We start from the raw sequence: 111525 nt of genomic DNA, 5'->3' as shown, positions 1-111525 counted from the left end.
GTTCGCGAGGGAAGCGAAAAGCCGCCCATCGTGATCATGGATTCGCAGCGCGACAGCGCCTCGCGCGGGTTGTTGGCGTGCAGCGTGCCCATCGAACCGTCATGGCCCGTGTTCATGGCCTGGAGCAGGTCGAACGCCTCGGGTCCGCGGACCTCGCCGACGATGATGCGTTCGGGGCGCATACGCAGGCAGTTGCGCACCAGTTCGCGCATGGTGACCTGGCCCTCGCCCTCGATGTTGGGCGGCCGGGTCTCCAGCCGAACCACGTGCGGCTGCTGGAGCTGGAGCTCGGCGGCGTCCTCGCACGTGATGACGCGCTCGTCGTGCTCGATATAGTTGGTGAGGCAGTTGAGCAGCGTGGTTTTGCCCGAGCCGGTACCGCCGGAGATCAGTACGTTGCAGCGGCAGCGTCCGATGATCTGGAGGATCTCGGCGCCCTCGGGCGTGATCGCGCCGAACTTGACCAGCTGATCCAGCGTCAGCTTGTCCTTCCTGAATTTGCGGATGGTGAGCGCGGGGCCGTCGATCGACAGCGGCGGCACGATGGCGTTGACGCGGGAGCCGTCGGCGAGGCGCGCGTCGCAGATCGGCGAGGATTCGTCGACGCGCCGGCCGACCTGGCTGACGATGCGCTGGCAGATGTTGAGGAGCTGTTGGTTGTCGCGGAAGCGGATGCCGGTGCGCTGGATCTTGCCGCCGACCTCGATGTAGACGGTGTTGGCGCCATTGACCATGATGTCGGCGATGTCGTCGCGTGACAGCAGGGGCTCGAGCGGGCCGTAGCCGAGCACGTCGTTGCAGATATCGTCGAGCAGCTCTTCCTGCTCGGCGATCGACATCACGATGTTCTTGATCGCGATGATCTCGTTGACGATGTCGCGGATTTCCTCGCGCGCCGATTCGGAATCCAGCTTGGCGAGCTGCGCGAGGTCGATGGCCTCGATCAGCGCGCCGAAGATGGTGGCCTTGACCTCGTAATAATTGTCCGAGCGGCGGGATTCCATCGCCGGCGCGGGCTTTGCCGGAGCAAGCGGCGGCGAGGCGACGGCCGGCGGGGGCGCCGCGCGCGACACGGCGGGCGCCGGAGCCTGGGCAGGCTCTGACACGGCGCCGGGCTTGGGGGCCCGAAGGTCGGTGTCTGTTCCGCTACGCTTACCGAACACTTAACAACTCCATGCGGCGGCTTATTTTCCCCGCAACTTCTCAATCAGCGGTGAAAGCAGGGACGACTTTTGTTTCTTGGTTTCGCTGCGGCCGGTCAGGCGCTGGGCGATCTGAAGGAACATCTCGATCGACTTGTGGTTGGCGGATATCTCCGCGATCATCTGGCCGTTGTTGGCCGCCGAGCCGAAGATCTGCGGCTCAAACGGGATCGAGACCACCGGCTGGCTCTCGATCGCCTTGGCGAACTCGGCTGCGGCGATTTCGGGCCGTTTGGGGACGCCCACCTGGTTCAGGCAGTACAGCGGCGGCCGGTCATTGGGGCGCGAGGCCTTCAACAGGTCGAACAGGTTCTTGGTGTTGCGCAAGTTGGCGAGGTCGGGCGCCGCGACGATCAGGATGTCGTCGGCCCCGATCAGGGCGCGCTTGGTCCAGCCGGACCATTGGTGCGGGATGTCGAGCACGATGCAAGGCATGGTGGAGCGTAGCGTGTCGAACACGGCATCGAAGGCGTCGGTGCCAAAATCATAGACCCGGTCGAGCGTTGCCGGCGCCGCCAGCAGGCTGAGATGGTCCGTGCATTTCGACAGCAGGCGGTCGATGAAGGCGGTGTCGACGCGGTCGGGCGAGAACACTGCGTCGGCAATGCCCTGTGGCGGGTCCTGGTTGTAATCGAGCCCGGCGGTGCCGAAGGCGAGGTCGAGATCGGCGACCACCGCGTCCATCGCAAGGTCGCGCGCGATCGCCCAGGCGACGTTGTGGGAGATGGTGGAGGCGCCCACGCCGCCCTTGGCGCCGACCACGGCGATGATGCGGCCGACCGCCTTGGCCTCCGGCGCCGAGAACAGATTGCAGATCGAGCGGACGACGTCGATGGGGCCGACCGGTGCGAGCACGTAATCGCTGACGCCGCGGCGGACCAGCTCGCGGTAGAGCATGACGTCGTTGATGCGGCCGATCACGACCACGCGAGTGCCGGCGTCGCAGACGGTGGCGAGCTGGTCGAGCCCGCCCAGGAGGTCGTTGCGGCCGTCGCTCTCGAGCACGATCACGTTCGGCGTTGGTGCGGAGCGGTAGGCCTCGATTGCGGCCGCCATGCCGCCCATCTGGATCTTCAGATGGGCCTTGCCGAGACGGCGATCCTCGCCGGCCGACTGCACCGCGGCGGCGGTTTCCACGGTCTCGCAGAAGGCCTGGACCGACACGCGTGGGGCGGGCGCAATATGCTCCTCCACCGGCGGGGTCGGGGCCTCCGGCTGCTCTTGTTGGGTCTGGCGAGCGTAGCTGATCATTTGCCGGTGTCGCTGAGTTTGGCCCTGTCGGCTTCAGGATAGGTGGTCGCCGTCGTCGTTCCCTTGCGATATTTCTCGAAGGCCGTGATGCGACGCGCCGTGTAGGACGGTGTTTCCGGCCGCGGCTGCTCGAGATCCGACGGATTGTCGACCATCGCCGCCAAATTGCGCTGATAGGCGCAGCCGTAGTTGTAATAGTCCTTGTTCTCGAACCAGCTCTTGTTCTTGATCGAGGGGCCGAGGTCCTCCGGCCACAGACCGCAGGGGCCCGCAACCGCGGCGATCCTGGAATAAGTGAGCCGGATCGGCGGCAGGAAGCGCTTGTCTTCCGGCTGGTAAGGATGAACGTTGATGCCGCGCGGGGGAATGCCGGCTCCTGCCAGCATGGCCTGGATCTCCCGCATCGTGTCCGCAACAGGACGCGCATTGGGCGTGCCGGACGGCACGTCGATGCGGATCGCACCGGTGCCTTGATGCAACCAAGCCGACGCGACACCCATCACGTCGGCACGCTGGGCGGCGGTCAAACCGCCGCGCGCGTGGCCGACGAAGACGACAATCGAGCGGTTCTGCTCCTCGATTGCGATCGGATGGCGCTGCTTGTAGTCGTCGGGAATGGAGGCGGTCGTCACCTCGTCGTGCTGGCAGCCGCCGAGCGCGAGCGCCATGCCGACGAGCGCGCCACCGAGGCCGATGGCGCGTTTGCGAAGCTGGGGTGGTCTAATCATCATCGTCAAGTCCCCGTTCCGCCTCAGTCGGTAATGAAGCCGTAAGTGCCCCGGTAGCTCTTGGCCGGTTCGGTCCGGCCCGGCACGCCGTAGATGCGGTTGATGTTGCCGATCAGCTCCGCCTGCGGATCGGCGGGCGCTGCGAAGCCGTCATCCGGCCGCGACAGGTCCTTTGGTGCCGTCGCGCGAACGATGTAGGGCGTCACGATCACCACCAGCTCGCTCGCGTTGTTGACGAAGTCGCGGCTGCGGAACAGCGTGCCGAGGATCGGCAGCTGCATCAGGCCCGGCAGTCCGCTGATCGCTTGCTTCGTCTGCTGCTGGATCAGGCCGGCCATTGCCATCGCACCGCCGGAGGGAATTTCCAGCGAGGTCTCGGCACGGCGGGTCCGGATCGAGGGCACAGTCAGCGAGTTCACGGAGGTCGAGGTCACGGCCTGGGACAGCGTGATCGCATTTTCGTTCGTAAGCTCGGAGACCTCGGTCATCACCCGCAGGCTGATCTTGCCCTCGCTCAGAACGACCGGGGTGAAGTTGAGCGAGATGCCGAACTTCTTGAAGCTGATCTGGGTGGTGCAGACATGCGTGGTGGGGTCGCACGCATAGCCTGCCGGCACCGGGAATTCGCCGCCGGCGATGAAGGTCGCGGACTCGCCGGAGATCGCGGTGAGGTTCGGCTCGGCCAGCGTGCGGATCACGCCTGCGGATTCCATCGCACGAAGGGTGGCCTGCACCGATGGGGCCCCGCCGAATTTCGCGGTAAGATTGTTGCCGTCGACGAGGTTGTGGCCGAGCGCCGTGAATGGGTTGGTGTTGGTGAAGCTCACCACAGAGGTGCCGTAGTTCAGGTTCGCGGACAGGTCGATGCCGAGCTGCTTGACGATGCTGCGCTGGACCTCGGCCACCGTCACCTTCAGCATGACCTGGTCGCGTCCGCGGATCACGATCGAGTTCACCACCTTGTCGGCGCCGCCGGCGAGGCGCGCAGCGAGATCGTTGGCCTGCTGCGCTTCCAGCGGATTCGCCGCCGAGCCGCTCAGCACGACGCCGTCGGCGAGCCCGTCGATCTGGATGTCGGAGTTCGGCAGGATCTGTTTCAGTGCGGCGCGCACGCCGTTGAGATCGCGCTTGACCGCGATGTCATAGGCCGCGATCTGCTGGCCGGCCGAATCGAAGAACACGATGTTGGTCTGGCCGACCGAGGCACCGATGATGTAGGCGCGCTGCGCCGAGCGGACCACCGCATTGGCGATCTTGGGGTCGGCGACCAGCACGTCCTTGATGTCGCGCGGCAGGTCGATCACGACGGACTTGCCGACACCGAGGGAGAGGAAGCGCGCGTTCATCTGGCCATCGGCCGCGACCGGCGCCACGGGGCGGTAGTCGGCAGCGAGCACCGGCGTGAGCACCGGGTTCAGCGTCAGCGCAAGAGCGGCCGAGAACGACAGGGCGCGGACCGGTGAGGTTCGCATCGTCGCCAAATCTGCCCTGCATTTCATGTCGACAGTCCTCATCGTGCCTTCGCGGTCGAACTCGGGATACCGTAGCGAATGATCGAAACGCCATCGCGCTTCTGCAAGGAATCGTCGAGCGTGATCTCGCTCATCTTGACGTCGGCGATGCTGCGCAGCGCCAGCGACAGCGTTCCGGCCTGACGGGCCGAGGAAAGCGCCTGGGTCTGTGCTGGATTGAGCTCGAGCGTGACGGTCTTGCCGACTACGGTGTTCTGGCCGTCCTTCTCCTTCGGAGCCTGGTCGATGGCCAGGACGCGGACGTTGGACAGGATGATCTCCGAGGTGACGATATCGGGCGCGCCGCTGTTCTGGTCGGGGTTCTTCAGGCGGCGGGTCAGAAGCACGTCAACGCGATCATTGGGCAGGATGAAGCCGCCCGCGCCGGTCTCCGGCGAGATCTCGGTCGAGATCGCCCGCATGCCGCTAGGCAGGATGGCTGCCATGAAGCCGGAGCCCTCGGCCTTGACCAGCTTTTGGTCGCGGATCGGCTCACCCTGGATGAAAGGAGCGCGTGCGATCGAGCCGGTCACCTGGGAAGCGCCGTCGGGGCGCTCGTTACGGCGGATGAAAGTGGAGCTGGCAGTCGCCGCCGGCCAAGTCTGCCATTGCACGTCGTCCGGCTTCACAGTCTGGCCAAGGCCGATGTCGTTCTTGGCCACCAGGACGTCGACGGTCGGAAGCTGCGGGGCTTGCGCCACTGGAAGCTGCGCAGAATTGTCCGAGCCGCTCGCCAGATACGCGGCGACGCCGCCGGCGCAGATGGCGACCGTCAGGACGACAATGCGTGCCCTATTCATACGCTTCACTTTCCAACAAAACGCCGCGACGCTGCCGCCGCCGTAATCGGCAGTTGACCAGCTATTCGTCAAAGCATGGTTAATGAGGCGTATCTAAATCGCCTTAACGCCTGGTTTACCCGGCGTGTTCAGCGCAGCGCGAAGCGAGCGAGGTCAATCGCCTTCACCCACTCGGTCTCCGGATAGACCATCAGCGCGCCAAGCGTGAGCGCGATGCCGTAAGGAATGCCGGTCTGCTTGTCGTGCAGCCGTGCAAGCCAGGCCTGGCCGGCAAGCCCGAAAGGCAGCGGCCATTGCCGGAACTGGAGCAGCAGCAGCGTCAGTGCCCCGCCGAACAGCGAGGCGTAGAGCAGGAAGTCCATCAGCGGTGCGAAGCCGAACCACAGCGCGACGGAAGCTGCGACCTTGGCGTCGCCGCCGCCCATCCAGCCCATCGCGAAGCAGGTGAAGGCCACGGCCAGCAGCAGCGCGCCGGCACCGACATGGCTGAGCATCTCGTAAGGTGCCATGCCACCGGCGAAAGCGAGCACGAAGAAGCCCGCCACCAGCGCCAGCGACACGCGATTCGAGATCGTCATCGTGAAGAGATCGCTCGCGGCGGCGAAGGCCATCAGGGCCGGAAAGAGCAGAAGGCGCGCAAGGTCGAGGATCATGGGCTGCGTCTTGAGGCCTGGTCTTGAGCTTGGGTTCGCCACGGCATCGGGCGTCGCGCGATGCTAGCCGGTAGTGCTAAACAAACCGACAACGGCGGCCGCGGCCTTGAGGGCAAAAGCCCGCCAAAAGCGCGTTCACCAGAAGCTGGCAATGCGCGCGGCGAGCGCGACCGTCGCAAGCAGCAGCGCAAGGCAGACCCAATAGGCCGGCGATCCGGTCTGTGCCGCCTCCGCCTCGTTCGCCGCGACCGCGGCATCGGTTCTGTACTTGCGCAACGCCACTGGAACTCGCCGTCTTGGAAAAAAACAAAGGCCCCAGAATCCGGGGCTTTTGCCGTCGTGTCTCGCTGGCTTACTTCAGCGACGAGCTGATCGAGCCGAACTTGGTGTTCATCGTGCTGCCGAGGTTGTTAACGACGGTGATGATGGCCAGCGCGATACCGGCGGCGATCAGGCCGTATTCGATGGCGGTGGCGCCGGATTCGTCTTTCGCGAAACGCGCAATCAGATTCTTCATGAACGTAACTCCATCTGGTGTGTGTTCGCCGCGTTCGGCGCTATCGTTGACGCGCCGAACATGAGAGCCGAGCTCTTTCGGTAGAGTTAATTCGATCGCGTAAACACACGTCCTGCGCCGCGCTTTTGGCCAGAGTGAATGTCGCCTTAAGGCGCAAGTTGCAATTCCTCGTGGTTCCGGACCTGCGCGCAAGCGCAGCATCGGCTTCACCGTCCCTTAAATTTCGCGGAGTAGGCCTAGGCAGGAACAGAGTTCGGAAGAGAGGCGACGATGTCGAGCCTGCCCATGCAAGTCGCCCTGATGCTTGGCGAGACTATCGAGAAGGTGATTCCGGTCACCTTCGCGCTCGCGGTGGTTTTCACGGTGCTCGAGCATTTCTGGGCCTGCAATCCCGGTCCGTCGTGGTGGCGCAAGCGGGAGATCGTCACCGACATCTGCTACTGGTTCTTCGTTCCGGTGTTCGCCCGCACCATGCGGATCGGGCTGCTGATCGTCACCGCCGGCATCTTCTTCAACATCCACGACGCCGATGAGCTGATCGCCTTCTACGACAATGGCCACGGCCCGCTCTCGCAACTGCCGCTCTGGGTCCAGGGCGTGCTGTTCGTGGTGCTCGCCGACTTCATGCTGTACTGGCTGCACCGGCTGTTTCATGGCGGTGAGTTCTGGAAATACCACGCCATCCATCACTCCTCCGAGGAGATCAGCTGGATTTCGGCGGCCCGCTTTCATCCGGTGAACCTGGTGCTCGGCACGATCGGGGTCGACGTCGTGCTACTGATGGCCGGCATCTCGCCGAACGTGATGATCTGGGTCGGTCCGTTCACCACCTTCCATTCGGCCTTCGTGCACGCCAACCTGAACTGGACCTTCGGCCCGTTCAGATACGTGCTGGCGACGCCGGTGTTCCACCGCTGGCACCACACGCCGCTCGAAGAGGGCGGCGACACCAATTTTGCCGGCACTTTCCCGCTCTGGGACGTGCTGTTCGGGACCTTCCGCATGCCGAAGGGGGAGCTGCCGAAGGAGTACGGCAAGGACGAAGCCACGATGCCGAAGGAGATCGCCGGCCAGCTCGCCTATCCGTTCCGGCGCTAAAGGCAGGGCAGCGGCTTCGAGCGCCGCAAAATCAGTCCGTTCAAACAATAGTCGGCGAATTTGCGGAACGTTCACGAATTAAAGGCAGGTTAGCGAGGTCGGGCACCGGCTCCGCTGTTATCTGATCGCTTCTGCCGGTTTGTGACGTCCCGGGGGTGAGAGTATGCGTAAAGAGTTGCTGCGCCGTCATGCGCGCGTCTGTCTTCTGGTTGCGGCCGCGGTGCTGGCATCGCCTTCTGCCGGCCTTGCCGAGTCGACCGCCGATACCATCGCGGTCAATGTCGATCAGGCCAAGCTGGTCCGGCTTCCGGGCAAGGTGGCAACCATCGTGGTCGGCAATCCGCTGATCGCGGACGTCACGCTCCAGCCCGGCGGCATGGTCATCGTGACCGGTAAGGGTTATGGTGCCACCAATTTCATCGCGCTCGACCGCGGCGGCGAGATCCTGGTCGACCGCCAGATCCAGGTCGAAGGCCCGAGCGACCGGCTCGTCACCGTCTATCGCGGGATCGAGCGCGAGTCCTACAGCTGCATGCCGCTTTGCCAGCGCCGCGTGACGCTGGGCGACAGCGACAGCTATTTCAACAACACCATGAGCCAGGCCGGTTCGCTGGCCAGCACTGCCAGCGGCGGTGGGGCTGCCAAGCAGAATTAACGCGACCGGAGGGGACGTACGGCAGGCGTTTTTCCGCGCTCGGCGTCGCTCGCGTCGGCGTAGCCAGGAAATCCTGCCCCGATTTCGGTTTCTCTTCGAACATTCAAGCTCGGTTAATGATGTCAGTTCAATCTTGCGATGGGATTCCTCGCAGATCGTGTTCACACATTCGAAGTAAGCATTGTTTAAGCGGCCATCCCCAGATTGACCCGTGCAGGAACGTCGCGGCAGAGCAAACCGCGATGCTTCTCCTATTGATGAGGACAAGCCTCGTGCTCGGTCGGAGCCAATCGGGATAAGGTCATGTTTCGCGATACAATGCGACGGTTCCTGGGAGATCGGCGAGCCAACGTCGCCATCATTTTCGCGCTCATGCTGGTTCCGACCATCTTCCTCCTGGGCATGGCGCTCGACTACACGCTCGCTTTGCGTAAGAAAGCGCAACTGGACGCGGCCGCGGACGCCGCGGCGGTCGCCGCTGTGAGGCCGGCCATGCTGACGCAGAGCGACGACACCGTCGTCCAGGCAACCGCAGCAGCCGTCTTCGCGGCGAAGGCAAATCTTCCTGGCCTGTCGTCAGTGCCGACCCCGACGATCAATATTGTCGATTCCGGGCTCCAGCGCACGATCACCGTTTCATATACGGCGCAATCCATCAATAATTTTCCGGGCATTCTTGGCCAGCAGACCTGGCAAATCCAGGGAACGTCGACGGCCAAGGCCTCGAGCGCGCCCAACATGAATTTCTATCTGCTGATGGATGACTCGCCGTCCATGGGTATTGGCGCAACCTATAATGACATCGCCAATCTCATTGCCTACACGGCGCCCGCGAGCCAGGTCGTGAAATCTTCGCAGAATTGCGGCTTCGCCTGCCATGAAACTTCTCCCAGCTCCAACTGCAGTGCCACAAGCCCCTGTCCGAGCGCCGTAGACAACCTGACCATCGCCCGCAACAAGAATGTCACCTTGCGGATTGATCTCGTGACAAGCGCTGTCAACCAGTTGCTCAACACATGGTCGAACTGCCCGCAGTCGGGCGTTTCAGGCGGCGTCATGCAGTGCATGGCGGCGCTGAACAACACGACCTACAAAGCGGCGCTTTATACGTTCGACCTGGGTTTGAACACACTGGCGACGCTGACCACGCCGACCTCCGCCGGAAAGCAGGTTTCCAACATCGCGCTGATGCCGGTCCATCACCAAAACTGCGTCGTCCCAACGACGAACTGCAAGACCGACAATGGGACAAATATCCTCGGCGCGCTGACAACGCTGAACGGCATCATGCCCACGCCCGGCCTTGGCAGCAACAGCTCAGGCGATACGCCGCAGGAAGTGGTGTTCCTGGTCACTGACGGTGTCGAGGACAAGATCTCCGCGACTTGCCCCAACGCGAGCTTTGCCTCCAACAGTCGATGCCAGCAGCCGATGGACACGTCGATCTGCACGACCATCAAGAAACGGGGCATCAAGATTGCGGTCCTCTACACGGAGTATCTGCAACTTATCAAAAATAGCACGACCGGAATTACGGTAACGGACGGCTGGTACATGAGCTGGATCGACAAGTACGACCAGCCCGATCCCTCGAGCGGCACGATCGCGCAAAATCTCCAATCGTGCGCCTCGCCTGGCTTCTATGCCCACGTTCAGACCGGCGGCGATATTTCGAGTGCGCTGACGAACCTCTTCATCAAGGTCGCGTCGAGCACAGCCAGCCTTTCGCAGTAGGACAGCCGCATGACCGGACTTGAGGCCCTAACAAAGAAGAGACGCAGAGGTCGCTGCGCCGCTTTCCTTGGCGACAGCAATGGCGCAACGGCCGTCGAATTCGCGCTCGTTGCCGCGCCGTTCCTCGCCCTCATCATCGCGCTGATTCAGACCTTCCTGGTTTTCTTTGCTCAGCAGCTGCTCGAATCCGTGGTGCGTCAATCCGCACGCCTCATCATGACAGGGCAAGTCCAGTCTGCGCAAATGACGCAGGCCGCATTCAAGCAGAAGGTGTGCGATCAGGTCGTGATCTTCTTCAGCTGCTCGGGCCTCATGGTCGACGTGCAGGTCGCTAACTCCTGGACGACGGCGGACACGAGCATGCCTCCGTTGACCTTCAACGCTCAGGGGCAGGTCACGAATAACTGGCAGTTCAATCCTGGAGACGCCGGGGACATCGTCGTTCTCCGTGTGACCTATGTGTGGCCCGTGGTCCTCGGACCGCTCGGTTTCAATCTCTCGAATTTGTCGAACGGCAACCGGCAGATCATGGCGTCCGCCGCTTTCCAGAACGAGCCTGCATCCTAGAGGGAGTTAAGCCATGATCGCCGGCCTGTCGTTTCGCCCGTGCCACCTGTGGACCGACGTTCGCGGCGTTGCAGCGACCGAGTTTGCCATCGTGGTCCCGTTCATGCTCGTGCTCTATATCGGCGGCGTCGAGCTCGGGAATGGGCTGGCCATGAACGTCAAGGTCAGTGCAACAGCACATAGTGTTGCCGACATGATTTCGCAGAACACGCAGATCAGTACGGCCCGGATGGACAGCATCCTTTCGGCTTCGAGCGCCATCATGGCTCCTTATCCCATCAAGGGTTCGGGTGGCGCTTCCCTGATGACGATCACGGTCTCCGGAGTCTCGACCGACAGTAACGGCAAGGCGACGGTTCAATGGAGCCGGTCAACCAGTGCGTCGGGAGCAAGACCGGTTGGTCAGACGATGACACTGTCGTCGTTTACCGCGCCTGACCCAAAGAATCCGACCAATGCCAATATCTCGCTCGTTCTCAGCGAGGTGTCCTACGACTATACGCCCAACCTCGGCTACACGATTAGCGGCACCGTGAAGCTGACCGACAGCTATTACCTGTTTCCGCGCTGCTCGACCAACAGCCCGAGCAATTCGACCTTTCCCTATTATGACGTGAAGTATCCAGCCACGACAACTTGCACCTGCATACAGCACTTGCAGCAGAAATCTTGTTAGCGGCTGATCTCGGCTGCGGCGTTCTGATTTCCAGTATCGAGGAGGCCGGTTCGACTCCGCAGCGGCGATTGCGTAAGTATCGTTGGTCCACGACATCAATAAAAAAGGCCGCGCATCTCGCGCGGCCTTTTGCCTTTAGTCCGTGACGCGATCCCGTCCTCGGCCCGGCGCGCTCAGCCGGCGGCGCGGAGGTTGTCGGCTGCCTGCTTGCCGGAACGACGGTCGGCCACGATCTCGTAGGAGACCTTCTGGCCTTCGCGCAGCGAGCCGAGGCCGGCGCGCTCGACGGCGCTGATATGAACGAACACGTCGTTGCCGCCGTCGTCGGGCGCAATGAAGCCATAGCCCTTGGTCGCGTTAAACCACTTCACGGTTCCCATGCTCATGGGGGTAGTCCCTTCTCAGATACACAATGTAAAAGCCCGCTCGCGCAGGCAGGTTAGATCGAATTTTTGGAAGGGTCGTCAGCGTGTCTGAACCGGCTGTACCGGTGGATGCTAATGTCGTCCGGCCGAAAATCGATTAATTCATTTTATCGGAAACAGGGCCTCAGAACAATCCTGACGTGCACGATTTTTTGATCCGCCGCGATGCCCGCGGCGGATCAGCATACAGGTCAGAATTTTAATTCCGCGCTCGCGCGCCGAAGGCGATCAGCGGCGGCGGAACTGACCGCCACGCTGCGGGCCACCCCGCGGCGGTCCGCCCGGCGTTGCAGGACGTTCGTCCTTGTGGCGGAAAATCAGCCGGCCTTTCTCGAGGTCGTAGGGCGACATCTCGACCGTCACGCGGTCGCCCGCCAGCGTCTTGATGCGGTTCTTCTTCATCTTGCCGGCGGTGTAGGCGACGATCTCGTGTCCGGCGTCGAGCTGCACGCGGTAGCGCGCGTCGGGGAGGATTTCGGTGACCAGTCCTTCGAACTGGATCAGCTCTTCCTTAGCCATGTGGTTGTCTCCAGTCGTGGACGGCTAATGCGAATGAGGATTGCGGTTCGGTCGACCGGCGGGACGACTCTCGCGGCGCAAAAAGGCAACGCCTTGTATTCCATCAGGCTTGCCTGCGCTATGCGCGGGACGCGGTTCCGGCCGATCGGTTGGTGAGGAATTCATCTTACCACCGGAACGGCGGCGGCGGCGAGACCCCTTCGAGGCGTTGTGGCCTTCGCCGGGCCTGCCATCAACAGGTCTGCCTTCGACATGACGTCCTTCGCCGTGTCGTCCGTCTGCATGCCGTCCGTCACCATGCCTTCCGCCATGCGGACGCTGGCCGGGACGGCCGGACCGGCCGGAGCGATGCTGCGCAGCAGCGGGGGCTTGAGCGGCCTCTCGGCCGGCATCGGTACGGTGATCCTCACGCGGCAGCGCCACGCGGATCAGCCGCTCGATGTCGCGGAGATAGCTGAGTTCCTCGCCGCCGGCGACCAGCGAGATCGCAGTGCCATCGGCGCCGGCGCGCGCGGTGCGGCCGATGCGGTGGACATAGGTCTCCGGCACGTTGGGCAGGTCGAAGTTGATGACGTGGCTGATGCCATCGACGTCGATGCCGCGCGCGGCGATGTCGGTGGCGACCAGGGTGCGGATCTCGCCCGAGCGGAACTGCGCCAGCGTGCGCTCGCGATGGTTCTGCGACTTGTTGCCGTGGATGGCGTTGGCGGCGATGCCGGCCTTGGCCAGCGTCTTCACCACCTTGTCCGCGCCGTGCTTGGTGCGGGTGAAGACCAGCGCGCGGTTGATCTCTTCGTCCTTCAGCAGCTTGGTCAGGAAGGCCGGCTTGGCCGAGAAATCGACCTGGAGGATGCGCTGGTTGATCCGCTCGGCGGTCGAGGAAACCGGGGTCACCGCGACGCGGGCGGGGTCTCGCAGCATGGAATCGGCAAGCTCGGCGATGTCCTTCGGCATGGTGGCCGAGAAGAACAGCGTCTGCCGCTTGATGGGCAGCTTGGCGACGATTTTGCGGATATCGTTGATGAAACCCATGTCGAGCATGCGGTCGGCCTCGTCGAGCACGAGGAATTCAACGCTCGAGAGCTTCAGTCCGTTGCTCTGCACGAGGTCGAGCAGGCGGCCCGGGGTCGCGACCAGCACGTCGACGCCCTGCATCAGGGCGCGGACCTGTCGGCCCATCGGCACGCCGCCGATGGCGAGTGTCGAGGACAGGCGGATGTGGCGGCCATAGGCGTTGAAGCTGTCGAGGATCTGCCCCGACAGTTCGCGGGTCGGCGACAGCACCAGGACGCGAGCCGTCTTCGGCTGCGGCTTGATGCGGTTCTCGAGCAGCCGATGCAGGATCGGCAGCGCGAAAGACGCGGTCTTGCCGGTCCCGGTCTGGGCGATGCCGACCACGTCGCGGCCGGTCAGTGCCAGCGGAATGGTTTGGGTCTGGATTGGGGTGGGAGTGACGTAATTCTCTTCGCGAAGAGCGCGGGCGATGGGTTCGGCGAGGCCGAAGTCCTGAAACGAAGTCAAAAGACGGGTTCTTTCCATGTCAAAAGCGGACGCCCAGCGCATCTGGCGCGGCGTGCGCAAAGGGTGTCGAGAAGACACCTGCGTGTTTGGGGTGTCGGATGGCTTGGGAGATATGGGGCAAGCCAGAGGCCCGCAGGGGGCTTAAGAACACGCGGCTTGCTACGACCCCTTGATTCGCAAGAGATCTCGCTCGTTCATATGGAACATCGAGGGGGCGCTTTCAAGGCAAGGCCGCCCGAAACAGCGATTGCGGTGCAGAAATAGTTGTGCCGGAAATTTAGCCAAAGGCTGAAATTTGCCCATAAAATAACCAGCCTGCCACTTTCGCATACATTTGGGTTGCCTGATATTTGGGCGATTTGATGACGGCGAAACTTTGATTTCTGCCAATTTAAACAACGAAATCAATCGGTTGGTTGGTGTCTCCCCCATGGCACGGTTCTTGCGATTCCGTTAATCGCAGGCGGCCGTGGGGCCGTTTCGCAGCGTATTCACGCCTGCGTCAGGGAGACGAGACACTCATGTTTAGCAAATCCACTCACGATATAGCGGCGTCATTCAGCCGCCGCGGCGTGCTCGCCGCGACCGCCAGCCTGATGCTCGGCCTGGCTTCCATTTCCGGTGCGAAGGCCGCGGACGACACCATCAAAGTCGGCGTGCTTCATTCCCTGTCCGGTACCATGGCCATCAGCGAAACCACGCTGAAGGATACCATCCTCTTCCTGATCGACGAGCAGAACAAGAAGGGCGGCGTGCTCGGCAAGAAGCTCGAGGCCGTCGTTGTCGATCCCGCCTCGAACTGGCCGCTGTTCGCCGAGAAGGCCCGCGAGCTGATTACCAAGGACAAGGTCTCGGTCGTGTTCGGCTGCTGGACCTCGGTGTCGCGCAAATCGGTGCTCCCGGTGTTCAAGGAGCTCAACAACATCCTGTTCTACCCGGTGCAGTACGAGGGCGAAGAGTCCGAGCGTAACGTGTTCTACACGGGCGCTGCGCCGAACCAGCAGGCGATCCCCGCCGTCGACTATCTGATGAAGGAAGAGAAAGTGAAGCGCTGGGTGCTCGCCGGCACCGACTATGTCTATCCGCGCACCACCAACAAGATCCTGGAAGCCTATCTGAAGTCGAAGGGTGTCGCCCAGGAAGACATCATGATCAACTACACGCCGTTCGGTCATTCCGACTGGCAGACCATCGTTGCCGATATCAAGAAGTTCGGCTCGGCCGGCAAGAAGACCGCGGTGGTTTCGACCATCAACGGCGACGCCAACGTTCCCTTCTACAAGGAGCTCGGCAACCAGGGCATCAAGGCCAAGGACATCCCGGTGGTCGCGTTCTCGGTGGGTGAGGAAGAGCTCGCCGGCATCGACACCAAGCCGCTGGTCGGCCATCTCGCCGCCTGGAACTACTTCGAGTCGATCAAGAGCCCGGCGAACGAGAAGTTCATCAAGGACTGGCAGACCTACACCAAGAACCCGAAGCGCGTGACCAACGACCCGATGGAAGCGCACGTGATCGGCTTCAACATGTGGGTGAAGGCCGTCGAGAAGGTGAAGTCGACCGATCCGGACAAGGTGATCGATGCGCTTCCAGGCATCGAGGCGCCGAACCTGACGGGCGGCGTGTCGAAGATGCTGCCGAACCACCACATCACCAAGCCGGTGTTCATCGGCGAGATCAAGGGCAACGGCCAGTTCGACGTGGTCTGGAAGACCCCGAGCCTCGTTGCCGGCGATGCCTGGTCGAAGGAGCTCGACGGTTCCAAGGACCTGATCGGCGACTGGGTCGGCAAGAAGTGCGGCAACTTCAACACCAAGACCAACAAGTGTCTCGGCTCCGGCTCCTGATCCGGATCTGACGTCTATCGCACGATGGGAGAAGACGGCTATTCCGCCGTCTTCTCCCCACTTCTGCCGGGGTGATCCACAGTGCCAACCGATTTATCTGTCCGTCTCTGCACGTTTGTTCTCTCGCTGATTCTGATTGCGTTTGCGCTGCCGGCTTTTGCCGGCCCATTCGAGGATGCGGTCGCCAAATTCGCCAACGACGAGTTTTCCGACACCGAAGAGGCGATCGGCTTGATCGCGAGCAGCGGCAACAAGCTGGCCTTTCCGATCATCAGCGCGCTCCAGGACGGCCGGCTGATGGCCGATGCCGATAGCAAGAAGGTTTACGTCACCGGCCCCGACGGCAAGTCGGTCGACGCCGCAACCGGCGAGCCCGTCGCCAGCGTTCCCGACAGCGCGAGCGCGGTGCGTCTCAACAACCGCCTGCGTCGCAGCGTCGATGCAGCACTCGGCAGCCTGACGCTGCAGTCGCCGGATCTGGCGACGCGCCTCCAGGCCGCGCAATCCGTCTTCAAGTCGCACGAGGAGACTGCGCTCGACGCGGTCGATGCCGCGCTCGCCAAGGAGACCAACAAATCGGTCAAGGCGGCGCTCGGCGAAGCCCGCGCGGCGATCCTGCTGTTCAAGTCTGACGCCAGCGAGGTCGAGAAGCTCGAAGCGGTCGGCACCCTCAAGGCGCGCGGCGACCAGGAGGCATTGGCTCTGCTCACGGGCATGGGCGACCAGCCGGCCTCGGTGACCAAGGCTGCCGCCAGCGCCATCAGCTCGATCCAGTCTTCGCTCGCGGTCTGGTCGACGGTGCAGAACGCCTGGTACGGCCTCTCGCTCGGCTCGGTGCTGCTGCTCGCCGCGATCGGCCTTGCCATCACCTTCGGCGTGATGGGCGTCATCAACATGGCGCATGGCGAGATGGTGATGATCGGGGCCTACACCACCTTCGTGGTGCAGGAGGTGATCCGCACCCGGTATCCCGCATTGTTCGACTTTTCGCTGCTGATCGCGGTGCCGCTCGCCTTCCTCGTCGCCGGTGCGATCGGCGTGTTGATCGAGCGCAGCATCATCCGGTTTCTCTACGGCCGCCCGCTGGAGACGCTGCTCGCGACCTGGGGGCTGTCGCTGGTGCTGCAGCAGGCCGTGCGCACCATGTTCGGCCCGACCAACCGCGAGGTCGGCAACCCCTCCTGGATGAGCGGCGCCTTCGAGCTCGGCCAGATCACCATCACCTATAACCGGCTCTGGATCCTCTGCTTCACGCTCGCCGTGTTCGCGATCCTGCTCGCGATGCTGCGCTACACCGCGCTCGGCCTCGAGATGCGCGCGGTGACGCAGAACCGCCGCATGGCGGCTTCGATGGGCATCGCCACCTCGCGCGTCGACGCGCTGACCTTCGGCCTCGGCTCGGGTATCGCGGGCATTGCCGGCGTGGCGCTGTCGCAGATCGACAATGTCAGCCCCAATCTCGGCCAGAGTTACATCATCGATAGTTTCATGGTCGTGGTGTTCGGCGGGGTCGGCAATCTCTGGGGCACGCTGGTCGGCGCCTTCACGCTCGGCATCGCCAACAAGTTCCTGGAGCCGGTCGCCGGCGCCGTGCTCGGCAAGATCGCGATTCTCGTTCTCATCATCCTGTTCATTCAAAAGCGCCCGCGCGGGCTGTTCGCGCTCAAGGGCCGTGCGGTGGAAGCATGACCCCTCACATGCTGACCCGATCGCTGGACCGCGGTGCGACGATCTTCCTCGTGATCGTCGCGGCCTGCGGCATCCTCATCCCGCTCTCCAATCTGCTGTTGCCTCCAGGCTCGTTCCTCCAGGTGCCGACTTACCTGGTCGCGCTCTGGGGCAAATATGTCTGCTACGCCATCCTGGCGCTCGCGATCGACCTGATCTGGGGCTATTGCGGCATCCTCTCACTCGGCCACGGCGCCTTCTTCGCGCTCGGCGGCTACGCGATGGGCATGTACCTGATGCGGCAGATCGGCACCCGTGGCGTCTACGGCAACCCCATCCTGCCCGATTTTATGGTATTCCTGAACTGGCAGAAGCTGCCCTGGTACTGGTACGGCTTCGACATGTTCTGGTTTGCGGCGCTGATGGTGCTGGTCGTGCCGGGCCTGCTCGCCTTCTGCTTCGGCTGGCTCGCCTTCCGCTCCCGCGTCACCGGCGTGTATTTATCGATCATCACGCAGGCGATGACCTACGCGCTGCTGCTCGCCTTCTTCCGCAACGACTTTGGTTTTGGCGGCAATAACGGCCTCACCGACTTCAAGGACATTCTAGGCTTCAACGTGCAGGCGGAGGGCACCCGCGCAGCGCTGTTCGCGCTGAGCTGCCTCGCACTGATCCTCGGTTTCCTGATCTGCCGCGCGATCGTCTCGTCCAAGCTCGGCAAGGTGCTGATCGCAGTGCGCGATGCGGAATCGCGCACGCGCTTCCTGGGCTACCGCGTCGAGTCCTACAAGCTGTTCGTGTTCACGGTGTCGGCCTGCATGGCCGGCGTTGCCGGCGCGCTCTACGTGCCGCAGGTCGGCATCATCAATCCGTCCGAATTCGCCCCCGGCAATTCGATCGAGGCGGTGATCTGGGTCGCAGTCGGCGGCCGCGGCACGCTGGTGGGCGCTGCGCTCGGCGCCATCGTCGTCAACTACGCCAAAACCTTCTTCACCTCGGGCGTGCTGGCGCCGTACTGGTTGTTCATGCTGGGCGCGCTGTTCATCCTGGTGACCTTGCTGCTGCCCAAGGGCATCGTCGGCACCTTCAATGCCTGGTGGGACCAGTCGAAGGACAAGCGCGCGGCGACCTCGGCGAGCGCCGCCGCCGAAGACGGCGTCAGCCAACCGAAGATGGCGGAGTAAGCGGTCATGAACGTCATGGACACCCGCGCGACCTCCGCGATGCTTTACCTGGACGGCGTGCACGTCTCGTTCGACGGTTTTCACGCCATCAACAACCTGTCGCTGACACTCGAACCCGGCGAGATGCGCGCCATCATCGGCCCGAACGGCGCCGGCAAGACCACGATGATGGACATCATCACCGGCAAGACCAAGCCCGACGAGGGCACGGTGTTGTTCGACGGCGTCACCGATTTGACGCGGCTCGACGAGACCCGCATCGCCGAGCTCGGCATCGGCCGCAAGTTCCAGAAGCCGACCGTGTTCGAGAGCCAGACCGTGCAGGACAACCTCCTGCTCGCGCTCAATGTTGACCATAGCGTCAAGGGCACGCTGTTCTGGCGCGGCAGCAAGGCCGAATCCGAGCGCATCGACAAGGTGCTGGAGACGATCCGCCTCACCGAGGCGCGCAACCGTCTCGCCGGCAGCCTCAGCCACGGCCAGAAGCAGTGGCTCGAGATCGGCATGCTGCTGGCGCAGGACCCGAAGCTGCTGCTCGTCGACGAGCCCGTCGCCGGCATGACCGACGTGGAGACGCATCTGACCGCCGAGCTCTTGAAAGAGATCAACAAGACCCACACCGTGATGGTGGTCGAGCATGACATGACGTTCGTGCGCGAGCTCGGCGTCAAGGTCACCTGCCTGCACGAAGGCACGGTGCTGGCCGAAGGCACCATCGACCAGGTCTCGTCCAACGAGCGGGTCATCGAAGTCTATCTGGGACGCTGAGCAATGCTTGAGGTCAAGGACATCAACCTGTTCTACGGCGCGGCGCAGGCGCTGCGCGGCGTCTCGATCGCGGCCGAGCCGGGCAAGGTGACGTGCGTGCTCGGGCGCAACGGCGTCGGCAAGACCTCGCTGCTGCGCGCCATGGTCGGGCAATATCCGATCTCCTCGGGCGCGATCGTGCTCGACGGCAGCGACATCACCGGCCTCAAGCCCTATGAGCGCGCCCGCAAGGGCATCGGCTTCGTGCCGCAGGGCCGAGAGATCTTTCCGCTTTTGACAGTCGAGGAGAACCTCAAGACCGGCTTCGGCCCGCTGAAGCGCGAGGACAAGCACATTCCGGACGACGTGTTCTCGCTGTTTCCGGTGCTGCAATCCATGCTCGGCCGGCGCGGCGGCGACCTCTCCGGCGGCCAGCAGCAGCAGCTCGCGATTGGCCGCGCGCTGGTGATGCGGCCAAAGCTGCTGCTGCTCGACGAGCCGACCGAGGGCATCCAGCCCTCGATCATCAAGGACATCGGCCGCGCCATCTCATACCTGCGCAATCTCGGCAACATCGCCATCGTGCTGGTCGAACAATATCTCGACTTTGCCTGCGAACTCGGCGACAGTTTTGCCGTGATGGATCGCGGCGCGGTGAAGTTCACCTGCAACCGCTCCAATCTCGACCCGAGCGAAATCAGCCGCCAGATGGCGCTGTAGCCCGGAAATTTGCCGCGACCGGCTGGGGAGGCGGATGCGCAGCGAGCTATCAGCCACGTCTATCTTATTCGAGGCGAACCGCGCCCGCGGCGCGGTGCGGTTCGGCGTGCATGCCCGTGACGGGGTGACGCGACGCGGGGCCCTGCATGAATCCGGCTCCTTGCGTGTGCGCTTTCCCTCGCCGGAAGGCGAAGGGCTCTCCGGCGTGTTCGTCAACACGGCAGGTGGCGTTGCCGGCGGTGATCGCTTCGACATCGAGATCGCGGTCGCCGATGCCGCGCGCCTGACATTGACCACAGCGGCCGCCGAAAAGGTCTATCGCGCGCCTGGCGCGGCGGCGCAGCTCAATATCGCCTTGAAGGTCGCCGCTGGCGCGCATCTCGCCTGGTTGCCCCAGGAGACGATCCTGTTCGATCGTGCCCGGGTCCATCGCCGCTTCGACATCGAGCTCGACGCGGCCGCCTCGCTCCTGCTTTGCGAGATCGTCGTATTCGGCCGCACCGCCATGGGCGAGCGGATGGAGCAGGGCGAGTTCGTCGACCGCTGGCGGCTCTCCCGCGGCGGCAAATTGGTGTTCGCGGAGACCGTCAGGCTCGATGGCAATATCGGCGCCAAACTTGGCCGGTCCGCCGCCGCAAAAGGCGGCGCCGCGATCGGCACGGCGCTGATCGTCCCCGGCGACGAGGCCCTGGTTGAAAAAATCCGCGAGGCCTCGGACTCATTCTCCGGCGAAGTCGGAATCTCGGCCTGGAATGGCTTTGCAATGGCGCGGTTCTGTGCCCAAGATGCAGCGCGCTTGCGGGCCGACATGATGGCCGTGCTGGCGCGCACAGGTGCGGCGCTGCCGCGGCTCTGGCTGAATTGACGTGTTGAATGGAAGAGATTTTTCATGAATCTGTCTCCCCGCGAAAAGGACAAGCTTCTGATCTCGATGGCCGCCATCGTGGCGCGCCGCCGGCTGGATCGCGGCGTCAAGCTCAACCATCCCGAGGCGGTCGCGATCATCTCCGATTTCATTCTCGAAGGCGCGCGCGACGGCCGCACCGTGGCCGATCTGATGCAGTCAGGCGCGCAGGTGCTGACCCGCGACCAGGTGATGCCGGGAATTCCCGAGATGATCCACGACATCCAGGTCGAGGCAACGTTCCCTGATGGCACCAAGCTCGTCACCGTGCACGAGCCGATCAGGTAGCTGCTAATTCGTCATTCCGGGGCGCGCCGCAGGGCGAACCCGGAATCCAGAGGTTTTGGTTTCGAGATTCCGGGTTCTCGCTGCGCGAGCCCCGGAATGACGAGGAGGATAGAATGATCCCCGGCGAACTCTTCATCCAGGACGGCGAGATCGAGCTCAATGCCGGCCGCAGAACCGTAACGCTCACGGTCGCCAATACCGGCGACCGCCCGATCCAGGTCGGCTCGCACTACCATTTCTTCGAGACCAACCCCGCGCTGAAGTTCGACCGCAAGAAAGCGCGCGGCATGCGCCTCGACATCGCCGCCGGCACCGCCGTCCGCTTCGAGCCCGGCCAGACCCGCGACGTCCAGCTCGTCGCGTTGGCCGGCAAGAAGACCATCTACGGCTTCCGCGGCGACGTGATGGGGAAGCTGTGAGTTCAGCAGGAACGAGCATGGCGCGGCACCGTTGAGGCGAAAACGGAGGAATTTGCCATGCTCTCCCCGATCCGCCTCGTCACCGAAGCCGCCGAGCTCGCCGCGCACCGCCACAACGGGATGGCGCGGAAGGGGCGCGGCAATCAGCCCTACATCAATCACCTCGCCGAGGTCGCGAACCTGCTTGCGACCGCCACCGACGGCGCCGATGCCGAGCTGGTCGCGGCCGGCTGGCTGCACGATACGATAGAGGACACTGATACTACACGCGAGGAGCTTGCGCAGACATTCTCCGCGCGTGTCGCCTCCCTTGTCGTCGAATGCACCGACGATATGAGCCTGCCGAAGGCCGAGCGGCGGCAGAAGCAGATCGAGGACGCTCCGCACAAGTCTCCCGGCGCCAAGCTGATCAAGATCGCCGACAAGATCAGCAATATCGGCGCGCGGATTCAGTCCGATCCAACCGCCGGAGAGCGTGACGAGCTCGCCGACTACACCGGCTGGGCCGAACAGGTGGTCGCGGGCTGCCGCGGCGGCAATGCGTGGCTCGACACGAAATTCGACGATGCCGTGAAAGCAGCGAGGGCTTTGCTGTGAGCAGACAACAGTTCAATCGGAAACGGGGCTTGTGATGTCCGTCAAGATAAAGCGTTCCGTCTATGCCGACATGTTCGGCCCGACCACCGGCGACAGGGTGCGGCTGGCCGATACCGACCTCATCATCGAGGTGGAGAAGGATTTCACCACTTATGGCGAGGAGGTGAAGTTCGGCGGCGGCAAGGTGATCCGCGACGGCATGGGGCAGTCGCAGGTGACCAACAAGCAGGGCGCGGCCGACACCGTCATCACCAATGCGCTGATCGTCGATCACTGGGGCATCGTGAAAGCCGACGTCGCGATCAAGGACGGCATGATCTCCGCGATCGGCAAGGCCGGCAATCCCGACATCCAGCCGGGCATCACCATCGTCATCGGTCCCGGCACCGACGTGATCGCAGGGGAAGGCAAGATCCTCACCGCCGGCGGCTTCGACAGCCACATCCATTTCATCTGCCCGCAGCAGATCGAGCACGCGCTCATGAGCGGCGTCACCTCGATGCTGGGCGGCGGCACAGGCCCGTCGCACGGTACCTTCGCCACCACCTGCACGCCCGGCCCCTGGCACATTGGGCGGATGATCCAGTCGTTCGATGCCTTCCCGGTCAATCTGGGCATCTCCGGCAAGGGCAACGCTTCGCGTCCCGCCGCGCTGGTAGAGATGATCAAGGCCGGCGCCTGTGCGCTGAAGCTGCATGAGGATTGGGGCACCACGCCGGCCGCGATCGACAACTGCCTGTCGGTGGCCGATGACTACGACGTCCAGGTCATGCTGCATTCCGACACGCTGAATGAGTCCGGCTTCGTCGAGGACACGATCAAGGCCTTCAAGGGCCGCACCATCCACGCCTTCCACACCGAGGGCGCTGGCGGCGGCCACGCGCCTGACATCATCAAGGTCGCCGGTCTGAAGAACGTGCTGCCATCCTCGACGAATCCGACGCGGCCCTTCACGCGCAACACCATCGACGAGCATCTGGACATGCTGATGGTGTGCCACCACCTCGATCCGTCGATCGCGGAAGATCTGGCATTCGCAGAAAGCCGCATCCGCAAGGAGACCATAGCGGCGGAGGACATCCTGCACGATCTCGGCGCGCTCTCGATGATGTCCTCGGATTCGCAGGCCATGGGCCGGCTCGGCGAGGTCATCATCCGGACCTGGCAGACCGCCGACAAGATGAAGAAGCAGCGTGGGCAACTCGCCCAGGACAAGGGCAAGGACAACGACAACTTTCGCGTCAAGCGCTACATCGCCAAGTATACGATCAACCCGGCGATTGCGCACGGCGTGTCAAAATTGATCGGCTCGGTGGAGAAGGGCAAGCTTGCCGATCTGGTGCTGTGGTCGCCCGCGTTCTTCGGCGTCAAGCCGGACTGCGTCGTCAAGGGTGGCACCATCGTCGCAGCGCCCATGGGCGATCCCAACGCCTCGATTCCGACGCCGCAGCCGGTGCATTACCAGCCGATGTTCGGCGCCTTCGGCAGGGCGCGCACCGCATCTTCGGTCGTCTTCACCTCGAAGGCTGCAGTCACCGGCGGTCTCGCGCGAAAGCTCGGCATCGAGAAGAAGCTCTACGCAGTCCAGAACACCCGCGGAAAGATCTCGAAGAAGAGCATGATCCACAACGACGCCACACCCGACATCGAGGTCGATCCGGAGACCTATGAGGTGCGCGCCGATGGCGAACTCCTCACCTGCGCCCCCGCCGAGGTGCTGCCGATGGCGCAGCGATATTTCATGTACTGAAATAGCGGGTCAACGCATGTCCCCGGAACATGTCCGGGGATGGCTTTTCGGGTTTTGCGTTCGATCCCGCCTGGTCTAATGTCCCGCCCGGTATCGTAACCTTGAGAAGAAAAGCCGGGAGGATTTCTCGTGATCTACGTCGTTGCCACCTTGACCATCAAGCCCGAGACGCGCGCCGAATTCATTGCAGCCGCCACCGCCTGCATCAAGGAGACGCGGAAGGAGCCCGGCAATATCGCCTATGATCTGCACGAGAGCGTCACCGATCCCACCAAGATGGTGTTCGTCGAGCAGTGGGAGAATGCCGAGGCGCTGGTGCCGCATCGTGCCATGGAGCACATGAAGACGTTCGGCCGCGTCGCGGTGAAGTGCTTTACCGCGCCACCCAAGATCGAGGTGATCACGCCCGAGAAGGTCGAAGTACGGTAACAGGGTAGAAGCGAATGATCCGGGCGACGCAGGTTAAGGGACAGCACCGCTTCACGGAAGCCCCAGCGGATACGGTCGTGCTTGACTTCGACGATCGGCACCGCCGCCGCATGGTGATGACGGGAACGCGCGGTCTCGAGTTCCTGCTCGACCTGGAGAACGCCGTCGCGCTGCGCGGCGGCGATGCGCTGGTGCTCGAGGACGGAAGGCTGATCGAGGTGGTTGCGGCGCCCGAGCCGCTGCTCGAGATCCGCGGCCGCGATCCGCACCATCTCATCCGCGTCGGCTGGCATCTCGGCAACCGCCATCTGCCGACGCAGATCATGGCGAAGGCCTTGCGCATCCGCCGCGACCACGTCATCGAGGCGATGGTGAAAGGGCTCGGTGCGCGTGTGGTCGAGATCGAGGCGCCGTTCGATCCCGAAGGCGGCGCTTATGCCGATGCCGGTCGTGCGCACGGGCACGATAATCATGCCCATCATGATCACGCGCACGACGATCACGGTCATCATCACCATGATCATGGTCACGACCACCAACACGACGAGCATTGCGACCACCCAGACCATCACCACGGCCACAAGCATGCTCATGACCACAAATGAGCCGGCCAGTGCCGGCGACCTCGGCGAGGGCGAGGCGGCGGCGCTGTACCGGCTGATGACTTGGCTGTCGCCGGCGTTTCCCGTAGGTGGCTTCTCCTATTCCAGCGGCATCGAGTGGGCGGTCGAGGCGGGTGATATCACTGACACCGTGACGCTCGCCGACTGGCTCGAGGCGCTGCTCGCCAATGGCTCCGGCTATTGTGATGCGACGCTTCTGGTCCATGCCTATCGGGCTGCGGAGGCGGGTGACGAGGTCGCCCTGAGCGACATTGCCGAGCTTGCCGCGGCCTTCGTGCCGTCGCGCGAGCGGCAGCTCGAGACGACCTCGCAGGGACGCGCCTTCGTCGACATCGCACGCGCCGCGTGGGATGCCGATGGCCTGGATGCCATGGTGGCGGCATGCCGCACGCCACTGGTCTATCCCGTCGCCGTCGGGGTCGTCGCCGCGATGCACGGCGTCGCGCTGGCGCCGACGCTGCACGCCTTCCTGCATGCGCTGGTCTCGAACTGGATCTCGGCGGCAAGCCGCCTCATTCCGCTTGGCCAGACCGACAGCCAGCGCGTGCTGGTGAAGCTGGAAACCGCTGTGGCCGCCACCGCCAATCGTGCGCTGCATGCGACGCTGGACGATCTCGGCAGCTCGACGTTTCGCGCCGATCTCGCCAGCTTGCGGCACGAGACGCAATATACGCGGCTGTTTCGCTCTTGAGCGTTGCGGCCTTCAATCCATCAGGAGAGAGCTAGTCACATGTCGAAATCCCACGGCCCCTTGCGTGTCGGCGTCGGCGGCCCGGTCGGGTCGGGCAAGACCGCGCTGATGGACCTGCTGTGCAAGAGCATGCGCGAGCGCTATGACATCGCCGCGATCACCAACGACATCTACACCAAATGGGATGCGGAATTCCTGGTGCGGTCGGGCTCGCTGACGCCGGACCGCATCGCCGGCGTCGAGACCGGCGGTTGTCCGCACACCGCGATCCGTGAGGACGCCTCGATGAATCTCGCGGCGGTCGCGGACATGCGCGCGAAATTCCCGGGGCTCGATCTCGTGCTGATCGAATCCGGCGGCGACAATCTCGCTGCCACTTTTTCCCCTGAGCTGGCCGACCTCACCATCTACGTCATCGACGTGGCAGCCGGTGACAAGATCCCGTCCAAGGGCGGTCCCGGCATCACCCGATCCGACCTGCTGGTCATCAACAAGATCGACCTCGCGCCCCATGTCGGCGCCTCCCTGGAGAAGATGAATACGGACGCGCGACGCATGCGCGGCGAACGCCCCTTCGTCATGACAAACCTGAAGAAGAGCGAGGGGCTCGACCGCATCGTCGGCTTCATCGAGGCCAAAGGCGGCCTGAAACGGGCGTAGCGCAGGCGCTTTTCGCCGTTAACACCTGGGGCAAAGCGCGCCCCGCGGAACAAATTTCAGACACGGCGATTAACTACCTCCGGTGCCCGGGGGCAGGTTAATCGCGGCCAGACCATCGGCCGGACGAATTAAGCTTTTCGGGCGACCCAAGTTGCGTACTGATGCCTCCTCCTTCATTATCTCCGCCACTGGGGTTCACCCTGTTTCGGCACATGGCCGTTCGATCGGCGTTCATATGCTCCGTGCTTATTGTCGACCTGCTGCTTTCGCCTGAGTAGTCGCGTGGTCCGGCTGGGTTTCATCATCGGTTTCATCGCTCTGCTCGGAGCTTTGCTCTCCGGGCTGGCGGCCTATCGCGTTCACGACCAGGAGCTGGCGCTGGACCGGATCGCGCTCGCGCGCGCCATCGACGTTCACGCTAGCCTCGTACAGGACCGGCTGACCGAGCGCGAGCTGCTCGCGCGCGTCGCATCAGGCTTGTTCCGCGCGCCATCGGTGCTCAAGCCGAACATGCTGGAGCCGCTGCGCTCGGCCATCTACGCCTTCAAGACCGATTTCGTGGTGGCCGGCTGGGTTGCCCGCCTTCAACCGAACGAGCTCGCAGCGGCGCAGGCCGCGATCGCGGCCGCCGGCTTCCCGAAGCCTGAGATCCGCGACTACAACGATAAGCCGATCACTGGCCTCACCCAGCCGATCGACGTGTTGATGGATCTCGAGCCGCGCAGCGACGAGACCAAGATGCTGCCCGGCCGCAGCTATGATCAGGATCCGGTGCGCAGCGCGATGCTCACCCGCGCCCGGGTCGAGAAGCGGTCGGTCGCCTCCGACCCCGTGCCGCTCCTGCATGCGAACGGGCCGATCGGCGTGATCGTCGCAGCACCCGTCATTCCCGAAGGGGCGACCGTGCCGGTCGGCTTCGTCACATTTTCCTACGAGCTCGCCTCGCTGATGCTGACCAACGACGATATGTCGTTGTTCTCGGTCGCGCTCAAGGACCCGCGCCGGGAAGGCGGCGAGCTGATCGCCAACGACCAGGGCGTGGTCTCGACGCGCGGGGCGGCGGCGGACGGGCCGGCGCCGTCCGCGACGCGCACGGTGAGCTTCGGCGGTCGCGACTGGCAGCTTAGCTATTACGCCAAGACCAACTCGGCGCGGCGGGCCGAGCAGACCGCGATCATCGTGGCCGCGATCGGCTTTGCCATCACCGCGATGGTGTGCGGCCTGTTCGGCTATGTCGCCTACAACAATCTGCGGCTCAGCCGCGAGATCCAGGTGCGGATCGGCTTCGAGCGCCGGCTGACCGCCGTCATCGACGAGCTCAACCACCGAGTCAAGAACATCCTGGCGGTGATCCAGTCGATCGTGACGCGGACGCTGCGCCACGGCTCGGACATCGACGTCGCGCGCGAGCTCCTGATCGGCCGCATCCACGCCATGTCCAACGTGGTCTCGCTGCTCAGCGAGAGCCAGTGGCAGGGCGTCAAGCTGAAGGGCCTGTTCGAGGCGCGGGCCATCCCGCATGCGGACCGCATCGCCGTCACCGGTCCCGACATCGCGGTCAGCGCGCGCGCGGCGCAGAGCCTGTCGCTGTTGTTCTTCGAGCTCGCCTCGCACTCCGACGAGGGCCTGTCGCTGGTCGGCAAGCATCCGCACATCACCGCCAACTGGAACGTGACGGGCGAGGCGCCCGACGAGGTCTTCCATTTCCGCTGGGAGGAGTTCAACACCAGCGAAGCGACGCGCCGCCCGGATTCCGATTTCGGCCTGATCCTGCTCGACCGCGTCGCGCCCGAGGCGCTCGGCGGCACCGCCAAGCGCTTCTTCACCGATGTCTCCTATGTCTATGAGCTGACCGCGCCGATGGAGACGGTGGTCGATATGACCGAGCGCGATCGCACCGACAAGATCTCGGCGCCGGTAAGGCCCGTGCGCAGTTAAGCTTTCGGCCGCAAGATCAGGTCGACCAAGTTGCGCGCATACCCAGGCGTGATCGGCGTGATGCCGAAGACATAGCGGTAGAACAGGTTGCCATAGATCGCGTCGTAGAGATCTTCCGCCGGTCCCTCGGCCTGGATGCTGCCGTCGTTCTGGCCTGCGGCAATGATCTCCACCAGCGCGTCGCGGCGGAATTGCAGATAGTGGGCGTAGAACAACTCCGCCGAGCCGGTCTTCGAAATACATTCGGAGATGACAGCAAGCTGGACCTTGCCGAATTCGCCCTGAAGCGCCTCGGCATAGGCCGCGGCGTGGCGGCGGGTGCGCGCCGCGGGGCTGCCGGAGCCGACTGGTGGCAGCGGCAGCATCTGCGCGGCGTGGTGGAGGAAGGCGTCGATCAAAAGCGCCTCGCGCGACGGCCACCATTTATAGATCGTCATCTTGGAGACGCTGGAATGGCGCGCAACGGCGTCGATGGTGGTGGCGGCAAGGCCGGTGGCGGCCATAAGCGCATAGGCGCTTTCGAGGATGGCGTTCGTGGTCTCGATCGACCTCGGCCGGCCGCGCCGGGGCGCGCCGCCGGCCTCTTCACCCCCGCCTTTCGCCATCGCCACGTTCGGTCTCCTCGCGACACCCGGCATAGCGCAGCCGCCGCTTTCGGCCTAGCAGAATCGCACGATTCTTTTGGCAGCACGTGTCCGAGCGAATGGATCCCGGTTCGCGTGAAGAAAACGCGTCAAGATAGGAATCCAAGGCTCCGTTGCGAGTCCATGGGAACAGGGCTCTAGGCCTGCTGGCGCAAGGCCGCCGGCAAGTCCTGCCGCTTGGACCAGGAGATGTAGTAGGCAACTCCGGTCAGCGCGGCGAAACCAACGAGGCTCACCGCGATCTGCATCACCACCAGGTTCGGCCCCGTGATCAAGATGAGATGGCCGGCGAAGGACAGGAACACGGCGATGCAGAACACCGCGAGCCATTCCTCACCGCATGTGATCACCGCCTGAAGCGGCCGCCAATTCAGGCCGGGATGATCGGCCGGAACGAGATGGGTCGCGAGGAAGGCGAGCGCGAGGAAATGGACCACGCGATAGGGCGCGAGGTTTTCCTTGTCGGTCGGCGTGATGCCGTTGAGGAAGAGGTCCGGCAGGTAGGCGGACAAAGCCGGCGAATGGCGCATCAGGGTGACGGCCATCGCAAAGATGAGGTAGGCGCCGGCGAGGATCCGCAGCCATGGCATGCCGCGCAGCGCCCGCCCCGGCGCGCCCGTCACGGCGAACCAGCCGCCCAGCACCATCAGTATCTGCCAGCACAGCGGATTGAAGGTCCACTCCTGGTCGGGATAGACGTGGAAATTCCAGTCGAACCAGCGCGCCGCCACATACAGCGCGATCGATGCGCCGAGCGTCACGTTCGGCCGCCGCAGCAGCCCCCACAGCACGAGCGGAAAGAACGCCATCAGCGGGATCATCAGTTGCAGCAGGTCGAGGTTCAGCGGCTCCTCCTGCAGCACGAGGCCGCGCACCAGGATGCGCAGCGGGTGCTCGAGAATTCCGGAGATGTTGTATTCGTGGATGATCTCCGGCGCCATCGACTGCGAGGCGACATAGGCGATGGTGTCGATGTAGATCACGAACAGCACGACATAGGCCGCGTAGAGCCGCCAGACGCGGCGGAAGATGCGCGTCGCCGCGACGAGATAGCCGCGCTCCAGCGCCATCCGTCCATGGATGACGGCGACGCCATAACCGACCACGAACACGAACAGGTCAGCCGCGCCGCTGAAGCCGAAGTTGCGCAGCGTCAGCAAATTAACGACGTTGTTCGGGATGTGATCGACGAACACCGACCAGTTGGCGATACCGAGCGTCAAATAGAGCCTGGCGTCGTGCTGGAATGCGGCGAGGTTCGCCTTGACCGACGGCTTCATTGCTAAATATTTCGTTTGGAATCAGGGCGCTGCTTTTAGCGGCAACCGCCTGCCCATCCGAGTAGCGTTTGCGTGAGCGGGGCCGGTTTTGTCCCGGCTGGTGAAAAATTGCGCAAGCGCGCGCCGGCGTGTCGGCGGGCGCCCGCTTTACCCTACCCGGGACGCAATTTTCGGAAAGCGGGGCGATTAGTTCTCCGCTCACCAGAGACCTCCCGAGTGCTGCTGCTCGACCTCGTCACGATCGTGGTGCTCGCCAGCGGAGTTTATCTCTGGTTGGTGCGGTCGCGGGCCAGCAGGACGCAAAAGGGTTCTGCCGCGGCCCTTCCGCTGAGATCGCCAGGTGCCGCGGCATGACCGGACGCCGTTCGCTAGCCCTGATCTGGCGCTGGCCGTCGCTGCTCGCAGCTTTGAGCATTTTCGGCCTGCTCTCCGCGCTGCTTGGCCAGACCGGGTTCTGGCTGCCGCTGTCGTGGATCTCGCTCGCAATGCCGCTCGCGGTGGCCGCGATCTGCATCGGCCGCAGCCGGGTGTGACGTCACTCCGCCGGCTCGGCCGAGGCCTCGTCGGAGACGCCGGCGCGGCTCGCCATAATGCCCAGTGCGACGCCGCCGATGGCGAGGATCGGCAAGAGCCGCTTGACCCCGATGGCGCGAACGATCTGGAGTCCCGTGGCGAGCAGCATGGGGTCGGCAAGCATGCTGTGCGCGGCCGACTTTGCGGCGCGCTCGGCCGCGATATGGGCTTCCTTGCGCAACTGCCGCTTGTAGGCCCAATAGGTCACCGCCGCCGTCAGGGTCAGCAGGAAGAAGACGCCGGCCCCCGCGAGGCATGCCTGCACCGGACCATATTTCTCGAGCACGGAGATGAACGCCGCCGCGCACAGGAAGCAGGTCGTGATGAACAGCGCGAATGCGGTGCCTGCGGCGAGCGAGGTCAGCCGCACAGTCGTGCCTGCGGATGCATTGATCCCGTCGATGATGCGCTGAAACATGGCCTTGCTCCTCAGACCCCCACAAGCCGCCGCCGGGCAGCGCCACGGCGCGCTGCCGTTATCTCGATCCGTTCCGCGGACCTTACCGCCGCCAGGCGGCGCCGATCAGGAAACCGATGCCGAGCGCGAGAGCGACAGTCGCGAGCGGCCGCTGCGTGATCGCCTCTTCCAGCGTCTCCTCGATCGATCCGTAGGCGTCCTGCGCAGCCCCCATCATCGCGCTGCCGCGGTCCGACATGTCGTCGATCGCCGAATCCATGTTCTCGCGCGCCTGGCGATAGCCGCGCCTGGCCTGCTTGCTGGTCGAATTCGCAAAGGTGTTGAGCGCGTCGGTGATCTGGTCGGTGAGGGTGGCGATATCGCTTTTCACGGCTGCTACATCCTTCTCGAGGCGTTCTCTGGTGGCTTTGTCGGTCCAGTCTCTGATCCCGGCATCGGCGTTGGGCGTGGACATCAGGAGCTCCGAACTGTTGACGGCTGAGATAGCCGGAAAACGCTTCGTCGCCGGGGAAGTTCCGTTCTCGGAAACCAGTCAGTCCTGTGGCAACTGCGGCGCATCCGCCGGCAGAAGATGCTCCTTCAGGATAAGTGCGACGATCAGCAGCGGCGACGACAGGAACGCGCCCATCGGCCCCCACAGCCAGGTCCAGAACGCGAGCGCGAGCAGCACGGCGAGCGCATTCAGCGCCAGCCGCCGCCCGATGATGGTAGGCGTAACGAAATGTCCCTCCAGGAAAGTGATGCCGCCGAAGGCGAGAGCGGCAAGCAGGCCGCTGCTGATGGTCGGGAAGGCGACGAGCCCCACCACGACAAGGATGGCGAACATCGCAATCGGCCCGATGATCGGGATGAAGTTGAGGGTTGCCGCAAGTGCGCCAAGGCCGGCGGGATTGGGCATGCGGGTGAGCGCGCAGACGACGCCGGTGGCAACCCCGACGCCGATATTGATGACGGTCACGGTAAGGAGATAGTTGCCAAGATGGACCTCGATCTCGTTGAGGATCCGTAGCGTCCGCAGCCGCGCGTCGCGGTCGCTGAAGGTCATGATCAGCGCCCGCCGCAAATCGCGCCAGCTCGCGATGAACAGGATGAGCGTGACGAAGAACAGCAGGAATTCGGTGAAGGTCGGCGACAGGAATTCCAGCGTCGGCTGCACCCATTCGAGTTTCGGCATCTGGAAGCTCGGCAGCCCCTCCGAGCCGCCGACCATGGCTTGCAGCTCCTTCCACAACGCCAGCGGCCGGTCGAGCACGTGCAGCTTGTCCTTCAGCTGCGCGCCGAGCTCCGGCAGGCGCGAGCTCCATTCCATCACCGGCGAGGCGATCAGCGCGACGACGAAGGCGACCACCGCAGACACGGCGACCACGATCAGCACGGCGCCGACCCCGCGCGGCACCTTGCGGTTCTCCAGGAACGTCGCTGCTGGAGACAGCATGGTGCCGATGACGAAGGCCATCACCACGGGGAGGAAGAACGGCTTGCCGACATAGAGCACGGCCACGACCGCGATCAGCAGCAGGCCGGCGAGCGCGAAGGCAACGAACTCGGTGCGGCGGATGACCGGCGGCAGCTCGACATGGCTGTCGGGGAGCGGGGCGCCTTCGCCGTTACCGGAAATCAGACGTTCGCTGGGAAGGACGCGCACAATATCTCTCCCGCACGGAAAGCCTCCGCGCGCCCACTGCTGATCATCCAACGCGCGCGCGGCGCTGCGGTTCCATCGCGGCTTCGTGAAGTCGCGCTCGCTTGACTGTGACGTCGCTGCCTCAGACGGCGGCGGAACTTCAGTCGCCTTGGCCGCGTTTGCTGGAAAGCCGCATCACCCCTGATGCACAGATCCAACGGGGCAGCACATGACAACGTTCCTTGCCGTCCGTCGCCGCTTCTCGCCGCGCGCCGTAACCGCTGTGGCCTTTGCGACAGCATTGCTGACAGTGCCGTTCGGCGCTGCCAGCGCGCAAACTTTCGGCTATGTGCCGATGCAGCCGCCCCTCTATCCGCAAGATCAGAGCTATGCGCGAGGCTATGCCAGCCAGGGCTATGTCACCGACGAGCCGCAGGCGAGGGACGAGGATGCCGTGCTGCCCGATCGGCTGCGCAAGCAGATCGTCAGCTTCGACCGCAGCGAGCCGGCCGGCACCATCGTCATCGATACCGGCAACACCTATCTCTACTACGTGCTCGGCAATGGCCGTGCCATCCGCTACGGCGTCGGCGTGGGTCGCGAGGGCTTCACCTGGTCGGGCGTGCAGAGCGTCAGCCGCAAGGCGGAATGGCCGGACTGGCATCCGCCGGCCCAGATGATCGCGCGCCAACCCTATCTGCCGCGCTTCGTCGCCGGCGGCCCGGGTAATCCGCTCGGCGCGCGTGCGATGTATCTCGGCTCGAGCGAATACCGCATCCACGGCACCAACGATCCCACCACGATCGGAAAGTTCGTCTCCTCCGGCTGCATCCGCATGACCAACGAGGACGTCATCGATCTGTTCAGCCGCGTCAATATCGGCGCCAAGGTCGTGGTGCTGCCGAAGAACGCCCCGCTGATGGCCAAGGGAGGCGACCCCGTTCGCAAGCGCCCGGCGATGACGACGCTGCCCTCGGGCCGGCAGGCGCTGAACATCCCGGCGTCGGCCGTGAACTGAGAGTGCGAGAGGTCACATGAACAGACGTTCGATCGGCAAACTGGCCGGTGGCGCGGCAGCATTGTTCGCGGTCGCTTCTCTCGGCTTCGCGCTGACGCCGTCCGCGCATGCGGAGGATTTCTTCTCGGCCTTGTTTGGCGGATTCCGCATGCGTCCGCCGCCGCAGATCCGCGTCCCGTTCCCGGACGACGACATGCCGCGATATGAAGCACCGCGGGCGCGCGCCAGCTATGGCGGCGGCACGGCCTATTGCGTGCGCGGCTGCGATGGCCGTTACTTCCCGGCGCAGGGCAACGATGCCGAGAGCAAGGCGCAATCCTGCAAGAGCTTCTGCCCGGCGTCCGAAACCTCGCTGGTCTATGGCAGCAATATCGACGAGGCGACGACAGAGAACGGAAAATCCTATTCCGACCTGCCCAACGCCTTCCGCTACCGCAACGAGCTCGTTGCCGGCTGCACCTGCAACGGGAAGGATCCGGTCGGGCTCGCCCAGGTCAAGGTCGAGGACGATCCCACCTTGCGCAAGGGCGACATCGTCGCGGGCGCCGAGGGCCTCGTCGTCGCCAACCGCAACGCCAACGACCGCCACGGCGTCGCGATGAACTTCTCCCCGCTGCCGCAATCACTCCGCGCCAAATTCCGCCAGGTGCCCGTGGTGGCGAAGGAGTAGGGCGGCGCCATCGAGTTGGCGACGCTCGTTGCTCCGCCAAAACTGCCGTCCCGGAGCGCGCCGAAGTGGTGAGCCCGGGACCCCAGCGCGAGCGCTTGCGCTTGTCGCGATACCACACGGAGAAGTTTGGCGAAAACTCGGGGTTAGCAGCTCGCGCGTGACTTCCTGTGTGATGGATCCCTGCTTTCGCGGGGACGACACCGAGTGTGTCGCGCCGGTGTGCCCTAGGCCGCGCGGATCTTGCCCAGGAAATCACTGACCTGCTGGCCAAGCTGGCGGCTCTGCGTCTCCAGCGTCTCCGAGGCCTGCTTGACGTTCTCCGCCGCACCAGCCGCGGTGTCGGCGTCGGCCTTCACGCCAGTGATGTTGTCGGAGACGTTCTTGGTGCCCTGCGCCGCGAATTGCGTGCTGCGGGTGATCTCCTGTGTCGCGGCGCCCTGCTCCTGCACGGCGGCGGCGATCGCGGTGGCTACTTCATTGACCTCGCCGATGATGCCGCCGATGGTCTGGATCGCGTTGATGGCGTCGCTCGCCACCCTCTGGATGTCAGCGATCTGACCGGAAATTTCCTCCGTCGCCTTCGCGGTCTGGCTCGCCAGCGACTTGACCTCGGAGGCGACGACGGCAAAGCCGCGGCCGGCCTCGCCGGCGCGCGCCGCCTCGATCGTGGCGTTGAGCGCGAGCAGATTGGTCTGCGCCGCGATGGTGTTGATCAGCCCGATCACCTCGCCGATGCGGCCTGCGGACTGGGCCAGCCCCTGCACCGTGCCATCGGTCTCGCGGGCCTGGTTGACGGCACGGCTGGCGATGCCTGCGGCGTGGGCCGCCTGCTGGCTGATATCGTTGATCGAGGCCGAAAGCTCCTCGGCGGCGGCGACGCTGTCAACGCTCATCGAGGCGTCGTTGGAGGCCTTGCCAGCGACCTGGACGCGGTCGTTGGTCTTTTGCGACACCGCAGAGAGATCGCCTGAGGTCTTGCGCATCTCGCTGGAGGCTTCGCTCAATTCGCCCAGCGTCTTGCGCACCGCGCCCTCGAATTCGCCGACATAGGCCTCGACCGCGCGCTGCCGAGCGGCCGCGCCGGCATTGCGCTCGCGCTCCTGCGCTTCGATCTTGAGCTTCTCGGCCGCCTGCTGCTTGAAGGTCTCCAGTGCGCCGGCGAGCGCGCCGATCTCGTCCTGGCGGTCGAGATAGCCGCTATCGACCGCGAGATCGCCGCCGGCGACCTTGAGCATGGCGTCGCGAATAGCGTTGAGCGGATGGATGACGCGGCGGCTGACCAGCATGATCGCCCCGGCGGCAAGTCCGATGGCGAGCGCGAGAAGCATGAGCTGCACGATCAGTGCGCGCTGAGCCGCGCCGCGCTGGTCCAGCGTATGGCTCTTGGCGGCATCGAGCGCGGTCTCGGCCACGGCCACCGCGCCGGCGAGGCGGCCCACCGTGACCGGGGTCCATTGGTTCGCGGTCAACTCGGCCTTTTCGCCATTGGCGAGCGTATTGGCGAGGCGATCGCGCAGCGCCAGATATTGCGGATCGAAATAGGCGGTCTTGACCGTCGCCATGGCCGATGACAGGGCCGGCGGCAATTGCATGCCCGAGGCCGACAGTTCCAGCGCCTTCCACGCCGCGGCCGTTCCGCCGACATATTGGGTGTAGGCGAGACGGGCCTCCGGCGTGATGCGGCCGGCGTTGAGCCCGGTCGAGATGATCAGCGAGGCTTCGCCGGCGGTGTTGCGCAACAGCCAGGCATTCTGCTTGATCGACAGCAGCTGGTCGATCTCCGCGTCCTGATGGTTGACGCTGGCGGCCAGGATGTTCGAGAGCTTGTCGAGCGTCTCGAGTAGGCCCTGCGTCGTGTCCATATATTCCTTCGGCAGGCCGGCGCGACGCTGGTCCTTGGGCTTGGCAACCTCCTCCCAGAACTGCTTCTGCTCCTCCGTCAGCGACTTGTAGAGGCGCGCGAGCTCCGGCACCAGCGCGCCCGATTGCGGGAAGTCCATGTCCGGCAGCAGCTCCAGCGCGTGTACCATCGCCGGCATCTCGGCGTCGCGGATCGCGCGCAGATATTTCTCGATCTCGGAATCCATCGGCTCGGTCGCATTGAGGAGCCGGCTGGTGCTCGCGCGATCGGTGCGCAGATTGTGCATCGCCTTGAACAGATCGGCGGAAGCGTCCGCGATCTGCGAGATGCGGTTGGCGGTCTTGAGGCGATCCCAGGACTCGTAGGCGGTGAGCGAGAGTGCAATCACCACGCAGACCGACGTGATCGCAATCACCGCCTTCAGCAGCGCGGATACGGTCAGGCGATTGAGCATCGAAGTCCCCAATTCCCAATTTCGAAGTTGGTCGAAGCGCCCCAGCAACGACGAAAAGGTGGGGCCCGCAAGAATCGGCAATCACAAGCCGCTTGTGCCTCATGGCCCGAGCGGTTTCTGCCTATGAAAGGAAAAGGGTAAAGTTTTCGGCAGCCCGCCTGCCGGTAGAAGTACGCATTTACTAGAAGTTGCAGTGGGTTGCTGCGATGGAACCGGCGCGGGACACAGGCGTTAAGATAACGTTCGCAACTTGCCAGAAGGGGGCCTCGCGATGCTGGTGGGCGTACTCGTCACCTTTCTCGTCGTCATTCTCGTGCTTTATCTCATCAACATGCTGCCGATGGACGGCCGCGCCAAGCAGATCGCGCGCGTGATCGTGATCATCATCGGCATCGTCTCGTTATTGAAGTACCTCGCGGTCTTTTAGCGGGAGCGGGCTACGACCCAAACAAAAGCCCCGGCGCGCGCCGGGGCTTTTCGTGCCGCGCTAAAGCATGATCCGGAAAAGTGCGCAGCGGTTTTCCGAAAAGATCATGCTCAAACAACGAGCTAAAGCGCGATGACGATTCGTCCCAATCTCATCGCGCTTTAGTGCAGCGACTTCAACCAGTCGTCGACGTCCTGGCGAACCTGGTCCTTGGCCTTGCCGTAGCGTTCCTGGAGCCGGCCCTCGAGCTGCTCGCGACGACCCTCGATCAATCGAAGATCATCGTCAGTGAGCTTGCCCCACTTCTCCTTGGCTGATCCCTTGAACTGCTTCCAGTTTCCTTCGATCCGATTCCAGTCCATGACCATCTCCCATTAGTTGATGGCCCGATAACGCGAGGCCGGTGCAGCCAGTTCCGCGACGCAACGCGACGTTTCGTCCAACAAAAAAGCCTCGGCACGCGCCGGGGCTTTTGACATTCGAGTGACGTCGCACGCCCGCCGCCGTTATCCAAGCGCCTTGGCCTCGCGGCGGCGCGCGGTGAGGATGTATTCGGTGTAGCCGTTCGGCTGCTCGCGTCCCCTGAAGATGAGGTCGCAGGCCGCCTTGAAGGCGACGCCGTCGAAGCCGGGCGCCATCGGCTTGTAGATCGGATCGCCCGCATTCTGCTTGTCGACGACGACGGCCATGCGCTTGAGCGATTCCATCACCTGCGCCTCGGTGATCACGCCCTGGTGCAGCCAGTTGGCGAGATGCTGGCTGGAGATGCGCAAGGTGGCGCGGTCTTCCATCAGGCCGACATCGTGGATGTCAGGCACCTTGGAGCAGCCGACGCCCTGGTCGATCCAGCGCACCACATAGCCGAGGATACCCTGGCAGTTGTTGTCGATCTCCTGCTTGACGTCATCAGGGGCCCAGTTCGACTTCGACACCGGAATGGTGAGGATGTCCGAGAGCTTTGCACGCGGGCCGGCCTTGGTCAGCTCCTGCTGGCGCGCGATGACGTTGACCTGGTGGTAGTGCAGCGCGTGCAAGGTTGCTGCGGTCGGCGAGGGGACCCAGGCGGTGGTGGCGCCGGCTTGAGGATGCGCGAGCTTCTGCGACAGCATGTCCGCCATCTTGTCGGGCGCGGCCCACATGCCCTTGCCGATCTGGGCATGGCCGGGCAGGCCACAGGTCAGGCCCATGTCGACGTTCCAGTCCTCATAGGCCTTGATCCAGGCTTGCGCCTTCATCTCGTTCTTGCGGATCATCGGGCCCGCTTCCATCGAGGTGTGGATCTCGTCGCCGGTGCGGTCGAGGAAGCCGGTGTTGATGAACATGATGCGCTTGGAGGCGCGCTGGATGCAGGCCTTGAGGTTGACGGTGGTGCGACGCTCCTCGTCCATGATGCCGACCTTGAGCGTGTTCTCGGGCAGACCCAGCATCTTCTCGACGCGATCGAATATCTCGCAGGTCAGCGACACCTCGTCCGGGCCGTGCATCTTCGGCTTGACGATGTAGGCCGATCCCGTGCGGCTGTTCTTGACCTTGGAGTTGCCCTTGAGGTCGTGGATCGCGAGCAGGCCCGAGACGGCGGCATCGAGCAGGCCTTCCGGGACTTCCTCGCCCTTCTCGTCGAGCACCGCGTCGGTGAACATGTGGTGACCGCAATTGCGCATCAGGAGCAGGCTGCGGCCGTGCAGCTTGAGCTCGCCTTTGCCGTCCGGCGTCTTGTAGACGCGGTCGGCGTTGAGCGAGCGCGTCAGCGTCTTGCCGCCTTTTTCGAAGTCCGCCGACAACGTGCCGTTCATCAGGCCGAGCGTGTTGCGATAGACCAGCACCTTGTCCTCGGCGTCCACGGCAGCGACCGAGTCTTCCATGTCGAGAATGGTCGAGACGGCGGCCTCCAGGATCATGTCGGCGACGCCGGCCGGATCGTCCTTGCCGATCGCGCTGCTGCGGTCGATCTTCACCTCGACATGCAGTCCGTTGTTGGTGAGCAGCACGGCGGACGGCGCGGCTGCATCGCCCTGGAAGCCCGCGAACTGCGCGGCGTTCTTCAGCGCGGTAGCGTTGCCGCTCTTGAGCTTCACCGCGAGCTGGCCCGCGACCACGCTGTAGGCGGTCACGTCGGTGTGGCTGCCGGTCGCGAGCGGCGCGGCGGCGTCGAGGAACGCCTTGGCCTTGGCGATCACCTTGTCGCCGCGGGCCTTGTTGTAGCCCTTGCCGGTCTCTGAGGGATCGTGCGGGATCGCGTCGGTGCCGTAGAAGGCGTCATAGAGCGAGCCCCAGCGCGCATTCGCCGCGTTCAGCGCGTAGCGCGCATTGGTGAGGGGCACGACCAGCTGCGGGCCGCAGATCTTGCCGATCTCCTCGTCGACATTGGCGGTCTCGACCTTCTGCGTCGCCGGCTCCGGGACGAGATAGCCGATCTCCTTCAGGAAGGCGGTGTAGGCGTCGAGATCGAACGTCTTCCCCTTGTTGGCGCGGTGCCAATCGTCGATCTTGGCCTGCAGCGTGTCGCGGAAGGCGAGCAGTTCGCGATTCTTCGGCCCCAGCTCCTTGATGATGGCGGCGACCCCGGCCCAGAACGCATCCGGCGCGATCCCCGTTTTCGGGGCCGCTTCCTTGGCGATGAAGTCAAACAGGACGGGAGCGATCTTCAATCCGTGGGCGTCGACGCGTTTCATGATGGGCTTTCTTGTTGGAAATGGCTGTTTTTGGCTGCTTTTGACCCGACAGCAGCAAAATGCGCCCACGAGGGGCGGCTTTCGGGACTTATTAGCCCCAAAATCGGGGCGGTGAGAAGACCCCCCAAAAGGCTTGTCAAAATGTCAAGGTGAGGTGGGGTGGCCAGATGCACCGCTGTCATTCCCCGCGAAAGCGGGGAATCCAGTACGCCGCGGTTTCTCCGCACCTCAATCGTGTCTGGAATACTGGGTCGCCCGGTCGAGCCGGGCGACGAGACAGCTGCGAATAGGGCAGGCTCAAATATTCGCGGCGAGGTCCACAAGCTCGTCGAACAGCACGCCTGATGTCTTCAGCATCTGCTCGATCTCGTCCGCGGCTTCAGCGACCGTCCGCTTCGACGTGTCGATCACGAGCTCGGCGGCCTGCGGCGCCTCGTAGTCGTTGCCGATGCCGGTGAACGAGGCGAGCGCACCAGCTCTAGCCTTCTTGTAGTGGCCCTTGGGGTCGCGCTCCTCGCACACCTCCGCCGGGGTCGCGACATGAATCTCGCGGAACGCGGTGTCGGCGATGCGGCGCGCGGCGGCGCGGTCCTCGCGGGCCGGCGAGACGGCGGCGACGATGGCGATATGGCCGTTGCGGGCGAGATGGGTCGCGACCTCGGCGAGGCGGCGGATGTTCTCGCTGCGATCGGCGGCAGAGAAGCCGAGATCGCTGTTGAGCCCGGCACGCAGCGTGTCGCCGTCGAGCAGGATCGGCGAGCCGCCATTGGTGAAGAGGCGCCGCTCCAGCGCCCTTGCCAGCGTCGACTTGCCGGACGCCGGCAGGCCGGTGAGCCAGACCACGGCGCCGTTGTGGCGATAGCGCGCCGAGCGCTCGTCCGCACGCAGCGCCGATCCCACCGGCACGATGTCAACAGGCACGGCGCGCTGGCCGGCATCGACCGACAGCACGAGGCCGCCGCCGGCGATACGGCCGGACACCTCGATCACCAGGCGGCCCGTGCGCGGGTTCTCGGTGTAGGGATCGGTTGCGATCGGGTTCGAAAGAGAAATGTCGATCTCGCCGACATGATTACGCCCGATTGCCTTGTTCTCGCTGCTCGAGAGCTCGCCGGGATCGACCGCCTTCTCGATGGTGACGACGGTGGCGCGGCTTTCCTTCGGGCCGCAGCGGACCAGGAGCTGGTCGCCCTTGTTGAGCGGCTTATCGTGCAGCCAGAAGATGCGCGCGCGCAGCCGCCGCGTCTCGCGCGGGGCTGTGCCGGCATGCGCGACGATGTCGCCGCGCTCGATGAACAATTCACGGTCGAGCGTGATGCCGACCGAGCGGCCCGCGCCCTGACGGCTCGTGACCGGTGTCATCGGCCAGCTCTCGACGGACTTGATCTTCGCGATCTTGCCGGCAGGCATGATCACGATCTCGTCGCCGGCAACGAGGCTGCCGGATTCGATGCGGCCCGCCACGATGCGGCGATCGTCGAACTTGTAGATCGCCTGCACCGGCAGGCGCAGCGCCAGCGTCTCCAGCGGCCGTGCCGGCTCCAGCCGGTCAATCGCCTCGACCACGGTCGGACCCTTGTACCAGCCGATGCGGTCGGTGCGTTCGGCGACACCGTCACCGTCGCGCGCGGAGATCGGGATCACAGCCGTCGGCGTCACGCCGAGGCCGCTCAGATGCGCCGAGATCTCGTCGCTGATTTCCTTGAAGCGGTCGGCCGAGAAATCGACGCGGTCCATCTTGTTGACGACGACTGCGACCTGCTTCACGCCAAGCAGATGCAGCAAATAGCCGTGCCGCCTGGTCTGGTCGCGCACGCCTTCGAGCGCGTCGATGATCAGCACGGCACCGTCGGCCTGCGAGGCGCCGGTGATCATGTTGCGCAGGAATTCGGCGTGGCCGGGCGCGTCGATCAGGACGATGTCGCGCGAATTGGTGCGGAAGCGGATCTGCGTGGTGTCGATGGTGATGCCCTGGTCGCGCTCGGTCTGCAGCGCATCGAGCAGGAACGACCATTCGAACGGCATGCCGCGCCGCGCGCTGACGGCCTTCAGCATCTCCAGCTTGCCCTCGGGCAGGCTGCCGGTCTCGTGCAGAAGGCGGCCGACCAGCGTCGACTTGCCGTGATCGACATGGCCGACGATGACAATGCGCACTTGCGGACGCGTGGTGCCGTTCGGCGTGGCGGACGACGTGGGGGTGACGATCATGTTCATAGCCGCGGTGCTCCTAAGATCAGAGATAGCCGGCGACGCGCAGGCGCTCGAAAGCGTCCTCGGTCTCATGGTCGAGCGCACGGCCGGCGCGCTCCGGCACCTTGGTCTGCTCGAGCTCGATCAGGATCTCGTCGATGGTCGACGCGGTCGAATTCACGGGATTGGTGATGTCCTGATCGCCCAGCGAGCGATAGCGCTTGCCGTTCTTGGCAAGATAAAGCGGGATGATAGGAATGTTCTCGCGCTTGGTGTAGGCCCAGATGTCGGCCTCGGTCCAATGCAGGATCGGGTGGATGCGCAGATGCGCGCCTTGCGGCGGCGAGGCGTTGAAATGGTCCCAGAACTCCGGCGGTTGGTCGCGGACGTCCCAATTGCCTTCGAGACCACGCGGCGAGAACACGCGCTCCTTGGCGCGGGTGGCTTCCTCGTCGCGGCGGATGCCGGCGATGAGGCCATCGAAGCCGTATTTGGCGAGCGCCATCTTGAGGCCCTCGGTCTTGCGCGCGGCGGAACGGGCGGCCGGCGGCAGCGTCGGGTCGACGGCATCGATCGGCGGACAGGGCTCGACGCGCAGATCGAGATCCCACTCCTTCCCGTAATGATCGCGGAAGCGATACATCTCCGGAAACTTCTTGCCGGTATCGACATGGAGCGCCGGAAACGGCATGCGGCCGAAGAACGCCTTCCGCGCCAGCCAGATCATGACGTTGGAGTCCTTGCCGAGCGACCACAGGAGGGCGATCTTCTTCAGGCGGGCAAAGGCCTCGCGGAAGATGTAGATGCTCTGCGCCTCGAGCTGGTCGAGATGGTCCATGCTGGGCGCAAGATCGGCGGAAAATTCTTGCGCGCGCACGCGCTCTGCGAGAGCCGGGCTGCTCAGTCCGTCAGCAGCGGAATCGTCCTTGAGAAGATGCATCTCTGCCACTTTGCGTTTGGAGGCGAAAATTCTATAGTTGCGGTGCAGAAGAGAAGAAAAAATTTTCTCTTTGCGCGCTAGAAACGACACATATATAGAAAATAATTCCAGTCAACCCCGGATGTGGGGGAAGCGAGTATCGCATGCGGTTCTTGCCGGTGTTTCTCGATCTCAAGGCCGGTCCGGTGGTCCTCGTCGGTGCGGGCGAGCTCTTGCGGGCAAAATTGCGCGTGCTTGCCGCTGCCGGCGCGCGCATCCGCGTGCACGCGATCGACGGCAATCATGACCTCGGCCTCGGCTCGGAAGACGCGGCGGGTGTAGAGCTCGTATCGAGCGATCCGCTGACCGCTGACCTTTCGGGCGTCATCGCCATCGTCTGCGCCGCTGCGGGCGATGTGGGCGTCGCCATGTCAGTTCGCGCCAAGTCGCTCGGCCTGCCCGTTAACGTCATGGACGATCTCGAACATTCCAGCTTCATCTTCCCGGCCATCGTCGATCGCGGCGAGGTCGTGGTGGCTGTCGGCACCGGCGGCACCTCGCCGGTGGTGGCGCGGCGCGTGCGCGAGAAGATCGAGGCGCTGCTGCCCGCGCGCATCGGCGAGCTCGCGGAGTTCATCGGCACCTTTCGCAAATCGATCAATGAGCGGATCGCCGAATTTCCGCTGCGCCGCCGTTTCTGGGAGCGCGTCATCGACGGGCCGATCGGGGCCGCCGTGCTCGCCGGCCGTAGGGGCGAGGCGGCCGCATCGCTCAAGGCCATTTCTGAGCCGTCGGCATTCGCACGCGCGGACCAGCCGGAAGGCTCGGTCGCGCTGGTCGGTGCCGGTCCCGGCGACCCTGATCTGCTCACCATCAAGGCGCTGCGCGCGCTGCAGGACGCCGACATCGTCTTTCATGACGAGCTGGTCTCGCCCGAGATTCTCGATCGCATCCGGCGCGACACCACGCGCGTTGCGGTCGGCCGCCGTGTCGGCAAGCCGGGCATCGGCCAGGATGCCATCAACAAGCGCATGATCGAGGCCGCGCAGTCCGGCCAGCGCGTGGTCCGGCTGAAGGGCGGCGATCCTTTCGTGTTCGGCCGTGGCGGCGAAGAGGTCCAAGCGCTGCGCGCCGCCGGCATCGACTATTCCATCATTCCCGGCATCACCGCAGGGCTTGGCGGCGCCGCCGATTTCGAGGTGCCGCTCACCTACCGTCACGAAGCGACCCGCATCACCTTCCTCACCGCGCACAAGGCGCGCGATGCGGAGAACGTGGACTGGTCGACGCTGACCGACACCAGGATGACCGTCGTGGTCTACATGGGCATGACGGCGGCACCTGCGATCCGCGAGGGCCTGTTCGCCGCCGGCCGCTCGCCGGAGACGCCAGTCGGCGTGTTCGCCCGCGTCACGCGACCGGACGCGCAAGGCGTGATCGGCACGCTGCGCGATCTGCCCGAGCTCGTGCGGCGGACCCATGGCGGTCCCGCCATCCTCATCATCGGCGACGTGGTCCGGCATGCCGGCTCACTTCGCCGCCAAACCCCAAAACAAATCATCTCTGACCTATTGGATGCAGCCGAATGACCTCCCCCCTCGAACAGAAGAAGATCAAGATCGCCGGCCCCTCGGTCGTGACCGCCAACCGCACCTGGGACGGCATCGTGGTCTACCGCACCGCGGCCAGGAGCTGGTCTGCGGAGCTCTCGGAAGCGGCGATCGTGCGCAACTCCGACGAGGCCAAGGCGTTGCTTGCGGAAGCCGTAGCCGATGACGTCGGCGCCATCGGCCCCTATATCGCCCCGGTGCAGGTCGGCGCGGACGGCAAGATCGAACCCGGCAATCTGCGCGAGCAGATCCGCCGCACCGGTGTGACCATCGGACAGCCGGCCCAGGTTTAAGGCGCTTTCTTATGTATGCTTACGACGAAATCGACCGCACGCTCGTCAACGAGCGCGTCTCGGAGTTCCGCGACCAGGTGAAGCGCCGCCTCTCCGGCGAGCTCACCGAGGACGAGTTCAAGATGCTGCGGCTTCAGAACGGCGTCTACCTGCAGCTGCACGCGTACATGTTCCGCGTCGCCATTCCCTATGGCACGCTGGCGACGAACCAGTTGCGGGCGCTCGCCCATGTCGCGCGCAAATACGACCGCGGCTACGGCCATTTCACCACGCGGCAGAACATCCAGTTCAACTGGATCAAGCTCGCCGAGCTGCCGGACGCGCTCGAAGATCTCGCCAAGGTCGGCATCCACGCGATGCAGACCTCCGGCAACAACATGCGCAACGTCACCTCCGACCAATGGGCCGGCGTTGCGCCGGGCGAGATCGAGGATCCGCGCATCTGGTCGGAGCTGATCCGCCAGCACACCACGCTGCATCCGGAATTCTCGTTCCTGCCGCGCAAGTTCAAGATCGCGATCACCGCCTCGGACCATGACCGCGCTGCGATCAAGATCCACGACATCGGACTGCGCCTGGTCAAGAACGAGAAAGGCGAGACCGGCTTCGAGGTGCTGGTCGGCGGCGGTCTCGGCCGTACGCCGTTCATCGCCAAGACCATCAAGCACTTCGTGCATGGCCGCGATATCCTCAGCTACATCGAGGCGATCCTGCGCGTCTACAATCAGTACGGCCGCCGCGACAACATCTACAAGGCGCGCATCAAGATCCTGGTGCACGAGCTCGGCATCGAGAAATTCTCGCGCGAGGTCGAGGACGAGTGGCAGCATATCCGAAACTCCTCGCTCCAGATCGACGACGAGGTGATCGAGGACATCCGCTCGCGCTTCACCTATCCGGCCTACGAGAAGCTGCCGCACATGCCGGACGAGCTGCGCCAAGCCGCGGCCGATCCCGAGTTCGAGGCATGGCGCAAGAACTCGGTGGCCCCGCACAAGGTGCAGGGCTATTCCATCGTCACGATCTCGCTGAAGCCGACCGGCGGGCCTCCGGGCGACGCCACCGCCGAGCAGATGGATGCGCTGGCCGATCTCGCCGACAAATATTCGTTCGGCGAGATTCGCGTCGGCCACGAGCAGAACCTCGCGCTGCCGCATGTCGCCAAGCGCGACTTGCCGGCGCTGTGGAAGGCGCTGGACAAGCTGGGGCTCGCGACGCCGAACGTCAATCTGATCACCGACATCATCGCCTGCCCGGGGCTGGACTATTGCTCGCTGGCGAATGCGCGCTCGATCCCGATCGCGCAGGAGCTGACGCGCCGCTTCGCCAACCACGAGCTCGCCAATTTGATCGGCCGTCTCCACATCAACATCTCCGGCTGCATCAATGCCTGCGGCCATCACCATGTCGGCCACATCGGCATTCTCGGCGTCGAGAAGAACGGCGAGGAGGTCTACCAGATCACCATCGGCGGCCGCGCCGACGAGAACGCCGCGCTCGGCACCCTGATCGGTCCGGGCGTCAAGTTCGACGAGGTCGCCGACGTCGTCGAGGACATTGTGGAAGCCTATCTCGCGCTGCGCGAGCGGCCCGAGGAGCTGTTCATGGACACCGTGAAGCGTCTCGGCGTCGAACCATTCAAGGAGCGCGTTTATGCCACTCGTTAACGGCGGAAAGATCGCCGACGACAGCTTCGTCAAGCTTGCCGTCGACACGCCGCTGCCCGAGGGCGGCGACATCCTGGTGCCGGCCGAGCGCTTCCTCGGCGATGCCGCAGGCCTGCTCAAGCGCGCCGGCAAGGTCGGTGTGATCTGGCCGAACAACCGCGACATCGATGAGCTGGTGCCGTATCTCGGCAAGGTCGCCGTGGTCGCGCTGGTGTTCCCGACCTTCCGCGACGGACGCGCCTACAGTCAGGCGCGGCTGCTGCGCGAACGCTATAACTATCGCGGCGAATTGCGCGCGACCGGCCAGGTGCTGCGCGACCAGTTCGTGTTCATGCTGCGGGCCGGCTTCGATTCGTTCGAGGTCAAGAAGCAGGCCGACGCGGAAGCCTTCATGCAGACGGTCAAGCGCTATTCGGTGTTTTACCAGCCGACCGGCGATGGCCGCATCACGGCGCTGCACCGGCGCATGCAGCTGCGTCATTCCGAGGGTGTCGGCACGTGAACGCGATCGCGCCTCAGGTGTCATCCGTCTCTGCGCTGCCTTCGGCTGAGGAGCTCGATCGCGCCTTGCGGGATGCCTCGCCCGCGGAAATCATCGCCGCGGCGCTGAAGACGGTCGGCCGCGAGAAGCTCGCGCTGGTGTCGTCGTTCGGCACGGAATCGGCAACGCTGCTCAAGGTCATGGCGGACGTCGATCCCGCGATCCCCGTGATCTTCCTCGATACCGGGTGGCTGTTCGAGGAGACGCTAACGTATCGCGACGCGCTGATCGAATCGCTGGGCCTCAGGGACGTTCGCTCGATCAAGCCGGCCGAGGAAACGTTGTTGCGCGAGGATCCCGACCGGGACCTCTGGTTTTCCGACCCCGACGCCTGCTGCCGCATCCGCAAGGTGGAACCGCTGGCGCGGGCGCTGAAACCGTTCGATGCCTGGCTCAACGGCCGCAAGCGCTTCCAGGGCAATGCGCGTGCCGACATTCCGGTCGTCGAGGACGACGGCGCACGGTTGAAGTTCAATCCGTTTGCCAATGTCTCGCGCGAGGAACTCGAAGCGATTTTCGTCCGCGCCAAATTGCCGCGTCACCCACTTGCGGCGTCCGGTTTTCGTTCGGTCGGGTGTATGCCTTGCACCAGCAGAACGGCCGAGGGCGAGGATGAGCGCGCGGGTCGCTGGCGTGGCCGGGCCAAGACAGAATGCGGCATCCACACGATGAAGACTTCGTAGCACAGTCGATCTGCCACGCTGCGAACAAGAAAATCCGGTTCCGTTGACTTGAGAGTGTTTCGCCACGAGTTTCGCCTGCGTGCCTTCGCTGACATTGGCGTCGCCGAAGTGAATGGAGATGGACATGATGCGCCGTATCGTTCCGCTCGCTGCAGGACTGCTCGTATCGGGTCTCGTGGCAAGCTCGGCTCTCGCTGCCGACATCAATCTTTTGAACGTGTCGTACGATCCGACGCGGGAGCTCTATGCCGAATTCAACAAGGCGTTCGTGAACGCCTATCAGAAGGAGACCGGCAAGAGCGTCGAGATCAAGCAGTCGCATGGCGGCAGCGGCTCTCAGGCGCGCGCGGTGATCGACGGCTTGCAGGCCGACGTGGTGACGCTCGCCCTCGCCTATGACATCGACGCCATCGCTGGCAAGGGCCTCATCGCGGCCGACTGGCAGAAGCGCCTGCCACAGAATTCATCACCCTACACCTCGACGATCGTGTTCCTGGTGCGCAAGGGCAATCCCAAGGGCATCAAGGACTGGGACGATCTGCTCAAATCCGGCGTTGCCGTGATCACGCCGAACCCGAAGACGTCGGGCGGGGCGCGCTGGAATTATCTGGCGGCCTGGGGCTTTGCGCAGAAGAAGTACGGCTCCGCAGACAAGACCAAGGAGTTCATCGGCAAGCTCTATCAGCAGGTGCCGGTGCTCGACACCGGCGCGCGCGGCGCCACCGTGACCTTCGTGGAGCGCGGCGTCGGCGACGTGCTGCTCGCCTGGGAGAACGAGGCGTTCCTCGCGCTGAAGGAGTTCGGTCCAGAAAAATTCCAGATCGTGGCGCCGCCGCAATCGATCCTCGCCGAGCCGCCGGTCGCGATCGTCGACAAGGTCGCCGATAAAAAAGGCACCCGCAACGCCGCCGATGCCTATCTCCAGTACTGGTACACCAAGGAAGGTCAGGAGATCGCCGCCCGCAATTTCTACCGGCCGCGCGATCCCGAGATCGCTAAAAAATACGAAAACTCGTTTGCAAAGGTCGAGCTGTTCACCATCGATGACGTATTCGGCGGCTGGACCAAGGCGCAGAGGGAACATTTCGCCGACGGCGGCGTCTTCGATCAGATCTACAAGAACTGATCGGGCGCTGTCGAAGGGGCTTTAACAGGGGACCTGGTGAGCGCACTCGCAGCACGACGCCGGACACTGCCGGGCTTCGGTCTCACGATGGGACTGACGCTATCCTGGCTGTGCATCATCATTCTGATTCCGCTCGCCGGCCTGTTTCTGAAATCGCTCGAGCTCAGCCCCGAGCAGTTCTGGAATATTCTCTCCAGCCGCCGCACCCTGAATGCGCTGCGCGTCTCGTTCGGCCTCGCCTTCGCCGCGGCCTGCGTCAACCTGGTGATGGGCAGCATCATCGTCTGGGCGCTGGTGCGCTACCGCTTTCCCGGCCGGCGCATCTTCGATGCCATTGTCGATGTGCCCTTCGCACTGCCCACCGCGGTCGCCGGCGTCGCGCTGACCGCGCTGTTCGCCGAGAAGGGCTGGCTGGGCGCGCCGCTCGCCGTGCTCGGCATCAAGGTGGCGTTCACGCCGGTCGGCATCTTCGTCGCCATGATCTTCATCGGTATTCCGTTCGTGGTGCGCACGGTGCAGCCGGTGCTGCAGGATCTCGACCCCGAGATCGAGGAAGCCGCGGGTAGCTTGGGGGCCAGCCGCTGGCAGACCATCGTGCGCGTGATCCTGCCCTCGCTCGCGCCGGCGCTGCTCACGGGCCTCGCGCTGGCCTTTGCACGCGCGGTCGGCGAATACGGCTCGGTGATCTTCATCGCCGGCAACCTGCCCAACGTCTCCGAGATCGCGCCGCTGCTGATCGTGATCCGCCTGTCCGAATTCCGCTACGCCGACGCGACCGCGATCGCGGTGGTCATGCTCGTCGTCTCCTTCGTCATCATCTTCGCCGTCAACCGGCTGCAGCGCTGGGCGCAGAGCCGGATCCCGGCGCGCTGAGGAGGATGCGATGACGATGCAGATTGCGGATACCGTGTCGCTGACGTCGCCCGATGCACGGGCGCGGGCCCACGCTGCCGCAGCGCAGGACAGCCTGCGGACCGAGCCACGCGCGGTGCGCGCCATCATCATCTCGCTGGCGGTGCTGTTCCTTTCCGTCTTCGTCGTGCTGCCGCTGGTCGTGGTGTTCGCACAAGCCTTCTCGCGAGGGATCCTCGCCTATTTCGCCGCGCTCGGCGAGCCGGAGGCGATGGCGGCGATCAAGCTGACGTTGATCGTCGCGGCGATCTCGGTCGGCCTCAATCTCGTCTTCGGCCTCGTGGCGGCATGGGCGATTGCGAAGTTCGATTTCCCGGGCAAGACCTTCCTGATCACGCTGATCGACCTGCCGTTCTCGGTCAGCCCGGTGATCTCCGGCCTCGTCTTCGTGCTCTTGTTCGGCGCGCAGGGCTATTTCGGCGGCTGGCTCAGGGATCACGACATCCAGATCCTGTTCGCGGTGCCCGGCATCGCGCTCGCCACGACTTTCGTGACCTTTCCGTTCGTGGCGCGCGCGCTGATCCCCTTAATGCAGGAGCAGGGCACACAGGAAGAGGAGGCCGCGATCTCGCTCGGCGCCTCGGGCCTGCAGACCTTCTTCCGCGTCACGCTGCCCAACATCAAATGGGGCGTGCTCTACGGCGTCCTGCTCTGCAATGCACGCGCGATGGGAGAGTTCGGCGCGGTCTCCGTCGTCTCGGGCCATATCCGCGGCGAGACCAACACCATGCCGCTCCTGGTCGAGATCCTCTACAACGAGTACCAGTTCGTCGCCGCGTTCGCGATCGCTTCGCTGCTCGCGATGCTGGCGCTGATCACGCTGGTCGCCAAGACAATTCTCGAACGTCACCTCGACGAAGGACACGACGTCAATGACCATTGAAGTCAAAAATCTCGTCAAGAAGTTCGGCAGCTTTGCCGCGCTCGATGGCGTCGACCTCAGGGTCGACAATGGCGAGCTGCTGGCGCTGCTCGGTCCCTCCGGCTCCGGCAAGACCACCTTGCTGCGGATCATCGCCGGCCTCGACTGGCCGGATTCCGGCGAAGTCTCCTTCAACGGCGAGGACGCGCTGGCGCAGGGCGCGCGCGAGCGGCACGTCGGCTTCGTGTTTCAGCATTACGCGCTGTTCCGCCACATGAGCGTGTTCGAGAACGTTGCCTTCGGCCTGCGCGTGCAGCCGCGCGCCGTCCGCAAGGACGAAGCGACCATCCGTGCGCGGGTGAAGGAGCTGCTCGATCTGGTGCAGCTCGACTGGCTTGCCGACCGTTATCCGAGCCAGCTCTCCGGCGGCCAGCGCCAGCGCATCGCGCTTGCTCGCGCGCTCGCGATCGAGCCGCGCATCCTGCTGCTCGACGAACCCTTCGGTGCGCTGGATGCCAAGGTGCGGAAAGAGCTGCGAAGGTGGCTGCGCTCGCTGCATCACGAGATCAACGTCACCTCGATCTTCGTCACCCACGATCAGGAGGAGGCGCTCGAAGTCGCCAACCGCGTCGTGGTGATGGACAAGGGCAAGATCGAGCAGATCGGCTCGCCCGACGACGTCTACGAGACGCCCGCGACCGCCTTCGTCCACGGCTTCATCGGCGAATCCATCGAGCTGCCGGTGCAGGTCGATGGCGGCGTGATCAGGCTCGGCGACCGGCCGCTCGCCCTCGCCGCGGACGGGCTTGTGCCTGGCGCGTCAAAACTGTTCGTGCGGCGACATGACATGCTGGTCGGCCCGCCCGGCAGCGGCGCATTCGAGGGCGCGGTCCAGCACGTCCGCAATTTTGGTCCGGTGCAGCGCGCGGAGGTCGCATTGTCAGGCGGCGAAACCATCGAGATCGACGCTCCCCGCGACAAGGAACTCCGCGCCGGCGATACCATCGGCCTCGAGCCGAGGCGCTACAGGATCTTTGCGGGCTAACGTCCGTCATTCCGGGATGGTCCGAAGGACCAGACCCGGAATCTCGAGATTCCGGGTTCGATGCTTCGCATCGCCCCGGAACGACTTGCGTCGATTTTCCTCAAAATTCACCTTTCAGCCACGGTTGGTATGCAACAACGGCCCCCTCATTTGGGGGCCCCGATCCATGCGCGCTGCGGCCGCAATTCTCATTCTTTTGCTTCTCGCCGGCTGCGCCGGCAATGAGGTGCCGGTCCAGCAGCCGTCGATGTATGCCGACATGGCCGTCCCCGGGGCCCAGCTCGATGCGCAGGCAGCCGCGATTATGATCTCGCAATACCGCCAGAACAACATGCTCGGCACGGTCGTGGTCGATCCCGATTTGATGCGGCTCGCCGAATCCCAGTCCCAGGCCATGGCGGCGGCCAACAAGATGGACCACGACGTCCGTGCGCCGTTGGCCAAGCGCCTCGCCACCGGCGGCTATCCCGCGACCGTGGCAGTCGAGAACATTTCGGCCGGCTATCACACGCTGGCGGAAGCGTTTTCCGGCTGGCGCGACTCGCCTCCGCACCGTGCCAACATGCTCAAGAACGGTGTCACAAAATTGGGCATTGCGGCGAGCTATGCTCCCGGCACCAAATACAAGGTGTTCTGGACCATGATCCTGGCCTCGACGGACCGATAAGCCAGACTTGATCCCGGGATGCATTGACGCGGTGACCGACTGTCGCCACGGTGGCTCGTCTTTTGCTATTGTTCCCGCATGACCGATCATAGCCCGGAATCCGCCAGCGTCCCCGCGAATGCGCAACGTGTCCTGGTCCTCCAGGGCGGCGGCGCGCTCGGCTCGTATCAGGCCGGCGCCTATCAGGCGCTGTGCGGCTACGGCTTCGAGCCGGAATGGGTCGCCGGCATCTCGATCGGCGCCGTCAACGCCGCCATCATCGCCGGCAACGAGGGCCACACCCGCGTCGAGCGGCTGAAGGAATTCTGGGAGATGGTGTCCGCACCGGTGCCGTGGAAGCCGATCGGCAAGAGCGATCACAGCCGCGAGCTGTTCAACTCGACCAGCGCCGCTTTGATCGCGACCTTCGGCGTGCCCGGCTTCTTCGTCCCGCGCGTGCCGCCCGCGCCGCTCTGGCCGCCCGGCCATCGCGAAGCCGAAAGCTATTACGACACCGCGCCGCTGAAGAAGACTTTGGAACGGCTGGTCGATTTCGACCGCATCAACGACCTCAAGACGCGCCTGTCGGTCGGCGCCGTCGGCGTCACCTCCGGCAACTTCAAATATTTCGACAATTACGAGTTCAAGAAGCTCGGCAAGAAAATCGGCCCGGAGCACATCATGGCCTCCGGCGCGCTGCCGCCCGGCTTTCCCTCCGTCGTCATCGAGGGCGAGCATTACTGGGACGGCGGCATCGCCTCAAATACCCCGCTCGACTACGTGCTCGATGCCGAGCTCGCGCGCGACATGCTGATCTTCCAGGTCGACCTGTTCAGCGCCCGCGGCGACCTGCCGAATTCGCTGCTGGAAGCGGCCGAGCGCGAAAAGGACATTCGCTATTCCAGCCGCACGCGGATGAACACCGACAAGAACAAGCAGATCCACAACGCCCGCAGAGCGGTGCGCGACCTGATTTCCAAATTGCCCGATTATCTCAAGAATGATCCTTCGGTCGAATTCCTTTCGAAGGCGGCACGTGAGAGCACCGTCACGGTGGTGCACCTGATCTATCGCAGCAAGAACTACGAATCCTCGTCCAAGGATTACGACTTCTCGCATGTCGCCATGGTCGAGCATTGGGAAGCCGGCGTGCGCGACGTGCATCTGTCGATGCGCCACAAGGATTGGCTGGAGAAGCCGCAGTCCGGCGAGACCATGGTGACCTACGATCTCACGGGGGACGTCACCGCGCCCCCGGCAAAAAGGAGCGAATAACATGGGTACTCTCTCAGGCAAGAACGCCGTCGTGACCGGTTCGACCAGCGGTATCGGGCTTGCTTATGCGCGCGCCTTCGCCGGCGCCGGCGCCAATGTCGTCATCAACGGCTTCGGCTCCCCTGAGGACATCGAGAAGGAGCGTTCCAAGATCGAGTCCGATTTCGGCGTGAAGGCGGTCTACTCGCCCGCCGACATGACCAAGCCGGCCGAGATCGCGCAGATGATCGCGCTCGGCGAGAAGACGTTTGGCTCGGTCGACATCCTCGTCAACAACGCCGGCATCCAGTTCGTCTCGCCGATCGAGGAATTCCCGATCGAGAAGTGGGACCAGATCATCGCGATCAACCTGTCCTCGGCTTTCCATGCCATCCGCGCTGCTGTCCCCGGCATGAAGAAGAAGGGCTGGGGCCGTATCATCAACACGGCTTCGGCGCACTCGCTGGTCGCCTCGCCCTTCAAGTCGGCCTATGTGTCCGCCAAGCACGGCATCGCCGGCCTGACCAAGACCGTGGCGCTCGAGGTCGCGACCCACAAGATCACCTGCAACTGCATCAGCCCCGGCTACGTCTGGACGCCGCTGGTGGAGAAGCAGATCCCCGACACCATGAAGGCCCGCAATTTGACGCGCGAGCAGGTCATCAATGATGTGCTGCTCGACGCGCAGCCGACCAAGGAGTTCGTCACCTCCGAGCAGGTCGCAGCGCTCGCCCTGTTCCTGTGCAGCGACGACGCCGCGCAGATCACCGGCACCAACCTGTCGATCGACGGCGGCTGGACCGCGGAGTAATGGCCCGGTGCCGGGTGGGCAAGGGCGCATCGCGCCGTGCCCACCATTTCGCACCGCGCGCATTCTCGCCGAGTTTGGTGGGCACGCTTCCCTTTGCCCACCGAGAGCGAGGGCGAGGCGCAAGCCTCCCGCTCAATGGCTCCAGGCCAGTGCCGTCACGATGGCGGACGACAAGTTCAACTCCGCGAACATGATCTTGCCGGCGACCACGACGAGAACGCAGGCGAGCGCGGCGCGCAGCACCGTCTCGGGCACGCGCGTCGCGCTGTAGCTGCCGAGGATGATGCCCGGCAGCGAGCCCAGCAGCAGAACGCCCATCAGCCCCCAATCGACCGAGCCGAGCAGCCAGTGTCCGGCGCCCGCGACCAGCGTCAGCGGCACCGCGTGGGCGATGTCGGAGCCGACGATGTTAGCCATCGGCAGCCGCGGGTAGAGCAGCAGCAGCACGGTGACGCCGACTGCGCCGGCGCCGACGGACGAGATCGAAACCAGCACGCCGAGCACGATGCCGGTGAGGACGGTCGCGATCGCGGTGGTGCGCTCGTCAACGCGTTCGAGGCGCTTGCGGTAGCGCTCTATGATCGATTTGCGGAAGATCAGCGAGGTCGCGGTCAGCAGCAGCGCAAAGCACAGCACGAGGTTGACGAGGCTGCGCTCGGCATCGCTTCTGAGATCGAGCTTCCACAGCACCAGCAGCGTCAGCGCGCTCGCCGGAATGCTGCCGCAGGCGAGCCGCAGCACCGCCGGCCAGTGCACGCTGCGCGACCAGCCATGCACCACGCTGCCGCCGGTCTTGGTGGCGGCGGCATAGAGCAGGTCGGTGCCGACGGCGGTCGAGGGATGGATGCCGAACAGCAGGATCAAGAGCGGGGTCATCAACGAGCCGCCGCCCACGCCGGTCATCCCGACAAGCAGGCCGACGCCAAATCCGGAGGCGACATAGAGCGGGTCGATCATATGCGGGGAATCTTAGGTTTATCTCGTCGGTTGGGCAATATGACGTAGAATAAACTTTCCCTGGAGCGCAACTACTTGGATGGAATAAGAAGAATCGTGCTGCAGAGCGGAAGATGGTAGGAGTTTCGCCTCCAAGCCAGCCGTGCCGCGAAATGGCCGTTCCCTGGCGCCGGCAGGTCCGTAACGCCTATTTTCCAAACGCCAGCACGTGCAGGCCCAGCCGCTGCCGCACGATCCAGAACAGCAGCACGGTTTCGAAAGTCAGCGAGATCGAGGTCGCGGCAGCCGCGCCGTGGCCGCCGTAGCGCGGCACCAGGGCGATGCAGAGCACGACGTTCATCAGGAAAGCCAGCGCGTAGGCGAGGGCGCAGATCTTCTGCTGGCCGAGCATGTTGAGCAGGCGCTCGACCGGGCCGATCGCGGCGCGGACCACCAGGCCGATCGCGGCGACGAACATGATGTCGGAGCCGACTACGAATTGCGGGCCGAACAGCCAGAGCAGCGGCTTGCCAAGCGCGAGCAGCACGATGGTCGCCGCCAGCGACGGCCAGAACGTCCAGCTGATGGCGTGCGCCACATAAGCTGAGAGCCGCGCCTTGTCGCCGAGTGCGTTGTACTCGGCAAAGCGATGCGCCGTCGTCGCCGACATCGCGTAGTGAACGAAGGACACCAGCGCCAGCGTCTTCACCACCGCGAAGTACACGCCGACCTCGTCGGAGGGGCGAAACTGCTGCAGCACGAGCACGTCGGTGTAGGACAAGAGCAGGTAAAAGCTTTCCACCAGCAGGATCGGCAACGACACCGCGAGCCAGCCACTGACGTCGTAGGCCTTGGGTCCCGGCTCGATGTGATCAGCGAGCTTGCGGTTCAGCACCACCATCTGCCCGGCCATCGCGATCCACACCGCGCCTGCGCTTGCGACCATCGCGGCCACCGCGCCGAGATGATAGCCGAGCAGGAAGGCCGCGGCCGTGATGCCGATGATCAGCGCCTGGCGGATGATGAATTGCGGCATCAGACCGAGCTGCATCCAGTCATGCGAGCGTGCGATGCCGTCCTGGGCATTGGCAACGACGAAGGCGGGCAACGTCATGCAGCCGATATAGAGCGGCAGCGCTTCGGCCGGATCGATCCAGGGTGACAGCAGCCCGACCATGCCGGCAAGGCCAAGCGACATCAGCGTGGAGATGGCAAAGACCAGCCAGCGGCTGCCGGAGAGGAAGCCGCGCAGCCGCGCATGTTCGCCGCTGGTGCGGTACCCCGGGATGATCTTCTGCGCGGAGGCGGAGATGCCGAAATCCATCATGCTGCCGAGCAGCAGCACCCAGGTCCAGACATAGACATAGATGCCGTAGTCGGAGGTGCCCATCCAGCGCGCCAGCAGCACCTGCGAGACATAGGCGAGACCGGCGCTGATCACGCGGATGATGAAGATGGTGCCCGCCAGCCGCCGCGTCAGCGACGCCTCGCTCGATCCGCCGGTCAGCTTAGCCCTCAACCGCGCGATCAGTCCGGCCGGTCCGGTCGTTGCTGGCTCTGCATCCATCACAGCCAAATCGAGATCCCCAAGGCCCGTAGCAAGCGTCCCGTAGCAAACGCCCCGTAGCAAGCGTTCCGCATGCTGCGGCAGCCTTTGACCTAGCAACCATTCGTTAAGATACGGTTGGGTCAACGATGTTGTCCCGGCCTGGGCACGTGCGCATGAGCTGGCGCTGTGGTCAGGGCGCGTATGAGGTGAGCGCTCTGCCGAGAGGGCCAGCGACCATCAGCTGGAAGACAAGCGCCTGGCGTCTCCAAGCTGAGAACCACGGTCTGGCATGAAACAGGCGGCCCTTTGCGGCCGCCTGTTGTAACCTCGGAGTGGATGGGGCTATTGGCAGAGATGCTGGAGACCGTCAGCACCCTTGTAATTGGTGCCGGGCCTGCACACGATGCCGTTGCGGGCAGCATACTGACTCCAGCTGCCGTTCCACCCGTAACCGCCGCCGCCGCCGTACATGGCGTAGGAATTGCCCCAGTTGCCGGGATTGGCCGTGCCCCCGAGGGGACCCGTTACTGGCGCCGGCTGTTGAGACGCCGTTCGCCGAGATACTTGCCGATATCGAGGGCCGGTGGGGGTACTGCCGGTTCCAAGACCCGTGCAGTTGGCGAATTCAGCTTGGCAGAGGTCCGGATTGGAGAGAGCCCGCTGCGCTGGTGCAGCAGAACTGTACAGGGCGGATGCCGCAATCACGGCGGCGCCAAGAATCCTTAGATTCATCATGGCTTGCTCCTTGCGGTTGGACGTGGCGCTGGATGCCACGTTTGGCAGAGCCTATACGACGCTTGCGAGACTGACCATGCTGCTTCGGCATCGCTAAAATTGAGACTGCTCTGGTCCAGCAACAGTAATACTTTGGTTGATCGTGAGATTTCGCTTGAGGGTCAGAGGCTGACGTCTGCACCTTCTCGAGTACACGTTCTCGTGTGCAATCGTGCACGGGAGCGGGGACGATCGGGAAACATCAATCCAGGTTCGTATTGAACTCGTACGACTTCTCCGGCCCAACCAGCGTGAACTTCAGCGCTGCGCCCTCGGCCCTGGCGCCCGGCGGCAACCCGTCGAGTTCGAATGAGAAGCGCTTCACGCCGGGCGGGCTGGGCTCGACCGGTGCGGGGATCGGCAACGACCAGTCGGGCGTCGGCCCTTCCACGAACAGGTTGACGTCACGGCCATCCGGCGCGACCACGTCGACCACCACGTTCTTGGGCCCGTCGCGCTTGACGTCGCGGATGGTCAGCGGATTGGGATCGCCGATATTGGCCGGCTTCGGTACCGTGTCGAGCGCAGCCCGCAGGTTCGCGTCCTCGGTCGAGGCGACATTGTTGAAGCCCAGCTCGGCGCTCGCCTCGACGGGAATGCAGAGCTTCTCGCACACGGCGTAGTTGATCTCGGCGCGCAAGGTCACCGGCTTGTCCGGCGCCTTGGGCACGATCCGCAGGGGAAGCACGATCTGGTCGTGATAGCCGATCGAATGGCCGCCGGCGCCGTCGTCGAATTTCTGCGGCGCCGGCCACATCACCGTCACCGCTTCGACATTATCCGACTTCGAGAAGTCGAACCGCGGCGGAACGCCGGAATCGCCCGGCATGCGCCAATAGGTCTTCCAGCCGGGTTGGATCTGGAAGGCGATACCGCCGAGCAGGACGGCACCGCTGCGCGAGCCCGCGAGCAGCCGCACCGCGGAATGTTCGTCACGCTGCCAGGGCGATGCGTCATCAGCTTGGGCTGTCAACGCCAGGGACGACGCAAGCAAGGTTGTCGCGACGCCAATCGCCGCACGCAGGGGAACTCTTGTCAGCATGGCACGTCTTTACAGGGGCACCCCGGGCCAAACCATTGAATTGCTTGTGATGGATGCACTTGAATCAGGTCTCTGCAAGCCTTGATTTGACAGCGGCCCGGCCCGACATCAGGATAGGAATTGAAACCGGAGTGCTTCACCATGGCTCCTACAGGCAAAAGGACGGGCGAAAGCACCCGCAGCGCAGGCCCTGCGCTCCCCAGCTCGGCTGGTTATCTCGACGGCCGGCTCCTGATCGCAATGCCCGTGATGGGTGACTCCCGCTTCGAGCGTTCGGTGATCTATCTCTGCGCCCATTCGGCCGAGGGCGCGATGGGCATCATCGTCAACCAGCCGGCCGGCAGCATCGATTTTCCCGAGCTCTTGCAGCAGCTCGGCATCATCAAGAAGGGAGAGCACATCAAGCTGCCCGGGAATGCCGAAACCATGAAGGTATTGCAGGGTGGCCCCGTCGACACCGGCCGCGGCTTCGTGCTGCATTCCAGCGACTTCTACATCGAGAAGGCAACGCTGCGCATCGACGACGGCGTCTGCCTCACCGCGACCGTCGACATCCTGCGCGCGATTGCCAACGGCTCCGGCCCCAAGCACGCGATCCTCGCGCTCGGCTATGCCGGCTGGGCGCCGGGCCAGCTCGAGACCGAGATCCAGAGCAACGGCTGGCTGCATTGCGACGCGGATGCCGACCTGATCTTCGGCGACGACGTCGAAGAGAAATACGGCCGGGCGCTGCGCAAGATCGGCATCGACCCCGGCATGCTCTCGAACGAGGCGGGCCACGCGTAGTTATCGTAATCGCTGCCACAACACCCTCCGGTGTCGTCCCCGCGAAAGCGGGGACCCACAACCCCAGCGAGGAGTTGTTGCGCAGGCTGATAACTCCGAGCCCTCGCCAAACCACTTGCTGCGGTTACCGCGACGAGCGCAAGCGCTCGTGCTGGGGTCCCAGATCGGCGCTCCGCTTCGCTGCGCTTGTCCGGGACACGACGGCAGTGTTCGCCACGCTACTCCGCCGCCTGCTGCTGCACCGTCGGCTCGGTCCCCGGCCACAGTCGCCCTGCGCATGTCGCGAGGCTGGGACTGATCGTAGCGGCGGACGCGGTGCATGGTCTGGCGGTTGTCCCACATCACGAGGTCATGCAGCTTCCATTTGTGGACGTAGACGAACTCTGCTTGTGTCGCGTGCTCGTTGAGATCGCGCAGCAAGAGCCGTCCTTCCGGCACGCTCATGCCGACGACCTTGCCGGCGTGCGATGACAGGTACAGCGACTTGCGGCGATGCACGGGATGGGTGCGCACCAGCCGTTGCAGCACCGGCTTGAACATCTCCTTTTCCTCGTCGGTGTATTCGGTGAAGCCGAGCGATCCCCGCGAATACATCAGCGAATGCTCGCAGACGAGGTCGTCGATCTCCGCCTTGGTCTCCTCGTCGAGCGCGTCATAGGCCGCCCGCATGTCGGCGAATTCGGTGTTGCCGCCCTTCGGGTTCACCACCCGCGCCGACAGCAGCGAGAATTTTGCCGGAATCGGGCGGAAGGAGCTGTCGGAATGCCACAGGCAGTTGCCGAGGTTGAACAGATGCGTGCGGCTGTCTTTTGCGAGCGGCTTGCCGTGCTTATCGAGGTTGGAGACGTCGTTGAGACCGGACTGGAGCCGGTAATCCTTTTCCTTGGTTACGGTGCCGCCGCGCGCATCCTCGCGCTGGCCGAAGTTGAGCGCAAACGCCATCTGCTGCTCGTCGGTGATGTTCTGGTCGTGGAAGACGAGCACCGCGTATTTGTCCATGGCGGCCTCGATCTCGCGCGCCTCATCCGGTGTGAGAGGCTTGCGCAGGTCGAGGCCGGAAACCTCGCCGACAAAATGCTTCTGAAGCTGCCGGATGGCGATCGTCATGGCGTTCTCTCCCGCGGGCCGCGAGCGGTTGGTCCCGCTCTGCTGACGAAAAAGCTACTCCCGCACTCGGAGTTGTCAACGCTCGCGGCGCATGGCTCTCACGCGTTCCGCGCCATCAATCCGCCGTCGACCGGGATCACCGCGCCGGTCAGGAACGATGCCGCCGGCAGGCACAGGCTCAGCGTCATATGTGCGACCTCTTCGGGGTCGCCGTAGCGGCCAAGTGCCGTGCGGCGCTTGGCATAGATGGTCTTGTGCTCCTCCGAGATGCGGTCGGTGATCGCGGTGCGGATCGGCCCCGGGCAGATGCAGTTGACGGTGATGCCCTCGCGGCCGAGCTCGACCGCGAGCGAGCGCGTGAGGCTCGCCACGCCCCCCTTCGCCGCCGAATAGGGGCTGTGCAACGCGGTGGCGCCGAGCGCCTCGGTCGAGGCGATGTTGACGATGCGCGGGCTCTTCGACCTGCGCAGATGCGGCAGCGCGGCGCGGATGATGCGCGGATGCGCCGTCAGCATCACTGCGATGGCCTTGGCCCAGGCGTCTTCATAAGTCTCATCATCGATCGCAACGCGCACGGAGATGCCGGCATTGTTGATGACGATGTCGAGCCCGCCGAAATGCGTGGCGACATCACCGACCACGCGCTTGATCTCGCCGGCATCGGCAACGTCGAGCCTCCACGCCTTCGCCGCGCGGCCGCTTGCCGCAATCTGCTCCGCAACCGATAGCGCGCCTTGCTCGTCATAATCGGTGACGGCAACCTTCGCGCCCTCGCTCGCGAATACGCGCGCGGTCGCGCGTCCCATGCCGCTGGCCGCGCCGGTGACGAGAACGGTCAGGCCCTTCACCGACCGGCTGAGCTCTCTAGAGTCGGACATGCTGTTCCCTCGCGGCGTCTTGCTTGTTGTGATGATTGACAAGGCTGGCATCGATCCGCAGACAGGTCAAACAAGCAAAACAAAAGGGGAGGCCGCGATGGCGAACGAGCTCGATTTCTCAGGCAAGCAGGTGCTGGTCGTCGGCGGTTCCAGCGGCATTGGCAACGGCATCGCGCAGGCCTTTCGTACGAGGGGCGCCAGCGTCGCAGTTTGTGGCACGCGTGCTCACGCAACGGACTATTCGACGGCGGAAGGCTCCGATCTCACCGGTCTTGCTTATGCGCAGCTCGACGTCAGCAACCCAAGTGCCGTCGAGGCGTTCACGCCGTCCTTCGACCGGCTCGACATCCTGGTGCTGGCGCAAGGAGCCGTGATTTACCGCCGCGGCGAGTTCGAGATGAGCGGATTCCGTAAGGTCGTCGAGGTCAATCTGATGAGCCTGATGGCGTGCGCCACGCGATTCCATTCCATGTTGCGGGACGCGAAGGGCGCGCTGATCATGGTGTCCTCGACCGCGGCCTATCACTCCACCATGGGTAATCCCGCCTACAATGCCTCGAAGACCGGCGCGGTCGGATTGACGCGCACGCTGGGCGAAGCCTGGGCCGAGGACGGCATCCGCGTCAACGGCATCGCGCCGGGCCTCGTCGACACCAAGATGACGAAGGTGACGACGGACAACCCCAAGCGGCTCGAAGGCGCATTGTCGCGCATTCCGCTGCGGCGATTGGGCACGCCGGGCGACATGGCGGGCGCCGCGCTCTTCCTGGCCTCGCCGCTGTCGTCCTACATCATCGGTCAGACGCTGGTCGTCGACGGGGGGCTCATTCTCTAGCCCCGCTGGAACCCCGCCGCGCCTGATCGGTTACTTGGGTTGACCCCCGAGGAGGAGCATCATGGACACGGATCGGATAGTCGGATCGGCGAAGGAATATGCCGGACGCGCAGAAGGCGCGGTCGGAGAGATGGCAGGCGATGCCAAGACGCAGGCGTCGGGTAAGGCCCGCGAGGCCGCAGGCACGGTGCAGAATCTCTACGGCCAGGCCAAGGATGCGGTGCGCGACGCCGCGGACACTGCGACGAGCTACGCCAAGGACGCCTATGAGAACAGCGGCGACACCTTCCGCGATGGCACACAGGCGCTGTCGAAGAAGGTGCAGGACAATCCGCTCGGCGCACTGCTGGTCGCCGGCGGTATCGGCTTCGCACTTGCGCTGCTGATGTCGCGTCCCGCGCGTCGTCCTCCGCCGTCGCGCTGGCGCTACTACGGCTGAGCTATCTGCCACGTCATTCCGGGGCGCCGCGCCTGCGCGGCGAACCCGGAATCCAGACGTTGCGGCACGAGATTCCGGGTTCGCGCTACGCGCACCCCGGAATGACATCTGACATCAACTCAGCAAGCTACCGGAATATCTCCGCCGAGCGTCCGACATTGCCAGGCGGGCGCGGGATCGCGGGGTTGGGATTCGGATTGCGCGGCGCCGGTGCCATTTGACGCGGCGCTGGCTGCGGCGAGCCGAAGCCGAAGAAATCGCGAAACGATGGCGCAGCCTGCGCCGGCTGCTGTGGCGGCGGCGGCGGCTTTTTCGGTGCGAGCTTCGGCGGCGCGATCGCGGCGGCGGCGCCCGTCCCCGCCGAGCCCGGCGCGGCACTGCCTTCAGGCGTCGTCGCCGCCATCGGCGTATCGCCCTTGGCCTGCTCGCGGCCGACTTCGCGGCGCGGCCAGGCATAATCGTCGGCGCGGCCGGCGGGGGCCGTCAGCGGCTCGCCCTTCACCATCGTCTTCGCAGCGAGCGCATCGACGGCGGCGGGACGTGAGCCCGGGCCGCCCAGCAACTGATCGGTCGAGATCGAGGCCGCAACCAGCGGCACGATCGGGCCGGCCAGCGGCCGCGGCGCCGGCTTGCCGGGCTCGGCGCTGGTGTCGGGCGTCGCCGGCTCGCTCGGCAGCGCGATCGGGCCGGAGCGGCCCGCCAAGAGCCGCGTGATCTCGCGCTCGACATAGTGCGCGAGCTTGCGTGCGCCGGCCTTGGTGAAATAGACGCCGTCACCGCTGCGCAGCTGGCGGATCTGGCCTTCGAAGTCCGGGCCCTTCTGGAGGAAGCGGCCGGCTTCGTCGACGAAGCCGTCCCAGACGTCGACATAGGTGATGCCGGCCTTGGCCGCGCCCTCGCGGTACAGCGAATCCAGGAACAGCATGTCGGCGGTGCCCCTGGGGCCGCGGATCGCGGGCAGGCCGACCCAGAGCACCGGCACGCCCTTGGCCTTGAGGACGTTCGCGAGCTCCTCGATCTTCTTGCCGTAGAGCTCGACCCAGCGCTCGTCGCGGAACTCATAGACGCCGTTGGGATTGCGCGCGGTCTTTTCCGGCGCGGCCGCAGGCGTATCGGCGTTGTCGGCATCGTCTTGCGGCAGATCGCTATCGGCCGGCTTGTCGTCGGGCTTGGCGGCGGCGTCCGGCTTGGCGTCGCCGGGCTTGGTCTCACCGGGCTTTGCGTCACCTTTTCCTTGTGGCTTGGCGCGCGCACCCTTGTCGTTCTTCTTGTCCTTGTCCGACTTGTCGACAACCGGCTCGCGGATCGAGGTGCGGTCATTGAGGCCGAGCATGACGACGATGACGTCAGGCTTCTCGGTCTCGAGAATGCCCCTCGCAGCCGCCGCCCAATCCGAGGGCTCGCCCTTCGGCTGGTACTTGATCAGGCCGGAGGTGGTCTTGTGCTTGCGGATCACGCCCATGTCGGGCTGCTCGGTGTAGGCGTCTTCCAGGCCATAGGCGAGCCAGTCGGCCATGGCGTCGCCGATCACGAGCACGTTCTTGTCGGGCGTGGTGTCGCGCTTGGCCGGTGCCGGCGCGCGCGAAAAATCCTGACGCGGGGCCTGCTGCTGTGGCTGCTGGAACGGCGCGAAGAAATCACCACCGAACCAGCCGCCGCCTCCGCCCTGGCGCGGTGGCGGAGCCTGGCGCTGCGGCGGACCGCCAAAGCCGGGGAAGTTGAAGAACTGCGCCGAGGCGGGTCCCGCAATCGAGACCAGGATCGCAAGCGCCGTCCCCAGCGCGATCAACGGGCCGGTCTCGGTCAGCGCCTTCAAGAAGGATTTTGGCTTCGACATGCGATCTCGGGCGCGCGCAACGGGGGTCTGGGATAGGCTCGATATAATAACGGAATCGGGCGCCAAACGGGCAAATTCTCTTGCAAATTCTTGGCGCCATACACCGCGGATCGGCCAGAATCGCCGCTCAGGGTTACTTTCGGGCCGTTTTTACCGCCCGCGCAGCCGGTCCAGCACGTCGGAGGTGGCAAACCCGTCCGCAGGCAGCCCGATCGAGGCCTGGAAGTTGCGCAGGGCTTCCCTTGTCTGGCCGCCGAACTGGCCGTCAGGAGTGCCCTTGTAGAAGCCGCGCTGGGCCAGCAACTGCTGAAGCTCCAGCCGCTCGCTCCGCGACAATTCGCGCTCCTGGCGCGGCCAGGGCTGCACGAAGGGCTCCCCGCCGCGCAGCCGATCGGCGAAATGGCCGATCGCCAGCGCATAGGCCTCGGCCGGGTTGTACTTCATGATGATGCGGTAGTTCTGCAGCATCAGAAAGCTCGGGCCTTGCGCGCCCGCCGGCGCCAGCAGATAGGCTTTTTCCGCTGGATGCGGGAAGGGCTGGCCCGTCGCACGCTTGAGGCCGAGCTTCTCCCATTGCGCGATCGTCATCGTCTTGGCGCGATCGGCCAGCATGTAGTTGAAGCCCTGGGGCACCACGACCTCGAAGCCCCAGCTCTGTCCCGACTGCCAGCCGTCCTTCTTCAGATTGTTAGCGGTCGAGGCGATCAGATCGGTGGGGTTGTCGACGACGTCGCGCCGTCCATCGCCGTCGCCGTCGACGGCAAAGCGCTTGAACGCGGTCGGCATGAACTGGGTCGGGCCGAAGGCGCCGGCCCAGGAGCCGCGCATCTGCTCAGGCCTGAGATCGCCGCGGTTGAGGATCTCCAGCGCCGAGAGGAACTCATCCTTGAAATAGGCCTGGCGGCGGCCGATGCAGGCGAGCGTCGCGGTCGATTGCAGCACGCTGCGGTCGCCCATCTGCGTCGAGTAGTTGGATTCGATGCCCCAGATCGCGGCGATGATGTAGCGATCGACGCCATAGGCCTTCTCGGTGGCGTCGAACTGCGCCTTGTATTTGGCAAGGACTTCGCGGCCCTTCGCGAGGCGGTTGTCGTTGACGAGAATGTCGAGATAGTCCCAGATCGATTTGGTGAATTCCGGCTGCGAGTCCATCAGGTCCATGATGCGCAGGTCGGGCGAGAGCCCGGCGGTGAAGCGCTGGAAATTCTCCTGGGTGATGCCGCGCCGTGCGGCATCAGGCCACATCCCCGCAACGCAATTGTCGAAATTGGAGGCCGCCTCGCGGATCGCCGCCGCCGTCATCAGCGGATGGCCGGAGGCGCCGTCCTCGCCGCTCCAAGGTTGGACGCCCGTTTGTGCGCCGCCGGGCCCGGGCGGGGCTTGCGATGGGGCAGGGTTCGAGCCGGAGAAGATACCGCCGAACAGGTTCGACAGGCCGTTTTGCGACTGGGCGTTCACGCTGGCCGGCAGCAGCATTGCAGCGGCAATCATCACTCCGATCAAAGATCCGGCACGTTTCGCCAGTGCTGCCATCGATTGCGTCATATCCTGTCCGTCCGGCCGAAAATCCGCCCTTCAGGAGGCCTTGCGACGGTTGCCAATAGCTTAACAAAGGTGAAATTTTGGTGGCTGATTTTTTCTTAACTCTGCGAGCGGGAGGCCCCACATCCGCCTTTGTTGGCGGCTGCAAACAAGCTAGCAAGATACCATTGCTCCCTTCCTCAGGTATTCGATCAATCCCATGAAGATTCGCAAAGCCGTATTCCCCGTCGCCGGCCTCGGCACCCGCGTCCTGCCCGCCACCAAGGCGATGCCGAAGGAAATGCTGACCATCGTCGACAAACCGTTGATCCAGTACGTGTATGACGAGGCCAAGGAAGCCGGCATCGAGCACTTCATCTTCGTCACCGGCCGCAATAAAAATGTCATCGAAGATCATTTCGACAGGATGTTCGAGCTCGACACCACGCTGGCCGCGCGGGGCAAGAAGGCCGAGCAGGAGATTTTGGCGCAGAATCAGCCGGATGCCGGCGCGGTCAGCTTCACCCGCCAGCAGGCGCCGCTCGGGCTCGGCCACGCGGTCTGGTGCGCGCGCGACATCGTCGGCAACGAGCCGTTCGCAGTGGTGCTGCCGGACGAGCTCGTGCTCAACACGCCGGGCTGCCTGAAGCAGATGATCGAGACGGCGTCCTCGCTCGGCGAGAAATCCAATCTGATCGCGGTCGAGGCCGTGCCCGACCATCTCACCCATCAATACGGCATCTGCGGCGTCGGCAAGCGCAACGGCAAGATGTTCGAGGTCGATGGCATGGTGGAGAAACCCGCCAAGGGCACCGCGCCGTCCAATCTCTCGATCACCGGCCGCTACATCCTCCAGCCCGAGATCTTCAAGATCCTGGAGACCCAGGAACGCGGCGCCGGCGGCGAGATCCAGCTCACCGACGCCATGATCGGCCTCGCCAAGACGCAGAAATTCTACGGAGTCGAGTTCGAGGGCGAGCGCCACGATTGCGGCTCCAAGCCCGGCTTCCTCCGCGCCAACATCGCCTACGCCCTGAAGCGCCCCGAGCTGCGCGATGGGCTGATCGCGGAGATGAAGAAGTATCTGGGGCAGTGACATCGAAGGCGCACGCCTTCGATGTCATCCCGGGGCGGTCCGCAGGACCGAACCCGGGATCTCGAGATTCAAGGTTCGATGCTTCGCATCGCCCCGGAATGACTGCCTAGCCTCACGCCACCAGCGACAGCTTCGGCAGGCTCGCGACCACCGACTGGTTGCGCCCGCCTGCCTTCGCCGCATAGAGCGCCTTGTCGGCGGCGGCGACCAGGATCGACCAGTCCATGCCGCTCGCGGGCACCAGGCTGGCGATGCCGCAGGACACGGTCGATGTCGCCTGGTCATCGGACCAGCCCTGCACCTTGGCGCGGATGCTCTCGGCGACCTTGAACGCGTCGGTGGCCGAGGTATTCGGCAGCAGCACCGCGAATTCCTCGCCGCCATAACGCGCGGCGCAATCGCCGGCGCGGCTCACCGAATCCGAGATGCAGATGGCGATGCCGACCAGCACCTGGTCGCCGGCCTGGTGGCCGAACGTGTCGTTGTAGGCCTTGAAGTGATCCGCATCGATCATCAGGAGCGCGATCGGCGTCTTCTGTCGCATCGCGCGCCGCCATTCGACGTCGATCACCGAATCGAACTTGCGCCGATTCTTCAGGCCGGTGAGCGCATCCGTCGTCGCCATCTCCTCGAGCTTGCGTTCAGCCGTGGCGCGCCGGCCGATCTCGCGCGCGAGCACGAGCGTCGATGCCAGCATGAACAGCGCCAGCGCCAGCACCACGGCACCGATGCGAAACGCCTCCCTCTGCCAGAGCGCGAACACCGCCGCGAGCGGCTTGCCCGCCACCACGAACAGCGGACCGTTGTCGGCGCTGCGGACATAGAGCCTGGGCGTCGGATCGACCGGGCCCTGCCCCGAATAGGCGGTGCCAACCCGGAGATTGCCGGGCTTCCAGGTCTGGCGCCCGTTCAAATTCTTGCCGATGATGTCGAGATCGAACGGCCGCCGCATCATGATGGTGCGATCGCGCTTGAGAACGGTGATGGTGTCGTCCGCGTCGAGGCTCAGCCGCTCGAACAATTCGTGGAAATAGCTGAAGCGGATCGAGCCGGCGACGACGCCCATGAAACCGCCGTCGTTGTCGCTGATACGCCGGCTCAGCACGATCGAATAGGCGCCGCGGAACAGCATCGGCCGGCTGATGAAGAGCCCGATGCCGGGATTGTCGCGATGGACCGTGAAGTAATCCTCCTCGCCGCGGTTCTCCGGCAGGGGATCGAGCGTGGAGGCGTCGATGGTCAGCCGGCCGTCGGCATCGAACACCTGGATGGCGCCGAAATGCTTCGCCGTTGCCGCATGGTCGAACAGGATCAGGTGACGGATCGGCTTGGAAACCGTGGCGAGTTCGGGCAGCAGCATGTTGCTGGCGACCGCCTTCAGCGACAGATCGTAGACCTCGATGTTGCGGCTGATGTCGGACTCGATGGTCGTCGTGAGGTTCTCCAGCGTCTGGCGGGCGAGCGCCTCCTCGCCGCGCCGCATGTCCAGCATGACGTTGACGCAAATGGCGGAAAAGCCGATCACCGTCACGACGGACGAAATGATCAGCAGCTTCGCCGAAATGCGCCACGGCCGGCGGGCCGTGACTTCGCGCCATCCAGACAGCATCGCTTGCTCCCGACCCTGATGGATGCGCCCGAAAGCTTGCGTAGTGTTTAAGCCGCGACGGCGAAGCCGCGATGAGTTAAGAATCGGTTTAATGGGCTAGCGTTTTTCGGCAGGTCTCGTGTGAAGAGACCTAGCCCTGACGAGAGGACGATTGTGAACGACTACGATGCGTTGCGCGACTATCTGATGCGGCAGAAGCAGGCCGAATTCGTCCTGACCTTCGAACAGATCGAGGAGATCATCGGCGCGGCCCTGCCGCGCGCGGCGAACCGCGCCTCGTGGTGGGACAGCCTGCGCAGCCCCGACATCCAGATGCCGCAGCGCGAAGCCTGCCTCGCCGCCGGCTTCGTGGCGACGCGGATGCCGGACGGCCAGAGCGTGCGGTTTACGAAGCGAAAGAACGACCGGCGCCGCTAGGTGCGGCGAGCGACGCTGCTGCCCTCCTCTGGAGGGAAGGTCGTTTCATTGGCGCCACCGGGACCAGCGTTCATCTTCGGCGTGTGCTCGTATCAGACATCTGGTCGTCTGCTGGTCGCAGGCGCGCATGCACACGTTCTGGCGGCCCCGAAAGTCACCGGCCCCGCCGGTGTAGATGGCACATGTGCCGATGCAGTTTGCGCCTCGATCCTCGCATCGCGCCGCCGTCACGGCTTCGGCCGACGAGGCGAGGAACATTCCGGTGCCTATGAGGGTGATCGCGTGGAAAAGGTGCCGGGTCATCCGTAACTCCTGAGAAGGACGCGCTTGGTCGGCTCATTCTAGCCGTTGCGCTTGACGCGTGTGGGCGCGCCGAGAACGACAGCGGCGAGCCCAACGGCCTCGATGACTTAACCGTTCTGGACCGTTCTGGATCGAATGCTCTGCGCCATTTTTGCGGTAGCTGAGCCGCGGCCCATTGATCTGGATCAAGCAGGGCCTCATCGGCACCTCACCCCCCGCGCTTTGCGGGCGGCCTCAAGAAGGGGAGGGAGGCTAGCTCGCCGCTTCCAGCCGCACTTCCGTCAAGAGCCGCATCGCCGCGTCTGCGTCCATCGGCTCGCCGAAGGCAAAGCCCTGCGCGTATTCGCAGCCCATCTGGTACAGCTCGACCGCGTCGGAATCGGTCTCGGCGCCTTCGGCGACGACGTCCATGCCGAGATCGTGCGCGAGCGCGATGATCGATTTCAGGATCACCGGCCGCGTGCCGCGGCTGGTGGTGCGGACGAAGGACTGGTCGATCTTGATGGTGTCGAACGGGAAGCGCTGGAGGTAGGCGAGCGAGGAGTGGCCGGTGCCGAAATCGTCGAGCGACAGGCCGGTGCCGAGCTCGCGGATGCGCGTCAGCATTTGGGCTGCGTGCTCCGGATTCTCCATGACCAGCGATTCCGTCAATTCCAGCTTGAGCGTGCCGCGCGCCACCGAGGAGCGCGACAGCACGGTGCGGACGTCGTGGATCAGATCGTGGCGCAGCAGCTGCCGCGAGGAGACGTTGACCGAGGCGAAGATCGGCTCGCGCGAGCGCATCGCGCGCTGCCACACCGAGAGTTGCTTTGCGGTCTGGTCGAGCACGAACATGCCGAGGTCGACGATCAGACCGGTCTCCTCGGCGATGGTGATGAATTCCGACGGCGCCATGCGCCCGAGCTTCGGGTGATCCCAACGCGACAGCGCCTCGAAGCCGGCGATCGAGCGATCCTCCAGCCGCACGATCGGCTGGTACAGGATGGTGATCTCCTGCCGCTCGATGGCGCGGCGCAGCTCGCTCTCCAGCGTCAGCCGGTCGGTCTTCCGCGCGCGCATCGCCGGTTTGTAGACGTCGATGCGGTCGCCGCCGATGCGCTTGGAGTGATACATCGCAAGCTCGGCGTCCTTGATGATCTCGTCCGTCAGCTGAACCTGCGGATCGGACAGCGCAAGGCCGATCGAGGCGGTCAAAAAGATCTCGCGGTCGTTGAAGGCGATCGGCGCGCGGATGGTCTTGCGGATGGTCTCGGCGAAGGCGGTGATGCGGGCCGGGTCCTGCTCCGACAGCAGGATCAGGCCGAACTGGTCGCCGGCGAGTCGCGCCAGCGTGTCCTGCGGCTTCAGGATGCGGGTGAGGCGGCGGGCGAGCGTCAGGAGGATGGAATCGCCGACCGCGATACCGACGGAATCGTTGACCTGCTTGAAGCGGTCGAGGTCGATCACCATCAGCGTCGGCCGGAGCGTCGGCATGGTCTTGGCGAAATGCGCGACCGCACCGAGCCGGTCTATGAACAGCTTGCGGTTGGGCAGGCCGGTGAGGTTGTCGTGCACGGAATCGTGCAGCAGGCGTTCCTCGGCGTTGCGCAGCTCAGTGACGTCGGTGAGCGTGCCGACCACGCGCGAGACTTCGCCGTCCGAGCCGACCACCGGGCGTGCCTTCAGGGCGAACCACATGAAATGACCGTCCGGCGTGCGCAGGCGGAAGTCCTGCACCAGGCGGCCGCGGCGCTGGTCCAGGACGCTGTCGAGCGCGGCGCGGAAACGATCCTGGTCGAGCGGATGCAGCACCTCGAGCCACGAGGCCGCGGGGCCTTCCAGCGTGCCGCGCTTGAGGCCGAGAAGGGCCTCGGTCTCGGGGCTGGTGAAGACCTTGTCGGCGGAGACGTCCCAGTCCCAGATCAGATCGCCGGAGCCGGCCAGCGCCAGCGCGCGCCGCTCGATGTCGGAGACGACGCCGGTGCTGGCGCCGCCGCCGGCAAAGGCGTGCTGCATGACGGTGAAGCCGATCAGCATCACGATCAGCACGAGGCCGCCGAGCAGGGCAGGGCCGACGATGTCGTTGGTGACGGAGCCCGCCACCGTCATGCCGGCGGCGACCACCCAGACCACCAGGAGGAACCAGGTCGGGATCAGCAGCACCGCGCGGTCGAAGCCGTGGGTGGAGAGATAGACGATCAGCGCAAAACCCGCGAAGGCGATCAGCACCAGCGAGATGCGGGCGATGCCGGAGGCGACAGCCGGATCGAACAGCGCGAGTGCGACGAGGGAGCCGAGGAACGCCAGCCAGCCCACCGTGATGTGCGAATAGCGCACATGCCATCGACTGAGGTTGAGATAGGCGAACAGGAACACCAGCAGCGTCGCCGCCAATATCGCTTCGCCCGCCGCGCGCCAGATGCGCTCGGCGTTGTTCGACATGTCGAGCACCTTGCCCCAGAAGCCGAAATCGACGCCGATATAGACCAGCACCGCCCAGGCCAGCGCCGCGGCGGCCGGGAACATGATGCTGCCCTTCACCACGAACAGAATCGTGAGCACGAGGGCGAGAAGCCCGGAGATGCCGATCACGATGCCCTGGTACAGCGTGAACGAGTTGACCTTGTCCTTGTAGGCCTCCGGCTCCCACAGATAGAGCTGCGGCAGCTTGTCGGTGCGCAGCTCGGCGACAAAGGTGACAACGGCGCCCGGATCGAGCGTGATGCGGAACACGTCCGCGGTTGCGCTTTCCTGACGTTCGGGCCGGTCGCCGATCGAAGGCGTGATGGTTGCGATACGCGACAGGCCGAGGTCGGGCCAGAGCAGGCCCGATGAGACGATGCGATAGTGCGGGGCGACGATCAGGCGGTCGAGCTGGTCGTCGGTGTTGTTGGCGAGCGCGAACACCACCCAGTTCACGCCGCCCTCGCGGGCGCGCACCTCGATGCGGCGAACGATGCCGTCGGTGCCGGGCGCGGTCGAAACCTGGATGCGGTCGGCGTCGCTGCGCTGATGTTCGAGCACGCCAGTGAGGTCGATCGCGGGCGCGTCACTACGGACGCTGACAGCATCCAGCGCGCGTGCAGGGGACGCGGCGACAAGAATCATGAGGCCCAGCGCGATGGGCGCGAGGCACCTGATCAGACGCAAGGTCAGTTCTCCGCGTTCGACGCAAATTGCGAGTGCAAGACGATTTCAGACCGGACCGGAAGTGGTTCGGCGCGTCGCGATAGATGCCACGAAAGCGAGGAAAATCAAAGGGTTTCCGCCGTCCCCTGTGGGTCAGCGGCCTAGGCCTCCAACACAATTTTGCCAATATGTGCGCTCGTCTCCATGCGCCGGTGCGCATCGGCCGCCTTTTCCAGCGGGAAAGAGCTGTCCATTACCGGTTTGACGCGGCCTTCGCGCAAAAGCGGCATCACTTTCGCTTCGATCGCGGCCACCATCGCTGCCTTGTCCGCATTACTACGGGGGCGCAGCGTCGAGCCGGTATGGGTGAGGCGCTTGACCATCACCTTGGCGATATTGGCGGTGATCTTGGGGCCGTTGAGGGTCGCGATCTGGACGATGCGGCCGTCGACCGCGGCGGCGTCATAGTTTCGATCCACATAGTCGCCGGCGACCATATCGAGGATCAGATTGACACCGGCCTTGCCAGTCTCTTCCTTGACGACAGCGACGAAGTCCTCGGTCTTGTAATTGATGGCGCGGTCGGCGCCCAACTTGAGGCAGGCATCGACCTTGTCCTGCGATCCCACGGTGACGAACACTTTTGCGCCGAACGCTTTCGCGAGCTGGATCGCCATGGTGCCGATGCCGGAGGAGCCGCCATGGATCAGCAGCGTCTCGCCGGCCTTCAGGCCGCCGCGCTCGAACACGTTGTGCCAGACCGTCATCAACGTTTCCGGCAGCGCGCCGGCTTCCTTGATCGACAAGGCCGGCGGCACGCTCATCGCCTGGGCGTCCTGCGCGATGCAGTACTGCGCATAGCCGCCGCCGGCGGCCAGCGACATTACCTTGTCGCCGATCTTGTGCCGCTTGGCGTTGCTGCCGACCGCAACCACCTCACCGGCGATCTCGAGGCCGGGCAGATCGCTGGCGCCGGGCGGCGGCGGATAGGCGCCGGAGCGCTGCGCCACATCGGGCCGGTTGACGCCGGCGGCCTCGACCTTGACCAGGATCTCGTCCGGACCGGGCTGCGGCACAGGGCGTTGTTCCGGCACCAGCACCTCCGGTCCGCCGGGCTTGGAGATGGCGACCACGGTCATTTGCGCGGGCAGCTTGTCCATGATGTGTCCTTGAGCAAAGGTGCGGGAAGAGCGAGGCCTTTGCTTAGCCAGCGCGGCCGAAGCTGGCAACCGCCTCAGCTGCAGGTTAGCTGCAGGTGGGACGAACCCAGGAGGAACGAGCATGCCGATCGAGGACGACGACCGCCCGCGCAAGAAGATCAGCCATGAAATCGGACAGGATCTCTCACTCTTGTCAGTGGAGGAACTGACCGAACGTGTGGCTCTGCTCAAGACCGAGATCGCCAGGCTCGAAGAAGCCGCCACCAAGAAGCGCGCCTCGCGCGATGCGGCGAACAGCTTTTTCAAGTCATAGGATGTGAGTGACTTGGCGCGCGTGGTGCGATCTCTCCCCGCCGTCATTCCGGGGCGGGCGCGTAGCGCCGAGCCTGGAATCGATAACCACAGGACGTCGAAACGGGCACGATAGTGAGGGGCCACATCTTCGCATTCCGGGCTTGCGACTTCGTCGCGCCCCGGAATGACGGCGGGAAGATCGTTCCGCGTCGCACTCGGCCTCTGGCCGACATGGCTAACGAACCCTCAAAAAATTAGCTCGTTTACTCCGGATTAAGCTTTTCGCTTTATGACTGGAACGTCCTCTTTGGACACCGAGTGGCTCCTGTCCACTCTGTTTGACGCCTCCCTGTTATCAACTTTCAAAGCCGCCGGTCTCCGGCGGCTCTTTTTTTGCCTCTCCCATCGGTTGAATTCCGAGGAAAGACCCGCAGAAACCATATCCGCGCTTGCCGCTGGACTCCGCGCTTCGCCCGCGCAATGATTTGTTCATCATAAGCCGGCGCCAAAAGCCGGGTGGGTAAACAGTTGCGTAAGGGGCGTTAACCATGGAACGTTTGCAGGCCGACGGCGCTCTCGTTCAACTCAGCGAGCGGTTCACCAATTCTGCGGCGTTCGGCGCGCTGTTCCGCGAGGGCATGGACCTCGTCGAAGAGACCGCCTCCTATCTCGACGGCGCCGGCCGCACCGAGGCCAAGGCGCTCGACCGTGCCGTCAGCCTGACCTACGCGACCGAGAGCATGCGCCTCACCACCCGCCTGATGCAGCTCGCCTCCTGGCTGCTGCTGCACCGCGCGGTGAAGGAAGGCGAGATGACGCTGGTCCAGGCCAACCGCGAGAAGACCAAGGTCAAGCTCACCGCCGCCGATCCCGGCCCCGCTGACACCATCGAGAAGCTGCCGGCCCAGCTCCAGGACCTGATCCACCGCTCGATGAGCCTGCAGACACGCGTCCGCCGTCTCGACACCTCGATCCACACCCCGCCGACCGACCACGCCGCAATCGGAAACCCGCTGGTGCCGCACCTCAACGCGCTCAAGGCCGCGTTCGAGCGGTAAGCTCTGTCGTCGTTCCTCAACGTCGAACCGTCACCCTGAGGTGGCCGCTTCTTCAGCGGCCCTCGAAGGGCGACGGCCCGGCTGCATCTCGGCCGTTCATCCTTCGAGGCTCCGGCGCGATGCTTTGCATCGCGCCACTCGCGCCTCAGGATGACGGGCCTGGTAGCGACATTGCGGCATCCCCCAAAACAAAAACGCCCCTGGTTTGCCAGGGGCGCTTTGCGTTCCAACCCTTGCGGGCCGGCTCAATCCTTTTTGAGAAAGCCCGAAAACTTCTTCTGGAAGCGCGAGACGCGGCCGCCGCGATCCATGATCTGGGCCGAGCCGCCGGTCCAGGCCGGGTGCGACTTCGGGTCGATGTCGAGGTGCAGCTTGTCGCCTTCCTTACCCCAGGTCGAACGGGTCTGGTACTCGGTTCCGTCCGTCATGACGACCGTAATCGTATGATAATTCGGGTGAATTTCGGCTTTCATGGCAATTCCTCGGCGCCCGGCGCCTTGCTTGAGTGACTATTGAATGACGGATTTGGGCGGCTCTATACCCCACGAGGTCCCCTAAAACAAGCCATTGTGGGGACTTAAGAACCGGGCCCACCCTTAAGGGACATCCCGGATTTGCCACTCCTCCTGCACCGGCCTATGTGGAGCTGACTTGTCTCCCTGGGTCCGGATCTCATGAGCGCTGTGGAACGGCTTGACGACCAGTACCGCGACGAGCGCGACAGCGCACAGGCGGAAGCCCCGTCGATCGAAGCCGAGCTGATCGAGCAGCCCGCCAAGAGCCGCGCCAGGCTGCGGCCGCTGCTGGCGCTGGCGCCCTATGTGGCGCGCTATCGCGGCCGCGCGGCGCTCGCCTTCGTCGCGCTGACGATCGCGGCGCTGACGACGCTGCTGGTGCCGGTCGCGGTGCGCCGGATGATCGATTTCGGTCTCTCGCCGGAAGGCATCGCGCTGATCAACAGCTATTTCTCGGTGATGATCGCAGTGGTCGCCGTGCTCGCGCTCGCCAGCGCCTCGCGCTATTATCTCGTGATGACGATCGGCGAGCGCATCGTCGCCGATCTCAGGCGCGACGTCTTTGCCCATCTGCTCTCGCTCTCGCCTTCCTTCTTCGATTCCGCGCGCAGCGGCGAATTGGTGTCCCGCCTCACCGCCGACACCACCCAGATCAAATCCGCAGTCGGTGCCTCGGTCTCGATCGCGCTGCGCAATCTCATGATGTTCGTCGGCGCCACGGCGATGATGGTGATCACCAGCCCGCGCCTCTCCGGCTTCGTGCTGCTCGCCATTCCCCTGATCGTGCTGCCGCTGGTTGCCTTCGGCCGCTGGGTGCGGCGGCTGTCGCGCAATGCGCAGGACACGCTGGCCGATGCCTCCGCCTATGCCGGCGAGCTGGTCGGCGCCATTCGCACGGTGCAGGCCTATACCAGCGAGGGGCTGGCCGCGAAACGTTTCGGCGGCGAGGTCGAGCAGGCCTATGAGGCCGCGCGGACCTCGACGCAGGCGCGCGCGGTGCTGACGGCCGTCATCATCTTTATCGTGTTCGCAAGCGTGGTCGCGATCCTCTGGATCGGCTCGCATGACGTCTTGACCGGCACCATCACGCCGGGCCGGCTCGGCCAGTTCGTGCTCTATGCCGCCTTCGCTGCGGCAGGCCTTGGCCAGCTCAGCGAGGTTTGGGGCGAGGTCGCGGCGGCCTCGGGCGCAGCCGAGCGCCTGTTCGAGATCCTGCACGTGCAGCCAGAAATCGCAGCGCCCGCATCGCCGCGCGCCCTGCCGGTGCCGGCGCGCGGGGAGGTCGGCTTCGACCATGTCAGCTTCGCTTATCCCGCGCGGCCCGACGTCAATGTGCTCGACGCCGTCTCATTCACCATTCGCCCCGGCGAGAAGGTCGCGATCGTCGGTCCCTCCGGCGCCGGCAAGAGCACGATCTTCCATCTGCTCTTGCGCTTCTACGATCCGCGCAGCGGCGCGATCTCGCTCGATGGCGTGCCGGTGAAGGCTGCCGATCCGCGCGATTTCCGCTCCCGCATCGCGCTGGTGCCGCAGGAGTCCAACGTGTTCGCGGCAAGCGCCCGCGAGAATATCCGCTTCGGCCGGCCCGATGCGAGCGATGCCGAGGTCGAGCGCGCGGCCGAGCTCGCGCACGCCGCCGAGTTCATCCGCCGCCTGCCCGAAGGTTATGAGACCCCGCTCGGCGAGCGCGGCGTGACGCTGTCGGGCGGCCAGCGCCAGCGTATCGCGATCGCCCGCGCCATTCTGCGCGATGCCCCGCTCTTGCTGCTCGATGAAGCCACCTCCGCGCTCGACGCCGAAAGCGAGACCTTGGTGCAGACCGCGCTGGAAGAGCTGATGCGTCACCGCACCACGCTCGTCATTGCGCATCGCCTCGCCACCGTCCTCTCCTGCGACCGCATCCTGGTGATGGACCAGGGCAGGATCGTCGAGCAGGGCACGCATGCCGAGCTGGTCGCGGCGAACGGGCTTTACGCCCGGCTGGCGAGGTTGCAGTTCGAGGGGGCGTGAGACGCCGCCTCATTCACGTGTCATCGCCCGCGAAAGCCGGGGCATGACGGCTCGTTTTCGAGCCGCGCTCACTGGCACTTCGGCGACAGCGCCGGCACATTCGGCCACGACCAATTCTTCCAGCTTCCGTCCGTGTCCACGCAGGCCGACGGTCCGGGGCTGTTCGTCGGCGGAGCGGCGCTCGATGTTGCAAAGTGCTGGTCGACATAGGTCGTCGATAAAAATCCGGCGACGATGACGCCCAGCATCACCGAGGATCCCTTGGCGAGCTCGCTCAGCTTCATCGATTGTCTCCATCCGCCTGCCATCGCTGACACAACGAATAACCGACGCGGCGGGATCCCCGCGTGACTGGAATCACGCCCGCCAGATCACGCCCGCCAGATCATCTTCAGCACCGGCCGGCCCGAGGTCGGGTTCACGTCGTCGCCGGCGTGGCTAAAGCCGTTGCGCTCGTAGAAGCGGATGGCGCGGGCATTGTCCTTGTTGACGAGCAGCGTGATGCGCGATGGCGACAGCCGTTTCGCCTCATCCACCAGCAGTCGCGCCGCATCCGAGCCCCACTGATCTGGATCGACCACGAGCTGGTCGAGATAGCCTTCGCCGTCGATGGTGACGAAGCCGGTCAGCGCGCCGTCCTGCTCGGCGACGATGATTTGGGCGTTGGGCACCAGATCCTTGCGCCAGCGCTCGCGCCACCATGTGAGCCGCGCGGCAAAATCGATCTGCGGATAGGCCTCTTGCCAAGTGCGATGCCAGAGGTCGATCGAGGCTGCCTCGTCCTCGGGAAGGTAAGGGCGGAGGTGGATGGTACTCATTTTACAAAGGTCGTCATGCCCGGGCTTGTCCCGGGCATCCACGCCTTTCTATCGGTGCAGAGCGAAGATCGTGGATGGCCGGGACAAGCCCGGCCATGACGGTGCGGTGAGTATCGCGCGCCCCTCACGCTACCGCTCCGTCAGCTTCAGCTCGATGCGGCGGTTGCGCTTGTAGGCCTCCTCGGTGTTGCCGGTGTCGAGCGGCTGGAATTCGCCGAAGCCGGCGGCGACGAGGCGCTGGGCGGGGACGCCGAGCGAGATCAGGTACTGCACCACCGAGATGGCGCGGGCCGCGGACAGGTCCCAGTTCGACTTGAAGTTCGGGCCGTTGACCGGGCGCAAGTCGGTATGGCCGTCGACGCGCAGCACCCAGGGAATTTCGCTCGGGATCTTCTTGTCGAGATCGATCAGCGCGGTCGCCAACGTCTCGAGCTCGGCGCGGCCCTCGGGCAGCAATGTCGCCTGTCCGGTGTCGAAGAACACTTCGGACTGGAACACGAAGCGGTCGCCGACGATGCGGATGTCGGGGCGGTTACCTAGGATCGCGCGCAGGCGGCCGAAGAATTCCGAGCGGTATAGCGCGACAATTCCTGCACGCGCTGCGCTAGGGCGACGTTCAGGCGGGAGCCGAGATCGGCGATGCGGTTCTGTGATTCCTTGTCGCGCTTCTCGGATGCATCGAGCGCCTCCTCCAGCGCCGCCAATTGCCGCCTGAGCGCACTGATCTGCTGGTTCAGCACCTCGATCTGCGCCAGCGCCCGCGCCGAGACCGCCTTTTCCGAGTCCAGCGCCTTGCCGAGCTCCGCGGTCTTGCCCTGCGCGTCATTGCCGGCGTTGGCAAGGCCTTCATAGAGGCCCTTCATGCGGTCGCGCTCGGACTCCGCCGAGGCGAGGCCCGCCTTCAACTGCGCGACCTGGTCGTCGAGCGAGAGCTTGCCGAGCTTCTCCAGCGAGAGCAGCTCGTTGAGCTGCGCAATCTTGGCATTGAGCTGCTCCAGCGCCTTGTCCTTGCCTGTCACCTCCTGCGACAGGAAGAATTGCACGACGAGGAAGACCGAAAGCAGGAACACGATCGACAGCACCAGCGTCGACAGCGCGTCGACGAAGCCGGGCCAGTAGTTGAAGGCGCCTTCGCTGCGGCGGCCGCGCGCTAGAGCCATTTATCGTTCTCCGCTTCTTCTCTCGTGTCCTGGATGCGCTGCAGCGTGCAACGCTGCTGCGCAGAGCCGGGATCCATTCTCGTCTCCAGGTCCCGGCTCAGCGATGCATCACCATAGCGTGGCGAAGACGCGCCTAAACGCGCTTCCGGTGCTGCATCGCGTCCGGGGCACGAAACCTTCCGGTCTTCAGCCCTTTTCTGGCTGGCGCGCGAGCCGTTCCAGCAGGCGCCGGATCTCGCGGTTCTGCTCGCCCTGGCCATCGGCCCATTCGCGGATCATCTGCTGCTCGGTGCGCATATGCGAGACCAGCGCCTGGATGGCTTCGGCAAGGCTTGCCATCGCCGCGGTGGTGCCGCGACTGGCGCTGCCCTCCTCGAGCACGGAGCGCAAGCGTTCGACGGCCGCCTGAAGCTCGCCGCCGGCGACGCCGCCGCCAGCGGCGGGGACGGGGACTTCGCCGCTGCCATATTCGCGCACGGTGGTGGCGAGCCAGTCTTCGAGGTCGGTGTAGAAGCGGTTCTGCGCCTGGCTCGATTGCAAATCCAGGAAGCCCAGGATCAGCGAGCCGGCCAGGCCGAACAGGGAGCTGGAGAACGAGATGCCCATGCCGCCGAGCGGGGCGGCGAGGCCCTCCTTCAGGGTGTCGAACAGGGCGCCGGAATCGCTGCCGACCTTCAGCCCGTCGATCACCTTGCCGACCGAACCGACCGTCTCGATCAGGCCCCAGAAGGTGCCGAGCAGGCCAAGGAAGACCAACAGCCCGGTCATGTAGCGCGAGATGTCGCGGGCTTCATCCAGGCGGGTCGCGATCGAATCGAGCAGGTGCCGCATGGTGGTTTGGGTGATGCTCATCCGCCCGGAGCGCTCGCCGCCGAGGATCGCGGCCATCGGCGCCAGCAGCTTGGGGTGCCGGGACGGAGCGAGGCCAGGATCGGCGATGCGGAAATTGTTGACCCAGGAGACCTCAGGATAGAGCCGGATCACCTGGCGGAAGGCCAGGATGATGCCGATGAACAGCACGCCGCCGATCAGGGCATTGAGCCCGGGATTGGCGAAGAAGGCCTGGATGATCTGCTTGTAGAGCACCACGCCCACCAGGGTGCACAGCACCAGGAAGACCAGCATCCGCACCAGGAAGACGCTGGGTGAGGACAGTTTCGTGTACTCGATATCCATGGAGGAGCGGGGCGAGGCGCCAGGCGGCATGGCCGGTATCATCCGTAACTTGATTGCAGTGCGCACTATGGCACAGCGCCGGCCCAAAAAAAGCGCCGGATGCGCCGATTTCGTGGACAGTGCCCGGAACCCAAAGCGGAAACCGTGCTTTGATATCTCGTCGTCTGCAAGAGTTCGCCATCCCCCAAGGCCGCCGGTGCCCTGGGGCTACCCTAGTCGTTGCCGGTACCTGCCCGTTCTTCCCCTCCGCTGCCCCCGCGAGATCTGCCAAGGGAGTGGTCGCATGAGCGTTGTCTCCGCCATCATCGGGACTGCCGAACGCGTGCCGCTGCCCGACGTCGTGATCCGCGCCGCGATCCAGCGCCTGTGCTCGCGCACGGCCTCGCGCCTGTCCGCGCTGGATGCAGCCGACGATGCCGCCTTCGCCGGGCGGATGATCCTGCGGCCGATCGCTGGCGAGGCCGATACCGGACATCATGAAGTGCCGGCAGCGTTCTTTGCGCAGCTGCTCGGCCCCAACCTCAAATACTCCTGCTGCTTCTACAAGTCCGACGCGACCACCTTGCAGGAGGCGGAAGAGGAGGCGCTGCGGCAGTCCGTCGAGCATGCCGGCATTGCCGACGGCCAGGCCATCCTCGAGCTCGGCTGCGGCTGGGGCTCGCTGTCGCTGTGGATGGCGCGCCGTTTTCCGCACGCGACGGTGACCGCGGTGTCGAACTCGCAGGCGCAGCGAGCCTATGTCGCGGAACAGGCGCGGCTGCGCGGGCTGTCGAACCTGCGAGTGGTCGATGCGGACATGTGCGTGTTCGCACCCGAAGGCGCGTTCGACCGCATCGTCGCGGTCGAGACCTTCGAGCACGTCATGAACTGGCGCAAGCTGATGACGCGCCTGCGGTCGTGGCTCGCCCCCGAGGGGCGCTTCTTCATGCACATCGCCACGCATCGCGCCGGCTCCGATCTGTTCGACCGGATCGATCGCGAGAACGGGATCGCCCAGCACGTCTTCACCGGCGGGCTGATGCCGAGCCATCACCTCGTCAGGCAGTTCGACGACATCTTCGCGGTCGAGAAGGAATGGTGCTGGAGCGGCACGCACTATCAGCGCACCGGGAACGACTGGCTCGCCAATTTCGATGCGCATCGCGACGCGATCGAAACGTGCTTGCGCAACGTCCATGGCGAGGAGGCCGGCCTTTGGATGCGCCGCTGGCGCTGGTTCCTGCTCGCGACCTCGGGCCTGTTCGGCTATGCCCACGGAACCGAATGGGGCGTCAGCCGGTATCGGATGAGAGCCGCGGGGTGATTGCGATGTTCCGTCGCAGCACGCCGTGATGGAGCCGGACTCACAATCCGGTGAGTCCAGAAAAGCCTCCAGAAGTCAGCGCGATAGGTCCGTGTGACATTGAGCCGCCCGCCGCACGCGTTGCGTCGCAGCAAGTCCATTCTATTTTGACGGCACGAGCCGCGCGGATTTGTCCAGAACGGCCGGCGCGGCGTGTGATCAGTTTTCAACAACCTCGAGGCACTTAACTTCATGTCAGGACTTCGCGCGCGATCGGCATGCGTTGCAATGATGCTCGCGGCCTTTGCGCCGCTGCTCGCAGCTTGCGAGGAATCGAGCTCGGCCGTCTCCGCCGCTCCGCCGGCGGACCCTGACGTCAGCATCGTCGTCGTCAAGCAGCAGGCCCGTGCCGTGGTGCGCGAGCTGCCGGGCCGTATCGCGCCGACCCGGGTCTCCGAGGTGCGCCCGCGCGTCTCCGGCATCGTGGTCGAGCGCCTGTTCCGCCAGGGCAGCGAGGTGAAGGCCGGCGATCCGCTCTACCGCATCGATCCGCGTCCGTTCGAGGTCGAGGTGATGGCCAACGAGGCCGCGCTCGCCAAGGCCGAGGCTGCGCTGATGCAGGCCAAGCAGCAGGCGCACCGTATCGCCACGCTGACCAGCCAGCGCGCCGCGCCCGAGGCCGAGAACGAGAGGGCGGTGGCCGCCGAGCGCCAGGCCCAGGCCGAGGTCGAAGGCCGCAAGGCTGAGCTCGCCCGCGCAAAACTCAATCTCGACTATGCCACCGTGCGCGCGCCGATCGAGGGCGTCGTCGGTGCGGCCCTCGTCAGCGAGGGCGCGCTCGTGGTGCAGAACGAGACCAATCTTGCCACCATCCAGCAGCTCGATCCGATCTATGCCGACTTCACCCAGTCGGTGACCGAGCTCAACCAGCTCCGCCGCGCCTTCGAGAGCGGCGACCTCGAGCGGATCGCCGCCGATGCCGCCAAGGTCCGCCTCGTGCTCGACGACAACACGCTTTATTCGCTCGACGGCAAGCTCTTGTTCTCCGACGCCAAGGTCGACGCCCATACCGGGCAGGTGACCTTGCGCGGCGAGTTCCGCAATCCGAAGCGCGAGCTGCTGCCGGGCATGTATGTCCGCGTTCGCATCGACCAGGGCCTCGACTCCGATGCCATCGCGGTGCCGCAGCAGGCGATCCAGCGCAACGGCGGCGGCGGCAGTGAGGTGTTCGTGGTCAAGGACGACAACCGCATTGCGGTGCAGCCGGTACGCACCGGCTCGGTGCAGGACGGCTTCTGGTTCGTCACCGAGGGCCTGAAGGCCGGCGACAAGGTCGTGGTCGAAGGCTTCCAGAAGTTTGCAGCCGGCGACAAGGTCAAGCCGCAATCCTGGTCGGAGGCGGACGCGACCGCGGACAACCGGCACGCCGAGAAAGTCACGCGGTAATCCGCCATGCCGAGTTTCTTCATCGACAGGCCGATCTTTGCCTGGGTAGTCGCGCTGTTCATCTGTCTGATCGGCGCGATCGCGGTACCGCTGCTGCCGATCGCGCAATATCCGATCATCGCGCCGCCCTCGATCTCGATCTCGACCAGCTATCCCGGCGCTTCGCCCGAAAACCTCTACAACAGCGTCACGCGCCTGATCGAGGAGGAGCTCAACGGCGCCTCCGGCATCCTCAATTTCGAATCGACCAGCGACTCGCTCGGCCAGGTCGAGATCATCGCCAATTTCCAGCCGGGCACCGATACCAGTGCGGCTTCGGTCGAGGTGCAGAACCGCATCAAGCGCGTCGAGGCGCGCCTGCCGCGCGCGGTGATCCAGCAGGGCATCCTGATCGAGGAAGCATCCAGCGCCGTGCTCCAGATCATCACGCTGAATTCGACCGACGGCAGCCTGGACGAGGTCGGCCTCGGCGACTTCATGATCCGCAACGTGCTCGGCGAGATCCGCCGCATCCCCGGCGTCGGCCGCGCCACGCTCTATTCGACCGAGCGCTCGCTTCGCGTCTGGGTCGATCCGGCAAAGCTCGTCGGCTATGGCCTGACCGCGGACGACGTCAACAAGGCGATCGCCGCGCAGAACGCGCAGGTCGCCTCGGGCAGCATCGGCGCCGAGCCGTCGACCGCGACCCAGCGCACCTCCGCGCTGGTCCTGGTCAAGGGCCAGCTCTCCTCGCCCGATGAATTCGGCGCCATCATCCTGCGCGCCAATGCCGACGGCTCGACCGTGCGCCTGCGCGACGTCGCGCGCATCGAGGTCGGCGGCCTCAGCTACCAGTTCAACACGCGCCTCAACGGCAAGCCGACCGCCGGTCTCTCGGTGCTGATGTCGCCGACCGGCAACGCGCTGGCGACCGCGAGCGCGGTCGAGGAGAAGATGAAGGAGCTGTCGCGCTTCTTCCCGGCCAACATCACCTACGAGATCCCCTACAACATCACGCCAGTGGTCGAGGCCTCGATCAAGAAAGTGCTGTCGACGCTGGTCGAAGCGGTGGTGCTGGTGTTCGTGGTGATGTTCCTGTTCCTCCAGAACATCCGCTACACCATCATTCCGACCATCGTGGTGCCGGTGGCGCTTCTGGGCGCCTGCACCACGCTGCTGCTCGCCGGCTACTCCATCAACATGCTTTCGATGTTCGGCATGGTGCTCGCGGTCGGCATCCTCGTCGACGATGCCATCGTCGTGGTCGAGAATGTCGAGCGCATCATGAGCGAGGAGGGACTGTCGCCGAAGGAGGCGACGCGCAAGGCGATGTCGCAGATATCGGGCGCCATCATCGGCATCACCCTGGTGCTGATGGCGGTGTTCGTGCCAATGGCGTTCTTCCCGGGCTCGGTCGGCATCATCTACCGCCAGTTCTCGGTGACCATGGTCGCCGCGATCGGCTTCTCCGCCTTCCTGGCGCTGTCGCTGACCCCGGCGCTGTGCGCGACCCTGCTCAAGCCCGTTGCCGCCGGTCACGGTCGTGCCAGGAAGGGCGTGTTCGGCTGGTTCAACCGCATGCTCGAAGGCGGCAAGGAGCGCTATTCCCGCACCGTCGGCTTCTCGCTCAAGCGCACCGGCCGCCTCATGCTGGTCTATGCCGCGCTGCTGGTGGGTCTGTCCTGGGTCTTCATCAATTTGCCCGGCGGCTTCCTGCCCATCGACGACCAGGGTTTTGTCACCACCGACGTGCAGACGCCATCGGATTCCTCCTATCCGCGCACGGAAGCCGTGATCGAGAAGGTCGAGAAATATCTCGCCGAGCGGCCGGGCGTGAAGGATGTCACCTTCCTTACCGGCTTCAGCTTCTCCGGCCAGGGCATGAACACCGCGCAGGCCTTCATCACCTTGAAGGACTGGTCCGAGCGCGGGCCGAAGGATTCCGCCGCGGCGATCGTCAATGACATCAACCGCGATCTGGGGGCGTCGATCCGCGACGCCAAGATCTCCGCGTTGCAGCCGCCGCCGATCGACAATCTCGGCAACTCCTCGGGCTTCTCGTTCCGCCTCCAGGATCGCGGCCAGAAGGGCTATTCCGCCCTGATGCGCGCGGCCGACCAGCTGATCGCGGACGCCAATGCGAGCCCGGTGCTGCAGAAGGTCTATATCGAGGGCCTGCCCGAGGCGGGCGTGGTCAATCTCGTGATCGACCGCGAGAAGGCCGGCGCCTTCGGCGTCACCTTCGAGGACATCAACAACACGATCTCGACCAATCTCGGCTCGAACTACATCAACGACTTCCCGAACCGCGGCCGCATGCAGCGCGTCGTGGTGCAGGCAGATAGCCGCGACCGCATGCGGACCGAGGATATCCTCAACTACAACGTCAAAAACAGCCGCGGCCAGCTGGTGCCGTTCTCGTCCTTCGCCACGGTGGAATGGGCGCGCGGCCCGACGCAGATCGCCGGCTTCAATTACTATCCCGCGGTGCGCATCTCCGGCGAAGCCAGGCCCGGTTTCACCTCGGGCGACGCCATCGCCGAGATGGAGCGGCTCGCGGGCAGGCTGCCGCGCGGCTTCGGCTATGAATGGACCGGACAGTCGCTGCAGGAGAAGCTGTCGGGCTCGCAGGCGCCGTTCCTGCTCGGCCTCTCGGTGCTCGTGGTGTTCCTGTGTCTGGCCGCGCTCTACGAGAGCTGGACCATTCCGCTCGCGGTGCTGCTCACCGTGCCGCTCGGCATCGTCGGCGCGGTCATCGCCGCGATGCTGCGCGGCCTGCCCAACGACGTCTATTTCACCGTCGGCCTCATCACCATCATCGGTCTCGCCGCCAAGGACGCGATCCTGATCATCGAATTCGCCAAGGATCTGCGCAAAGCGGGCAAGCCGCTGGTGGACGCCACCATCGAAGCCTGCCGCCTGCGCTTCCGCCCGATCCTGATGACCGGCCTTGCCTTCATCTGCGGCGTGCTGCCGATGGCGATCGCGCACGGCGCCGGCGGCGCCAGCCAGCAGGCGCTCGGCAGCGTCGTGATGGGCGGCATGATCGCGGTGGTGATCCTGGCGCTGCTGATGGTGCCGGTGTTCTTCGTCTCGGTGCAGCGCGTGCTGGCGGGCGATCGGGAGCAGACGGAGGGGAAGAAGCCCGAGGCGTATGGGCCGCCCGCGCCGGCAAGGGCGGGCCACTGAACGCCGGATCGGTCGGTCGGCTTGTTTTCTCGGCGTCCTCAATCCAAACTGCATCTCTGGATTGAAGCGGTGTACGTTCGCACCACAGGGCGAATGCACAGCCAGCCGGCCGATTGAGAACATGTGATGCGTTTGACCGACATTGCGATCTCGAACTATCGCTCTATCAGGCGGCTCTCCATACCCATCCACCCCTTGTCAGTGTTCGTAGGCGAGAACGGTGTCGGCAAATCCAACCTTTACAAGTCCCTGTCGCTGTTGCGCGACGCGGCAACGGGGCGGATCACGCGCACGATCGCAGACGAAGGCGGATTGAATTCAGTCTGCTGGTCCGGCGTCCGCAGACGCGGCGAGGATGGACGGCTGCGATTGTCCGCCAGATTCGATCGCCTGAAATATTCCATTGAGATCGGATTCCCCAGCCCGATTGCGGCGGCATTTGCCGGCGAGCCGATGATCAAGGAAGAAAGCATCGAGGCGACTGAGGGCAAGCGAACGGTTCGCCTCATGGAGCGGAAGAATTCGCTCGTGAGCGTCCGCGACGATAGCGGCGCATGGAGCAGCCACAAGGATGCGGTGCTGCCGTCCGAGCCGGCGCTTGCGGGATTTTACGATGGCAAGCAATGTCCCGAGATCGATCTGATCAGAAACGCGATGCTGGGCTGGCGCTTCTATCACGACTTTCGCACCGATCCGGCGTCGCCGATCCGAAAGCCGTGTCTGGCAATCACAACGCCCTCGCTCAGTGCCGATGGAGGCGACCTGGCCGCGGCCCTGGCGACGCTTTATACGATCAGGCAAGACGCCACCGAATTGCAGGACGCAATCCAGGATGCGTTCCCGGGCGCCGAACTCCGCGCCTGGGAGCAGGGCGGCCTGTGCGATTTCGACCTGCAACTGGAGGATATGCCGCGGCCGTTCCGGGCGCATGAACTATCCGACGGGACGCTGAAATACATTTGCCTGCTCGCAGTGTTCATGGGCTATCGGCTGCCGCCCTTCATCGCGCTGAACGAGCCTGAGACCAGCCTGCATCCGTCGCTGCTGGCGCCATTGGCGCGGCTGGTCGCCAAGGCATCACGCCGCGCGGACATCTGGATTGTCACGCATTCCGAACAGTTGATGGAGGCCTTGCGAAGCGAGAGTTCGGTCCCGCTTCGCCGGGTGATCAAGCCGAAAGGCGCCACGACGATCGAGGGCCTGACCCTCGGCGGTGAATATCGCGACGAGGAATCCGACGATGACGACTCTTAGTCGTTGCGGTACCGCCTGGCGCTGGTGAAGTCGTAAGGCACACTGTCATGCCCCGCGAAAGCGGGGCATCCCAGTACGCCGCGGCGATTGTGATTGGACCGAGACGCCACGGAGTACTGGATCACCCGCTTTCGCGGGTGATGACGGCGGAGTGTGAAGCTCGGGCTTCGCCTTACGCCACCTTCCGCAAAATCTTGACCAGCTCCCCGTGCACGAACTCGTTGCCGCACACGACGTGCCCCGTCAGCAGCGGGTCGCCCGGGGTCGCGATGTCGCTCACCGTTCCACCCGCTTCGCGCACCATCAGCATGCCGGCGGCGATATCCCAGGATTGCAGATTGCGCTCCCAGTAGCCGTCGAGGCGACCGGCGGCGACGAAGGCGAGGTCGAGGGCGGCGGCGCCGAAGCGGCGCAGGCCCGCGACGCGGTCCTGTATCGCGGTCATCTCGCGGCGGAATTCCTCGTGATCGCCGCGGCCGATATGGGGCAGGCCGCAGGCCACCACGCATTCGTTGAGCTGGCGGCGGCCGGCCACCCGCAGGCGCTGGTCGTTGAGGAAGGCGCCCTTACCGCGCTCGGCGATGTAGAGCTCGTCATTGGCGGGATTGTAGATCACGCCGGCGATGACCATCCCCTCGCGCGCAAGGCCGATCGAGATCGCAAATTGCGGAATGCCGTGCAGGAAGTTGGTGGTGCCGTCGAGCGGGTCGACGATCCAGGTGTGGCTCTTGTCGGTGCCCTCGCGCGTGCCGCCTTCCTCGCCGATGAAGCCGTAGCCGGGCCGCGCCTTGGCGAGATCCTGGTAGAGGATTTCTTCTGCGCGCTTGTCGGCGAGCGAGACGAAATTGGCCGGCCCCTTCAGCGAGACCTGGAGATGCTCGATCTCGCCGAGATCGCGCTTGAGGCTGCGGCCGGCGCGGCGCGCGGCTTTGACCATGACGTTGATAGTTGCGGAATACAGCATGAGCTCTGGTCTTGTCGGGGGAAAGGGCGCGAAAGCGCGCCTGATTGAGGGACTGGGTGCCCTGCGGGGGGCCTCAGGTCAAGTCATTGCGTCAGGTCATTTCGTCCCGAGCCATTTCTTGGCGGCGGCCTCCGCCTTGGCTCGGTCCTCGGCCGGCAGGTCGGAGAGCTGCTTGTCGAGCTCCGGATCGCCCTTGCCGCCGGTCTTCGCCACCAGATGCCATTTGAAGCCCTCAACCTTGTCCACGGGCGCGCCCATGCCGTTGATCAGCACCCAGGCCAGGCGATTCTGCGCGATCGCGCTGCCTTGGCGGGAGGCCTTGCGAAGCAACGCGACGGCAGCGGGCTGGTTCTTCGGCGTGCCGGTGCCGTTGAACATGGCGATGGCATATTCGACCTCGGCATCAACATTGTCGGCGAGCGAGGCGGCCTGAAGCAGCCGCACCGCGCGCTCGGGGTCCTTCGGCACCCCGGTGCCTTCCTTGTAGAAGGTCGCGAGCGCGTATTGCGCCTCGGGCAGGCCGGCGTCCGCGGCCTGGCGCAAGAGCTCGGCGGAACGCTTCACGTCCTGCGGCAGGGTCTGGCCGTCGAGATAGAGCAGCGCGAGATTGTAGGCCGCCTTGGGCTCGCCGAGCTTGGCGGCGGAGGCCATCAGCTTGACCGCCTCGGCCTTGTCGACCGCACCGCCGCGGCCGGACATCCGCAGCATCGCGAGCGCGAACATCGCCTCGCGGTCGCCGGCATCCGCGGCGCGCTTGTACCATTCGACCGCCTTGGCGTAGTCGCGGCGGATGCCCACGGCGTTGGAATAGAGCTCGCCGAGCATGGTCATCGCCTTGGGATCGCCGGCCGCGGCGCGCGCAGTGGCGAGATCGAACGCGGTCTTGTACTGGCCGCGTTGATAGGCGCCGAACACCAGATCGACGCCGGGCGTGTCGGCGGGCGGCGCGGGGATCACGGTCGCGGGCAGCTGCGGCTTTGGCGAGGCGGCCGGCTTGGGTGAGGCCGACGGTTTCGGCGCCGGCGCGGCCTCCTTCTTCTTGGCGGCGGGCGGCGGCTTGGGCTTCTGCTTCTCGGCGGGCGGGCTCGGGACCGTCGCCGGTGGTGTGATCTGCAGCTGTGCGGCCGCCGGCGCTGTCAGCAGCAGCGTGACAAGGATGGTGATGCGCGGGAGCTTCATGTCAGGGCGCTAGCCGTGCTCCTGTCCCGCAGGCGCCGTGGCATGGGCCTTCTTGATCGCAGCATCGGCCTCGATCAGCGCGGCCTTGGGGCCGCGCGGATCGGCCCAGATGAAGTCGCCGACCAGCACGAAATCGGCGCCGCTGGCGGCGAAATCGTAGGCTTCCTGCAGAGAGGTGGCAAAGCCGACGCAGGGCGGCTCGAACAGTTCGGCCCACCAGTCAAGCCGCTCCGCGATGGCTTGGGCCGAGGGCCGCTGTCCCTTCGCGTCGGGCTCGCCGAACAGCACATAGTCGGCCCCCATCTCGCCCGCGCTCATGGAATCGTGGCGCGTGACAAGCCCGCCGACGCCGGCGATGCGATCCGGCTTGAGTGAGGGCGCGGCCTCCTCCAGTGCGGCGAGGCCGGTGAGATGCGCCCCGTCGGCGCCGCCGCGCGCGACGATGTCGGGATGACCGTCGACGAGCAGTGCCGTGCCCGCCTTCTGCACCGGCGGCGCCAGCGCCTTGACGCGCGAGATCATCGTGCGCTGGTCGGTCTCCTTCAGCCGCAGCAGCACGGCGGCGACGTCCGCGGAGGCGAGCAGGTCCGGCAGCCCGGCAGCGAGCGCAGCCGGATCATCGACAACGGGCGTCGCGAGATAGAGACGCGGCGCCGGGCGCGGCGGAGGCGGTTTGTTCGACAAGATCTAGGCTGCCTTCTTTTCCAGGCTGCTTTGCCATTCGCCCTTGGAGGCGAGACCGTTCATCCGCGCGCGATGGCTGAACGCAGCTTGCCCGGCGGCGACATTCTCGGCCTTGCCCGCCCAGGCCTTCTGCGGCGCGGCCTGCAGCGCGCGGCCGTAGGAGAAGGTCAGGCCCCAGGGCAGCGGACCGAGCTTGTGCATGGCGTTGAGGTGGGCGGTTGCCTCCTCGTCGGACTGGCCGCCGGAGAGGAAGGCGATGCCCGGCACCGCGGCCGGCACGCAGGCCTTCAGCAGCCGGATCGTCTTTTCCGCGACCTCCTCGACGGAAGCCTGCTTCGTGCACTTCTTGCCGGAGATCGCCATGTTCGGCTTCAGCACCATGCCTTCGAGCGCGACGCGCTGCACGCGCAATTCCTGGAACGTCTTGTTGAGCACGCGGCTCGTCACCTCATAGCAGCGATCGATGTCGTGGTCGCCGTCCATCAGCACCTCGGGCTCGACGATCGGCACGATCTGCGCGGCCTGGCACAGCGCCGCATAGCGCGCCAACGCATGGGCGTTGACGCTGATCGCGGTCATCGAGGGAATGCCGCTGCCGATGTCGATCACCGCGCGCCATTTGGCAAAGCGCGCGCCGCGCTCGTAGTACTTCTTCAGCCGCTCGGCGAGCTTGTCGAGCCCGACGGTGACGAGCTCGCCCGGACACATCGGCAAGGCTTGCGTACCCTCGTCGACCTTGATCCCGGGGATGGCGCCGCTCTGTTCGATCAGCTTGACCAGGGGCGTGCCGTCCTTGGCATCCTGCCAGATCGTCTCGTCATAGAGGATCACGCCGGAGATGTACTGGCTCATGGCGTCCCTGGAGCGAAACAGCATCTCGCGATAGTCACGGCGGTTGGTCTCCGTCGATTCCACGCCGATCGCATCAAAACGCTTCTTGATGGTGCCGGAGGATTCGTCGGCGGCAAGGATGCCCTTGCCCGGGGCGACCATGGCGGTCGCGATCCTGTTGAGTTCAGTCAGATTCATCGAGAGGTCCTCCCAAAACGATTCTGCCCTTGCCCGTGAAAATAGACCGTTCTCGGGCAATTGCCGAGTTAACGTTGGTCGCAGGGTAAAGGGGGGAGGTGCTGTTACCTCGCCCCGCTTGCAGGGAGAGGTCGGATCGCCGTTGCGATCCGGGTGAGGAGGTACAGGTCCATCGAAAGGCCACAACTCGCGGAGAGAGCCCCTCACCCCGACCCTCTCCCCGAAAGAACGGGGAGAGGGAGGGATCATGCCGCCACTTACGCGACGCGGGGGTCCAGCTCGCCCTTGGCGTAGCGCTTGGCCATCTCGGCCGTGGTCAGCACCTTCTTGATCTTGGAGGCCTGGCCGGCGGTGTTGAACTCCTGGAGGCGCTGCTTGCACAGCTTGGTCATGGCTTCCATCGCCGGCTTCAGGTACTTGCGCGGGTCGAACTCCTCCGGGTTGTCCTTCAGCACTTTCCGGATCTGGCCGGTCATCGCCATGCGGTTGTCGGTGTCGATGTTGATCTTGCGCACGCCATTCTTGATGCCGCGCTGGATCTCGGCCACAGGCACACCCCAGGTCGGCTTCATCTTGCCGCCATAGGCGTTGATGATGTCCTGGAGGTCCTGCGGCACCGAGGAGGAGCCGTGCATGACCAGATGCGTGTTCGGCAGCTTGCGGTGGATCTCCTCGATCACGTTCATGGCGAGGATGTCGCCGTCGGGCTTGCGGGTAAATTTATAAGCACCGTGAGAAGTCCCCATCGCGATCGCCAGCGCGTCGACCTTGGTCTCCTGGACGAACTTCACGGCCTCGTCCGGATTGGTCAGCAGCTGGTCGTGGCTGAGCTTGCCCTCGGCGCCGTGGCCGTCTTCCTTGTCGCCCATGCCGGTCTCGAGCGAGCCGAGCACGCCGAGCTCACCCTCGACCGAGATGCCGCCGAGATGGGCCATGTCGGTCACGGTCTTGGTGACGCCGACATTGTAGCCCCAGTCGCCGGGGGTCTTGCCGTCGGCCTTGAGCGAGCCGTCCATCATCACCGAGGTGAAGCCGGCCTGGATCGCGGTCATGCAGGTCGCGGGCTCGTTGCCGTGGTCGAGATGCACGCAGACCGGGATGTGCGGATAGATCTCGGTCACCGCGTCCATCATGTGCTTGAGCATGACGTCGTTGGCGTAGGAACGCGCCCCGCGCGAGGCCTGGATGATGACGGGCGCGTCGACCTGGTTGGCGGCGTCCATGATCGCCAGCGCCTGCTCCATGTTGTTGATGTTGAAGGCCGGTACGCCGTAATCGTTCTCAGCCGCATGGTCGAGCAATTGACGCAACGTGATCCGAGCCATCTGTCTTTCTCTCCGTTTGGGCCTAAAGGGCCGCTTCTTGCTTGCCGTTCCAACTACTTGGTGCGCAGAACTTCGACGCCGGGCAGGGGCTTGCCTTCCATCCATTCAAGGAACGCGCCACCGGCGGTCGAGACATAGGTGAAGTCGCCGGCCACGTGGGCCTGGTTGAGCGCGGCAACCGTGTCGCCGCCACCCGCGATCGAGATCAGCTTCTTGGCCTTGGTGCGCTCGGCCGCATGCTTGGCCGCCGCGACGGTGCCGCGGTCGAACGGCTGCATCTCGAAGGCCCCGAGCGGTCCGTTCCAGACCAGCGTCGCCGCGTCGTCGATCGCCGCATGGACGCGCGCGACCGATTGCGGCCCGACGTCGAGGATCATGCCGTCGGCCGGGATCGCGTCGAGGCCGTAGGCATGCGAGGGCGCGTTGGCCGCGAAATGGTAGGCGACCGTGGCGTCGACGGGGAGGATGATGGCGCAGTTGGCGGCTTCCGCCTTCTCCATGATGCGCAGCGCCGTCGGCGTGAGATCCTTCTCGGCCAGCGACTTGCCGACCGCGACGCCCTGGGCGTGCAGGAAGGTGTTGGCCATGCCGCCGCCGATCACCAGCGCGTCGACCTTGGTCACGAGATTTTCGAGCAGGTCGATCTTGGTCGACACCTTGGCGCCGCCGATGATGGCGATGACAGGCTTGGTCGGCGAGCCCAGCGCCTTCTCCAGCGCATCGAGCTCGGCCTGCATGGTGCGGCCGGCATAGGCCGGCAGCTTGTGGCCGAGGCCTTCGGTCGAGGCATGGGCGCGGTGCGCGGCCGAGAATGCGTCACTGACCCAGATGTCGCCGAGCTTGGCCAATTCCGCGACGAAGGCGGGGTCGTTCTTTTCCTCTTCCTTGTGGAAGCGGGTGTTTTCCAGGCACAGGATGTCGCCGTCCTTCAGGGCGGCCACAGCCGTTGCCGCGGGCTCGCCGATGCAGTCGTCGGCGAAGCCAACGGGCCTCTTCACGATTTTCGACAGCGCCTCCGCAACGGGCTTGAGCGACTCCTTGGGATCGCGTCCCTTGGGCCGGCCGAAATGCGCGAGCAGGATGACCTTAGCTCCCTTGTCTGAAAGCTCCGTGATGGTCGGCGCGACGCGCTCGAGCCGGGTCGCGTCGGTGACGCGCCCGTTGTCCATGGGCACGTTGAGATCGACGCGCAGCAGCACGCGCTTGCCCTTCACGTCGACGTCGTCGAGGGTGCGGAATTTGTTGGTCATCTCAGGCTCTCTTGTCCCGGGCGCTGCGCAGCGCGAAGCGGTGCGCTGCAGAACCGGGACCTACGCGGGACATGGGTCCCGGCTCTGCGGCGCACCGTGAAGACACGCTGCGCCGCGTCCGGGACGCGAGAGTAACGCTTAGATCACCTTCGCCATCGCGACGGCGGTGTCCGCCATGCGGTTGGAGAAGCCCCACTCGTTGTCGTACCAGGACATCACGCGCACCAGCGTGCCGTTCTGCACCTTGGTCTGGTCCTCATGGAAGGTCGAGGAGTGCGGGTCGTGGTTGAAGTCGATCGAGACGTTCGGCGCATTGGTGTAGCCGAGGATGCCCTTGAGCTGCTGCTCGCTGGCGCGCTTCATCGCGGCGTTGACTTCCTTGGCGTCGGTGGCGCGCTTGGCCACGATCTTGAGGTCGACGACCGAGACGTTCGGGGTCGGCACGCGGATCGCGACGCCGTCGAGCTTGCCCTTCAGCTCCGGCAGCACCAGTCCGATCGCCTTGGCGGCGCCGGTCGAGGTCGGGATCATCGACATCGCAGCCGCACGGCCGCGGTAGAGATCCTTGTGCAGCGTGTCGAGCGTCGGCTGGTCGCCGGTATAGGCGTGGATCGTGGTCATGAAGCCGGTCTCGATGCCGACGAGATCGTTCAGCACCTTGGCGACCGGCGCGAGGCAGTTGGTGGTGCAGCTTCCGTTGGAGACGACCAGGTGATCCTTGGTCAGGGTCTCGTGGTTGACGCCGTACACGATGGTGGCGTCGGCGCCGTCGGCGGGAGCGGAGACCAGCACGCGCTTGGCGCCGGCGGTCAGATGCGCGGAGGCCTTGTCCTTCGACGTGAAGATGCCGGTGCATTCCAGCGCGATGTCGACGCCGAGATCCTTCCAGGGCAGCTTCGAGGGATCGCGCTCGGCGGTCACCTTGATCTTGCCGCCGCCGAGGCTGATCGAGTCGCCGTCGACGGTGACGGTGCCGGGGAAGCGGCCATGGACGCTGTCGAAGCGAAGAAGATGGGCGTTGGTCTCGACCGGACCGAGATCGTTGATCCCGACGACCTCGATGTCCTTGCGGCCGGACTCGGCGATGGCCCGCAGCACGTTGCGGCCGATGCGGCCAAATCCGTTAATTCCGACGCGGACTGCCATGTTTCGTCTCCTTCAATGACCGTTCAGTGACGGCTGTTCAATAACCCCATCGTCCCACACAACGCGCGGTGTGCGCGCCTGCGAGGGTTTTTAGACGGACGCCCGGTTCGGCCGGACGGTGCTTGATCATATGAGGAGTTAGGTAGTCCTTTTTTTTGGCAAGCTCAACTCTCAGGAAACGCGCTTCAGCACAGCGTTAACCGCAGCCTCGGCGGTAATGCCGAAATGCTTGAAAAGGTCCTTCGCCGGGCCGCTTTCGCCGAAGGAATGCATGCCGACAAATTCACCATCCTGGCCGATCACGGCATCCCAGCCCCAGCGCACGGCGGCCTCGATCGCGACCTTCACCGGCGCGTTGCCGATGATCTCGGCACGCTTGGCCTCTGGTTGCGCTAACAACAGCTCGAGCGAGGGCACCGAGACCACCCGTGACGCAATGCCGCGCTCGGCGAGCTGCTTCTGGGCGGCGACCGCGATCTCGACCTCGGAGCCGGAGGCGAACAGCGTCGCCTTGGCTTCGCCTTGCGCGGCCACCAGCTCGTAGGCGCCGGCGGCGCAAGGGTTATCATTCGGCGCGGTGGTGCGGAGCTGCGGCAGGTTCTGCCGCGTCAGCGCCAGCACGGTCGGGCCGTCGACGCGGTTGAGCGCGAGCTCCCAGCACTCGGCGACCTCGATGGCATCGCAGGGGCGGAACACGCGCATGTTCGGCATGGCGCGAAGCGCGGCGAGATGCTCGACCGGCTGGTGGGTCGGACCGTCTTCGCCGAGGCCGATGGAGTCATGCGTCATCACGTAGACGACGCCGGCGCCCATCAGTGCGGCCAGGCGCATCGCGGGCCGTGCATAGTCGGTGAACACCAGGAAGGTCGCACCGTTCGGTGCGAAGCCGCCATGCAGGAAGATGCCGTTCATCGCCGCGCACATGCCGTGCTCGCGGATGCCGTAATGGATGAAGCGGCCCTTCGGAGTCTTGGCCGAGAAGGCGGTCGCCGACTTCGTCTTGTTGTTGTTGGAGCCGGTGAGATCGGCCGAGCCGGCCAAAAATTCCATCGGCATCGCGCCGGCAATCACTTCGATCACGGCTTCCGACGACTTGCGCGTCGCCGCCGTCATCGGCTTCTCCAGCAGCTCCTTCTTGTAGGCGCGCACCGCCTTGGCGAGCGAAGCCGGCCGCTCGTGGCGCAGGCGGCGCTCGAACTCGGCGCGCTTGCGGCTGCCGAGCTCAGCGAGCCGCGCCTCCCATTCCTGCCTGGCCGAAGCGCCGCGGCTGCCCGCTGCGCGCCAGGCCTTCAGCACGTCCTCGGGCACCGAGAACGGCTCGAGCGAGATGCCGAGATTTTCCTTGGCGGCCTTGAGCTCGTCGGCGCCGAGCGCCTCGCCATGCGCCTTCGACGTGCCGGCCTTGTGCGGGGCGCCGAAGCCGATGGTGGTTCGGCAGGCGATCAGCGTCGGCTTGTTCGACTTCTTCGCGCGCGTGATGGCCTCAGTGATGGCGGCCTGATCATGGCCGTCGATCTTCTCGGCGGCCCATCCTGCCGACTTGAAGCGCTTCACCTGGTCGACGGAATCGGCGATCGAGGTCGGGCCGTCGATCGAGATGCCGTTGTCGTCGTAGAGCACGATCAGCTTGCCCAGCTTCCAGTGCCCGGCCATCGCGATCGCTTCCTGCGATACGCCCTCCATCAGGTCGCCGTCGGAGGCGAGCACATAGGTGTGGTGGTCGACGATCTTCTTGCCGAACTCGGCGGCCAGCATCTTCTCGGCGAGCGCCATGCCGACTGCGGTCGAGATGCCCTGGCCGAGCGGGCCGGTGGTGGTCTCGATGCCGTTGGTGCGGAAGTTCTCCGGATGTCCGGGCGTGAGCGAATCGACCTGGCGGAACTGCTTGATCTGGTGCAGCGTCATTTCGGAATTGCCGGTGAGATACAGCAGCGAATAGAGCAGCATCGAGCCGTGGCCGGCCGAGAGCACGAAGCGGTCGCGGTCCGGCCAGGACGGCGTGGACGCATCGTATTTCAGGAACTGCGTGAACAGCACCGTGGCGATGTCGGCGGCACCCATGGGCAGGCCGGGATGGCCCGATTTCGCCTTCTCGACAGCGTCCATCGAAAGGCCGCGGATCGCGTTGGCCATGCGGGTGTGGTCGACCTGCGTCATTGTGTAAAATCCGTCTGGAATGAGGCGCTTGGCGGTGTACGCCCGCGCGGGGAGGGGGCCTCGCGGCCGCGTAAGGTCGGGGCTGGGATAGCACCTCAGTTTCGGAAGTCCAAGGCAATCAAACGCCGGTTTGGCCGCAAAAGTTGCGTCATGCAGGCCCCGGACCCGAAGGGCCGCGTTAGCGCAAAGTGGCGGCCCGGCTTTGCTCGCCACAAGCGCGGGGCGCTGCCGCGGGGGCTCGTGCCTGCAAGATCGGTGCATAGTTTCGCGGCGGCGTTGCGCTTGGCTAGCTTGCCACGTAAATTTCTGCTTCTAACCGCTTGCCGAACCGAGTCTTTTGCCGGACGGCAAGCTCCAGGGAAAGGCCACTGGGTAAAGGCCGCCAGGTTCCGCCGCTGACTGCATGAACGATCGCGTTTCCAACAGCTCTGCCATGACCGAGTCCTCGGCCGTCGAGATCGAGATCGCGACCCGCAGGCTGACGGCGGCGCTCGACGCGCTTGAAAGCGCGGTGGAGCGGCGGCGCGATGCCGATCGCGACGAGAACGAGCTCGCTGCGCGCATCCAGGCGCTCGGCGCCGACCGCTCACGGCTTGCCGACGAGCTCGACGGCGCGCTGGTGAAAGCGCGCAAGCTCGAGCGCACCAATCGCGAGATTTCCGACCGGCTGGATTCCGCGATCGTCACGATACGCTCGGTGCTCGATACCGGAGAGGACGGATGAGCCACATCAACGTCACCATCAATGGCCGGCAGTACCGCATGGCCTGCGAGGAAGGCCAGGAGGTGCGGCTGCTCAAGCTCGCCGAGAGCCTGGAGACGCGGATCCAATCGCTGCGCGGAAAATTCGGCGAGATCGGCGATGCGCGCCTCACCGTGATGGCCGCGCTCACCGCTTGCGACGAATTGGTCGATGCCGGCAACCGCATCCGCACCATGGAGCAGGAGCTGAACGAGCTCCGGGATTTCCGCAATGCCGCCGTCGAGCGCGCGAGGATGACGCAGACCGCAGTGGTGAACGCGCTGAACGCCGCCGCCGAGCGCATCGAGAAATCGACCCAGGTCCTGAACCGCACCGTCGGCGGCGGCATCGCGATCGGCTGAGCCTCTTCGGAAGACGCGATCAGTTTGTCGGATTCGATGAGGCTGCGGGCCTTACCCTCCCCTGGAGGGGGAGGGTCGATCGCGCGTAGCGCGAGCGGGGTGGGGTGATCTCTCCACACGGGCATTGTTCGAGTGGAGAAATCACCCCACCCCGCGCCGCACTACGCTTCGCTCCACGCGTCACGGCCCTCGCCCCCCAGGGGAAGGTAAGCAAGTGGCCAGCTCGTCGCACTGGCGATTCGTCAGTATCGTTGTTACATTGCCCCAGCGAGGCTGCGACGCGCGTCAGGAGCCATATATCCCCGGGGCCTTATCGATCCTTTAGGGAACTGTCCCTGGCCGGGCCCGTGGGCTCGGACATATGGTGCCCACCTACTTTCGTAGGGAACTCCGGGATCGAGTGCTTCAACGGCGTCCGCGGCTTCGCACTGTTTCTTCCTTCTGGTTCGTGCCTGTCGAATTGCGTTCCCGACACGCTTGCGGTTCAATCAAGCTCGGTGTCATGCCCCGGCTTGACCGGGGCATCCAGTACGCCGCGGCGTCGAGGTCTAAGCATTGGCGTCTCTGGAATACTGGATCACCCGCATCGCGGGTGATGACGTGGGGGACCAAAGCGCATGTCCAACTCCAAAGCCGAGCTCCGCGCCAAAGCCCTCGCCAAGCGCGATGCGCTGAGCGAGAAGAAGCGCGCGGCTGCCGCCGCAAAACTCGCCAAGCGCGGGCTGCCGTTCGCGCTGCTGCCGGGCAGCATCGTCTCCGGCTATTCGCCGATCCGCAGCGAGATCGATCCGATGCCGCTGTTGAAGAAGCTCGCGGAGGAGGGCGCAAAGCTGGCGCTGCCCTGCGTCACCGCGCGCGGCCAGGCGCTGATCTTCCGCCTCTTCCATCCGAATGATCGGCTGACGCTTGGCCCGCTCGGCATCCCCGAGCCGTCGCCGGCAGCGGCCGAAGTGATCCCCGACATCATGCTGACGCCGCTCGCGGCCTTCGATCGCCTTGGCCATCGCATCGGCTATGGCGCGGGGCATTACGATTTCACCTTCGCGCATTTGCGTAAAGCCAAGCACATCGTCGGCATCGGGCTTGCTTTTGCCGCGCAGGAGATCGAGGCGGTTCCGGCACTATCCCACGACGTGGCGCTGGATTATGTGCTAACGGAATCGGACGTGTTCGATTTTCCGGAGTTCTGAAGTTGCGCATTCTCTTCGTGGGTGATGTCGTCGGCCGTAGCGGGCGCACTGCCGTTGCCGAATATCTGCCCGGCATGGTCAAGGACTGGTCCCTCGATTTCGTCGTCGTCAACGGTGAGAATTCGGCCGGCGGGTTCGGCATCACCGAAGCGATCTACCACGAATTGCTCGAGGCCGGCGCCGACGCGGTGACGCTCGGCAATCATTCCTGGGACCAGCGCGAAGCGCTGGTGTTCATCGAGCGCGCCGACCGCCTGGTGCGTCCCGCAAACTATCCGCGCGGCACGCCCGGCCGCGGCGCCGCTCTGGTCGAGACCAAGAACGGCAAGCACGCGCTCGTCGTCAACGCTTTGGGCCGTGTCTTCATGACCCCGTTCGACGATCCCTTCGCAGCGCTCGAGCGCGAGTTAGGGGCCTGCCCGCTCGGCGTTGCCGCGGATGCCATTGTCGTCGACTTCCATTGCGAGGCTTCAAGCGAGAAGCAGGCCATGGGCTTCTTCTGCGACGGCCGCGCCAGCCTCGTCGTCGGCACGCATACGCATGTGCCGACCGCCGACCATCAGATCCTCACCGGTGGCACCGCCTACATGACCGATGCCGGCATGACCGGCGACTACGACTCCATCATCGGCATGCAGAAGGAAGAACCGCTGCGCCGGTTCACCTCGGGAATTCCATCAGGCCGCTTCGAGCCGGCCGCGGGCGTTGCGACCCTCAGCGGCGTTGCGGTGGAGACGGACGACGCAACGGGCCTCGCGCTCAAGGTCGCGCCGGTGCGCATGGGTGGAAGGCTGGAGCCGGCGACGCCGAAGTTTTGGTTGAGTTGAATTTTCGAGCGGCATACACCGCTGCCCCTTCTCCCCTTGTGGGAGAAGGTGGCGCGAAGCGCCGGATGAGGGGTTGTATCAGCGAATTCGACTGCGAGAGGCTCGCCCGCAGAGAGCACCCCTCACCCGGCTTCGCTTCGCGAAGCCACCCTCTCCCACAAGCGGAGAGGGTGCAGCGTCATTCGCGGAAGCACTACTTCGCCGTCTGCTCCCGCAGCTCCGCCACATCCTTCGCCGTCAGCTTCGAGCCCTTCGCGCCGAACCGTGCCGTCACGTAGTTCGCCACCGCCGCGATCTCGTCGTCGGTATACGCGTTGCCGAACGCCGGCATCGACAGCGCACCGTCAGGCGTGTGGCGCTTGGTGCCGGAGATCACGATTTGCGCGACGTTGATGGCCGCGGGGTCGTTGACGGCCCAGGTGCCGGTCAGCGTCGCCATCGGCGACACCGGGCTCTCGCCGCTCCAGCCGTGGCAGCTGGCGCAGGCGCTGGCGAATACTTTCTTGCCGCGCGCGTCGGCGGTGATGCCGTCGCGATGCGAGGCCGGCGCGCCCGGCGCCGTGGTAGCGGGAAGGTCAGGCGAGGGCTGCGGCGGCACGCTGCGCAGATAAGCAACGATGGAGCGGATGTCCTCCGGCGCGAACTGGCTAAAACTGTGGTCGACCGCTTCGCCCATCGGACCCGAGGCCGAACCGTGGCTAGGTGCGTGGCCGAGCGAAAGATAGGAGATCAGATCCTGGTCGCTCCAGTTGCCGAGACCCGTCGTCTTGTCGGAGGAGATGTTGAAGGCGCGCCAGCCCGCGGTGATCGCGCCGGCGAATTTCTTGCGGTTATCAAGTGCGAAGCCGAGATTGCGCGGCGTGTGGCATTCGCCGCAATGCGTCAGCGCTTCGGCCAGATACGCGCCACGATTCCATTCCGGGCTCTTCGAGCTATCGGGCGCAAAGCGCGTATCCGGATTGAACACGGCCGACCAGACGATCATCGCCCAGCGCTGGTTGAACGGGAACGACAGCGTGTTGTCCGGCGCCTTGGCGCGCACTGCGGGCAGGCTAAACAGATAGGCCTTCACCGCCAGCACGTCCTCGTCGGTCATGAAAGTGTAGGACGTGTACGGCATCGCCGGGTAGAGCCGCGCGCCGTCACGGCGCTTGCCGTGCTGGACCGCGCTCAGAAAATCCTGGTCGCTGTAATTGCCGATGCCCGTGTCCTTGTCCGGCGTGATGTTGGTGGAATAGAGCGTGCCGAACGGAAGCTTGAAGGCGAGACCGCCGGAATAGTCCTTCTCGCCCGGCTTGGTGTGGCAGACCATGCAGTCGGCCGCCTTGGCGAGATATTCGCCGCGTTCGACGAGGCTCGCTTTCTCCAGCTTGGCCGGCACGCCGGTCGGCTTGCCGGCGCGGTAATCCGCCAGCGCCACCTTGGTGCCGCCCGCGAAGTCGAGCGGGCCGGGTCCGCGGATGACGAAGACGCTGAGCGCCACCGCGGCGATGGCGATGACGACGAGGCTCGCGAGGATACGCATCTTGCCGCTCATGCCTTCTTCCCCGCCGCCAGCAGTTTCCGATCGATGGGCAGGCGCCGCAGCGCCACGCCGGTTGCGGCGTAAATCGCGTTACGCAGCGCCGGTGGTCCGGCATTGACGCCGGCTTCTCCGATGCCGCCCGGCGCCTCGCCGCTCTTCACGACAGTGACCTCGACCTTCGGCGTCTCGTTGATGCGCATCATGCGGTAGTCGTGGAAGTTCGACTGCTGCACGCGGCCCTTGTCGATGGTGATCTCGCCATAGAGCGCGGCGGTGAGGCCGAAGATGAGGCCGCCCTCAATCTGAGCCTTCACCGTATCGGGGTTGACCGCGATGCCGGTGTCGACCACCGAGGTGACGCGGCGGAGCACGATCTCGCCGAACTCGTCGATCTCCGCTTCGACCACGGTCGCGATGAAGCTTGCGAATGACGGCTGCACGCAGACGCCGCGGCCGACGCGCGGCGGCAGTGTCTGACTCCAGCCGGATTTCTCCGCGACCAGGTCGAGGACTGCGAGCATGCGCGGATTCTTGGTCAGCATGGACTTGCGGAACTCGATCGGGTCCTTGCCCGCCTTGCGTGCGAGCTCGTCCATCGCGCATTCGACCGCGAACACGTTGTTGTTCGGGCCGACGCCGCGCCAGAAGCCGGTCGGCACCGACAGCGGCTCGGCGCGGACATATTCGACGTGGAAGTTGGGGAAGTCGTATGGCGCGTCCACTGCGGCATCGATCGCGTCGATATCGATGCCCTTCTGGAACGCCGGCGGCAGCCAGCGCGCCAGCACCGCAGAGCCCGCGACCTTGTACTTCCAGCCCGTGATCTTGCCGTCGACCAGTGATGCCGTGATCTGGTCGCGATAGACCGGACGGTAGACGTCGTGCTGGATGTCCTCCTCGCGGGTCCATATCACCTTCACGGGATAGTCGACCTGCTTGGCAATTTTCACCGCCGCGACGACCATGTCCGGCTCGAGCTTGCGGCCAAAGCCGCCGCCGAGCAGATGCTGGTTGACGATCACCTTGTCGACCGGAACACCGGCGGCCTTCGCCGCTTTCGACTGCACGCGGGTCATGATCTGCGTGCCGGTCCAGATCTCGCAGGCATCCGGCCTGACGTGGACTGTGGCGTTGATCGGCTCCATCGAGGCATGCGCCAGGAACGGCAGCTCGTAGGCCGCCTCGAACCTGTCGCCGCTGGCGAGCGCCTTGGCGATGTCGCCGTCGGACTTGGCGACCGCGCCATCCTTTTGGCTGGCCTTGCGCAGGTCGTCCCAGATGTCCTTGGTGGTGATTTTGGCGTTCGGCCCCTCGTTCCACTCGATCTTGAGCGCTTCGAGGCCTTTCTTGGCCGCCCACATGTGATCGCCGATCACGCCGACCGCGTCGTCGAGCACGACGACCTTGCGCACGCCCGCGACTTTCATCGCGGCGCTGTCGTCGACCTTGCTGACCTTGCCGCCGAACACAGGGCAATTGGCGATTGCTGCGATCTTCATGCCGGGCAGGATCGCGTCGATGCCGTAGAGCGCCTTGCCGTTGACCTTGTCAGGCGTGTCGAGCCGCTTCAACGGCTGGCAAATGAGGACGAAATCCTTGGGATCCTTGATGGCGACGTCCTTGGGCGGCGTCTCGCCCTGGGCTGCAAGCGCGAGCGCGCCGTAGCTGAGCTTGCGGCCGCTGGCGGCATGCGCGACCTCGCCATTCGACGCGGTGCAGCTGGCTGGTTCGACGCCCCATTGGCTGGCCGCGGCCTGCACCAGCATCGCACGCGCGGTGGCGCCGGCCTTGCGCAGCGGCAGCCACCAGGCGCGGATCGAGTTGGAATTGCCGGTGACTTGCAGCCCGAAGGTCGGGTTGCCGTAGAGCTTGTCGTTGGGCGGGGCGTGCTGCACCTCGACCTTGCTCCAGTCGGCATCCAGCTCTTCGGCGATCACAGCCGAGATGGACGTGTAGGTGCCCTGACCCATCTCGACCTGCGGCATCATCAGCAAGGTGCGGCCGGTCTCGTCGATCCGGATGAAGGCGTTGGGCGCGAACTTGCCGTCGGTCGTATCCTTCGGCTGCACCGGTTCGTTGACGGCGGCGCGCAGCGGCAGGTGGAAGGCGAGCAGGAAGCCGGTGGCGAGGCTGCCAGTCAGAAGCGAACGGCGGGAGACGGTGTCGTGTGCATTCATGGTGGACCTCACGCCTGCTTGCCGTTGGCGGCCAGCTTGATGGCCTCGCGGATGCGGACATAGGTGCCGCAGCGGCAGATGTTGCCGGCCATCGCGGCGTCGATGTCGGAATCATCGGGATTTGGCGTTGTCGCCAGCAATGCGGCGGCCGCCATGATCTGGCCGGACTGGCAATAGCCGCACTGGATCACTTCGGCCTCGAGCCAGGCCTTCTGCACCTTCGCGCCCGCAGGCGTGCTGCCGACATGCTCGATGGTGGTGATGGCGCGGTTCGCGACCGCGCTCACCGGCAGCACGCAGGAGCGCACCGCCTTGCCGTCGACATGCACCGTGCAAGCGCCGCATTGCGCGATGCCGCAGCCGAACTTGGTGCCGGTCATCCCGAGAATGTCGCGCAGCACCCACAGCAAGGGCATTTCGGGTGGCGCGTCGAAGGATTTCGTTTCGCCGTTGATGGTGAGAGTTGTAGCCATATGCATCCCCTTGTCCGGCGATCAGCTCGGCGAATTTTCGCACGAACCTAATCATACCGATGCGAAACGATGAAGCTTTCAAATTCGCAGCAATGCATATCTGCGCAGAGGAAGCGTCAGGCCATGACGTTCACGAATTTGTGCGGCGATCGCACCACGCGTTTTAGGCTATTTGATATGATAATCGTCATTTTTTGACGAATTTTCGTCGCGCGCGTCGTCGATCACCGCAGATCGCCGTGCGAATGCGCAAAATCGTGCGATGACGAAATTCGTGCGATTGGGAAAGTTGGGGGCGCGAGCGCGGCAGGCCGACGGGATCAAACGCGACGCCCATTGCTGTGCCCTCTCCCCTTGTGGGAAAGGGCCGCGAAGCCGGCAGACACAGACTCACTCGGGTGAGGGGTCTGTCTTCGCGTATGACCCTGTCTCATTCCGAAGCAGCCTTGTCCGCCGATAGAGACCCCTCATCCGGCGCTTCGCGCCACCTTCTCCCACAAGGGGAGAAGGGCAGAGGAGTGCATGGCTATTTCGGAATAATAGCATTATGCGCCTGTTTTGCCCGACGAGTCAAGGCGCGCCCGCCGGCTTGCCCCCCACGCCCGGCTACTGTGCATGGGGTTCCCGGCTACTGTGCATGGGGTTGTTTTTCAGATTTTGATTCAAGGACCGAGAGCAGCGGCGGTCAGCCCTGCCGGAAACCCATCCGGAAGGCGCCCCAGTGCTTGCCGCGAACCACGATCGGCGACGACAGGTCCTTCATCAGCACGAACTGCCCGCCGCCCATGTCGCGGCGATAGGTTTGCAGCAGGAACGGTTTTGTGTTGGCCGCGACCTTCTTCACCGCGCGATCGGTGAACAGGCGGCGGTTGCGGCAGTTGGCGTTGTTCCAGATCGGGTCCTTGCCCTGCGGCAGGCGGTAGTTCGGATTGTGGGTCGGCAAATAGCCGCCCTTGGCCCAGGCGACGCAGAACACGATGCGCGGATCGGACTTCTGGATCGGGTCCTGGATCGCGGGCAGCACGCGGTCGGTGAAGTCGACATAGGCGGTGTTGTACTGCTTGGGATCGGTGCCAGGGATTTCGCGATAATTCTCATCCATGAGCTGGTCGAGCGTGATCTCGCCGCGGTTGATCGCGGCTTCGAATTCGGCCGAGATGCGCCTGGCGGTCTCGATCACGACGCGGACCAGCGGCGCGTCCGAGGTCTCGACGCCACTGTCGGCGATCAGCGCGATCAGCCCTTCGGATGTGTCGAGCAGTTTTGCAATCCGCCGGTCGGCATTCCCAAGATCGCGTGAGGACAGGTCGACGCCCTTGGCGAGCTCGTTGAGCTCGCTGATGACGGTGTCGCAGTGGCGGAGATTGGAGGTCGCCGCACGCGCGACGCTGTCGATCTCCGCTTCCACCGAGGCGAAGCCCTGCTGGACGCGCGAGATGATACCGGAGATCGCTTGTGCGCCTTCGCCTGCGGTCTTGGCGCGCTGCGAGGCATCGCTGCTCTCGCCGATCAGGCCTTCGATCTGGCCGTCGAGATCGCGCACCGTGTCGGAGATCTGGTGCGTGGCCTGGCGGGTGGCTTCCGCAAGATTCTTCACTTCACTTGCAACCACCGCGAAGCCGCGGCCGGCATTGCCGGCGCGCGCCGCTTCGATGGTTGCGTTCAGCGCGAGCAGATTGGTCTGCTTCGCGATCGCCTCGATCGAGCCGGACACTTTTGCGACCTGCGCCAGCGCCGAGCCGACGGCGCTGAGGCGCGCCTCGATCCGCTCCACGGCCGCGACCAGCCCGGAGATGTGGCTGACGGCGGTGTCGACCGCGCTGCGCGACTGCGCGATCTCGCCGACGGCGGCGGACGTCGTCGACTGCACCGCTTGCGAGGCGTTGGCGATGTCGTGATTGGCCGAGACCATCGTCTCGGCCGTCTTCTGCAGGTGATGGAACCGTTCCGACTGGTTGGCGACGCGGTTCGCGACTTCCTGGACGTTGCCGGCGATGTCGGCGAGCTCGACGCCAAGACCGCCGATGCGGTCGGCGAGCTGGTCGATCAGCCGTTCAGCCAGCGTCCGGTTGGAGCCGGTGTCCATAACTGCAAGTTGTGCGACGGACATGTCTTAAGGGTCCTCCAGTCGGAGCCGTACGCCGGCCCCCCGCGGCATTCCCATTCCAACTCTGACGTTAAAGGATGATTCGCGGCCGGGGTCTTGCCTGAGCGTGCACAAGGCGCAATTTGCGCCTTGGCTTCTTGCTTGAGCACGGCCTTGTCGAAAAGCCGCTGCCCGCTTATTCGGGCCACGCCCTAAAGCTTGTAGGCGGTGCGAAATCCACCCCAGTGCCGGCCCTGGATGCGGATCGGGACATCGATCTCGCGCATCATGACGGTGTTTCCGTTGCCCATGTCACGCGCATAACTCTGGGCCAGGTACGAGCGGAGGTTGCGCGCGGCGGCGAGCCCCGCCGGATCGTTGAAGATCCGCCGGTTGCGGCTGTTGGCCGTATTCCAGGCGACGTCGCCCGGCCGCTGCGGATGCGAATAGATCTTGTTGTGCACCGGCAGGAAGCCGTTGCGGTCGACCATGGCGCAGAACGCCATGCGCGCGTCCTTGGCGAGGAAGGCCTCCTGGAACGGCGGCAGCGCGCGGTCGGCCCAGTCCAGATAGCGGGTGCGGTATTGCTGCGGATTGGTGCCGGCGATCTCGACATAGTCGGTGTCGAACAGATCGTCGATCTTGATCTCGCCGCGCGCCAGCGCCTGCTCGAAGATCCGGGTCAGTGCGTTGCCCGCCTCCATGGCGCGGGTGACGAACTCGGTATTCTCCTCGTGGATCGACCAGAGCCTGTCCTCGATCTTCTCGCAGAGCTCGGCATTGGGGGCAACGAACTGCGCGCGGGCGCCGGCCTTGGACTGCTCGGTCACGCGCAGGCGGCAGGCGCCGACATCTTCGAGCCTGCCTTCGATCATCGTGAGCGGTGCCAGCCGTCCAGCGTCCGCGCCGCCGATCAGCACGCCGTCCATCGCAATCTCGTAGACCGGCATGACGCCGCGCGACGTCTCGAATTTGAGATGGCAGGGCAGCCGCTCGGTTTTGCGGCGGTCGTCGTGCTCGCTCTGGCGCAACAGCACTGCGCAACGCGATTTCAGCTTCTGCGCGAAGGTGGTGACCGCCTTGCCGGCGCTGGCGACGTTCTCGCCGTGGGTCTCGGCGGCCTTGGTCGCGGCGTCGATCTCGGCCGCGCTCTCGCCGACCGAGATGATGAACTCCGACGCGCTCGCGGCATTGCCAGAGATTTCGCTGGTGGTGGCATTCTGCTCGGCGACCGCGCCGTTGACGGTGTCGAACACCGGACGGATCGCCTCGATCGCCTGCGAGATGCGGTGTACGGCGTCGGCCGAGCCGGCGGCGTCGCGCTGGAGCGCGTCGATCTTCTTGGAGATCTCTTCCGTGGCGCCTTGCGTCTGCACCGCGAGTGCCTTCACCTCGGTGGCGACGACCGCGAAGCCTTTGCCGGCCGCACCCGCACGCGCGGCCTCGATGGTCGAGTTGAGCGCGAGCAGCGTCGTCTGCCGCGCGATCTGCGCGATCAGGTTGACCACATTGCCGATGGCGGCCGAGGACTCGCGCAGGCGATCGACATTGGCGCGGGCCTCCTGTGCCGCGGTGCTGGCCTCGTCGGCGAGCTTGCCGGCCGCGCGGACCTGCGCGCCGATGCCTTGCGCGGACTGGGTGAACTTGTCGGCGGCATGGGCGAAGGTCGAGGCGGTCGACTGCGCGGCGTTGGTCCGGCCGGTGAGGGCGTCGGTGCGGTCGCGGATGGCGGCAAGCGTCGCGGCGGTCGCTTCGGCGCCGCCAGCCACTGAATTGGCGGCGCGCTCGAGCTGGCGAATCATCGCCCCGAGCTCGAGTTCCAGCAGTTCCAGGATCTCCCGGGCCGAATCAGCCTCGGCGGCCGGAGCGGGCTCGGAATGGGCCGCCGGCTGCATAGCCTCGGGGGCGACCGCGGACGCAGCCGTATCAGGCAGACGCTTCCGAAATAATCCGAACGCCATCAGGTCTCTCTTGTCGGGGAACGGTCGGGCGCTATTTTCGCAGTCCGGAATGAAATCAGGGTTAACGCTGCCTGACTTCTAGGCACGGGCGAGTACGGTGTTACCTTAAAGTCGTAGAGCCTCTTTCATTCCGGTGGGTGGACGGCCTATAAGGCCGCGCTTCCCTAAGCTCACCTTGGCGCACGATTACGAGACCACGCATGGCCGGACATTCCCAATTCAAGAACATCATGCACCGCAAGGGGCGGCAGGATGCGCAGAAGTCGAAGTTGTTCGGCAAGCTGGCGCGGGAAATCACCGTCGCCGCCAAGCTCGGCACGCCAGACCCGGCCATGAACCCGCGCCTGCGCGCCGCCGTGATCGCCGCGCGCCAGGAGAACATGCCGAAGGACAATATCGAGCGCGCCATCAAGAAGGCGGCCGGTAACGACGGCGAGAACTATGACGAGATCCGCTACGAGGGCTACGGCCCCGGCGGCGTCGCCGTCATCGTCGAGGCGCTGACCGACAACCGCAACCGCGCCGCCTCCGACATCCGCTCCTTTTTCACCAAATCGGGCGGCAATCTCGGCGAAACCGGATCGGTCTCCTTCATGTTCGACCGCACCGGCATCATCGAATACGACCGCAGCGTCGCCGATGACGATGCGGTGCTCGATGCCGCGATCGAGGCCGGCGCCGACGACGTCGTCTCCGGCGAAGGCGGCCACGAGATCTACGCCTCGACCGAGAGCTATCGCGACGTCGCCAAGGCGCTGGAAGCCAAGTTCGGCGAACCGCGCAAGGCCGCGCTGATCTGGAAGCCGCAGAACACGGTGTCAGTCGACGACGAGACCGGCGAGAAGCTGCTCAAGCTGATGGACCTGCTCAACGAGCACGACGACGTCCAGAACGTCTACGCCAATTTCGAGGTGTCGGACGCGCTGATGGCGAAGATGGGCGGGTAGGCCGTCCGGTAGCCTCATCCACCGCTGTCATCGCCCGCGAAGGCGGGCGATCCGGTATTCCAGAGACGCCAGAAGGATACGGATAAGCCGCGGCGTACTGGGTACCCCGCCTCCGCGGGGTACGACACCGAATGCGTTGATGGCGGCTCCGCTGCCGCTCCCCCACATCCCCTGTTACTTCCGTTCTGTTTCTGTTTCCCCCATCGCGGCCAGCCGCTATCACTGGCCCATGACTGCGCTCCCGATTCGTGGCCCCGTTCGCATCATCGGCATCGACCCCGGCCTGCGCCGCACCGGCTGGGGCGTGATCGAGGCTGAGGGCAATCGTTTGGTCTACATCGCCTGCGGTTCGGTGGAACCGCCGGACGATCTGCCGCTGTCGAGCCGCCTGCTCGCGATCCACGAGGGGCTCGCGGCGGTTCTGTCTGATCACAAGCCGATCGAAGCCGCGGTCGAGCAGACTTTCGTCAACAAGGACGGCGTCGCGACGCTGAAGCTCGGCCAGGCCCGCGGCGTCGCCATGCTGGCGCCCGCAATGTTCGGCATCAGTGTTGCCGAATACGCGCCGAACCAGGTCAAGAAGACGGTGGTCGGCGCCGGCCACGCCGACAAGCAACAGATCGCGATGATGCTGAAGATATTGCTGCCGAAAGCCGAGCCGCCGTCCGCGGACGCGGCCGATGCGCTCGCCATCGCCATCACCCACGCCCATCACCGCCAGAGCACGGCGCTCAGGCTGAAGGTGGTGGGGATATGATCGGTCGATGCAACTCGTGGTCGTCATGCCCGGGCTTGTCCTGGGCATCCACGTTCTTTCTTGATGATCGCGAAGTCGTGGATGGCCGGGTCAAGCCCGGCCATGACGACAGAGGAGTGTCCGCCGCGATCGAGGTTCTAAAATGATCGGCAAGCTCAAGGGCCTGATCGATTCCTACGGCGAGGATTTCGTCATCCTCGACGTCGGCGGCGTCGGTTATCAGGTGCATTGCTCGTCGCGCACGTTGCAGCATCTGCCTTCGCCCGGCGAGGCCGCCGTGCTGTCGATCGAGACCTATGTTCGCGAGGATCAAATAAAACTGTTCGGCTTCCGCACCGACCAGGAGCGCGAATGGTTTCGCCTGCTCCAGACCGTGCAGGGCGTCGGCGCCAAGGTCGCACTCGCGGTGCTCGGTACGCTGGCGCCGGCCGATCTCGCCAATGCCATCGCGCTCCGCGACAAGGCCGCGGTGTCGCGCACGCCTGGCGTCGGACCCAAGGTCGCTGAACGCATCGTCACCGAATTGAAGGACAAGGCGCCAGCCTTCGCCAACGTGGATCCCGCCGTAGTTCATCTCGCCGGCGCCGTTGACGACCAGCGCGCGCCGCGCCCGGTGGCGGATGCGATCTCCGCCCTGGTCAATCTCG

At 64.8% G+C, this 111525-nt stretch carries 104 protein-coding genes, 1 other RNA gene and 2 pseudogenes (2 of these 107 only partly in view); 56 read left to right on the top strand and 51 right to left on the bottom strand.

The annotated features are described in order from the left end of the window. The 8 genes from ACVWY3_RS26775 to ACVWY3_RS26740 form a co-directional block, all read right to left on the bottom strand. On the bottom strand, positions 1-1163 hold the 5' portion of the coding sequence (locus ACVWY3_RS26775) for a CpaF family protein (RefSeq protein ID WP_456841129.1). Its footprint begins 298 nt before the window's first position; only the first 1163 of its 1461 coding nucleotides appear in the window; it begins with the start codon at positions 1161-1163; the stop codon falls past the left edge of the window. Between the two features lie 21 nt (positions 1164-1184). Further along, a complete protein-coding gene (locus tag ACVWY3_RS26770; RefSeq protein ID WP_456841128.1) occupies positions 1185-2453 on the bottom strand; it encodes an AAA family ATPase in 1269 nt (422 codons plus the stop codon). Next, complete coding sequence (locus ACVWY3_RS26765) at positions 2450-3184, bottom strand: CpaD family pilus assembly protein (protein ID WP_456841127.1); 735 nt, start codon at positions 3182-3184, stop codon at positions 2450-2452. Before ACVWY3_RS26765 ends, ACVWY3_RS26770 begins: the two co-directional genes overlap by 4 nt. Positions 3185-3204: 20 nt before the next feature. After that, entirely contained in the window at positions 3205-4680 is a 1476-nt protein-coding gene (locus ACVWY3_RS26760; protein ID WP_456841126.1) for a type II and III secretion system protein family protein, read from the bottom strand. Between the two features lie 11 nt (positions 4681-4691). After that, the gene (gene cpaB, locus ACVWY3_RS26755) at positions 4692-5492 is read right to left on the bottom strand and encodes a Flp pilus assembly protein CpaB (RefSeq protein ID WP_456841125.1); all 801 of its coding nucleotides are present in this window, start codon (positions 5490-5492) and stop codon (positions 4692-4694) included. A 128-nt stretch (positions 5493-5620) separates the two neighbouring features. Next, the gene (locus ACVWY3_RS26750; RefSeq protein WP_456841124.1) at positions 5621-6145 is read right to left on the bottom strand and encodes an A24 family peptidase; all 525 of its coding nucleotides are present in this window, start codon (positions 6143-6145) and stop codon (positions 5621-5623) included. A gap of 135 nt (positions 6146-6280) precedes the next feature. Then, positions 6281-6421, bottom strand: coding sequence for a hypothetical protein (locus ACVWY3_RS26745; protein WP_456843586.1), 141 nt, complete (start codon positions 6419-6421; stop codon positions 6281-6283). Positions 6422-6497: 76 nt separating this feature from the next. Next, the gene (locus tag ACVWY3_RS26740; protein WP_008546920.1) at positions 6498-6662 is read right to left on the bottom strand and encodes a Flp family type IVb pilin; all 165 of its coding nucleotides are present in this window, start codon (positions 6660-6662) and stop codon (positions 6498-6500) included. A 270-nt stretch (positions 6663-6932) separates the two neighbouring features. Here ACVWY3_RS26740 and ACVWY3_RS26735 point away from each other — a divergent pair, with 270 nt between their 5' ends. The 5 genes from ACVWY3_RS26735 (at position 6933) to ACVWY3_RS26715 (ending at position 11392) form a co-directional block, all read left to right on the top strand. Then, positions 6933-7760 (top strand): sterol desaturase family protein, encoded by an 828-nt coding sequence (locus tag ACVWY3_RS26735; protein ID WP_456841123.1) that lies wholly within the window; start codon positions 6933-6935, stop codon positions 7758-7760. A gap of 163 nt (positions 7761-7923) precedes the next feature. Next, a complete protein-coding gene (locus ACVWY3_RS26730; protein ID WP_456841122.1) occupies positions 7924-8415 on the top strand; it encodes a pilus assembly protein N-terminal domain-containing protein in 492 nt (163 codons plus the stop codon). A 303-nt stretch (positions 8416-8718) separates the two neighbouring features. Further along, positions 8719-10149: a TadE/TadG family type IV pilus assembly protein gene (locus tag ACVWY3_RS26725; RefSeq protein ID WP_456841121.1), complete on the top strand. Its 1431-nt coding sequence runs from the start codon at positions 8719-8721 to the stop codon at positions 10147-10149. 9 nt (positions 10150-10158) lie between these two features. Beyond that, positions 10159-10716, top strand: coding sequence for a TadE/TadG family type IV pilus assembly protein (locus tag ACVWY3_RS26720; RefSeq protein WP_456841120.1), 558 nt, complete (start codon positions 10159-10161; stop codon positions 10714-10716). A 13-nt stretch (positions 10717-10729) separates the two neighbouring features. Beyond that, positions 10730-11392 (top strand): TadE/TadG family type IV pilus assembly protein, encoded by a 663-nt coding sequence (locus ACVWY3_RS26715; RefSeq protein WP_456841119.1) that lies wholly within the window; start codon positions 10730-10732, stop codon positions 11390-11392. Positions 11393-11565: 173 nt separating this feature from the next. Here ACVWY3_RS26715 and ACVWY3_RS26710 read toward each other — a convergent pair whose 3' ends face one another. The 3 genes from ACVWY3_RS26710 to ACVWY3_RS26700 form a co-directional block, all read right to left on the bottom strand. Further along, the gene (locus tag ACVWY3_RS26710; RefSeq protein WP_027561198.1) at positions 11566-11778 is read right to left on the bottom strand and encodes a cold-shock protein; all 213 of its coding nucleotides are present in this window, start codon (positions 11776-11778) and stop codon (positions 11566-11568) included. 267 nt (positions 11779-12045) lie between these two features. Further along, the gene (gene infA, locus ACVWY3_RS26705) at positions 12046-12336 is read right to left on the bottom strand and encodes a translation initiation factor IF-1 (RefSeq protein ID WP_439370577.1); all 291 of its coding nucleotides are present in this window, start codon (positions 12334-12336) and stop codon (positions 12046-12048) included. A gap of 24 nt (positions 12337-12360) precedes the next feature. Then, positions 12361-13899 (bottom strand): DEAD/DEAH box helicase, encoded by a 1539-nt coding sequence (locus ACVWY3_RS26700; RefSeq protein WP_456841118.1) that lies wholly within the window; start codon positions 13897-13899, stop codon positions 12361-12363. A 479-nt stretch (positions 13900-14378) separates the two neighbouring features. On the opposite strand from ACVWY3_RS26700, the gene urtA reads away from it, so the two are divergent. The 15 genes from urtA (at position 14379) to ACVWY3_RS26625 (ending at position 28319) form a co-directional block, all read left to right on the top strand. Continuing rightward, positions 14379-15701 (top strand): urea ABC transporter substrate-binding protein, encoded by a 1323-nt coding sequence (gene urtA / locus ACVWY3_RS26695; RefSeq protein ID WP_456841117.1) that lies wholly within the window; start codon positions 14379-14381, stop codon positions 15699-15701. Between the two features lie 81 nt (positions 15702-15782). After that, the gene (urtB, locus tag ACVWY3_RS26690) at positions 15783-17390 is read left to right on the top strand and encodes an urea ABC transporter permease subunit UrtB (protein WP_456841116.1); all 1608 of its coding nucleotides are present in this window, start codon (positions 15783-15785) and stop codon (positions 17388-17390) included. After that, entirely contained in the window at positions 17387-18553 is a 1167-nt protein-coding gene (gene urtC / locus ACVWY3_RS26685; RefSeq protein ID WP_456841115.1) for an urea ABC transporter permease subunit UrtC, read from the top strand. The genes urtB and urtC overlap by 4 nt, the downstream gene beginning before the upstream one ends. Positions 18554-18559: 6 nt before the next feature. Then, entirely contained in the window at positions 18560-19321 is a 762-nt protein-coding gene (gene urtD / locus ACVWY3_RS26680; protein WP_456841114.1) for an urea ABC transporter ATP-binding protein UrtD, read from the top strand. A gap of 3 nt (positions 19322-19324) precedes the next feature. Further along, on the top strand, positions 19325-20020 hold the full coding sequence (gene urtE / locus ACVWY3_RS26675) for an urea ABC transporter ATP-binding subunit UrtE (protein WP_456841113.1): 696 nt from the start codon (positions 19325-19327) through the stop codon (positions 20018-20020). Positions 20021-20054: 34 nt separating this feature from the next. After that, the gene (locus ACVWY3_RS26670; protein ID WP_456841112.1) at positions 20055-20885 is read left to right on the top strand and encodes an urease accessory protein UreD; all 831 of its coding nucleotides are present in this window, start codon (positions 20055-20057) and stop codon (positions 20883-20885) included. Positions 20886-20909: 24 nt separating this feature from the next. After that, positions 20910-21212 (top strand): urease subunit gamma, encoded by a 303-nt coding sequence (locus tag ACVWY3_RS26665; protein ID WP_260374319.1) that lies wholly within the window; start codon positions 20910-20912, stop codon positions 21210-21212. Between the two features lie 113 nt (positions 21213-21325). After that, positions 21326-21631 (top strand): urease subunit beta, encoded by a 306-nt coding sequence (locus tag ACVWY3_RS26660; RefSeq protein ID WP_092186707.1) that lies wholly within the window; start codon positions 21326-21328, stop codon positions 21629-21631. Positions 21632-21688: 57 nt separating this feature from the next. After that, a complete protein-coding gene (locus tag ACVWY3_RS26655) occupies positions 21689-22228 on the top strand; it encodes an HD domain-containing protein (protein ID WP_456841111.1) in 540 nt (179 codons plus the stop codon). A 34-nt stretch (positions 22229-22262) separates the two neighbouring features. Further along, positions 22263-23978 (top strand): urease subunit alpha, encoded by a 1716-nt coding sequence (gene ureC / locus ACVWY3_RS26650; RefSeq protein WP_456841110.1) that lies wholly within the window; start codon positions 22263-22265, stop codon positions 23976-23978. A gap of 129 nt (positions 23979-24107) precedes the next feature. Further along, positions 24108-24407, top strand: coding sequence for a putative quinol monooxygenase (locus ACVWY3_RS26645; protein ID WP_456841109.1), 300 nt, complete (start codon positions 24108-24110; stop codon positions 24405-24407). Positions 24408-24421: 14 nt separating this feature from the next. Next, positions 24422-25012 carry an urease accessory protein UreE gene (locus tag ACVWY3_RS26640; RefSeq protein ID WP_456841108.1) on the top strand — a complete coding sequence of 197 codons (591 nt, stop codon included), beginning with the start codon at positions 24422-24424 and terminating at the stop codon, positions 25010-25012. Continuing rightward, positions 24993-25721: an urease accessory protein UreF gene (locus tag ACVWY3_RS26635; protein ID WP_456843468.1), complete on the top strand. Its 729-nt coding sequence runs from the start codon at positions 24993-24995 to the stop codon at positions 25719-25721. The genes ACVWY3_RS26640 and ACVWY3_RS26635 overlap by 20 nt, the downstream gene beginning before the upstream one ends. A gap of 39 nt (positions 25722-25760) precedes the next feature. Next, positions 25761-26381 (top strand): urease accessory protein UreG, encoded by a 621-nt coding sequence (gene ureG / locus ACVWY3_RS26630; protein ID WP_456841107.1) that lies wholly within the window; start codon positions 25761-25763, stop codon positions 26379-26381. Positions 26382-26663: 282 nt separating this feature from the next. Next, the gene (locus ACVWY3_RS26625; protein WP_456841106.1) at positions 26664-28319 is read left to right on the top strand and encodes a CHASE domain-containing protein; all 1656 of its coding nucleotides are present in this window, start codon (positions 26664-26666) and stop codon (positions 28317-28319) included. On the opposite strand, the gene ACVWY3_RS26620 is transcribed toward ACVWY3_RS26625, so the two are convergent. Next, the gene (locus ACVWY3_RS26620; protein ID WP_456843467.1) at positions 28316-28924 is read right to left on the bottom strand and encodes a TetR/AcrR family transcriptional regulator; all 609 of its coding nucleotides are present in this window, start codon (positions 28922-28924) and stop codon (positions 28316-28318) included. The two genes, ACVWY3_RS26625 and ACVWY3_RS26620, sit on opposite strands and share 4 nt — an antisense overlap. Before the next feature lie 176 nt (positions 28925-29100). Then, a complete protein-coding gene (locus tag ACVWY3_RS26615) occupies positions 29101-30243 on the bottom strand; it encodes an OpgC domain-containing protein (RefSeq protein ID WP_456841105.1) in 1143 nt (380 codons plus the stop codon). A gap of 350 nt (positions 30244-30593) precedes the next feature. Between ACVWY3_RS26615 and ACVWY3_RS26610 the strand changes: the two genes are divergently transcribed. Further along, entirely contained in the window at positions 30594-30776 is a 183-nt protein-coding gene (locus ACVWY3_RS26610; protein WP_456841104.1) for a hypothetical protein, read from the top strand. Between the two features lie 2 nt (positions 30777-30778). On the opposite strand, the gene ACVWY3_RS26605 is transcribed toward ACVWY3_RS26610, so the two are convergent. From ACVWY3_RS26605 to ACVWY3_RS26595, 3 genes are all read right to left on the bottom strand, one after another. Continuing rightward, on the bottom strand, positions 30779-31234 hold the full coding sequence (locus ACVWY3_RS26605; protein ID WP_456841103.1) for a hypothetical protein: 456 nt from the start codon (positions 31232-31234) through the stop codon (positions 30779-30781). Between the two features lie 82 nt (positions 31235-31316). Beyond that, on the bottom strand, positions 31317-31688 hold the full coding sequence (locus ACVWY3_RS26600; RefSeq protein ID WP_456841102.1) for a DUF883 family protein: 372 nt from the start codon (positions 31686-31688) through the stop codon (positions 31317-31319). A 78-nt stretch (positions 31689-31766) separates the two neighbouring features. Next, the gene (locus ACVWY3_RS26595) at positions 31767-32879 is read right to left on the bottom strand and encodes an AI-2E family transporter (protein ID WP_456841101.1); all 1113 of its coding nucleotides are present in this window, start codon (positions 32877-32879) and stop codon (positions 31767-31769) included. Positions 32880-33087: 208 nt separating this feature from the next. Between ACVWY3_RS26595 and ACVWY3_RS26590 the strand changes: the two genes are divergently transcribed. Both ACVWY3_RS26590 and ACVWY3_RS26585 read left to right on the top strand, forming a co-directional pair. Next, entirely contained in the window at positions 33088-33876 is a 789-nt protein-coding gene (locus tag ACVWY3_RS26590) for a L,D-transpeptidase (RefSeq protein ID WP_456841100.1), read from the top strand. Between the two features lie 16 nt (positions 33877-33892). Further along, positions 33893-34546 (top strand): DUF2865 domain-containing protein, encoded by a 654-nt coding sequence (locus tag ACVWY3_RS26585; protein WP_456841099.1) that lies wholly within the window; start codon positions 33893-33895, stop codon positions 34544-34546. A 224-nt stretch (positions 34547-34770) separates the two neighbouring features. Here ACVWY3_RS26585 and ACVWY3_RS26580 read toward each other — a convergent pair whose 3' ends face one another. Then, complete coding sequence (locus ACVWY3_RS26580; protein ID WP_456841098.1) at positions 34771-36861, bottom strand: methyl-accepting chemotaxis protein; 2091 nt, start codon at positions 36859-36861, stop codon at positions 34771-34773. A 271-nt stretch (positions 36862-37132) separates the two neighbouring features. Here ACVWY3_RS26580 and ACVWY3_RS26575 point away from each other — a divergent pair, with 271 nt between their 5' ends. After that, positions 37133-37288, top strand: a complete 156-nt coding sequence (locus tag ACVWY3_RS26575) for a Thivi_2564 family membrane protein (RefSeq protein WP_008546817.1) — start codon at positions 37133-37135, stop codon at positions 37286-37288. A 161-nt stretch (positions 37289-37449) separates the two neighbouring features. On the opposite strand, the gene ACVWY3_RS26570 is transcribed toward ACVWY3_RS26575, so the two are convergent. The 4 genes from ACVWY3_RS26570 to cysD all read right to left on the bottom strand — a co-directional run bounded on the left by ACVWY3_RS26570 (position 37450) and on the right by cysD (position 42988). Beyond that, positions 37450-37650, bottom strand: a complete 201-nt coding sequence (locus ACVWY3_RS26570) for a CsbD family protein (protein ID WP_164934719.1) — start codon at positions 37648-37650, stop codon at positions 37450-37452. Positions 37651-37794: 144 nt separating this feature from the next. Beyond that, positions 37795-39960 (bottom strand): malate synthase G, encoded by a 2166-nt coding sequence (locus ACVWY3_RS26565; protein ID WP_456841097.1) that lies wholly within the window; start codon positions 39958-39960, stop codon positions 37795-37797. Positions 39961-40257: 297 nt separating this feature from the next. Continuing rightward, positions 40258-42174 carry an adenylyl-sulfate kinase gene (gene cysC / locus ACVWY3_RS26560; RefSeq protein ID WP_456841096.1) on the bottom strand — a complete coding sequence of 639 codons (1917 nt, stop codon included), beginning with the start codon at positions 42172-42174 and terminating at the stop codon, positions 40258-40260. Between the two features lie 19 nt (positions 42175-42193). Further along, entirely contained in the window at positions 42194-42988 is a 795-nt protein-coding gene (gene cysD / locus ACVWY3_RS26555) for a sulfate adenylyltransferase subunit CysD (RefSeq protein ID WP_456843466.1), read from the bottom strand. Positions 42989-43233: 245 nt separating this feature from the next. Between cysD and cysG the strand changes: the two genes are divergently transcribed. From cysG to ACVWY3_RS26495, 12 genes are all read left to right on the top strand, one after another. After that, positions 43234-44658: a siroheme synthase CysG gene (gene cysG, locus ACVWY3_RS26550; RefSeq protein WP_456841095.1), complete on the top strand. Its 1425-nt coding sequence runs from the start codon at positions 43234-43236 to the stop codon at positions 44656-44658. Further along, a complete protein-coding gene (locus ACVWY3_RS26545) occupies positions 44655-44972 on the top strand; it encodes a DUF2849 domain-containing protein (protein WP_456841094.1) in 318 nt (105 codons plus the stop codon). The genes cysG and ACVWY3_RS26545 overlap by 4 nt, the downstream gene beginning before the upstream one ends. 11 nt (positions 44973-44983) lie before the next feature. Continuing rightward, positions 44984-46639, top strand: a complete 1656-nt coding sequence (locus ACVWY3_RS26540; protein ID WP_456841093.1) for a nitrite/sulfite reductase — start codon at positions 44984-44986, stop codon at positions 46637-46639. Then, a complete protein-coding gene (locus ACVWY3_RS26535) occupies positions 46626-47141 on the top strand; it encodes a DUF934 domain-containing protein (protein ID WP_456841092.1) in 516 nt (171 codons plus the stop codon). Before ACVWY3_RS26540 ends, ACVWY3_RS26535 begins: the two co-directional genes overlap by 14 nt. Next, positions 47138-47863 carry a phosphoadenylyl-sulfate reductase gene (locus ACVWY3_RS26530; protein WP_456841091.1) on the top strand — a complete coding sequence of 242 codons (726 nt, stop codon included), beginning with the start codon at positions 47138-47140 and terminating at the stop codon, positions 47861-47863. Before ACVWY3_RS26535 ends, ACVWY3_RS26530 begins: the two co-directional genes overlap by 4 nt. 124 nt (positions 47864-47987) lie before the next feature. Next, positions 47988-48989 carry a sulfate ABC transporter substrate-binding protein gene (locus ACVWY3_RS26525; protein WP_456841090.1) on the top strand — a complete coding sequence of 334 codons (1002 nt, stop codon included), beginning with the start codon at positions 47988-47990 and terminating at the stop codon, positions 48987-48989. Positions 48990-49025: 36 nt separating this feature from the next. Then, positions 49026-49862 (top strand): sulfate ABC transporter permease subunit CysT, encoded by an 837-nt coding sequence (gene cysT / locus ACVWY3_RS26520; protein ID WP_456841089.1) that lies wholly within the window; start codon positions 49026-49028, stop codon positions 49860-49862. 10 nt (positions 49863-49872) lie between these two features. Continuing rightward, positions 49873-50784: a sulfate ABC transporter permease subunit CysW gene (gene cysW / locus ACVWY3_RS26515; protein ID WP_456841088.1), complete on the top strand. Its 912-nt coding sequence runs from the start codon at positions 49873-49875 to the stop codon at positions 50782-50784. Further along, on the top strand, positions 50774-51808 hold the full coding sequence (locus ACVWY3_RS26510) for a sulfate/molybdate ABC transporter ATP-binding protein (RefSeq protein WP_456841087.1): 1035 nt from the start codon (positions 50774-50776) through the stop codon (positions 51806-51808). The genes cysW and ACVWY3_RS26510 overlap by 11 nt, the downstream gene beginning before the upstream one ends. 166 nt (positions 51809-51974) lie before the next feature. Continuing rightward, positions 51975-52475 (top strand): CAP domain-containing protein, encoded by a 501-nt coding sequence (locus ACVWY3_RS26505; protein WP_456841086.1) that lies wholly within the window; start codon positions 51975-51977, stop codon positions 52473-52475. A gap of 78 nt (positions 52476-52553) precedes the next feature. Then, positions 52554-53729 (top strand): DUF3734 domain-containing protein, encoded by a 1176-nt coding sequence (locus tag ACVWY3_RS26500; RefSeq protein ID WP_456841085.1) that lies wholly within the window; start codon positions 52554-52556, stop codon positions 53727-53729. A gap of 1 nt (position 53730) precedes the next feature. After that, complete coding sequence (locus ACVWY3_RS26495; protein WP_456841084.1) at positions 53731-54519, top strand: 3-hydroxybutyrate dehydrogenase; 789 nt, start codon at positions 53731-53733, stop codon at positions 54517-54519. A 132-nt stretch (positions 54520-54651) separates the two neighbouring features. Here the strand turns inward: ACVWY3_RS26495 and ACVWY3_RS26490 are convergent, their stop codons facing one another. From ACVWY3_RS26490 to ACVWY3_RS26480, 3 genes are all read right to left on the bottom strand, one after another. Beyond that, positions 54652-55476: a sulfite exporter TauE/SafE family protein gene (locus tag ACVWY3_RS26490; protein WP_456841083.1), complete on the bottom strand. Its 825-nt coding sequence runs from the start codon at positions 55474-55476 to the stop codon at positions 54652-54654. A 187-nt stretch (positions 55477-55663) separates the two neighbouring features. After that, entirely contained in the window at positions 55664-57031 is a 1368-nt protein-coding gene (locus ACVWY3_RS26485) for a flippase (RefSeq protein WP_456841082.1), read from the bottom strand. A 949-nt stretch (positions 57032-57980) separates the two neighbouring features. After that, positions 57981-58820 (bottom strand): protein-disulfide reductase DsbD domain-containing protein, encoded by an 840-nt coding sequence (locus ACVWY3_RS26480; protein ID WP_456841081.1) that lies wholly within the window; start codon positions 58818-58820, stop codon positions 57981-57983. Positions 58821-58961: 141 nt separating this feature from the next. Between ACVWY3_RS26480 and ACVWY3_RS26475 the strand changes: the two genes are divergently transcribed. Beyond that, positions 58962-59606: a YqgE/AlgH family protein gene (locus ACVWY3_RS26475; RefSeq protein WP_027561154.1), complete on the top strand. Its 645-nt coding sequence runs from the start codon at positions 58962-58964 to the stop codon at positions 59604-59606. A 218-nt stretch (positions 59607-59824) separates the two neighbouring features. Here the strand turns inward: ACVWY3_RS26475 and ACVWY3_RS26470 are convergent. Both ACVWY3_RS26470 and ACVWY3_RS26465 read right to left on the bottom strand, forming a co-directional pair. Then, positions 59825-60713, bottom strand: a pseudogene (locus tag ACVWY3_RS26470) (TauD/TfdA dioxygenase family protein). A gap of 98 nt (positions 60714-60811) precedes the next feature. Continuing rightward, entirely contained in the window at positions 60812-61591 is a 780-nt protein-coding gene (locus tag ACVWY3_RS26465) for an SDR family NAD(P)-dependent oxidoreductase (RefSeq protein ID WP_456841080.1), read from the bottom strand. A 97-nt stretch (positions 61592-61688) separates the two neighbouring features. On the opposite strand from ACVWY3_RS26465, the gene ACVWY3_RS26460 reads away from it, so the two are divergent. Next, positions 61689-62426, top strand: a complete 738-nt coding sequence (locus tag ACVWY3_RS26460; RefSeq protein WP_456841079.1) for an SDR family NAD(P)-dependent oxidoreductase — start codon at positions 61689-61691, stop codon at positions 62424-62426. Positions 62427-62487: 61 nt separating this feature from the next. Beyond that, positions 62488-62865, top strand: a complete 378-nt coding sequence (locus ACVWY3_RS26455; RefSeq protein WP_456841078.1) for a CsbD family protein — start codon at positions 62488-62490, stop codon at positions 62863-62865. A 127-nt stretch (positions 62866-62992) separates the two neighbouring features. On the opposite strand, the gene ACVWY3_RS26450 is transcribed toward ACVWY3_RS26455, so the two are convergent. Together ACVWY3_RS26450 and ACVWY3_RS26445 are read right to left on the bottom strand one after the other, a co-directional pair. Then, positions 62993-64702: an SGNH/GDSL hydrolase family protein gene (locus ACVWY3_RS26450; RefSeq protein WP_456841077.1), complete on the bottom strand. Its 1710-nt coding sequence runs from the start codon at positions 64700-64702 to the stop codon at positions 62993-62995. Between the two features lie 150 nt (positions 64703-64852). Continuing rightward, the gene (locus tag ACVWY3_RS26445; RefSeq protein ID WP_456841076.1) at positions 64853-66193 is read right to left on the bottom strand and encodes a lytic murein transglycosylase; all 1341 of its coding nucleotides are present in this window, start codon (positions 66191-66193) and stop codon (positions 64853-64855) included. A gap of 250 nt (positions 66194-66443) precedes the next feature. Between ACVWY3_RS26445 and ACVWY3_RS26440 the strand changes: the two genes are divergently transcribed. Continuing rightward, entirely contained in the window at positions 66444-67319 is an 876-nt protein-coding gene (locus tag ACVWY3_RS26440) for a UTP--glucose-1-phosphate uridylyltransferase (protein ID WP_456841075.1), read from the top strand. A 112-nt stretch (positions 67320-67431) separates the two neighbouring features. Here the strand turns inward: ACVWY3_RS26440 and ACVWY3_RS26435 are convergent, their stop codons facing one another. Further along, positions 67432-68928 carry a sensor domain-containing diguanylate cyclase gene (locus tag ACVWY3_RS26435; RefSeq protein ID WP_456841074.1) on the bottom strand — a complete coding sequence of 499 codons (1497 nt, stop codon included), beginning with the start codon at positions 68926-68928 and terminating at the stop codon, positions 67432-67434. A 153-nt stretch (positions 68929-69081) separates the two neighbouring features. Here ACVWY3_RS26435 and ACVWY3_RS26430 point away from each other — a divergent pair, with 153 nt between their 5' ends. After that, positions 69082-69345, top strand: coding sequence for a DUF7662 domain-containing protein (locus tag ACVWY3_RS26430; RefSeq protein ID WP_027561145.1), 264 nt, complete (start codon positions 69082-69084; stop codon positions 69343-69345). Positions 69346-69390: 45 nt separating this feature from the next. On the opposite strand, the gene ACVWY3_RS26425 is transcribed toward ACVWY3_RS26430, so the two are convergent. From ACVWY3_RS26425 to ACVWY3_RS26415, 3 genes are all read right to left on the bottom strand, one after another. Beyond that, positions 69391-69648 carry a hypothetical protein gene (locus ACVWY3_RS26425; RefSeq protein WP_456841073.1) on the bottom strand — a complete coding sequence of 86 codons (258 nt, stop codon included), beginning with the start codon at positions 69646-69648 and terminating at the stop codon, positions 69391-69393. 252 nt (positions 69649-69900) lie between these two features. Beyond that, entirely contained in the window at positions 69901-72777 is a 2877-nt protein-coding gene (locus ACVWY3_RS26420) for an EAL domain-containing protein (RefSeq protein WP_456841072.1), read from the bottom strand. A 140-nt stretch (positions 72778-72917) separates the two neighbouring features. After that, complete coding sequence (locus ACVWY3_RS26415) at positions 72918-73916, bottom strand: NAD(P)H-quinone oxidoreductase (RefSeq protein ID WP_456841071.1); 999 nt, start codon at positions 73914-73916, stop codon at positions 72918-72920. Positions 73917-74037: 121 nt separating this feature from the next. On the opposite strand from ACVWY3_RS26415, the gene ACVWY3_RS26410 reads away from it, so the two are divergent. After that, positions 74038-74229, top strand: a complete 192-nt coding sequence (locus tag ACVWY3_RS26410; protein WP_027561141.1) for a DUF1192 domain-containing protein — start codon at positions 74038-74040, stop codon at positions 74227-74229. Positions 74230-74758: 529 nt separating this feature from the next. Then, complete coding sequence (gene rcdA / locus ACVWY3_RS26405; protein ID WP_456841070.1) at positions 74759-75268, top strand: protease adaptor protein RcdA; 510 nt, start codon at positions 74759-74761, stop codon at positions 75266-75268. A 245-nt stretch (positions 75269-75513) separates the two neighbouring features. Here rcdA and rpmE read toward each other — a convergent pair whose 3' ends face one another. After that, complete coding sequence (rpmE, locus tag ACVWY3_RS26400; protein ID WP_027553890.1) at positions 75514-75741, bottom strand: 50S ribosomal protein L31; 228 nt, start codon at positions 75739-75741, stop codon at positions 75514-75516. A 201-nt stretch (positions 75742-75942) separates the two neighbouring features. Between rpmE and ACVWY3_RS26395 the strand changes: the two genes are divergently transcribed. Continuing rightward, positions 75943-77793, top strand: coding sequence for an ABC transporter ATP-binding protein/permease (locus tag ACVWY3_RS26395; RefSeq protein WP_456841069.1), 1851 nt, complete (start codon positions 75943-75945; stop codon positions 77791-77793). Between the two features lie 68 nt (positions 77794-77861). Here the strand turns inward: ACVWY3_RS26395 and ACVWY3_RS26390 are convergent, their stop codons facing one another. The 4 genes and pseudogenes from ACVWY3_RS26390 to ACVWY3_RS26375 all read right to left on the bottom strand — a co-directional run bounded on the left by ACVWY3_RS26390 (position 77862) and on the right by ACVWY3_RS26375 (position 80977). Beyond that, positions 77862-78077, bottom strand: coding sequence for a hypothetical protein (locus tag ACVWY3_RS26390; protein ID WP_456841068.1), 216 nt, complete (start codon positions 78075-78077; stop codon positions 77862-77864). An 87-nt stretch (positions 78078-78164) separates the two neighbouring features. After that, entirely contained in the window at positions 78165-78611 is a 447-nt protein-coding gene (locus ACVWY3_RS26385; RefSeq protein ID WP_456841067.1) for a GNAT family N-acetyltransferase, read from the bottom strand. A 129-nt stretch (positions 78612-78740) separates the two neighbouring features. Next, positions 78741-79771, bottom strand: a pseudogene (locus ACVWY3_RS26380) (peptidoglycan -binding protein). A 186-nt stretch (positions 79772-79957) separates the two neighbouring features. Continuing rightward, the gene (locus ACVWY3_RS26375; RefSeq protein ID WP_456841066.1) at positions 79958-80977 is read right to left on the bottom strand and encodes a flagellar motor protein MotA; all 1020 of its coding nucleotides are present in this window, start codon (positions 80975-80977) and stop codon (positions 79958-79960) included. 253 nt (positions 80978-81230) lie between these two features. Between ACVWY3_RS26375 and ACVWY3_RS26370 the strand changes: the two genes are divergently transcribed. From ACVWY3_RS26370 to ACVWY3_RS26355, 4 genes are all read left to right on the top strand, one after another. Then, a complete protein-coding gene (locus ACVWY3_RS26370) occupies positions 81231-82250 on the top strand; it encodes an SAM-dependent methyltransferase (RefSeq protein ID WP_456841065.1) in 1020 nt (339 codons plus the stop codon). 231 nt (positions 82251-82481) lie between these two features. Then, complete coding sequence (locus ACVWY3_RS26365) at positions 82482-83675, top strand: efflux RND transporter periplasmic adaptor subunit (RefSeq protein WP_456841064.1); 1194 nt, start codon at positions 82482-82484, stop codon at positions 83673-83675. Positions 83676-83681: 6 nt separating this feature from the next. Beyond that, on the top strand, positions 83682-86843 hold the full coding sequence (locus ACVWY3_RS26360) for a multidrug efflux RND transporter permease subunit (RefSeq protein ID WP_456841063.1): 3162 nt from the start codon (positions 83682-83684) through the stop codon (positions 86841-86843). Positions 86844-86969: 126 nt separating this feature from the next. Then, a complete protein-coding gene (locus ACVWY3_RS26355) occupies positions 86970-88097 on the top strand; it encodes an AAA family ATPase (RefSeq protein WP_456841062.1) in 1128 nt (375 codons plus the stop codon). A gap of 172 nt (positions 88098-88269) precedes the next feature. On the opposite strand, the gene ACVWY3_RS26350 is transcribed toward ACVWY3_RS26355, so the two are convergent. From ACVWY3_RS26350 to tkt, 8 genes are all read right to left on the bottom strand, one after another. Then, positions 88270-89061, bottom strand: coding sequence for an inositol monophosphatase family protein (locus tag ACVWY3_RS26350; RefSeq protein ID WP_456841061.1), 792 nt, complete (start codon positions 89059-89061; stop codon positions 88270-88272). A 96-nt stretch (positions 89062-89157) separates the two neighbouring features. Continuing rightward, entirely contained in the window at positions 89158-90240 is a 1083-nt protein-coding gene (locus tag ACVWY3_RS26345; RefSeq protein ID WP_456841060.1) for a tetratricopeptide repeat protein, read from the bottom strand. Between the two features lie 9 nt (positions 90241-90249). Then, a complete protein-coding gene (locus tag ACVWY3_RS26340) occupies positions 90250-90924 on the bottom strand; it encodes a thiamine phosphate synthase (RefSeq protein WP_456841059.1) in 675 nt (224 codons plus the stop codon). Between the two features lie 3 nt (positions 90925-90927). Then, a complete protein-coding gene (locus tag ACVWY3_RS26335) occupies positions 90928-91953 on the bottom strand; it encodes a class I fructose-bisphosphate aldolase (protein WP_456841058.1) in 1026 nt (341 codons plus the stop codon). A 257-nt stretch (positions 91954-92210) separates the two neighbouring features. Next, positions 92211-93278 (bottom strand): class II fructose-bisphosphate aldolase, encoded by a 1068-nt coding sequence (fba, locus tag ACVWY3_RS26330; protein ID WP_035998315.1) that lies wholly within the window; start codon positions 93276-93278, stop codon positions 92211-92213. Between the two features lie 53 nt (positions 93279-93331). After that, complete coding sequence (locus ACVWY3_RS26325) at positions 93332-94528, bottom strand: phosphoglycerate kinase (protein WP_456841057.1); 1197 nt, start codon at positions 94526-94528, stop codon at positions 93332-93334. 138 nt (positions 94529-94666) lie between these two features. Further along, the gene (gene gap, locus ACVWY3_RS26320; protein ID WP_456841056.1) at positions 94667-95674 is read right to left on the bottom strand and encodes a type I glyceraldehyde-3-phosphate dehydrogenase; all 1008 of its coding nucleotides are present in this window, start codon (positions 95672-95674) and stop codon (positions 94667-94669) included. Between the two features lie 171 nt (positions 95675-95845). Next, positions 95846-97831 carry a transketolase gene (gene tkt, locus ACVWY3_RS26315; RefSeq protein WP_456841055.1) on the bottom strand — a complete coding sequence of 662 codons (1986 nt, stop codon included), beginning with the start codon at positions 97829-97831 and terminating at the stop codon, positions 95846-95848. A gap of 403 nt (positions 97832-98234) precedes the next feature. Here tkt and ACVWY3_RS26310 point away from each other — a divergent pair, with 403 nt between their 5' ends. The 5 genes from ACVWY3_RS26310 to ACVWY3_RS26290 all read left to right on the top strand — a co-directional run bounded on the left by ACVWY3_RS26310 (position 98235) and on the right by ACVWY3_RS26290 (position 100952). Continuing rightward, positions 98235-98555 (top strand): DUF4164 domain-containing protein, encoded by a 321-nt coding sequence (locus tag ACVWY3_RS26310; RefSeq protein ID WP_014439722.1) that lies wholly within the window; start codon positions 98235-98237, stop codon positions 98553-98555. Further along, positions 98552-98935, top strand: a complete 384-nt coding sequence (locus tag ACVWY3_RS26305) for a cell division protein ZapA (RefSeq protein WP_027553871.1) — start codon at positions 98552-98554, stop codon at positions 98933-98935. The genes ACVWY3_RS26310 and ACVWY3_RS26305 overlap by 4 nt, the downstream gene beginning before the upstream one ends. A gap of 267 nt (positions 98936-99202) precedes the next feature. Beyond that, a non-coding RNA gene (gene ssrS, locus ACVWY3_RS26300) (6S RNA) lies at positions 99203-99363 on the top strand. Positions 99364-99552: 189 nt separating this feature from the next. Continuing rightward, entirely contained in the window at positions 99553-100125 is a 573-nt protein-coding gene (locus ACVWY3_RS26295) for a 5-formyltetrahydrofolate cyclo-ligase (protein ID WP_456841054.1), read from the top strand. A 2-nt stretch (positions 100126-100127) separates the two neighbouring features. After that, the gene (locus ACVWY3_RS26290; protein WP_456841053.1) at positions 100128-100952 is read left to right on the top strand and encodes a TIGR00282 family metallophosphoesterase; all 825 of its coding nucleotides are present in this window, start codon (positions 100128-100130) and stop codon (positions 100950-100952) included. 193 nt (positions 100953-101145) lie between these two features. On the opposite strand, the gene ACVWY3_RS26285 is transcribed toward ACVWY3_RS26290, so the two are convergent. The 6 genes from ACVWY3_RS26285 to ACVWY3_RS26260 form a co-directional block, all read right to left on the bottom strand. Further along, positions 101146-102489, bottom strand: a complete 1344-nt coding sequence (locus ACVWY3_RS26285; RefSeq protein ID WP_456841052.1) for a c-type cytochrome — start codon at positions 102487-102489, stop codon at positions 101146-101148. Beyond that, entirely contained in the window at positions 102486-104654 is a 2169-nt protein-coding gene (locus ACVWY3_RS26280) for a molybdopterin cofactor-binding domain-containing protein (RefSeq protein ID WP_456841051.1), read from the bottom strand. Before ACVWY3_RS26280 ends, ACVWY3_RS26285 begins: the two co-directional genes overlap by 4 nt. Before the next feature lie 8 nt (positions 104655-104662). Beyond that, the gene (locus tag ACVWY3_RS26275) at positions 104663-105127 is read right to left on the bottom strand and encodes a (2Fe-2S)-binding protein (RefSeq protein ID WP_456841050.1); all 465 of its coding nucleotides are present in this window, start codon (positions 105125-105127) and stop codon (positions 104663-104665) included. A 187-nt stretch (positions 105128-105314) separates the two neighbouring features. Then, positions 105315-105464 (bottom strand): hypothetical protein, encoded by a 150-nt coding sequence (locus ACVWY3_RS26270; protein WP_456841049.1) that lies wholly within the window; start codon positions 105462-105464, stop codon positions 105315-105317. Between the two features lie 348 nt (positions 105465-105812). Continuing rightward, positions 105813-107237, bottom strand: a complete 1425-nt coding sequence (locus tag ACVWY3_RS26265; RefSeq protein WP_456841048.1) for a methyl-accepting chemotaxis protein — start codon at positions 107235-107237, stop codon at positions 105813-105815. 188 nt (positions 107238-107425) lie between these two features. After that, positions 107426-109174 (bottom strand): methyl-accepting chemotaxis protein, encoded by a 1749-nt coding sequence (locus ACVWY3_RS26260; RefSeq protein ID WP_456841047.1) that lies wholly within the window; start codon positions 109172-109174, stop codon positions 107426-107428. A gap of 200 nt (positions 109175-109374) precedes the next feature. On the opposite strand from ACVWY3_RS26260, the gene ACVWY3_RS26255 reads away from it, so the two are divergent. The 3 genes from ACVWY3_RS26255 to ruvA all read left to right on the top strand — a co-directional run. Beyond that, positions 109375-110121: a YebC/PmpR family DNA-binding transcriptional regulator gene (locus ACVWY3_RS26255; protein WP_456841046.1), complete on the top strand. Its 747-nt coding sequence runs from the start codon at positions 109375-109377 to the stop codon at positions 110119-110121. A 229-nt stretch (positions 110122-110350) separates the two neighbouring features. Beyond that, positions 110351-110878 carry a crossover junction endodeoxyribonuclease RuvC gene (gene ruvC, locus ACVWY3_RS26250; protein ID WP_456841045.1) on the top strand — a complete coding sequence of 176 codons (528 nt, stop codon included), beginning with the start codon at positions 110351-110353 and terminating at the stop codon, positions 110876-110878. 142 nt (positions 110879-111020) lie between these two features. Next, a protein-coding gene (gene ruvA, locus ACVWY3_RS26245) for a Holliday junction branch migration protein RuvA (RefSeq protein ID WP_254125428.1) crosses the window boundary here: on the top strand, positions 111021-111525 show its 5' portion. Its footprint extends 113 nt past the window's final position; 505 of the gene's 618 nt are visible here — the first part of the coding sequence; its start codon is at positions 111021-111023; its stop codon lies off the right edge, out of view.

The sequence above is a fragment of the Bradyrhizobium sp. USDA 4486 genome, from assembly GCF_054057995.1.
The sequence above is the reverse complement of the archived record's forward strand: the minus strand, read 5'-3'. Positions and strand labels throughout refer to the sequence as shown.

Excerpts from the sequence above, each read along its gene's own strand:
- ACVWY3_RS26770 (WP_456841128.1), bottom strand. The coding sequence starts at position 2,453 with ATGATCAGCTACGCTCGCCAGACCCAACAAGAGCAGCCGGAGGCCCCG.
- ACVWY3_RS26765 (WP_456841127.1), bottom strand. The coding sequence starts at position 3,184 with ATGATGATTAGACCACCCCAGCTTCGCAAACGCGCCATCGGCCTCGGT.
- ACVWY3_RS26760 (WP_456841126.1), bottom strand. The coding sequence starts at position 4,680 with ATGAAATGCAGGGCAGATTTGGCGACGATGCGAACCTCACCGGTCCGC.
- cpaB (WP_456841125.1), bottom strand. The coding sequence starts at position 5,492 with ATGAATAGGGCACGCATTGTCGTCCTGACGGTCGCCATCTGCGCCGGC.
- ACVWY3_RS26750 (WP_456841124.1), bottom strand. The coding sequence starts at position 6,145 with ATGATCCTCGACCTTGCGCGCCTTCTGCTCTTTCCGGCCCTGATGGCC.
- ACVWY3_RS26740 (WP_008546920.1), bottom strand. The coding sequence starts at position 6,662 with ATGAAGAATCTGATTGCGCGTTTCGCGAAAGACGAATCCGGCGCCACC.
- ACVWY3_RS26735 (WP_456841123.1), top strand. The coding sequence starts at position 6,933 with ATGTCGAGCCTGCCCATGCAAGTCGCCCTGATGCTTGGCGAGACTATC.
- ACVWY3_RS26730 (WP_456841122.1), top strand. The coding sequence starts at position 7,924 with ATGCGTAAAGAGTTGCTGCGCCGTCATGCGCGCGTCTGTCTTCTGGTT.
- ACVWY3_RS26725 (WP_456841121.1), top strand. The coding sequence starts at position 8,719 with ATGTTTCGCGATACAATGCGACGGTTCCTGGGAGATCGGCGAGCCAAC.
- ACVWY3_RS26720 (WP_456841120.1), top strand. The coding sequence starts at position 10,159 with ATGACCGGACTTGAGGCCCTAACAAAGAAGAGACGCAGAGGTCGCTGC.
- ACVWY3_RS26715 (WP_456841119.1), top strand. The coding sequence starts at position 10,730 with ATGATCGCCGGCCTGTCGTTTCGCCCGTGCCACCTGTGGACCGACGTT.
- ACVWY3_RS26710 (WP_027561198.1), bottom strand. The coding sequence starts at position 11,778 with ATGAGCATGGGAACCGTGAAGTGGTTTAACGCGACCAAGGGCTATGGC.
- infA (WP_439370577.1), bottom strand. The coding sequence starts at position 12,336 with ATGGCTAAGGAAGAGCTGATCCAGTTCGAAGGACTGGTCACCGAAATC.
- ACVWY3_RS26700 (WP_456841118.1), bottom strand. The coding sequence starts at position 13,899 with ATGCGCTGGGCGTCCGCTTTTGACATGGAAAGAACCCGTCTTTTGACT.
- urtA (WP_456841117.1), top strand. The coding sequence starts at position 14,379 with ATGTTTAGCAAATCCACTCACGATATAGCGGCGTCATTCAGCCGCCGC.
- urtC (WP_456841115.1), top strand. The coding sequence starts at position 17,387 with ATGACCCCTCACATGCTGACCCGATCGCTGGACCGCGGTGCGACGATC.
- urtD (WP_456841114.1), top strand. The coding sequence starts at position 18,560 with ATGAACGTCATGGACACCCGCGCGACCTCCGCGATGCTTTACCTGGAC.
- urtE (WP_456841113.1), top strand. The coding sequence starts at position 19,325 with ATGCTTGAGGTCAAGGACATCAACCTGTTCTACGGCGCGGCGCAGGCG.
- ACVWY3_RS26670 (WP_456841112.1), top strand. The coding sequence starts at position 20,055 with ATGCGCAGCGAGCTATCAGCCACGTCTATCTTATTCGAGGCGAACCGC.
- ACVWY3_RS26665 (WP_260374319.1), top strand. The coding sequence starts at position 20,910 with ATGAATCTGTCTCCCCGCGAAAAGGACAAGCTTCTGATCTCGATGGCC.
- ACVWY3_RS26660 (WP_092186707.1), top strand. The coding sequence starts at position 21,326 with ATGATCCCCGGCGAACTCTTCATCCAGGACGGCGAGATCGAGCTCAAT.
- ACVWY3_RS26655 (WP_456841111.1), top strand. The coding sequence starts at position 21,689 with ATGCTCTCCCCGATCCGCCTCGTCACCGAAGCCGCCGAGCTCGCCGCG.
- ureC (WP_456841110.1), top strand. The coding sequence starts at position 22,263 with ATGTCCGTCAAGATAAAGCGTTCCGTCTATGCCGACATGTTCGGCCCG.
- ACVWY3_RS26640 (WP_456841108.1), top strand. The coding sequence starts at position 24,422 with ATGATCCGGGCGACGCAGGTTAAGGGACAGCACCGCTTCACGGAAGCC.
- ACVWY3_RS26635 (WP_456843468.1), top strand. The coding sequence starts at position 24,993 with ATGCTCATGACCACAAATGAGCCGGCCAGTGCCGGCGACCTCGGCGAG.
- ureG (WP_456841107.1), top strand. The coding sequence starts at position 25,761 with ATGTCGAAATCCCACGGCCCCTTGCGTGTCGGCGTCGGCGGCCCGGTC.
- ACVWY3_RS26620 (WP_456843467.1), bottom strand. The coding sequence starts at position 28,924 with ATGGCGAAAGGCGGGGGTGAAGAGGCCGGCGGCGCGCCCCGGCGCGGC.
- ACVWY3_RS26615 (WP_456841105.1), bottom strand. The coding sequence starts at position 30,243 with ATGAAGCCGTCGGTCAAGGCGAACCTCGCCGCATTCCAGCACGACGCC.
- ACVWY3_RS26610 (WP_456841104.1), top strand. The coding sequence starts at position 30,594 with ATGACCGGACGCCGTTCGCTAGCCCTGATCTGGCGCTGGCCGTCGCTG.
- ACVWY3_RS26605 (WP_456841103.1), bottom strand. The coding sequence starts at position 31,234 with ATGTTTCAGCGCATCATCGACGGGATCAATGCATCCGCAGGCACGACT.
- ACVWY3_RS26600 (WP_456841102.1), bottom strand. The coding sequence starts at position 31,688 with ATGTCCACGCCCAACGCCGATGCCGGGATCAGAGACTGGACCGACAAA.
- ACVWY3_RS26590 (WP_456841100.1), top strand. The coding sequence starts at position 33,088 with ATGACAACGTTCCTTGCCGTCCGTCGCCGCTTCTCGCCGCGCGCCGTA.
- ACVWY3_RS26585 (WP_456841099.1), top strand. The coding sequence starts at position 33,893 with ATGAACAGACGTTCGATCGGCAAACTGGCCGGTGGCGCGGCAGCATTG.
- ACVWY3_RS26580 (WP_456841098.1), bottom strand. The coding sequence starts at position 36,861 with ATGCTCAATCGCCTGACCGTATCCGCGCTGCTGAAGGCGGTGATTGCG.
- ACVWY3_RS26575 (WP_008546817.1), top strand. The coding sequence starts at position 37,133 with ATGCTGGTGGGCGTACTCGTCACCTTTCTCGTCGTCATTCTCGTGCTT.
- ACVWY3_RS26570 (WP_164934719.1), bottom strand. The coding sequence starts at position 37,650 with ATGGACTGGAATCGGATCGAAGGAAACTGGAAGCAGTTCAAGGGATCA.
- ACVWY3_RS26565 (WP_456841097.1), bottom strand. The coding sequence starts at position 39,960 with ATGAAACGCGTCGACGCCCACGGATTGAAGATCGCTCCCGTCCTGTTT.
- cysC (WP_456841096.1), bottom strand. The coding sequence starts at position 42,174 with ATGAACATGATCGTCACCCCCACGTCGTCCGCCACGCCGAACGGCACC.
- cysD (WP_456843466.1), bottom strand. The coding sequence starts at position 42,988 with ATGGACCATCTCGACCAGCTCGAGGCGCAGAGCATCTACATCTTCCGC.
- cysG (WP_456841095.1), top strand. The coding sequence starts at position 43,234 with ATGCGGTTCTTGCCGGTGTTTCTCGATCTCAAGGCCGGTCCGGTGGTC.
- ACVWY3_RS26545 (WP_456841094.1), top strand. The coding sequence starts at position 44,655 with ATGACCTCCCCCCTCGAACAGAAGAAGATCAAGATCGCCGGCCCCTCG.
- ACVWY3_RS26540 (WP_456841093.1), top strand. The coding sequence starts at position 44,984 with ATGTATGCTTACGACGAAATCGACCGCACGCTCGTCAACGAGCGCGTC.
- ACVWY3_RS26535 (WP_456841092.1), top strand. The coding sequence starts at position 46,626 with ATGCCACTCGTTAACGGCGGAAAGATCGCCGACGACAGCTTCGTCAAG.
- ACVWY3_RS26525 (WP_456841090.1), top strand. The coding sequence starts at position 47,988 with ATGATGCGCCGTATCGTTCCGCTCGCTGCAGGACTGCTCGTATCGGGT.
- cysW (WP_456841088.1), top strand. The coding sequence starts at position 49,873 with ATGACGATGCAGATTGCGGATACCGTGTCGCTGACGTCGCCCGATGCA.
- ACVWY3_RS26510 (WP_456841087.1), top strand. The coding sequence starts at position 50,774 with ATGACCATTGAAGTCAAAAATCTCGTCAAGAAGTTCGGCAGCTTTGCC.
- ACVWY3_RS26505 (WP_456841086.1), top strand. The coding sequence starts at position 51,975 with ATGCGCGCTGCGGCCGCAATTCTCATTCTTTTGCTTCTCGCCGGCTGC.
- ACVWY3_RS26500 (WP_456841085.1), top strand. The coding sequence starts at position 52,554 with ATGACCGATCATAGCCCGGAATCCGCCAGCGTCCCCGCGAATGCGCAA.
- ACVWY3_RS26495 (WP_456841084.1), top strand. The coding sequence starts at position 53,731 with ATGGGTACTCTCTCAGGCAAGAACGCCGTCGTGACCGGTTCGACCAGC.
- ACVWY3_RS26490 (WP_456841083.1), bottom strand. The coding sequence starts at position 55,476 with ATGATCGACCCGCTCTATGTCGCCTCCGGATTTGGCGTCGGCCTGCTT.
- ACVWY3_RS26480 (WP_456841081.1), bottom strand. The coding sequence starts at position 58,820 with ATGCTGACAAGAGTTCCCCTGCGTGCGGCGATTGGCGTCGCGACAACC.
- ACVWY3_RS26475 (WP_027561154.1), top strand. The coding sequence starts at position 58,962 with ATGGCTCCTACAGGCAAAAGGACGGGCGAAAGCACCCGCAGCGCAGGC.
- ACVWY3_RS26465 (WP_456841080.1), bottom strand. The coding sequence starts at position 61,591 with ATGTCCGACTCTAGAGAGCTCAGCCGGTCGGTGAAGGGCCTGACCGTT.
- ACVWY3_RS26460 (WP_456841079.1), top strand. The coding sequence starts at position 61,689 with ATGGCGAACGAGCTCGATTTCTCAGGCAAGCAGGTGCTGGTCGTCGGC.
- ACVWY3_RS26455 (WP_456841078.1), top strand. The coding sequence starts at position 62,488 with ATGGACACGGATCGGATAGTCGGATCGGCGAAGGAATATGCCGGACGC.
- ACVWY3_RS26450 (WP_456841077.1), bottom strand. The coding sequence starts at position 64,702 with ATGTCGAAGCCAAAATCCTTCTTGAAGGCGCTGACCGAGACCGGCCCG.
- ACVWY3_RS26445 (WP_456841076.1), bottom strand. The coding sequence starts at position 66,193 with ATGATTGCCGCTGCAATGCTGCTGCCGGCCAGCGTGAACGCCCAGTCG.
- ACVWY3_RS26440 (WP_456841075.1), top strand. The coding sequence starts at position 66,444 with ATGAAGATTCGCAAAGCCGTATTCCCCGTCGCCGGCCTCGGCACCCGC.
- ACVWY3_RS26435 (WP_456841074.1), bottom strand. The coding sequence starts at position 68,928 with ATGCTGTCTGGATGGCGCGAAGTCACGGCCCGCCGGCCGTGGCGCATT.
- ACVWY3_RS26425 (WP_456841073.1), bottom strand. The coding sequence starts at position 69,648 with ATGACCCGGCACCTTTTCCACGCGATCACCCTCATAGGCACCGGAATG.
- ACVWY3_RS26415 (WP_456841071.1), bottom strand. The coding sequence starts at position 73,916 with ATGGACAAGCTGCCCGCGCAAATGACCGTGGTCGCCATCTCCAAGCCC.
- ACVWY3_RS26410 (WP_027561141.1), top strand. The coding sequence starts at position 74,038 with ATGCCGATCGAGGACGACGACCGCCCGCGCAAGAAGATCAGCCATGAA.
- rcdA (WP_456841070.1), top strand. The coding sequence starts at position 74,759 with ATGGAACGTTTGCAGGCCGACGGCGCTCTCGTTCAACTCAGCGAGCGG.
- rpmE (WP_027553890.1), bottom strand. The coding sequence starts at position 75,741 with ATGAAAGCCGAAATTCACCCGAATTATCATACGATTACGGTCGTCATG.
- ACVWY3_RS26395 (WP_456841069.1), top strand. The coding sequence starts at position 75,943 with ATGAGCGCTGTGGAACGGCTTGACGACCAGTACCGCGACGAGCGCGAC.
- ACVWY3_RS26390 (WP_456841068.1), bottom strand. The coding sequence starts at position 78,077 with ATGAAGCTGAGCGAGCTCGCCAAGGGATCCTCGGTGATGCTGGGCGTC.
- ACVWY3_RS26385 (WP_456841067.1), bottom strand. The coding sequence starts at position 78,611 with ATGAGTACCATCCACCTCCGCCCTTACCTTCCCGAGGACGAGGCAGCC.
- ACVWY3_RS26375 (WP_456841066.1), bottom strand. The coding sequence starts at position 80,977 with ATGCCGCCTGGCGCCTCGCCCCGCTCCTCCATGGATATCGAGTACACG.
- ACVWY3_RS26370 (WP_456841065.1), top strand. The coding sequence starts at position 81,231 with ATGAGCGTTGTCTCCGCCATCATCGGGACTGCCGAACGCGTGCCGCTG.
- ACVWY3_RS26365 (WP_456841064.1), top strand. The coding sequence starts at position 82,482 with ATGTCAGGACTTCGCGCGCGATCGGCATGCGTTGCAATGATGCTCGCG.
- ACVWY3_RS26360 (WP_456841063.1), top strand. The coding sequence starts at position 83,682 with ATGCCGAGTTTCTTCATCGACAGGCCGATCTTTGCCTGGGTAGTCGCG.
- ACVWY3_RS26355 (WP_456841062.1), top strand. The coding sequence starts at position 86,970 with ATGCGTTTGACCGACATTGCGATCTCGAACTATCGCTCTATCAGGCGG.
- ACVWY3_RS26350 (WP_456841061.1), bottom strand. The coding sequence starts at position 89,061 with ATGCTGTATTCCGCAACTATCAACGTCATGGTCAAAGCCGCGCGCCGC.
- ACVWY3_RS26345 (WP_456841060.1), bottom strand. The coding sequence starts at position 90,240 with ATGAAGCTCCCGCGCATCACCATCCTTGTCACGCTGCTGCTGACAGCG.
- ACVWY3_RS26335 (WP_456841058.1), bottom strand. The coding sequence starts at position 91,953 with ATGAATCTGACTGAACTCAACAGGATCGCGACCGCCATGGTCGCCCCG.
- fba (WP_035998315.1), bottom strand. The coding sequence starts at position 93,278 with ATGGCTCGGATCACGTTGCGTCAATTGCTCGACCATGCGGCTGAGAAC.
- ACVWY3_RS26325 (WP_456841057.1), bottom strand. The coding sequence starts at position 94,528 with ATGACCAACAAATTCCGCACCCTCGACGACGTCGACGTGAAGGGCAAG.
- gap (WP_456841056.1), bottom strand. The coding sequence starts at position 95,674 with ATGGCAGTCCGCGTCGGAATTAACGGATTTGGCCGCATCGGCCGCAAC.
- tkt (WP_456841055.1), bottom strand. The coding sequence starts at position 97,831 with ATGACGCAGGTCGACCACACCCGCATGGCCAACGCGATCCGCGGCCTT.
- ACVWY3_RS26310 (WP_014439722.1), top strand. The coding sequence starts at position 98,235 with ATGAACGATCGCGTTTCCAACAGCTCTGCCATGACCGAGTCCTCGGCC.
- ACVWY3_RS26305 (WP_027553871.1), top strand. The coding sequence starts at position 98,552 with ATGAGCCACATCAACGTCACCATCAATGGCCGGCAGTACCGCATGGCC.
- ACVWY3_RS26295 (WP_456841054.1), top strand. The coding sequence starts at position 99,553 with ATGTCCAACTCCAAAGCCGAGCTCCGCGCCAAAGCCCTCGCCAAGCGC.
- ACVWY3_RS26285 (WP_456841052.1), bottom strand. The coding sequence starts at position 102,489 with ATGAGCGGCAAGATGCGTATCCTCGCGAGCCTCGTCGTCATCGCCATC.
- ACVWY3_RS26280 (WP_456841051.1), bottom strand. The coding sequence starts at position 104,654 with ATGAATGCACACGACACCGTCTCCCGCCGTTCGCTTCTGACTGGCAGC.
- ACVWY3_RS26275 (WP_456841050.1), bottom strand. The coding sequence starts at position 105,127 with ATGGCTACAACTCTCACCATCAACGGCGAAACGAAATCCTTCGACGCG.
- ACVWY3_RS26270 (WP_456841049.1), bottom strand. The coding sequence starts at position 105,464 with ATGGGCGTCGCGTTTGATCCCGTCGGCCTGCCGCGCTCGCGCCCCCAA.
- ACVWY3_RS26265 (WP_456841048.1), bottom strand. The coding sequence starts at position 107,237 with ATGTCCGTCGCACAACTTGCAGTTATGGACACCGGCTCCAACCGGACG.
- ACVWY3_RS26260 (WP_456841047.1), bottom strand. The coding sequence starts at position 109,174 with ATGGCGTTCGGATTATTTCGGAAGCGTCTGCCTGATACGGCTGCGTCC.
- ACVWY3_RS26255 (WP_456841046.1), top strand. The coding sequence starts at position 109,375 with ATGGCCGGACATTCCCAATTCAAGAACATCATGCACCGCAAGGGGCGG.
- ruvC (WP_456841045.1), top strand. The coding sequence starts at position 110,351 with ATGACTGCGCTCCCGATTCGTGGCCCCGTTCGCATCATCGGCATCGAC.